Annotated in this window: 108 protein-coding genes and 1 tRNA gene (2 of these 109 running past the window's edge); 70 read left to right on the forward strand and 39 right to left on the reverse strand. The window is 39.0% G+C overall.

Annotated elements, in window-relative coordinates; all coding sequences use genetic code 11:
• The 4 genes from EHQ70_RS12755 to EHQ70_RS12770 all read left to right on the forward strand — a co-directional run.
• Window positions 1–28, forward strand: partial view of a glycogen/starch/alpha-glucan phosphorylase gene (locus EHQ70_RS12755; RefSeq protein WP_135586966.1) — the end only. Its footprint begins 2486 nt before the window's first position; only the last 28 of its 2514 coding nucleotides appear in the window; the start codon falls outside the window, past its left edge; the stop codon is at window positions 26–28.
• Window positions 29–77: 49 nt separating this feature from the next.
• On the forward strand, window positions 78–548 hold the full coding sequence (locus EHQ70_RS12760) for a response regulator (protein ID WP_135586967.1): 471 nt from the start codon (window positions 78–80) through the stop codon (window positions 546–548).
• A 112-nt stretch (window positions 549–660) separates the two neighbouring features.
• Window positions 661–1608: a HEAT repeat domain-containing protein gene (locus EHQ70_RS12765; RefSeq protein ID WP_244288332.1), complete on the forward strand. Its 948-nt coding sequence runs from the start codon at window positions 661–663 to the stop codon at window positions 1606–1608.
• Window positions 1605–2102 (forward strand): LIC_11959 family protein, encoded by a 498-nt coding sequence (locus EHQ70_RS12770; RefSeq protein ID WP_135586968.1) that lies wholly within the window; start codon window positions 1605–1607, stop codon window positions 2100–2102. The genes EHQ70_RS12765 and EHQ70_RS12770 overlap by 4 nt, the downstream gene beginning before the upstream one ends.
• Here EHQ70_RS12770 and EHQ70_RS12775 read toward each other — a convergent pair.
• Window positions 2099–3661, reverse strand: a complete 1563-nt coding sequence (locus EHQ70_RS12775; RefSeq protein ID WP_135586969.1) for a hypothetical protein — start codon at window positions 3659–3661, stop codon at window positions 2099–2101. The two genes, EHQ70_RS12770 and EHQ70_RS12775, sit on opposite strands and share 4 nt — an antisense overlap.
• A gap of 304 nt (window positions 3662–3965) precedes the next feature.
• Here EHQ70_RS12775 and EHQ70_RS12780 point away from each other — a divergent pair, with 304 nt between their 5' ends.
• Genes EHQ70_RS12780 through EHQ70_RS12795 form a run of 4 tightly spaced genes read left to right on the forward strand, consistent with a single transcriptional unit; the run spans window position 3966 to window position 7542 of the window.
• A complete protein-coding gene (locus EHQ70_RS12780; protein ID WP_135586970.1) occupies window positions 3966–4181 on the forward strand; it encodes an LIC12298 family protein in 216 nt (71 codons plus the stop codon).
• A 56-nt stretch (window positions 4182–4237) separates the two neighbouring features.
• Window positions 4238–4987 carry an ABC transporter permease gene (locus tag EHQ70_RS12785; protein WP_135587224.1) on the forward strand — a complete coding sequence of 250 codons (750 nt, stop codon included), beginning with the start codon at window positions 4238–4240 and terminating at the stop codon, window positions 4985–4987.
• Between the two features lie 5 nt (window positions 4988–4992).
• On the forward strand, window positions 4993–6192 hold the full coding sequence (locus EHQ70_RS12790) for an ABC transporter ATP-binding protein (protein WP_135586971.1): 1200 nt from the start codon (window positions 4993–4995) through the stop codon (window positions 6190–6192).
• Between the two features lie 45 nt (window positions 6193–6237).
• Complete coding sequence (locus EHQ70_RS12795; RefSeq protein ID WP_135586972.1) at window positions 6238–7542, forward strand: UDP-glucose dehydrogenase family protein; 1305 nt, start codon at window positions 6238–6240, stop codon at window positions 7540–7542.
• Window positions 7543–7577: 35 nt separating this feature from the next.
• On the opposite strand, the gene EHQ70_RS12800 is transcribed toward EHQ70_RS12795, so the two are convergent.
• Complete coding sequence (locus EHQ70_RS12800) at window positions 7578–8399, reverse strand: thioredoxin fold domain-containing protein (RefSeq protein WP_135586973.1); 822 nt, start codon at window positions 8397–8399, stop codon at window positions 7578–7580.
• Between the two features lie 97 nt (window positions 8400–8496).
• Between EHQ70_RS12800 and hisE the strand changes: the two genes are divergently transcribed.
• Both hisE and lpxK read left to right on the forward strand, forming a co-directional pair.
• The gene (hisE, locus tag EHQ70_RS12805) at window positions 8497–8775 is read left to right on the forward strand and encodes a phosphoribosyl-ATP diphosphatase (RefSeq protein ID WP_002989187.1); all 279 of its coding nucleotides are present in this window, start codon (window positions 8497–8499) and stop codon (window positions 8773–8775) included.
• Between the two features lie 26 nt (window positions 8776–8801).
• Window positions 8802–9890, forward strand: a complete 1089-nt coding sequence (gene lpxK, locus EHQ70_RS12810) for a tetraacyldisaccharide 4'-kinase (protein ID WP_135586974.1) — start codon at window positions 8802–8804, stop codon at window positions 9888–9890.
• Here lpxK and mnmC1 read toward each other — a convergent pair.
• Both mnmC1 and mnmC2 read right to left on the reverse strand, forming a co-directional pair.
• The gene (gene mnmC1 / locus EHQ70_RS12815) at window positions 9829–11022 is read right to left on the reverse strand and encodes an FAD-dependent 5-carboxymethylaminomethyl-2-thiouridine(34) oxidoreductase MnmC1 (RefSeq protein ID WP_135586975.1); all 1194 of its coding nucleotides are present in this window, start codon (window positions 11020–11022) and stop codon (window positions 9829–9831) included. The two genes, lpxK and mnmC1, sit on opposite strands and share 62 nt — an antisense overlap.
• A gap of 6 nt (window positions 11023–11028) precedes the next feature.
• Window positions 11029–11772 (reverse strand): tRNA (5-methylaminomethyl-2-thiouridine)(34)-methyltransferase MnmC2, encoded by a 744-nt coding sequence (mnmC2, locus tag EHQ70_RS12820; RefSeq protein WP_135586976.1) that lies wholly within the window; start codon window positions 11770–11772, stop codon window positions 11029–11031.
• 426 nt (window positions 11773–12198) lie between these two features.
• Here mnmC2 and flhF point away from each other — a divergent pair, with 426 nt between their 5' ends.
• From flhF to EHQ70_RS12865, 9 genes are all read left to right on the forward strand, one after another.
• A complete protein-coding gene (gene flhF, locus EHQ70_RS12825) occupies window positions 12199–13539 on the forward strand; it encodes a flagellar biosynthesis GTPase FlhF (protein ID WP_135586977.1) in 1341 nt (446 codons plus the stop codon).
• A gap of 35 nt (window positions 13540–13574) precedes the next feature.
• Window positions 13575–14498 carry a MinD/ParA family protein gene (locus EHQ70_RS12830; protein ID WP_135586978.1) on the forward strand — a complete coding sequence of 308 codons (924 nt, stop codon included), beginning with the start codon at window positions 13575–13577 and terminating at the stop codon, window positions 14496–14498.
• Window positions 14499–14972 (forward strand): hypothetical protein, encoded by a 474-nt coding sequence (locus EHQ70_RS12835; protein ID WP_135586979.1) that lies wholly within the window; start codon window positions 14499–14501, stop codon window positions 14970–14972.
• A 101-nt stretch (window positions 14973–15073) separates the two neighbouring features.
• Window positions 15074–15874: an RNA polymerase sigma factor WhiG gene (gene whiG, locus EHQ70_RS12840; protein WP_004785020.1), complete on the forward strand. Its 801-nt coding sequence runs from the start codon at window positions 15074–15076 to the stop codon at window positions 15872–15874.
• A gap of 6 nt (window positions 15875–15880) precedes the next feature.
• The gene (locus EHQ70_RS12845) at window positions 15881–17872 is read left to right on the forward strand and encodes a FapA family protein (RefSeq protein ID WP_135586980.1); all 1992 of its coding nucleotides are present in this window, start codon (window positions 15881–15883) and stop codon (window positions 17870–17872) included.
• An 11-nt stretch (window positions 17873–17883) separates the two neighbouring features.
• A complete protein-coding gene (locus EHQ70_RS12850) occupies window positions 17884–18174 on the forward strand; it encodes a hypothetical protein (RefSeq protein WP_135586981.1) in 291 nt (96 codons plus the stop codon).
• 47 nt (window positions 18175–18221) lie between these two features.
• Window positions 18222–19097: a hypothetical protein gene (locus tag EHQ70_RS12855; protein ID WP_135586982.1), complete on the forward strand. Its 876-nt coding sequence runs from the start codon at window positions 18222–18224 to the stop codon at window positions 19095–19097.
• 12 nt (window positions 19098–19109) lie between these two features.
• The gene (locus EHQ70_RS12860; RefSeq protein WP_135586983.1) at window positions 19110–19394 is read left to right on the forward strand and encodes a DUF370 domain-containing protein; all 285 of its coding nucleotides are present in this window, start codon (window positions 19110–19112) and stop codon (window positions 19392–19394) included.
• The gene (locus EHQ70_RS12865) at window positions 19391–19954 is read left to right on the forward strand and encodes a guanylate kinase (RefSeq protein ID WP_135586984.1); all 564 of its coding nucleotides are present in this window, start codon (window positions 19391–19393) and stop codon (window positions 19952–19954) included. Before EHQ70_RS12860 ends, EHQ70_RS12865 begins: the two co-directional genes overlap by 4 nt.
• An 88-nt stretch (window positions 19955–20042) precedes the next feature.
• On the opposite strand, the gene EHQ70_RS12870 is transcribed toward EHQ70_RS12865, so the two are convergent.
• Window positions 20043–20693 (reverse strand): periplasmic-type flagellar collar protein FlbB, encoded by a 651-nt coding sequence (locus EHQ70_RS12870; RefSeq protein WP_135586985.1) that lies wholly within the window; start codon window positions 20691–20693, stop codon window positions 20043–20045.
• The gene (locus EHQ70_RS12875) at window positions 20693–21292 is read right to left on the reverse strand and encodes a flagellar export protein FliJ (protein ID WP_135586986.1); all 600 of its coding nucleotides are present in this window, start codon (window positions 21290–21292) and stop codon (window positions 20693–20695) included. The genes EHQ70_RS12870 and EHQ70_RS12875 overlap by 1 nt, the downstream gene beginning before the upstream one ends.
• Before the next feature lie 82 nt (window positions 21293–21374).
• Here EHQ70_RS12875 and EHQ70_RS12880 point away from each other — a divergent pair, with 82 nt between their 5' ends.
• Entirely contained in the window at window positions 21375–24521 is a 3147-nt protein-coding gene (locus EHQ70_RS12880; RefSeq protein ID WP_135586987.1) for a SpoIIE family protein phosphatase, read from the forward strand.
• 103 nt (window positions 24522–24624) lie between these two features.
• Here EHQ70_RS12880 and EHQ70_RS12885 read toward each other — a convergent pair whose 3' ends face one another.
• The 5 genes from EHQ70_RS12885 to murA all read right to left on the reverse strand — a co-directional run bounded on the left by EHQ70_RS12885 (window position 24625) and on the right by murA (window position 29603).
• Entirely contained in the window at window positions 24625–25989 is a 1365-nt protein-coding gene (locus tag EHQ70_RS12885) for a FliI/YscN family ATPase (protein ID WP_135586988.1), read from the reverse strand.
• Between the two features lie 226 nt (window positions 25990–26215).
• Window positions 26216–26995, reverse strand: a complete 780-nt coding sequence (locus tag EHQ70_RS12890) for a hypothetical protein (RefSeq protein WP_135586989.1) — start codon at window positions 26993–26995, stop codon at window positions 26216–26218.
• 137 nt (window positions 26996–27132) lie between these two features.
• Window positions 27133–27447 carry an LIC10235 family protein gene (locus EHQ70_RS12895; protein WP_002973161.1) on the reverse strand — a complete coding sequence of 105 codons (315 nt, stop codon included), beginning with the start codon at window positions 27445–27447 and terminating at the stop codon, window positions 27133–27135.
• Window positions 27448–27620: 173 nt separating this feature from the next.
• Window positions 27621–28298, reverse strand: coding sequence for a 4Fe-4S dicluster domain-containing protein (locus EHQ70_RS12900; RefSeq protein WP_135586990.1), 678 nt, complete (start codon window positions 28296–28298; stop codon window positions 27621–27623).
• Window positions 28299–29603, reverse strand: coding sequence for a UDP-N-acetylglucosamine 1-carboxyvinyltransferase (gene murA / locus EHQ70_RS12905; protein WP_135586991.1), 1305 nt, complete (start codon window positions 29601–29603; stop codon window positions 28299–28301).
• Between the two features lie 44 nt (window positions 29604–29647).
• On the opposite strand from murA, the gene EHQ70_RS12910 reads away from it, so the two are divergent.
• Complete coding sequence (locus EHQ70_RS12910) at window positions 29648–30793, forward strand: hypothetical protein (protein WP_135586992.1); 1146 nt, start codon at window positions 29648–29650, stop codon at window positions 30791–30793.
• Window positions 30794–30798: 5 nt separating this feature from the next.
• Here the strand turns inward: EHQ70_RS12910 and EHQ70_RS12915 are convergent, their stop codons facing one another.
• On the reverse strand, window positions 30799–32565 hold the full coding sequence (locus EHQ70_RS12915; RefSeq protein ID WP_135586993.1) for a glycoside hydrolase family 3 protein: 1767 nt from the start codon (window positions 32563–32565) through the stop codon (window positions 30799–30801).
• A gap of 209 nt (window positions 32566–32774) precedes the next feature.
• Between EHQ70_RS12915 and EHQ70_RS18715 the strand changes: the two genes are divergently transcribed.
• A complete protein-coding gene (locus tag EHQ70_RS18715; protein ID WP_279638501.1) occupies window positions 32775–32909 on the forward strand; it encodes a hypothetical protein in 135 nt (44 codons plus the stop codon).
• 50 nt (window positions 32910–32959) lie between these two features.
• Here the strand turns inward: EHQ70_RS18715 and EHQ70_RS12925 are convergent, their stop codons facing one another.
• Window positions 32960–35734, reverse strand: a complete 2775-nt coding sequence (locus tag EHQ70_RS12925) for a hypothetical protein (RefSeq protein WP_135586994.1) — start codon at window positions 35732–35734, stop codon at window positions 32960–32962.
• A gap of 299 nt (window positions 35735–36033) precedes the next feature.
• On the opposite strand from EHQ70_RS12925, the gene EHQ70_RS12930 reads away from it, so the two are divergent.
• The 3 genes from EHQ70_RS12930 (at window position 36034) to EHQ70_RS12940 (ending at window position 38696) form a co-directional block, all read left to right on the forward strand.
• Complete coding sequence (locus EHQ70_RS12930) at window positions 36034–36738, forward strand: OmpA family protein (protein ID WP_135586995.1); 705 nt, start codon at window positions 36034–36036, stop codon at window positions 36736–36738.
• 73 nt (window positions 36739–36811) lie between these two features.
• Window positions 36812–37924 carry a hypothetical protein gene (locus EHQ70_RS12935; RefSeq protein ID WP_135587226.1) on the forward strand — a complete coding sequence of 371 codons (1113 nt, stop codon included), beginning with the start codon at window positions 36812–36814 and terminating at the stop codon, window positions 37922–37924.
• Between the two features lie 73 nt (window positions 37925–37997).
• Window positions 37998–38696, forward strand: coding sequence for an arylesterase (locus EHQ70_RS12940; RefSeq protein WP_425270035.1), 699 nt, complete (start codon window positions 37998–38000; stop codon window positions 38694–38696).
• A 119-nt stretch (window positions 38697–38815) separates the two neighbouring features.
• Here EHQ70_RS12940 and EHQ70_RS12945 read toward each other — a convergent pair whose 3' ends face one another.
• On the reverse strand, window positions 38816–39514 hold the full coding sequence (locus EHQ70_RS12945; RefSeq protein ID WP_135586996.1) for a hypothetical protein: 699 nt from the start codon (window positions 39512–39514) through the stop codon (window positions 38816–38818).
• Between the two features lie 502 nt (window positions 39515–40016).
• On the opposite strand from EHQ70_RS12945, the gene EHQ70_RS12950 reads away from it, so the two are divergent.
• The 5 genes from EHQ70_RS12950 (at window position 40017) to bla (ending at window position 44337) form a co-directional block, all read left to right on the forward strand.
• Window positions 40017–40088: transfer RNA gene (locus tag EHQ70_RS12950), tRNA-Gly, on the forward strand.
• Between the two features lie 62 nt (window positions 40089–40150).
• Window positions 40151–41497, forward strand: coding sequence for a trigger factor (tig, locus tag EHQ70_RS12955; RefSeq protein ID WP_135586997.1), 1347 nt, complete (start codon window positions 40151–40153; stop codon window positions 41495–41497).
• 3 nt (window positions 41498–41500) lie between these two features.
• Window positions 41501–42103, forward strand: coding sequence for an ATP-dependent Clp endopeptidase proteolytic subunit ClpP (clpP, locus tag EHQ70_RS12960; RefSeq protein ID WP_100716517.1), 603 nt, complete (start codon window positions 41501–41503; stop codon window positions 42101–42103).
• Window positions 42104–42119: 16 nt separating this feature from the next.
• Window positions 42120–43400: an ATP-dependent Clp protease ATP-binding subunit ClpX gene (gene clpX / locus EHQ70_RS12965; protein WP_135586998.1), complete on the forward strand. Its 1281-nt coding sequence runs from the start codon at window positions 42120–42122 to the stop codon at window positions 43398–43400.
• Between the two features lie 100 nt (window positions 43401–43500).
• On the forward strand, window positions 43501–44337 hold the full coding sequence (gene bla / locus EHQ70_RS12970) for a subclass B1 metallo-beta-lactamase (protein ID WP_135586999.1): 837 nt from the start codon (window positions 43501–43503) through the stop codon (window positions 44335–44337).
• Here the strand turns inward: bla and rktP are convergent.
• The 3 genes from rktP to EHQ70_RS12985 form a co-directional block, all read right to left on the reverse strand.
• Window positions 44314–45408, reverse strand: coding sequence for an Arg-Lys translocation region protein phosphatase RktP (gene rktP, locus EHQ70_RS12975; RefSeq protein ID WP_135587000.1), 1095 nt, complete (start codon window positions 45406–45408; stop codon window positions 44314–44316). The genes bla and rktP overlap by 24 nt on opposite strands.
• Window positions 45405–46121, reverse strand: coding sequence for a twin-arginine translocase subunit TatC (tatC, locus tag EHQ70_RS12980; RefSeq protein ID WP_135587230.1), 717 nt, complete (start codon window positions 46119–46121; stop codon window positions 45405–45407). Before tatC ends, rktP begins: the two co-directional genes overlap by 4 nt.
• Before the next feature lie 73 nt (window positions 46122–46194).
• Window positions 46195–46464, reverse strand: a complete 270-nt coding sequence (locus EHQ70_RS12985; RefSeq protein ID WP_135587002.1) for a Sec-independent protein translocase subunit TatA/TatB — start codon at window positions 46462–46464, stop codon at window positions 46195–46197.
• A gap of 23 nt (window positions 46465–46487) precedes the next feature.
• Here EHQ70_RS12985 and EHQ70_RS12990 point away from each other — a divergent pair, with 23 nt between their 5' ends.
• A complete protein-coding gene (locus EHQ70_RS12990) occupies window positions 46488–48389 on the forward strand; it encodes a hybrid sensor histidine kinase/response regulator (RefSeq protein ID WP_135587003.1) in 1902 nt (633 codons plus the stop codon).
• Here EHQ70_RS12990 and EHQ70_RS12995 read toward each other — a convergent pair.
• Window positions 48369–49394 carry an alpha/beta hydrolase gene (locus tag EHQ70_RS12995; RefSeq protein ID WP_135587004.1) on the reverse strand — a complete coding sequence of 342 codons (1026 nt, stop codon included), beginning with the start codon at window positions 49392–49394 and terminating at the stop codon, window positions 48369–48371. The two genes, EHQ70_RS12990 and EHQ70_RS12995, sit on opposite strands and share 21 nt — an antisense overlap.
• Before the next feature lie 10 nt (window positions 49395–49404).
• Here EHQ70_RS12995 and EHQ70_RS13000 point away from each other — a divergent pair, with 10 nt between their 5' ends.
• Both EHQ70_RS13000 and EHQ70_RS13005 read left to right on the forward strand, forming a co-directional pair.
• Window positions 49405–49842 carry a copper chaperone PCu(A)C gene (locus EHQ70_RS13000; protein ID WP_244288333.1) on the forward strand — a complete coding sequence of 146 codons (438 nt, stop codon included), beginning with the start codon at window positions 49405–49407 and terminating at the stop codon, window positions 49840–49842.
• Window positions 49839–50399, forward strand: coding sequence for an SCO family protein (locus EHQ70_RS13005; protein ID WP_135587007.1), 561 nt, complete (start codon window positions 49839–49841; stop codon window positions 50397–50399). The genes EHQ70_RS13000 and EHQ70_RS13005 overlap by 4 nt, the downstream gene beginning before the upstream one ends.
• Here the strand turns inward: EHQ70_RS13005 and EHQ70_RS13010 are convergent.
• Window positions 50379–52325, reverse strand: a complete 1947-nt coding sequence (locus EHQ70_RS13010) for a M3 family metallopeptidase (protein ID WP_135587008.1) — start codon at window positions 52323–52325, stop codon at window positions 50379–50381. The genes EHQ70_RS13005 and EHQ70_RS13010 overlap by 21 nt on opposite strands.
• 67 nt (window positions 52326–52392) lie before the next feature.
• On the opposite strand from EHQ70_RS13010, the gene EHQ70_RS13015 reads away from it, so the two are divergent.
• A complete protein-coding gene (locus tag EHQ70_RS13015) occupies window positions 52393–52797 on the forward strand; it encodes a thiol-disulfide oxidoreductase DCC family protein (RefSeq protein WP_135587009.1) in 405 nt (134 codons plus the stop codon).
• On the opposite strand, the gene EHQ70_RS13020 is transcribed toward EHQ70_RS13015, so the two are convergent.
• A complete protein-coding gene (locus EHQ70_RS13020; protein WP_244288334.1) occupies window positions 52794–54266 on the reverse strand; it encodes an ArnT family glycosyltransferase in 1473 nt (490 codons plus the stop codon). The genes EHQ70_RS13015 and EHQ70_RS13020 overlap by 4 nt on opposite strands.
• 119 nt (window positions 54267–54385) lie before the next feature.
• Here EHQ70_RS13020 and EHQ70_RS13025 point away from each other — a divergent pair, with 119 nt between their 5' ends.
• Complete coding sequence (locus EHQ70_RS13025) at window positions 54386–55534, forward strand: phosphoesterase (protein ID WP_135587011.1); 1149 nt, start codon at window positions 54386–54388, stop codon at window positions 55532–55534.
• Window positions 55535–55550: 16 nt separating this feature from the next.
• On the opposite strand, the gene EHQ70_RS13030 is transcribed toward EHQ70_RS13025, so the two are convergent.
• Genes EHQ70_RS13030 through EHQ70_RS13045 form a run of 4 tightly spaced genes read right to left on the reverse strand, consistent with a single transcriptional unit; the run spans window position 55551 to window position 58660 of the window.
• A complete protein-coding gene (locus EHQ70_RS13030; RefSeq protein ID WP_135587012.1) occupies window positions 55551–56774 on the reverse strand; it encodes an LIC_12337 family protein in 1224 nt (407 codons plus the stop codon).
• A gap of 3 nt (window positions 56775–56777) precedes the next feature.
• Window positions 56778–56981 carry a hypothetical protein gene (locus EHQ70_RS13035; RefSeq protein ID WP_135587013.1) on the reverse strand — a complete coding sequence of 68 codons (204 nt, stop codon included), beginning with the start codon at window positions 56979–56981 and terminating at the stop codon, window positions 56778–56780.
• A gap of 39 nt (window positions 56982–57020) precedes the next feature.
• Complete coding sequence (locus EHQ70_RS13040) at window positions 57021–57941, reverse strand: DUF4384 domain-containing protein (protein ID WP_135587014.1); 921 nt, start codon at window positions 57939–57941, stop codon at window positions 57021–57023.
• Window positions 57942–57943: 2 nt separating this feature from the next.
• Window positions 57944–58660 carry a FecR domain-containing protein gene (locus tag EHQ70_RS13045; RefSeq protein WP_135587232.1) on the reverse strand — a complete coding sequence of 239 codons (717 nt, stop codon included), beginning with the start codon at window positions 58658–58660 and terminating at the stop codon, window positions 57944–57946.
• 135 nt (window positions 58661–58795) lie between these two features.
• Between EHQ70_RS13045 and EHQ70_RS13050 the strand changes: the two genes are divergently transcribed.
• From EHQ70_RS13050 to EHQ70_RS13095, 10 genes are read left to right on the forward strand one after another with little or no spacing between them, the layout of a single operon-like run.
• Window positions 58796–60349: a TolC family protein gene (locus EHQ70_RS13050; RefSeq protein ID WP_425270041.1), complete on the forward strand. Its 1554-nt coding sequence runs from the start codon at window positions 58796–58798 to the stop codon at window positions 60347–60349.
• The gene (locus EHQ70_RS13055; RefSeq protein WP_135587015.1) at window positions 60336–61688 is read left to right on the forward strand and encodes an Ig-like domain-containing domain; all 1353 of its coding nucleotides are present in this window, start codon (window positions 60336–60338) and stop codon (window positions 61686–61688) included. The genes EHQ70_RS13050 and EHQ70_RS13055 overlap by 14 nt, the downstream gene beginning before the upstream one ends.
• Window positions 61685–62221, forward strand: coding sequence for a hypothetical protein (locus EHQ70_RS13060; RefSeq protein WP_135587016.1), 537 nt, complete (start codon window positions 61685–61687; stop codon window positions 62219–62221). Before EHQ70_RS13055 ends, EHQ70_RS13060 begins: the two co-directional genes overlap by 4 nt.
• Window positions 62218–62724 carry a hypothetical protein gene (locus EHQ70_RS13065; protein ID WP_135587018.1) on the forward strand — a complete coding sequence of 169 codons (507 nt, stop codon included), beginning with the start codon at window positions 62218–62220 and terminating at the stop codon, window positions 62722–62724. The genes EHQ70_RS13060 and EHQ70_RS13065 overlap by 4 nt, the downstream gene beginning before the upstream one ends.
• Window positions 62721–63353, forward strand: a complete 633-nt coding sequence (locus tag EHQ70_RS13070; RefSeq protein ID WP_135587020.1) for a hypothetical protein — start codon at window positions 62721–62723, stop codon at window positions 63351–63353. The genes EHQ70_RS13065 and EHQ70_RS13070 overlap by 4 nt, the downstream gene beginning before the upstream one ends.
• A complete protein-coding gene (locus tag EHQ70_RS13075; protein ID WP_135587022.1) occupies window positions 63350–64756 on the forward strand; it encodes an efflux RND transporter periplasmic adaptor subunit in 1407 nt (468 codons plus the stop codon). The genes EHQ70_RS13070 and EHQ70_RS13075 overlap by 4 nt, the downstream gene beginning before the upstream one ends.
• Entirely contained in the window at window positions 64753–67725 is a 2973-nt protein-coding gene (locus EHQ70_RS13080) for an efflux RND transporter permease subunit (protein WP_135587024.1), read from the forward strand. The genes EHQ70_RS13075 and EHQ70_RS13080 overlap by 4 nt, the downstream gene beginning before the upstream one ends.
• A 2-nt stretch (window positions 67726–67727) precedes the next feature.
• Window positions 67728–70403, forward strand: coding sequence for an efflux RND transporter permease subunit (locus EHQ70_RS13085; RefSeq protein WP_135587026.1), 2676 nt, complete (start codon window positions 67728–67730; stop codon window positions 70401–70403).
• Window positions 70404–70427: 24 nt separating this feature from the next.
• Window positions 70428–76712, forward strand: coding sequence for a TIGR04388 family protein (locus tag EHQ70_RS13090; RefSeq protein WP_135587028.1), 6285 nt, complete (start codon window positions 70428–70430; stop codon window positions 76710–76712).
• Window positions 76712–77347, forward strand: coding sequence for a hypothetical protein (locus tag EHQ70_RS13095; protein WP_135587030.1), 636 nt, complete (start codon window positions 76712–76714; stop codon window positions 77345–77347). Before EHQ70_RS13090 ends, EHQ70_RS13095 begins: the two co-directional genes overlap by 1 nt.
• Before the next feature lie 115 nt (window positions 77348–77462).
• On the opposite strand, the gene EHQ70_RS13100 is transcribed toward EHQ70_RS13095, so the two are convergent.
• Genes EHQ70_RS13100 through EHQ70_RS13110 form a run of 3 tightly spaced genes read right to left on the reverse strand, consistent with a single transcriptional unit; the run spans window position 77463 to window position 82615 of the window.
• The gene (locus EHQ70_RS13100; RefSeq protein ID WP_135587032.1) at window positions 77463–79319 is read right to left on the reverse strand and encodes an adenylate/guanylate cyclase domain-containing protein; all 1857 of its coding nucleotides are present in this window, start codon (window positions 79317–79319) and stop codon (window positions 77463–77465) included.
• Window positions 79316–81292, reverse strand: a complete 1977-nt coding sequence (locus EHQ70_RS13105; RefSeq protein ID WP_135587034.1) for a glycoside hydrolase family 5 protein — start codon at window positions 81290–81292, stop codon at window positions 79316–79318. The genes EHQ70_RS13100 and EHQ70_RS13105 overlap by 4 nt, the downstream gene beginning before the upstream one ends.
• 12 nt (window positions 81293–81304) lie before the next feature.
• Complete coding sequence (locus tag EHQ70_RS13110) at window positions 81305–82615, reverse strand: O-antigen ligase family protein (protein ID WP_135587036.1); 1311 nt, start codon at window positions 82613–82615, stop codon at window positions 81305–81307.
• Window positions 82616–82664: 49 nt separating this feature from the next.
• On the opposite strand from EHQ70_RS13110, the gene EHQ70_RS13115 reads away from it, so the two are divergent.
• Window positions 82665–83954 (forward strand): glycosyltransferase, encoded by a 1290-nt coding sequence (locus EHQ70_RS13115; RefSeq protein ID WP_135587038.1) that lies wholly within the window; start codon window positions 82665–82667, stop codon window positions 83952–83954.
• Window positions 83951–84556: a hypothetical protein gene (locus EHQ70_RS13120; RefSeq protein ID WP_135587040.1), complete on the forward strand. Its 606-nt coding sequence runs from the start codon at window positions 83951–83953 to the stop codon at window positions 84554–84556. Before EHQ70_RS13115 ends, EHQ70_RS13120 begins: the two co-directional genes overlap by 4 nt.
• Before the next feature lies 1 nt (window position 84557).
• Here EHQ70_RS13120 and EHQ70_RS13125 read toward each other — a convergent pair whose 3' ends face one another.
• From EHQ70_RS13125 to EHQ70_RS13135, 3 genes are read right to left on the reverse strand one after another with little or no spacing between them, the layout of a single operon-like run.
• Complete coding sequence (locus EHQ70_RS13125) at window positions 84558–85640, reverse strand: hypothetical protein (RefSeq protein WP_135587042.1); 1083 nt, start codon at window positions 85638–85640, stop codon at window positions 84558–84560.
• Window positions 85641–85679: 39 nt separating this feature from the next.
• On the reverse strand, window positions 85680–86738 hold the full coding sequence (locus EHQ70_RS13130; RefSeq protein ID WP_135587044.1) for a glycosyltransferase family 9 protein: 1059 nt from the start codon (window positions 86736–86738) through the stop codon (window positions 85680–85682).
• Complete coding sequence (locus tag EHQ70_RS13135; RefSeq protein WP_135587046.1) at window positions 86735–87346, reverse strand: DUF4254 domain-containing protein; 612 nt, start codon at window positions 87344–87346, stop codon at window positions 86735–86737. Before EHQ70_RS13135 ends, EHQ70_RS13130 begins: the two co-directional genes overlap by 4 nt.
• Window positions 87347–87449: 103 nt before the next feature.
• Between EHQ70_RS13135 and EHQ70_RS13140 the strand changes: the two genes are divergently transcribed.
• Complete coding sequence (locus EHQ70_RS13140; protein WP_208729558.1) at window positions 87450–88253, forward strand: NRDE family protein; 804 nt, start codon at window positions 87450–87452, stop codon at window positions 88251–88253.
• Here EHQ70_RS13140 and glyA read toward each other — a convergent pair.
• From glyA to EHQ70_RS13155, 3 genes are read right to left on the reverse strand one after another with little or no spacing between them, the layout of a single operon-like run.
• Entirely contained in the window at window positions 88250–89500 is a 1251-nt protein-coding gene (gene glyA / locus EHQ70_RS13145) for a serine hydroxymethyltransferase (RefSeq protein WP_135587050.1), read from the reverse strand. The genes EHQ70_RS13140 and glyA overlap by 4 nt on opposite strands.
• Window positions 89497–90375: a lipoate--protein ligase family protein gene (locus tag EHQ70_RS13150; protein ID WP_135587052.1), complete on the reverse strand. Its 879-nt coding sequence runs from the start codon at window positions 90373–90375 to the stop codon at window positions 89497–89499. The genes glyA and EHQ70_RS13150 overlap by 4 nt, the downstream gene beginning before the upstream one ends.
• Window positions 90372–91196 carry a rhomboid family intramembrane serine protease gene (locus tag EHQ70_RS13155; protein WP_135587054.1) on the reverse strand — a complete coding sequence of 275 codons (825 nt, stop codon included), beginning with the start codon at window positions 91194–91196 and terminating at the stop codon, window positions 90372–90374. The genes EHQ70_RS13150 and EHQ70_RS13155 overlap by 4 nt, the downstream gene beginning before the upstream one ends.
• 58 nt (window positions 91197–91254) lie before the next feature.
• Between EHQ70_RS13155 and EHQ70_RS13160 the strand changes: the two genes are divergently transcribed.
• The 3 genes from EHQ70_RS13160 to EHQ70_RS13170 all read left to right on the forward strand — a co-directional run bounded on the left by EHQ70_RS13160 (window position 91255) and on the right by EHQ70_RS13170 (window position 95404).
• Window positions 91255–92208, forward strand: coding sequence for an MBL fold metallo-hydrolase (locus tag EHQ70_RS13160; RefSeq protein ID WP_208729559.1), 954 nt, complete (start codon window positions 91255–91257; stop codon window positions 92206–92208).
• 4 nt (window positions 92209–92212) lie between these two features.
• Complete coding sequence (locus EHQ70_RS13165; protein WP_135587056.1) at window positions 92213–94630, forward strand: penicillin-binding protein 1A; 2418 nt, start codon at window positions 92213–92215, stop codon at window positions 94628–94630.
• 333 nt (window positions 94631–94963) lie between these two features.
• A complete protein-coding gene (locus EHQ70_RS13170) occupies window positions 94964–95404 on the forward strand; it encodes a tetratricopeptide repeat protein (RefSeq protein ID WP_135587058.1) in 441 nt (146 codons plus the stop codon).
• A gap of 58 nt (window positions 95405–95462) precedes the next feature.
• On the opposite strand, the gene EHQ70_RS13175 is transcribed toward EHQ70_RS13170, so the two are convergent.
• The 3 genes from EHQ70_RS13175 to sppA form a co-directional block, all read right to left on the reverse strand.
• Window positions 95463–96050, reverse strand: coding sequence for a hypothetical protein (locus tag EHQ70_RS13175; RefSeq protein WP_135587060.1), 588 nt, complete (start codon window positions 96048–96050; stop codon window positions 95463–95465).
• 106 nt (window positions 96051–96156) lie between these two features.
• Window positions 96157–97584 (reverse strand): MBOAT family O-acyltransferase, encoded by a 1428-nt coding sequence (locus EHQ70_RS13180; protein ID WP_135587062.1) that lies wholly within the window; start codon window positions 97582–97584, stop codon window positions 96157–96159.
• Window positions 97585–97603: 19 nt separating this feature from the next.
• Window positions 97604–98602, reverse strand: coding sequence for a signal peptide peptidase SppA (gene sppA / locus EHQ70_RS13185; RefSeq protein ID WP_167481714.1), 999 nt, complete (start codon window positions 98600–98602; stop codon window positions 97604–97606).
• Between the two features lie 55 nt (window positions 98603–98657).
• Between sppA and EHQ70_RS13190 the strand changes: the two genes are divergently transcribed.
• Together EHQ70_RS13190 and EHQ70_RS13195 are read left to right on the forward strand one after the other, a co-directional pair.
• A complete protein-coding gene (locus EHQ70_RS13190; protein ID WP_135587066.1) occupies window positions 98658–99554 on the forward strand; it encodes an aldose 1-epimerase in 897 nt (298 codons plus the stop codon).
• 57 nt (window positions 99555–99611) lie between these two features.
• Window positions 99612–99821 (forward strand): hypothetical protein, encoded by a 210-nt coding sequence (locus tag EHQ70_RS13195; RefSeq protein WP_004787737.1) that lies wholly within the window; start codon window positions 99612–99614, stop codon window positions 99819–99821.
• Here the strand turns inward: EHQ70_RS13195 and EHQ70_RS13200 are convergent.
• Window positions 99772–100626: a hypothetical protein gene (locus EHQ70_RS13200; RefSeq protein ID WP_135587068.1), complete on the reverse strand. Its 855-nt coding sequence runs from the start codon at window positions 100624–100626 to the stop codon at window positions 99772–99774. The two genes, EHQ70_RS13195 and EHQ70_RS13200, sit on opposite strands and share 50 nt — an antisense overlap.
• 34 nt (window positions 100627–100660) lie before the next feature.
• On the opposite strand from EHQ70_RS13200, the gene EHQ70_RS13205 reads away from it, so the two are divergent.
• The 5 genes from EHQ70_RS13205 to EHQ70_RS13225 all read left to right on the forward strand — a co-directional run bounded on the left by EHQ70_RS13205 (window position 100661) and on the right by EHQ70_RS13225 (window position 104699).
• Window positions 100661–101425 (forward strand): LOG family protein, encoded by a 765-nt coding sequence (locus tag EHQ70_RS13205; protein ID WP_135587070.1) that lies wholly within the window; start codon window positions 100661–100663, stop codon window positions 101423–101425.
• An 18-nt stretch (window positions 101426–101443) separates the two neighbouring features.
• Window positions 101444–101728, forward strand: coding sequence for a 50S ribosomal protein L28 (gene rpmB / locus EHQ70_RS13210; RefSeq protein ID WP_100742302.1), 285 nt, complete (start codon window positions 101444–101446; stop codon window positions 101726–101728).
• A 22-nt stretch (window positions 101729–101750) separates the two neighbouring features.
• The gene (locus tag EHQ70_RS13215; protein WP_135587072.1) at window positions 101751–102392 is read left to right on the forward strand and encodes an endonuclease III domain-containing protein; all 642 of its coding nucleotides are present in this window, start codon (window positions 101751–101753) and stop codon (window positions 102390–102392) included.
• Window positions 102393–103194: 802 nt separating this feature from the next.
• Entirely contained in the window at window positions 103195–104103 is a 909-nt protein-coding gene (locus EHQ70_RS13220; RefSeq protein WP_135587074.1) for a UbiA-like polyprenyltransferase, read from the forward strand.
• Window positions 104103–104699 carry a UbiX family flavin prenyltransferase gene (locus EHQ70_RS13225; RefSeq protein ID WP_135587076.1) on the forward strand — a complete coding sequence of 199 codons (597 nt, stop codon included), beginning with the start codon at window positions 104103–104105 and terminating at the stop codon, window positions 104697–104699. The genes EHQ70_RS13220 and EHQ70_RS13225 overlap by 1 nt, the downstream gene beginning before the upstream one ends.
• Here the strand turns inward: EHQ70_RS13225 and EHQ70_RS13230 are convergent.
• Entirely contained in the window at window positions 104683–105096 is a 414-nt protein-coding gene (locus EHQ70_RS13230) for an acyl-CoA thioesterase (protein WP_002973064.1), read from the reverse strand. The two genes, EHQ70_RS13225 and EHQ70_RS13230, sit on opposite strands and share 17 nt — an antisense overlap.
• Before the next feature lie 66 nt (window positions 105097–105162).
• Between EHQ70_RS13230 and pyrB the strand changes: the two genes are divergently transcribed.
• The 12 genes from pyrB (at window position 105163) to EHQ70_RS13290 (ending at window position 114528) form a co-directional block, all read left to right on the forward strand.
• Complete coding sequence (pyrB, locus tag EHQ70_RS13235) at window positions 105163–106095, forward strand: aspartate carbamoyltransferase (protein WP_135587078.1); 933 nt, start codon at window positions 105163–105165, stop codon at window positions 106093–106095.
• The gene (locus tag EHQ70_RS13240) at window positions 106088–106456 is read left to right on the forward strand and encodes a DUF2203 domain-containing protein (protein WP_135587080.1); all 369 of its coding nucleotides are present in this window, start codon (window positions 106088–106090) and stop codon (window positions 106454–106456) included. The genes pyrB and EHQ70_RS13240 overlap by 8 nt, the downstream gene beginning before the upstream one ends.
• Window positions 106440–107666 (forward strand): LL-diaminopimelate aminotransferase, encoded by a 1227-nt coding sequence (locus EHQ70_RS13245; protein ID WP_135587082.1) that lies wholly within the window; start codon window positions 106440–106442, stop codon window positions 107664–107666. Before EHQ70_RS13240 ends, EHQ70_RS13245 begins: the two co-directional genes overlap by 17 nt.
• 53 nt (window positions 107667–107719) lie before the next feature.
• The gene (locus EHQ70_RS13250) at window positions 107720–108712 is read left to right on the forward strand and encodes an adhesin OmpL37 family surface protein (RefSeq protein ID WP_135587084.1); all 993 of its coding nucleotides are present in this window, start codon (window positions 107720–107722) and stop codon (window positions 108710–108712) included.
• Between the two features lies 1 nt (window position 108713).
• Window positions 108714–109352, forward strand: coding sequence for a hypothetical protein (locus EHQ70_RS13255; protein ID WP_135587086.1), 639 nt, complete (start codon window positions 108714–108716; stop codon window positions 109350–109352).
• 45 nt (window positions 109353–109397) lie between these two features.
• Complete coding sequence (locus EHQ70_RS13260) at window positions 109398–110561, forward strand: helix-turn-helix domain-containing protein (protein WP_135587088.1); 1164 nt, start codon at window positions 109398–109400, stop codon at window positions 110559–110561.
• A 141-nt stretch (window positions 110562–110702) separates the two neighbouring features.
• Window positions 110703–112106 (forward strand): transcription termination factor Rho, encoded by a 1404-nt coding sequence (gene rho / locus EHQ70_RS13265; protein ID WP_135587090.1) that lies wholly within the window; start codon window positions 110703–110705, stop codon window positions 112104–112106.
• Between the two features lie 10 nt (window positions 112107–112116).
• Entirely contained in the window at window positions 112117–112317 is a 201-nt protein-coding gene (gene rpmE / locus EHQ70_RS13270; RefSeq protein ID WP_135587092.1) for a 50S ribosomal protein L31, read from the forward strand.
• A gap of 47 nt (window positions 112318–112364) precedes the next feature.
• A complete protein-coding gene (locus tag EHQ70_RS13275; RefSeq protein ID WP_135587094.1) occupies window positions 112365–113159 on the forward strand; it encodes a pentapeptide repeat-containing protein in 795 nt (264 codons plus the stop codon).
• Window positions 113156–113344: a hypothetical protein gene (locus EHQ70_RS13280; protein WP_004785346.1), complete on the forward strand. Its 189-nt coding sequence runs from the start codon at window positions 113156–113158 to the stop codon at window positions 113342–113344. The genes EHQ70_RS13275 and EHQ70_RS13280 overlap by 4 nt, the downstream gene beginning before the upstream one ends.
• Before the next feature lie 117 nt (window positions 113345–113461).
• Window positions 113462–113758: an STAS domain-containing protein gene (locus EHQ70_RS13285; protein WP_004785957.1), complete on the forward strand. Its 297-nt coding sequence runs from the start codon at window positions 113462–113464 to the stop codon at window positions 113756–113758.
• Window positions 113759–113763: 5 nt separating this feature from the next.
• Window positions 113764–114528 (forward strand): LA_1326/LA_4305 family lipoprotein, encoded by a 765-nt coding sequence (locus EHQ70_RS13290; protein ID WP_135587096.1) that lies wholly within the window; start codon window positions 113764–113766, stop codon window positions 114526–114528.
• Between the two features lie 17 nt (window positions 114529–114545).
• Here EHQ70_RS13290 and EHQ70_RS13295 read toward each other — a convergent pair whose 3' ends face one another.
• On the reverse strand, window positions 114546–115343 hold the end of the coding sequence (locus EHQ70_RS13295) for a DUF342 domain-containing protein (protein WP_135587098.1). It continues 873 nt past the right edge of the window; the window shows 798 of its 1671 coding nt (coding positions 874–1671); its start codon lies off the right edge, out of view — the gene reads right to left on this strand; the stop codon is at window positions 114546–114548.

Below are 115343 nucleotides of genomic sequence, written 5' to 3' on the forward strand. Positions count from 1 at the left end.
AACTATCTACAAATTGCCACAAAACTGAATCGACATAAAAGAACTAAGGTTATATTGTTCCAAGGAAAGGGTTCCAAATGAGTAAAGGTTATATTATATGTGTCGATGATGAAATATCGGTATTGGAGACGCTTGCGGAGCAACTTCTGGCTCGATTTGGTGAATCCCATATTGTAGAGACTGCCAGTAGTGCGGAAGAGGCACTTTCCCTCATCGACGAAATCATCAGTAGCAATGACATCGTAGAGTTGATTGTTTCTGACCAAGTGATGCCTGGAATGAAGGGAGATCGATTTTTGGAACAGGTGCACCACCGTGCTCCAGATGCGATCAAAATCCTTCTCACTGGCCAGGCGGGACTTGATTCCGCAATCTATGCCATTAATAACGGGGGACTCAGTCGGTATGTCGAAAAACCTTGGAACATTGAAGAACTCTCCAAAGACATCAAAGACCTACTCGATAAGTTCCGGCAGAATTTGGAAAACCAACACCTCATCCAAGCTCTCAACCGCCGCATTCTCGAATTGGAATCTGGACAACAGTAAAAAACAATTCCTGATCTTAGGGCTCATTTTTCTTTCTCTTTCTCCAATTTTTGGGAAGGAGAAAGAACTCAGTCCCGAACAAATCTCCAAAAAAAAAGAAGTCCTTTCTAAAATGGTTCGTTATGGAACGAGCCAAGAAAGAAAACAAGCGTTATATGAACTAACTCGTTTCCCAAAAGAAACTGCAGGTGAACTTTATACATTAGTGGGAGAACAATTAAAAACGGAAAAAGATATGGGGATGAAAATAGTCCTCTTAAAAACCGTTGGTGATTTGGATTTAAAAGAAAATAAAGATACCATCATTTCTCTTTTTGAAGATTCCAATGAAGATGTAACCAAACAAGCAGTCACTTCTGCAAAAAAAATGAAACTAGCAGAAGCAACAAATCCCTTACTCGAAAAAGTAAAAAAAGAAGACTTCACCAAAAATTCCAATTCACTCAGTCTTTATATCAGTACTCTTGGTGAATTGCCAGATGGTAAAGTGGCTGCCTCCTTTCTTGAAACAAAATTTCGCGAAAAGTTTAACAATGCAGATATGCGTGGGCAAATTGCGTTGTACTTCGGAGCTGTGCTTTATGCTGAAGCAGAGTCGGCGTTAATGGAAGTTGCGTTTGATGAAATCCAACCCACAACACTTAGATGTTATTCTATGAATACACTTGGGAAATTAAAATCAGATACCGCTAAACCTAAGTTATATGAATTATTGGATTCCTTAAAAAAAACTGCTGGTAAGTTGGATGCAAAAAAAGCCCAATCTTTAAAAATTTATGCCATTGGAGCTCTTGTCACCATGGGTGATAAAGAAGTATTCCAAGAACTAAATGAATTTGCTCGTGATGATGATAGTATGGTGCGGCTGCGCGCCATTGAATTTATGGGAAGTTTGAAAGATCCCAAAGCATTAGAATTATTAGAATACAAACGAGACCGAGATCCAAGCCCGAAAGTACAAAAGGCTGCTAAAAAAGCCATCGACCAAATCAACGGAAAAGAGACCGCTCCCGAAGAAGAAAAATCGACGGAAGAAAAACCAGAAGAAGAACCGAAATGAAAGGAAAAGTTTTTTTTTCTTTCTATATCTTTCTCTCGATTGTGTTTGGGATCTCACTCCATTCGGAAGAAGATGGGCGTTATACGGGACCTATATCTCGTTCGGAAAAAAGAATTTTAGATGGAAAATCTGAGTTCCAAAAATCGGGAACTTTTCCCTTAGAATGGAAATTGTTTTTTAAGGGTAAACAAGGGGATTTTGTTGTTTTTTATGATTTGAACGGTGATGAAATTCACTACCGCTACAGACGGAATAAATTCGATTTGGATGCGGAATTCTTTGTGAAGGATTTGTTTCCTGGCAATCCTTACCGAGTGAAAGGCGAATGGATTGGTTATTATTTTTATTCCGTAGATGAAAGAGGGAAACGTTCGTCTTTACCTACCCCGAAAAAGTTACCTGCTGAACCTAAGGAATTTGTCGATAGACAATCCATTCCTATTTTTAAGTTAATCGAATACATCGAAGTCCGCACGGATGATCTTCTCTATTAAAAATCAAATTTTTGTAATAATTGAAAATTGATAAATAAGATAGGATTTGGATCATTTTCTTTTTCCGAATAACTCACGTTTAATGAAATAAAAGGACTCACCCATTTGAGTTTGATGATTTCTTGTCTGTCAGTTAAGTTGATATTAAAATCTGTAGCATAGGTCCAGTTTTCAAACCAAGCTCTTGTTTTGGGTTGGCCTTCTCTAAAAATTCCACTTAACTCTAATAAATTTCCGGTTCCAATGGGGATTGCCAATTTCCCTTCCCATTGCCCTCCGTTTTCTCTGGATTCAAATCCAAAAGCCACTACTGCTTTTTCTTTTCTCCATTCATAAAATGCTGCTCGTCCAATCTCATTCCATTGGAAGTTCCCTGATTCATTGTATTCTCTATACCGATAAATTAGGTTTCCCCACTCACTTACAAAAAAAGGAAAAAATCCTGACCTTCCATTTTCATACCTATGGCCTTCTGTCGAACTTAAGAATTCAGATCCAACCAAGTGTTGAAAACTCATCCTTGAATAACCTAGGCTCTGTGGGATTTGTGGTCTCACTTCTTCGGGTGATACCATTCCATAGAGTAAGGGTGAATCTCTATACACAGTGGCATCTAGGAAAAACTTAGATTCAGGAGATTCTGACTTTAAATACACAAATCCTACGGATTCTTTTTTGTTGAATATGGATTCGGATTGGATTCTGTGTGATCCCCAATCTTTAGAATTCCAAGATTCATTGATATACAAACTAGATTTGTTATCACCGCTTGACCAGACTCCCGAATAGGATTTGTTTGGTGATACAAAATAAAGTCCAGGATGGGATGAAAATGTGGCGGCATGATAAATTCCGAATTCATATTCCTTACTATCATATAACAATCGATAACCTAGAAAATTGGAAAACAAAATGGGCTGGGGGAGGGGAGATCCTGTTCGTTCCAGTTGGGAGTAAAAGTTTGGATCTTTTGCAAAATAAAAATGGGGAATGGGTTTGTAACGGTTCCCTGAGGTGAATCGAAATTGTTGGAAAGTAAGATTTGTTCCGTAAGAAAAATTCTCATCTCGTTTTTCTAAGATCCAAATTTGACCTTTGGCTCGGCCACCAAGGAAAAGTGAGGAATGATTTTTTTCTTCTCTTGGCAAATACCGGACATCTAGGTTTTGGTAACTCATTCCAAAAAATAGTTCATAAAGTAGATCTGTTGTATTTGAGAGTGGTAGATCCTTTTTTATATTCTTTGTTTGGGATTCATTAGCAAATTTTTGATTTGTTTTAGTAGGAGATTGTGATTTGAAAGTATCCTTTCCAATAAACGTTTGTTTGTTGGTATATAAAGTAATCTGTTTTTGTTTCCAAACCTTAGAAACAAGAGCTGCATCCTTTCCTTGGAGGGACTTTTTCCACTTTAAAAAATTTTCGGGTGGTTGTTTGGCTTTTTCCTTCCAAGCGGCGGCCAAATGGGGAGGAAACCCTGCCGCTAAAAGTTCTGAAATGGAAACTTGGTCAGGCTTTTTTTCTACAGCATACAAACTCTGTACGAAACAAATCCACAAAATAACCCCAATTTTCTGCCAATCCACCAGGATGGAGGTCTGAAATTTTGTTTTTTTGCCCTCAATCCAGTTGCTTTTTTTGGAAAAGGGACATATTCTAATCCTCCCAATAAAAAAAATTACGCTTGGGTGCGGGTTTTGTCCCAGGTGAATGCTAAATTTATATATAGAAACCGATAAAAACGTGAAAAAAATATTGACTTAACTTCTCAAATGTTAAGTAGTGTAAACAAGCGTTTAGTATATTATTGGTATTATTTTTTAGTTTTATGTCGTCTAACATGATGACGGGGAGGAAAAACCTATGATCGTTCGATCCATCCAACAACCCGCTTACAACCGCCACAAGGACTCAGGTCTCGCTGGCCAAGGTCCGAAAAAGGGATTTTCCCAGAACCTAACTGGGAAGACCTTTGAAGAGTATTTGATGGAAGCCTTCCAAGGGGAAGTGGTTCAAAAAGGAGAGTGGGTATCCCCTGGTCTCTCTGATCTTGGCCAAAAGAACCTGAAGAGGATGTAGACCAAAATACCGGCTTCCCGTTCTAGAACAGGGAGCCAATGGCCGACAATCAAAGTATGGAGAAAGTATCCATACTTTGGGCTCTTGTTCGGCGTGACTATGCTCTGCAATATGCAGGATCCTTTTTGGGCATATCCTGGATGTTTTTGCAGAACTTAGTACTCATTAGTATGTACGCGCTGGTTTTTCTGGTGCTCAATTTAAAAACTCCCTCCACTCAAGAAGACTTCACTGCTTATCTTTTAACGGGATTACTCTATTGGATTCCCATCCAAGAACTACTCGTTCGTGGTACCGGGATCCTCACTGACAATCGAACTTTGTTAAAACGTTCCAGTCTCGGAATCGATTTATTTTTATGGATTCCTTATGTGCAATTTTTAATTCATAGCCTCATCACGTCCATTCCTGTGTTTTTATATTTGGCCTATTCTGGAAAACTAAATCTTTCTGGGGTTGCTCTTGGGTATTTGGTTCTTGTTTTGTCCGGATTGTATTTGATGTTACTCCTTCATTATCTTTCCCGTTTGAATATTTTGTTAAAAGATATATCACCTTTGATTCGTTTGGTGAGCCAGGTGGTTTTTTGGGGAATCCCTGTTTTGTATTATCCTAAAGGGTATTTAAAAGAGTGGAATGGATTGAATCCATTTACCATACCTTTGGATGTTTTTCGTAGTTCCGTGATTACAGGTTTTGTTCCTCAGTTTGATTGGATTCAAATTCTACCATTTTTGTTTTCATTTTTTCTAGTGTATTTACTTGCCAAACGTAAATTTCAATCGGTGATTTTGGATCACCTTTAATCTAAATGACTTCTGTTGTTTTAGAAAATCTTTCTAAAGATTATCATGGATTTTCGAAACCATGGAAAAGAATCTTAACGGGCCTTAGTTTTGGATACTTCGGAATTGATTCTAAATTTACCGCTTTACGATCGTTAAATTTGCGAGTTGGTTCCGGCGAAATTTTAGGGATCATTGGTAGAAATGGTGCTGGTAAATCTACACTTCTCAAACTCATCACAGGTGTGATTAGAAAAGACAAAGGGAGTTTAACTGTTAATGGATCGGTGAGAGCCCTTCTCGAACTCAGTGTTGGATTTAATCCAGAACTTTCTGGGGAAGAAAATGTCTATTACAACGGACTTGTTTGGGGATATAAACCATCTGAAATTAGAGAACTAATAGATTCCATTTTTGAATTTGCTGAATTGAGTGAATTTCGAAAGGCACCCTTAAAAAATTATAGTTCGGGAATGGCAATGCGACTTGGTTTTAGCCTTGCGACTGCAAAACGACCTGATATCTTGATTGTGGACGAAGCCTTGGCTGTTGGGGATGCAAGTTTCCAACAAAAATGTCTCAAAAGAATCAAAGAATTTTCCAACCTTGGATCCTGTATTTTGGTTGTGAGTCATGACCTTGGCCTTATCTCATACTTCTGTACAAGAGTGGTTCTTTTAAACAAAGGAACTATGTTATTTGATGGAAATCCCAAAGAAGCCATTGAAGAATACATGCACGTGTTAGCTGGTGCAGCCGAACCTTCTTCTATTCATAAATCAGAATCTATCCAAAATATACATGTCTCCCTTAAGAACCCAAAAGGGATAGATACACGTCATCATTTTCTAGGGGAACAGGCAACACTCCGAATCGAATTTCAAACAACCAAACCGGTCACTGAGGGAACAATTGGTTTTCATATTGATAGTGAAAAGGGGATTCGTATTTTTGGGACCAATTCCCATCATCTAGGGAAACCAAATATCAACTTAAATGCTCAGGAACGTTTGGTCGTTGAATTCCAATTCCCCATCCAGTTTGGAGAAGGGAAATACAGTTTGGGTGTTTCTATCCATAAAGGCGAGTCTCATATTGAAGGTAGTTATTTTTGGGGAGAATCCGTTTTGGATTTTGAGGTAGAACGAGGGAAAGTTGGAAAATTTGTAGGTGTTTGTCATTTACCAACAGAATTTGTCATCCAGACCCTTCCCAAATCGAACTAGAAAAACAGTTTCCTTCAACGGAAAATTCTAAATTCTGGAAATCCTATGAAAGTTTGTGTGGTCGGAACCGGATATGTAGGCCTAGTTGCTGGGACTTGTTTTGCTGAATACGGCAATGATGTAATTTGTATCGATAAAGATGAAAAAAAAATAAGCGATCTCAAACAAGGGATCATACCCATCTACGAACCGGGGCTTTCCGAACTTGTAGAAAGAAATTATAAAGAAGGAAGACTTAAGTTTTCTACTTCATTGAAAGATGGTGTCGAATCTTCCGAATTTGTTTTTATCGCGGTGGGAACTCCTACGTCGGACAATGGATCTGCCGATTTAAGATTTGTTTTTGCTGTGGCGGAAGAAGTTGGTAAAACCATGAATGGATATAAAATCATCGTGGATAAATCAACGGTTCCAGTTGGAACTGCTGACCAAGTGAAAGCGATCGTTGCAAAAAACACAAAACATCCGTTCGATGTTGTTTCCAATCCAGAATTTTTAAAAGAAGGCGCTGCCATCGAAGACTTTATGCGACCAGAACGAGTTGTGATTGGTGCCGAGTCTGAACTTGCCGCTAAAAAAATGAGTGAATTGTATTCTCCATTTGTTTTAAACGGAAACCCAATCATTACCATGAGCATCCGTTCTGCGGAACTTACAAAATATGCATGTAACGCATTCCTCGCTACAAAGATTTCCTTTGTAAATGAAATTGCAAATCTTTGTGATGCGGTCGGCGCTAATTATGATGATGTAAGAAAAGGAATGGGGACTGATTCAAGAATCGGTCGTCAGTTTTTATATGCAGGAATTGGATATGGTGGATCTTGTTTTCCAAAAGATGTAAGAGCTCTTCTTCGCACTGCAGAAGAAGTAAATGCTCCTATGCACATCATTCAATCAGTGGAAGATGTAAACGAAAAACAAAAAACTCGTTTGACCGATAAAATTTTTGAACATTTCAAATCAACAGATATGAAAGGGAAAACATTTGGAATCTGGGGATTGTCTTTTAAACCAGGAACAGATGATATGCGAGAAGCACCGTCAATTCCTTTGATTTATGAATTACATAAAAACGGAGCAAAGTTACAAGTATTTGATCCTGCTTCCATGGAAACTTCAAAGTATTATTTTGATGGAAAGGTAGAATACAAGAAAGATGCGTATTCCACTCTTCAAGGTGCAGATGCAATGTTGCTTCTGACAGAATGGAGAGAGTTTAGAGAACCTGATTTTAATAAAATCAAGAGCCTTCTAAAAAACCCTTTAATTTTTGATGGAAGAAATCAATACAAACCAACTCTTATGAACGAGTTAGGGTTTACCTATTATTCTATCGGGAACAGATAAATTTTATGGTCCGACTGAATGAATTTTTGGCCGGACTAAAATCCTCTTTCTATTTCAGACAAAGCTTCATTACACATAGATTTATCCGAGTCAGTCGTCAATTGCGGTTTAATTTCCAATAAGACTGCTTTTGCGAGTTTTGACTCACCTGCATCCTTTAAAGTTAATCCATAATATAGTTTAGCGGTAGTTTTGCGGCCAGAAGTTGGATATGTTTCTAGAAATTCTTTCCAAGATTTTACTGCAGATTCTTTTGGACCATGGACAGATCTCACTAAGTTTAAGTTGAAATGTGCATTTTCTTTGAGGATAGGTAAGGTTTTGGATTTTTGGACAGCTTCCGTGAACTGCACTTCTGCTTTCTCAAAATCTTTGGTTTGAAAATACAATAAACCCAATCGAAAATGAATGTCGGGACTATTTACGTTCCGTCTAAGTTCTGTTTTGAGATAAGACTCAATATTTGGTTCTTGTAGGATTCTTCTAGATATATTTAAAATATCTTCTTTGGTGGCGAGTCCTGCAATTTTTGTCACATAGTTCCCGTCCCCATCAAGAAATAAGATGGTAGGGTATCCTTCAATATTGTATTTTTTTCGTAGGTTAGGGAATTCTTCTCCATCTAACCGAACTTTTACGAAGTTATCTAATACTTTGCTAACATCTGGGTCTGGAAAAATTTCTTTTTCTAAAACCAAACAATAGGTGCACCAATCAGCAAATACATCCACAATGATAAATTTTTTGTCCTGTTTTGCTGTTTCGAATCCCTTTTGGATGGATCCTCCCCATGGGGATTCGGAAAATAAGGAACTTGTGAGTAGAAGTAGGAAAAGGGAAAGAATCTTACGAACCATCTCCTGAATCCTAAAGTTTTTCCATTCGTTTGAATAGTCAATTTTCGCTTTTTCGAAATGGAATGGCTAGTTTCCATGGTCGGTAGAAGGTCAAAATATGGAATTTTTACTGAAATTGGAAGAACTACTCCGCAAACGTAAGGAAGAATTGCCTGAGAAGTCTTATACCGCTGAACTTTTCCGCGATGGTGTTGACCGCATCCTTAAAAAAATTGGCGAGGAAGCAGGGGAAGTGATCATCGCTGCAAAAAATCCCAACGAAAAAGAATTAATTCACGAAATTGCTGATTTGGTTTTTCACTTGGAAGTTCTCATGGTGGAAAAAGGAATTAGTTTATCTACCATAGCAAAAGAATTGGAAAAACGCCACAGTTAGTCTTTTGTTTCCCACAGGAAACTTAAATGAAGATATTCTTATATTTGTTTTACCCTTTTAGTTTGCTCTACCGTTTTTTATTTTGGTGGCAACAAAGGGGGACTCCCTCTTTCCGTTTACCAAAAGTTTTAGTCATTAGTGTAGGAAACATCACTTTAGGAGGAACTGGTAAAACTCCCTTCGTTCAATACTTAGTTAAATTTTTTAAAGAAGTTTATCCAAGTTATGCGATTACAATTTTGTCTCGTGGATATAAGGCGGAAAAAAGTAATGAAGGGGCAATTCTTACAAACGGACTTACTCCCAAGTTATTTGGTGATGAACCTAGCCAACATAAAGAAATGTTTCCCGATATACAGGTGATCATCGGGAGAAATAGGAAAAATGCATTTCTTTTGTATAATCAAATCCAGTCGCAGAAACATATTGTGATTCTTGATGATGGTTTTCAACATAAAGCATTACATAGAGATTTTGATTTTGTTTTGTTGGATGCCAATTCGCCTTTTGGTAATGGGTTTACTATCCCTTTGGGTTTTTTAAGAGAACCTGTCAGTCATATAAAAAGGACAAATGCGATTCTTTTTACTAAGATAACTTCTAAAAACAAAAATGGTTTGGAAAAATATCATTCTGATTTAAAGAAATTAGATCCATCGATTCCGATTTTTTCTTCTCAATTTGAATCTTCAGTTTCGGAAGTTCAGTTTCAACAAGGTTTAACATTAAAACCTTTTTTACCGAAATTGAATTCTAAATACTTTTTGGTGACTGGTGTTGGAAATCCAAAACACGTTTATGAAACAGCAAAATCCACCTTGTTATCGGAATCCATTCGAACTAAATTTTTCCCAGATCATTTTGAATTTAACGAAGATGTATTGTTTTCTTTGGCGAATGAAATTTTGAATGATGAAATTTTTGTGACCACTGAAAAAGATTGGATCAAAATGCGAACCAACATTGGTTTTTTAAAAGAACTTCAGAAGAAAAATATTATAGTGCTAATACTTTTGATTCAGGTTTCTGTTAATGAGGAGAAAGAACTCAAGTCTATGTTAGTTGGTCTCGTTTCCACATACGAATCAAAAATCGATCCGGCTTTAGAGACTTAAAAATTTTTTCAGACACAATATTCGGTTCGTTGACCATGGATGAAACCAAAATCTCTGCCGCGTATAAAGAGTGGGTGAGTCCTCTCGAACCAAGTCCATTGAGGATTCCAACATTTTCAAAGTAAGGAATTTCTATTTTTTTCCCCCCTTTTTTCAGTAGATTTTGGTATTTAATGGAAACATCCATTTTCGAAATATTGGGTAACCTTCCGATGACTGGACTACGGTCTTGTGATTGGGTTCTGTAACTGACTCTAGTTGGGAATAAACTTGGATTTTGAGGATTCCACTGCGAAGTGAGGTTCGGTAGTTTTTGGTATAAGTCCTTCCACATCATTTCGGATTCTTCTGACCTTGGTTCACTTTCGAGTTTGAATTCATCAAACGTTGCACCTAAAACTTGGATTCCTTGAATTGCTGGAGTGAGATAATCACCATATAAAATCCCGTAAGTATTTGTCGGGTTTTGTTCTGGAATTTTTAAGATTTGGCCCCTAACTTTCTTTAGTGGCAGCCAATCCAAATGTGGGTCCTCTGAAAATTGGTATCCTTGGCTTAAAAAAAGGTAATCACATTCAATTTTTTCATCAGTTGTTTGACAGAGAATTTTTGAGTTTTCATTCGACTCTTCCCATTTTAACAACTTACAATTGTACTTAGTATCTGGATTTGTAATGGTCAAAATTTGTTTCGTAAGGTCTACAGGTGATAGAGATTTTCCTTGTGGAAAGAAGAGGGCTTTGGTTCCAGAAGTTGGTTCTACACTTTCTCTTGCTATATTATTTGGAATTTGATGCGAAATAATAGAATGCGAATAACGATCGTATGTTCCTTCTGTATCCATGAGGTAATAGATTCCGTCCACATGGGGAACTTTTTGTTCTAGGTGATAGTTTTCCCAAATGGATAAAAAATATATAAAAGATGATAAGGAAAATTCAGATTCAGCTGTTTTGTGTTTGGTGAGAAATGGATACACAACACCAATAGGATTTCCACTTGCATGTTGGGCAGGCCCAAAGTCGGAATCAATTAAAATGGTTTGGATATTTCTTTTTTTTAGAGCAAAACAAATGCTAACACCAGCAATTCCTGCGCCCACAACAACGGCGGTTTTTTTTCGATCATTCATCTAATATTATTTTAACAATCCGGAAATCATTTCCCGTTTCCTTCCAAATCCTTTTTTCTTTTCGATAACAAACCCTAGTTCGGTGAGATTTCTTCGTAAAAAACCTGCAGATGAAAAAGTTGCCAAACTAGTTCCCGCGATGGACTTGTTTCTTATTAAACGCAGAACTTCAGGTGACCACATCTCTGGATTTTTTCCTGGTGAAAACCCATCCAAATACCAGGAATTGATCATGGGAAAACGGGGAAGGCAAATTTGGATGTCTCCGAAATAAACATTTACAGTAAATTGACTTTTGTTTGTTTGATGAACCCAAGTATAAGTCCAGAGGTTTTTTGTTTCATCTTTTCCCCAGGTAAATTTTGCTATTTCATAAGAAGTGAGAAGTTCTTCAAACCACAATGTTTGATTCGGATAACTTTTGTTTAGTGTTAAGAGTATGTCAGTATTTAATGGGTAACCTTCTAGGCTAATAAACTCCATTGAGTTTGGGTTTTGGAGTGAATTCCAACTTTCTAAGGTAACGAATAAATTGAGACCAGAACCAAACCCGAGTTCCCCAATCCGATAAACAGATTGGTTACTCTCGCTGATTTTTGTTCCAACATCATTTCCGTTAAAAAAAACATATAGAGACTCTTCCCATCCACCTTGTTTCGAAAAATACACATCATCAAATAACTTCGAAACAGGGACTCCCTCTTTGAATTCGATTGTATTTTGCGATTGGTCGGAAGGGGAATTCAACATACAGTAAAACTATTTCCTATTTTGGGGAACTAACTTACCTTGGAAACTCAATCTCGAATTCCACTGATTGTAAAAAGTAAGTCACTTACCTTTTGCCCCCACCTACCAAAGATACCGCCTTTCCCAGGAAAGTTGCTTTCCAAGCTGACTTCCTAGTCTTCTACACTAACTTACAAAAGGAACGGGTTTACCTTCGAAACCCCGTCGCTTTCGAAACCAACGCGCAAAAGTAATTCTCTCACCTTCGTAACCCACTTACCAAAGTAAGCCCCTTGCCATCACCCTCCCAATTTCCCATCACCCTTTCGATCCTCTAACTTCTTCCTCTATTCCCGCCCATAGTCCTTGAAATTATTATGTCACATAAAAAAGACTTTCCAAATTGAGGGTACTCTTCATATTTTTCCCAGGTTCGGGGGATATTCTATGGATTTTGTGAAAATCCGAGGCAAAGACTTACAAGACTGCATCATGCAGATGAAGATGAAATACGGTCCAGAAGCCCATCTCTATGACCAACGAGTGATCACGGAAGGTGGCCTCTTTGGAACTGGTCTTATGGCCCAAAGAATGTATGAAATCGATGTAGGTGTTCCTGAAAAACAAAACTCCAAAGAGAGAATTGAACGTAAGTTAAAAGATCTCAAAGAACTCATCAAACAAAAACAAAGAACAGATTCACTTCCTGAGTCGAGCCTTGTGGGAATTGGATCTAATCATGTGGCTGCTATTGGAGGAGGGAACCCTCTCCTTCGTAAAAAAAATATCGATGCCGTGCGTCCTTTTTCCGAGCGTCGTCGTAGACAAAACCCCCCTGTTTACGAAATCGACTCTTTGGAAGAAAGGGCCGTTGGTTTGTCCATTTCGGAAGCGAAGGACTCTCCGATGGAGATTGTACCTCAAACAAAACAACAAAGTCCCGAAAGACACCCTCATATTCAAAAAATCGTAGATCGTTTGTTAAACGAAGGATTGTCTCCTGGATTTTTAGAAGAGATGGCCGTGGCACTCGAACGCAGATTGTCTGCGGTAGACCTCACTCGTTATGCCAATGTTACTGACAAAGCTGTTACTTATTTAGAAGAAAGAATTCAAATTGATTCAGACCTTTTTAGTGGAACTCCAAGGGGAAAACGGAAAATTATTTTCTTTGTAGGACCTACTGGGGCTGGAAAAACTACATCGATTGCCAAACTTGCTGCCAAGTACAGTTTGCACATGGGTAAAAAAGTTTCCCTTTATACAACGGACAATTACCGCATTGCGGCTATCGACCAACTTAAGTTTTATGCGGATGCAATGGGTTTGCCATTTTATGCCGCCAAAGATTTGCGTAAATGGAAGGAAACCATTCTCCGCGATGGATCCGAACTCATCCTCGTGGATACGGCAGGATACTCGCATAGAAAGTCAGAAAACCTGGAAAAACTTCAGGAATTCTACCAAGTTTTTGGGGAAAAGGATTATATCGAAACCGTCTTAGTGCTTTCCTCCACTGTTTCCAAAGACAATGCCCTCGCGGTTGCGAACGCGTATGAGTCGGTCGGTTATAAAAGAATTTTATTAACTAAGCTAGATGAAGCAGAATTTTTAGGTTCTGTAGTGGAATTGGCCGATACTATTCACAGGGAATTCGCATTCTTAAGTGTGGGGCAGGATGTTCCTTTTGATATCCTAAATGCCTCGAAAAAACTTCTTGCCGAATGTGTAATTTTTCCTGAAAAATTGAAAGGGATAGCGGGCGAGGTCTTCGAAAAGACCGTGTAACCAAGTTCGTTATCCTTAAGGCCGTAGGGGTAACGATGGACCAAGCTGCAAATCTTAGAAAGCTCACTGAAACTGGTACTGGTTTAAAACTTGTTCAACCCCAGGATGCAGTCAAAAAAACTAAAATCATCGCGGTAGCTTCTGGTAAGGGCGGTGTTGGAAAGAGTACTGTCTCCGTAAACCTTGCAATCTCCATTGCAAAGACGGGACTCAAAGTTTTAATCTTTGATGGTGACTTGGGACTTGCCAACGTCAATGTTCTTCTTGGTATCATTCCGAAATACAATTTATACCATGTGGTGAAAGGCCATAAATCTTTGAAAGATATCGTGATCTCCACTCCAGAAGGCGTAGATATCATTGCTGGTGCTTCTGGATACTCTCAGCTTGCTAACCTAAACGAAACACAAAGAAACAATCTTATCAAAGGGTTTGCAGAACTTGATCGTTATGATGTCATGATCATCGATACCGGTGCTGGAATCTCTGCCAATGTCATCGGTCTTGTGATGCCTGCGGATGAAGTGGTAGTGGTCACAACACCGGAGCCTACTTCCATTACCGATTCTTATGGCCTGATCAAATCCATTGTTTCTCAATCCAAAGACAAAAATCTCAAAATCATCGTCAACCGTGTGCGTTCTGCTATTGAAGGGAAAAAAGTTGCCGATCGAGTCATCGATATCTCCGGTCAATTTTTAGAAGTCCAAGTAGAAAACTTAGGATTTATTTTCCAAGATGAAGAAGTAGAAAAGTCAATTCGTGAACAAAAACCATTCATCATTGGGGCTCCTCGTTCTAAGGCAGCAGCTTGCCTGACTCGGGTCACTCACACCCTCTTACAAACCGAAGGTGGTTATGATGATGAAGAAGGTCTTACTGGTTTTTTCAAAAAATTCTTTAGCTTCGTAGACTTCAAAGAGAAGGAAATGGAAGAGAAGATGGAGGAAGACAACTAAGTGCTGATCGGATTTGTACTGGGATTTGCAGTCCTTGGAGCCATTATCAGTTCTGTCTGTGGGTTTCTTGTTGGGAACCGACTTGGTTATATCTTCTTTGTCTCACTCATTTCTACTTTTGCTTTCGGTGGTTTGGGCTTTGGAGTGTTCTCTGTCTTACAAAAAAAAGTCCCTGAATTTTTAGAGTTCCTCAGTGGATTTTCCATTGGTGGATTTGGGGGTGAAAGCCATTCCGATGACTATGACCATGAATCTGGTGGAATGGATTCGGTCCGGTCTGAATCGATGGGTTCTGATGATTTTGGTGTCCAACCTATGGGGGATGCCGCTATGGATGCAAAACTTGCTATGGCTAAGTCAGGAAAATTTGGAGATCACATCATCGTGGATAAAATTGCGATCAAAAACGAGCCAAAACTCATGGCGGAGGCGATTCGCACCATGATGGCTAAGGATGATCCCCAAGAGAGCTGAAAAATTGCGGTTTTTAGAGGACATAAGAAAAAATCCTCTTGTAATTTCCTCTTCTTTACGATTTTTTCTATAAAGTAAGAGATTCCGTACTTCGGTTCCCTATGTCAAGATTGCTAGACAAATACAATCAGTTTGATGAGACAGATCTTTGGAAAAAATACCGCGTCACAAAGGATGCGGAGATCCGAAGTTACCTTGTTGAAAAATATTCACCTCTCGTCAAACACGTGGCTGGGCGGATTGCGATCGGAATGCCACAAAATGTCGAATTTGAAGACCTCGTCAGTTATGGCGTCTTTGGTCTGTTAGATGCTATAGAAAAATTCGATCCTTCTCGCGAAATTAAATTCAAAACTTATGCGATGACTCGTATCCGTGGGTCTATTTTTGACGAACTTAGAAGTGTGGATTGGATTCCGCGTTCCATCCGTCAAAAAGCAAAACAATTAGAAAACATCATTGCCATGCTTGAGAACAAAGAAGGCAAAAAAGTAGATGATGAAGAGATTGCTAAAGAACTTGGCGTCTCTATGGAAGAATACAATTCACTCCTAGCAAAACTTTCTGGAACCTCTCTTGTTTCATTGAATGATATTTGGTTTCTCGGTGATGAGAACGATGAAGTTTCTTTTATGGAAACTCTTGAATCTCCGATGAATATGAACCCTGACAATATCATCGAAAAAGAAGAAATCAAAAACGTAATCGTAGAAGCCATTCAGTCGTTACCGGAAAAAGAAAAAAAGGTAATCGTACTTTATTATTATGAAGACCTCACTCTAAAAGAAATTGGTGAAGTTTTGGAAGTTACGGAATCAAGAATTTCTCAACTCCATACAAAAGCGGTCGCAAGGCTCCGCAGCAAACTCTCCAAAGTAAAATCCGCGATCCAAAAAAGGTAATTAGAAATGTCTCTCTCTGAATTTCTTACAGAGGAACTGAAAGAGTTCGACCGTAAGGAAAAAGAACAAGTGGAGGTCATTGCCGATACCATCGAAGAGTGTCTGGCAATTGCCTCAGGGCACTTAGGCCGCAAAGTTCATGAAATTGATTATACTGTTTTAAAAAGAGGAAAGAAGTCTCTATTCTTTTCGGAACCTTATCATATCCGCGCCTCCATCATCCCTGATGATTTGTTATTAGATGAATTGAGTTTGTTGGATGAGCATCTAACGGGTGGTAGTGGAAAATTAGTATCTAAAGACTTAAAAGAACTAGTCACTCCCAAAAACAAAGATGGTCGAGTTTCGGTTAAAATTTACAGAACCGGTGTATTTTTAACAGTTCATCCTCCTTCGGGGGAGGGAATGGAAATGTCCATGGCAGATGTTTCCAAAAAACTTTCCTTTCGCGGTGTGGCGGGGATTGATCAAAACCTCTTAAACAAAATCATCAAAGAAAAAAAAGGGGAACCTGCTCTTATCTCCAACCAAAAACCAAAAGCAGGAAATGATTCTAGTTGCAACGTAGAAATTGCACAAGAAAACATGCGAGCCTTTGTGACCGTTTTTCCGGCAAGACCTGGTGGACGTGATTTAGAAGTTTCTGATATCGTAGCCGCACTGAAAGGGATGGGTGTGGCTCATGGTCTCAAAGAAGATGAAATTCGTAAAAGTTTGGACGAAGACATTATCAACAAACCTTTTATTGGGGCCGAAGGTGATTTCCCTGTGAACGGGAAAAATGCAGAAATTAAATACTATGTCCGCACGGAAAAGAAAATCAACTTCAAAGAAGACCAATCAGGTCGTGTGGATTACAAAGACTTAGATATGATCGAAAACGTTGTCGTAGGACAGCTATTAGCCGAAAAACTCCCTGCAGAAAAAGGAAAGTTTGGGCGTAACTTATTTGGAATGGTATTACCTGCCAAAGATGGTTTGGATACAGAACTCAAACAGGGAAAAGGAACCATTCTTTCGGAAGACAAAATGCGTCTTACTGCAGAGGTCAACGGACAGGTGTTATATGCTGCTGGTAGACTTTCTGTCGAGACGGTTTATCGAATCAATGGAGACGTGGGTGTTCGTACGGGTAATGTTACCTTCCTTGGCTCTATCATCATCACAGGAAACGTAGAAGATAATTATTCCGTCAAAGCGGCCGGTAACATTGAAATTTATGGAACAGTCCAGAAAGCCATCGTGGAAGCAGATGGTGATATCATCGTCCGCCAAGGTGTGACGGGAAGGGAAGAAGCACGTGTGGAATCCACAGGTGGAAACATTGTCGCCAAGTTCATCCAGAACGCCACTTGTATCACAGAAAAAGACATCATCGTTCAAGAAGGTATTTTACATTCTCATTTGATGGCTGGGGGAAAAATTTCCTGTAAAGGAAAACGAGGCCAGATTGTGGGCGGAACCATCCAAGCAGCCCAACTGATCTCTGCAAAAATCATCGGCTCCCAAGCCAACCCACAAACCGATCTCATCGTGGGAAACAACCCAAAGATCCTAAAACAGATTCAGGAATACGAAGAGAAACGAAAAGAGAACCAGGACAAACTGGACCAACTTACAAAAACCATGCGCACCCTAAAAGCAAGGAAAGAGGCCGATCCTGCCAGCTTTACCGCCGAACAGGATGCGCATTTGCAGAAATTGGAAGCGGGAACCAAAAAACTCGAAAAACGAATCGCCGAGGCCGGCAAGGACATCCAAACCCTAACCGAATACATGGATGAACAGGCTGCCAATGGCCGTATTTCGGTCGAGAAGACCATTTTCCCGGGTGTTACCATTCGCATCCGCAATGCTGAGTTCAAACTCCGCCACGAGACCAAAGCCAAGACCTTTTTCGAAGAAGAGTCCCAGGTCCGCAGTGCACCTTACGAAGACCCAGACGAAGCGAAAAATGACTGGAGAAAAAAGAGAGGGCGTGGTAAGTCTAAGAATTAAGAGGGTTCCCGATGATTCTAAACGAAAACTTCGCGAGTATCGCCCACCACTACGATTTTGCACGTAGGGCACAGGCAGAGAATCCTTTTACCCACCAAAACCAGGTGGTGGAATTGCAAAAGGTTGTGATTCAAACCCAAAACCGAGCCCAAACGGTTCCTGAAACAAAATCAGGTAACCATAGTTCGGCGGCGAAACCGAAACAAGATAAAGAAAATTCGGTTTATGCGTATTCCAAAGAAGGAGTCATTTATGATCGTCCTAGTTTGGTTCGGGGATCTCGTTTTGATTTAAAAGCTTAAAGTTCTCACTCCGGAATGTTGTTGGAAATGTTCTGAAGGAGAGCGACATGGAACTCTTTTCTCTTGTTTTAATCAATCTACTATTTTGTGGGATGATGTATGTTTTCATCTCTGCAAAAGTTCAAAAAGCAGTCGCGGAATATTACGATAAAAAATTAAACCGAGCCATTGATATGGCCACGGCGGAAACCATCAGGGAACTTGATGCAACCGTTGCTGTCATAGAATCCAAAATGGTAGCCCTTCGTTCCATGATGGAAAAGGGAGAGGCGTTAGTAAAAGAATTTAAACATTACCAATCCTCAGGTCTTTCCATGAAATCAGAGTTAGTTCCTGATTTAACTGCGGAAGAAGAACTGGCTCTTGATATCAAAGAACAAAGAACAGGTATTGGTAAAATTTACCAAGCAAACCAAATCCCCGTTCCGAGTGATGAAGTAGAAACAACCGAAGGGGCCGTGAACCAAGCCTTTGGGAAATTAGGCAAAGCGGTGAAAGGAATTTTTGGAATGGAAGAAGTCAATGCTCCATCAAACGAAGCAATGGATAATCTAGAAGTTCCCACTTTCCAACCTAAGATGAATTATACGGTCGGTGGAAATCCATTTGCAGAAGAAAAAACATCCGATTTGATTCGTAACGAACTCACCCATGGCCCCAAAAAAAGAGAATTTTTAAACGAAGTATCAAAAGCAAATGATCCAGCCTTTGCTTCCTACCAAAAAATGAGTTTGGATAAAGTGGATCTTTCGATTGAATCGGCATTGGAAGAATTACCTGTTTCGGCAACAAAGATTGATAAAGTGGTTCATCTGATCAAAAAGGGATACAAACATGATGAAATTTCAGAAGCCATGAATATTGGCATTCATGAAATTCATTTAATAGAAACGATTCGACTTGATCGATCTAGAAGAATCTAAAATTATGTTTCCATGTCTTCGTTTCCGGTACTCAATGTTGGATTTTCTAATGTAGTATTTGTATCGAAAATCCTTACCATCCTCCAAGCCGATTCAGCTGGTGCCAAAAGACTTCGTTCTGAGGCAAAATCTGCAAGTCGATTGATTGATGCCACTAGTGGACGCAAAACAAGGTCTGTTCTTGTATTAGATTCAGGCCATATCCTTCTCTCCGCCATCCGCCCTGAAAGTTTATCCAAACGATTGGAAACCGGTGACAACCATATTGGTGAGGGTGAGGAGGAATCAGAAGATTGAAAGTAAATCCTAATTTATATATTATTTCTTCTGTAGCGGGTGGTGGGAAATCAACCATCATCGCTGCTTTACTTGCAGAATATCCAGAGTTTTATTTTTCCATTTCTTGTACCACTCGCGAACCAAGACCAGGTGATAAAGAAGGAAAAACCTATCATTTTCTCTCGGTTCCGGAGTTCCAAAAACGAATTGCAGCAGGTGAGTTTTACGAATGGGCAGAAGTCCATGGAAACTATTATGGAACACCGAAAGGCCCAATTTTAGATGCCATTCGGGATCATCGAGTGGCGCTTCTCGATTTGGATGTCCAAGGGGCTAAGACAGTAAAAGAACTCCGGCCAGAGTCTGTAACAATTTTTATTGAACCACCGAGTCGGGAAATTTGGATCGAAAGACTGATTCGCCGAGGTACTGATTCTAAAACCAGTATTGAAAGACGGATTGAAAATGGAATTCGGGAACTCGATGAGGCACCAAGCTTTGATTATGTGGTAGTGAACGACCAATTGGAAGACGCCATCCAAGCAGTGAAATCCATTTTGTTTGGAACCAAACAATAAATTCTAAAATTCAAATTTTAAAACCGAATCGATATCGGTTTAGTTTTTCAAACGAAAGGATTCACTGTTAAAGTAAGGGATCCCCTGGTTAAGGTTCGTCGTTATCTTCATCTATGCTTTTACCATAGTTTGGAACATTTTTGGCTCCCGCATCCAACCACTTGTTGGAAATCACAGACCTTCTTTCTGCAGGAAATAAAGTGAGTAGGTATGTGGTAATGGTTTGTCTTCCCTCTTCTTCTGCATCCCTATCCATTTGTTCAAAAACTTCAATGATATCGTAATCGGGCCAATTGATTAACATATCTCTTGCCGATTCAGGTGGCATATTGGCAACTTTGTTTGCTAGAACTTTTACTTTTTCAGCGCGGGCATTGTCTTTTTTTACTTTGTCCGCCATTTCTTTTTCTTTCCGTTGGATTCCTTCCTTTAATTCCTCCAAACGTTCTTTGTCAGCATGAAGCGAAGAAGATTTTTCTTCTAACTCACGTTTCATTTGTTCTAGTTCTTCACGGTCAGCGATCAGCCTTTCTTTTGCTTTTTCCATTTCCAACTTTTCAAGTTCCGTTGGAGAAAGTAGGTCTTGGTTTACGAGTCCTGCTTGTTTTTTTAAGAAAGGTAAGTAATCTTCTGCATTGATGACTTGGAAGTAATCAAATACAAAAAAACCGATGGCGATTAGGAAAAAAATGAGTACGATTAAAAAGAAGGATCTTGTGCTATCGGTTACACTTGCCATTATGATTTGCCTTGTCCTAGGTAGTATTTTTCATAAAAATCACGAAGAGATTTGAAGTCAGAAGTGAGTTCATCACCACCATCCTCTCGGTTGAGAATTTTGAAAGTTCTTGGAATTTTTTTAGATTTTGAAGGTCCATAACTTTCTGTCGAATCGAATAATGATTGTTTGCTTAGTTGAAGATTAAATTCTTCGACTTCTCTTCGTTCTGCTCGGTTTCGTTTTTTCTTCCATTCGGCAAATCGTTTGTCTTTTAAAACTTCGATTACCTTTTTATTCATCCGAGCAACCATTACATCTTTACGAACTAAATTGACTTCTTCGTTTTGTGCGGTAATACGTTCTTCCAACTCTTCATTGCGTCGCATGAGTCCTTGGATGTATTGTTCGATGGAAAGATAATCGGAAAGACTTGTCCCCACTTTTGAAGATGCGAGGATTGCTTCGTAAGAAGATTCAATTTCCCTTTCATTGGAATCTTTTTCACCAATGAGGGAATTCAGTTTGGAGACAACTAGGGAGAGTCTGCGGATTTCTTCTTCTTCCCGCCAACCTCTCAGTTTTAGAACTGTCTCTAAACTAAAACGAAATCGTTTCACAGCTGTCTATTTCTTCGGTTCTAAATAATTTTTGTACTCTTTTTTACTCGTATTTTTAAAAAAATGAGTAAAACTTGCAATATTGTCCAATAAATACTTACATCTGATTGGTTCGGCGGTTTTCCTCTTTTGCCTTGCCACATTGCCCCTATTGGCAACACCTCCTGCCGAAATCGTTAGGAAAAGCCAGGGAAACCCCGTTCATTTAGAAGGGGAATGGGAGTTTTATCCCCATACATTTCTTTCTGAGCTCTCGGAAGTTCCGACAAACAAACTCCATGTTTTGGTTCCTGGAATTTGGAACTCTGATTTGGGATCAGGGAAAGGATTTGGAACCTACCGTTTGCTACTCGAGAGACCAGAAGGAACGGATCCAGACGCTGTTTATGGAATTGAACTTGTGGATTTGGCAACGGCCTCTCGAGTGTATTGGAATGGAAAATTACTCGGATCTTCCGGTGTGGTTTCTAAAAATCCCGAAGAGTCTGTTCCTTCCTATCAGTTTCAATTTTACCAGTTACCCTGGAAAGATGGACCTAACGAACTTTTGGTGGAGATTTCAAATTTTCACCATGACAAGGGAGGGATGTGGGAACCACCTTATGTTGGTGAGTGGAAAAAACTTTTTAAAGAAAATGAAAAAGATTTAGCCTCATCATTGTTTTTGGCAGGGGCCGTTTTCATCATTGCTCTGTACCATTTTGGTTTGTTTTATTTTAGGCGTTCCGACAAAGGAAATTTATTATTTGGGTTTGCCGCCCTTTTATTATCGCTAAGAACTTTATTTACCGGAGAACGGTTTGGGTTTAATGAACTTTCTCCTTATATCGGTTGGAATCTTTGCCTTCGTATTGAATTTCTAACCTTCTATTTATCACCGTATCTTTTCTTTGCTTTTTTCCGTGAATTTTACCCCAACTTCTATCCCCGTTGGATGCATCGAATTCTACTTGTTCCCACTCTTATTTTTGTCAGTTTTATTTTGATTTTACCCACGTCCGTTTACACAAGGTTAAATGGATATTTCCATATTGTGTTACTTTCAGGAATCTTTTTGATATTTCAAGGTGTGTTCCGAGCTGTTTTGGCAAGAAAAGAAAGTAGTTTATTATTTGCCATCGGAATCATCTCTGTAGCAATTGCGGCCTTTATCGATTTACTCAACGCTTATCAATTGGTTTATACCGTTGAAGCCATCCCTATTGGAATTTTTGTTTTTATTTTAGTCCAATCTTTAACTTTGTCTAGGCGGTTTAGTAAAGCTTTCTCCGACGTGGAGTCTTTATCGAAAAGATTGTTAGCGTTAGACAAATTAAAGGATGAATTTTTAGCCAATACTTCTCACGAACTAAAAACGCCACTCAACGGGATTATAGGTATCGCGGAATCTATGTTTGACGGAATCGGCGGAAGGTTGAACCAAGAACAAAGGCAAAACCTAGGAATGATTGTGAGTTCGGGGAAACGTTTGTCCTCTCTTGTAGATGATATTTTAGATTTTTCCAAAATGAAAAATCGAGATTTGGATTTGGATCTTAAAGCCATCGACTTGCATCAAATTTGTGATTTGGTGTTAGTAATTTCAAGACCACTCTATGTAACAAAAAATCTAACCGTTCGTAATCATGTTCCCATGGATTTTCCTCCGATTTTAGGAGATGAGGCAAGGCTTCAACAAATTCTATTCAATTTGATTGGAAACGCGATTAAGTTTACCGAAAAAGGTCGGATTGATGTTTCTGCGGAAATTATGGAGAGAATGTTGGTTCTTTCTATCAAAGACACAGGGATTGGAATTCCAAAAGATAAGTTTGCCGATATATTTAAGTCCTTTGAACAGGTAGACGCATCCACCACACGTAAGTTTGGTGGGACGGGGCTTGGGCTTGCTATTAGCAAACGTTTGGTCGAATTACATGGTGGGTCTATTTGGGTAGAATCAATCGAAGGAGAAGGTTCTATCTTTCGATTCACTTTGCCACTGGCAAGAGAGGGGGAGATTCCTATGGAAAAACCTCCCGTCAAAAAAGCAGATTTGTGGTTTGGTGGTGAGTCCCCTGAATTTGAACCCATTGAAGAAACGACAGAAGAATATGATGGCGAAAAAATCAAAGTCCTCGTTGTGGATGATGAACCCATCAACCGACAGGTTCTTAAAAACCATTTAACCCTGATTGGTTGTGATGTATATGAGGCTTCAAACGGCGGGGATGCCATTCGTATGGTTCGAGATGATGGTCCTTTTGAACTGATGTTACTCGATATCATGATGCCTGGAATGAGTGGTTATGATGTTTGTATGGTATTACGAGAGTCTTATTCTTTATACCAACTTCCCATCTTGTTTTTAACTGCTAAAAATCAAATCACGGACATCATTGCTTCACTAGAAGCCGGTGGTAACGATTATCTTGCAAAACCTTTCGACAAACGTGAGTTAATCTCTCGTGCAAAAAACTTAATCACTCTAAAAAAAGCAGTAGAAGAACAAAACAAATTCATTGCCTTTCAAAATGAGCTTGGCCTTGCCAGAAAACTCCAAAGTTCCATCCTTCCAGAAGAAGCTCCTAATATTGCCGGTATCAAATCCGAATTTTATTACGAACCAATGGATAGTGTGGGAGGGGACTTCTTTGACTTCCATGCGATTTCGGAAACGGAACTTGGTGTGATCATTGCTGATGTATCTGGGCATGGAATTACAGCCGCACTTATTTCGGCAATGCTTAAGATTGCTTTTTCTACACAGATTCGGTTGTCGAGAGAACCTGCACAACTCATGACTCAAATCAACTCCACCTTACTTGGGAAAATGAAAGGTGCGTTTGTAACGGCATCGTACATTTATATCAATTTAGAAACCAAAGAAATGGTGCATGCACGCTGCGGCCATCCTCCCCTTGTCATCAATCGAGTGGGAGAAAACAAACCCTTACTGAGTTTGCCACAAGGAAAACTGATTGGATGGATTCCCGAGTTAGACATACAAGAAGATGTGATTCCACTTCGTGCTGGAGATCGAATTGTATTGTATACAGACGGAATTACAGAAGCCACTAATAAAGAAAAAGAAATGATTGGTCAAGAAAATTGGGAATCCATTGTGCAAAGGTATAGCGGGTATCCGATTTCTGAATCCAAACGTTTGTTACTCGAAAGAATCAAAGAATTCACGGGAAACCGTTCTCCTGATGATGATGTGACCTTGGTTATTTTAGAGATTGAATGATTTTTTTAATGATTCATCCGGTTTGGAAGATTTTGAAATCTGAAATTTTTTTAAAACAAAAAATGATAAAGGTAAATAGAGCGGTTAGGTCGGATACGTTAATTTAAAAATCATCATCATTACGAGAAGAAGATTGTAGAATTTTTTCCAATCGTTTGGTTGCATCATTATAACTTGATTTTTCTTCAATCCTTTGTCTTAGGTAATCATCAATTTGCGATTTTTTATCAATGGCCATATCCACTTTTTCATCTGCACCACGAACATAGGCATTGAGTAAAATAATATCTTCTGAGTTTTTGTATTTGGAGATGAGTTCCCGAACAATGGAGGAACGCATATAATGGTCTTCATTTACAATTTTTTGCATGAGTCGTGATAAAGAAGCCGGAACATCAATAGCCGGATAGTGACTTTGTTCGGCTAGTTTTCTTGTGAGTACAATATGTCCGTCAATAAACCCTCGTACTTTATCGGCAACGATATCATCCATATCATCTTCGGCATCGGTTAATACAGTATAAAATCCGGTAATGGAGCCACCGTTATGTGATGTTCCTGCTCGTTCTACAAGTTTTGCCATTTTTGTAAACACACTGGATGCATATCCTTTGGTTACCACTGGTTCTCCAATGGAAAGTTCTCGTAGGGCCTCTGCATAACGAGTGAGAGAATCCATATACAAATTGACGGACATTCCTTTTTCTCGAAAGTATTCTGCGGCAGAACAAGCTAAGTTGGCACAACTCACTTGTTCCATTTTGGAAGAATCAGAAGTTGCTACAAAGACAACCGATTTTGCGAGAGCTTCCTTCCCAAGTTCTACATGTAAGAATTCATTTACCTCGCGACCCCTTTCTCCAATCAGAGCCACCACGTTCACATCGGCGTTCGTATAACGAGCGATCATCCCAAGTAAACTGGATTTACCCACACCAGATCCAGAAAAAATTCCAATCCTTTGGCCGCGACCTACGGTTAACATTCCATCTATGGCACGAACTCCTGTTTCTAAAACATCAGTGATGGGGGGACGATCTAGTGGATTGAGAAACCTTGGTTCTGAGGCCCTTTCTTCTTTGGTGATGAGAATCCCTTTGTTATCGATGGGTTTGCCGAGACCGTTTAACACTCGTCCTAAAAGTTCTGGCCCAGCGTTAAGAGTGATTTGCCTTCCGGAAGAAAATACAAATGCATGGGGAAAAATCTCTTGCGTGTCACCGAGCGGCATCAAGGTATAAAGATGGTCTTTGAAACCAACAAGGACACAAGCCAAATACCCTTTGTCCGAACCACGTTCGACTTCTAAAATTTCGCCAACCTTGGAATCAGGTGGCCCTTGGGAATAAATGACATTGCCCACCACGGATACAACGACCCCACTTTTACGAATGGGTTCAATTTTTTCGACGACATTCAGGTATTTGGAAATGGCATCGATATGTTCCGTAAATTTCTTTTCGATCATGGGGGCTTTTCACTCATCCAATCATGTGACATAATAAAATCAAGCGAATTGAGGAAGGGGAAGAGCTGTCTGGGATGGAAGGGATGTCTGCGAAAACCTTCTAAACTCGTTTGGAATCCTTACGGCGGGTAAGGCGTGAGGTTTTTTCGTTTTGACGTTCCTCTTCGAAGGCTCCATTCCATCCAATGGAAATGGGAGCCTAAAAGACGAATAGAAACCCTTGAATTTATCGGCAGAGTTTGATTTGGTCGATATTGGAGATTTGGCGGGGAGCAGCTATCTTTTTGCCAAGGACTACATTCCCGCCATCCCCTAGGCTTGCCGATTCGTAAGCCCATTTGCCGAAGTTTGTGGAAACGGTAAAACATTCAGGAAAAGTTTTTGTTTCTTGGATCTCCGATCCGTTCCAAACTAAAATTCTATCTGGGGTTCTTAAATAGAGTTTTTTTCCATCTTCTGCCCATCGAATTCCATAGAGAGGAAGAGCGGTCCAAAAGTTGATCGGAAAGGTTTGGATTTTTTTATCGGAAAGTTGGATGAGGTTGAGTTCAAATTCAGAAAATTCACCTTCCGCTGCTGGGTTTGCCGTGATGAGAGCCACCAAGCTTCCGTTAGGGGAAGGTGCCATTTGGAAAATGATTCTTTTTTCTGGAGTTGCCGGATAAGAAAAGGCTCCCCCAGATTCTGGATACAAAGATAAAGTTTGGTTTAAGGTTCCATATTCATCATCTTTGCCATATAACACAAATAAAGTGGATGAACTGGTATGATAAAAAATTCCATCCCCTAGTGACCAAGAGGGAAGGTCCCATTCTTTAATCGACTTTCCACCTGTGGGTGCATTTTTCACCAATTTGATTTTGCTTTTATAATTTCGTTTGTCTGTGGTTCCGTTTAAGGGATTCCAAGAATCTTTTTCTTCGTATCCTACAGTGAGGACCAAGTTGAGATTGGGGTCGTTTGTTGGAGAGACTTCTTCTGGCAATTGTGTCTGGCGCCAAATCATTTGAGAACATCCGATTAGGGTTAAAGCTAAAATAGCGAGGAGGGACTTCATGACAAAAAGGATAGAAGGAAGGAGGGGTCTGTAAACAAAAAAGGGGACTAAAGTCCCCTCTTAGTTAGAAAAATGCTGATAAAGGATTATTTTCCTTTTTTAGCTTTTGCTTTTTCTTTGTTTTTTTGGTCAATTTCTGCTCTGTGAGTGTCGCAAAGTCTGTAAAGGATTCCTGTTACCGGATTTTTACGAGTGACTTTTGTTCCACAAACGATGCAAAGACCTTGAGCTCTTCTTCTTTTGTAGAGTTGTTGTACTCTTTCTGCACCAGAAGCCTTGTATTTAGAGATTTGAATTCTGAATCCTTTGAAAAGGTAGTTTCCAATGGATTTTTCAGGATCTTTTTTCAAATCCTCTGCAATTTTGTCGATTTGTCCTGGGCCTACTTTTTGTGGTTCCATAGCTTTCTTTTTCCTTTAAATCTAGATTTTATCTTTTTTTGACGAGGGAAATTCCCTTGCTCTAACAAGGGTATCTCTCTGATCACTGAAAAATTCAAGATATTTTTTCATCGAATAACAATTTTTTGATGTTTTGCGGTGATTTTTTTTCTAAAACGATTGATAGGTGATGTTTATTGTTTTTTGAATTTGATTTGAATTGCTTTCGGAAAACTCGGACAGGATTCAACACAGAGTCCACATCCAGTACAAGAGGATGTATTAAAAATCGGCAAATTTCCTTTAAATTTTACTGTTTTTTCGATGGGACAAGTAACTAAACAAACATTACAAGTCGATTCACCAGTTTTTCCGTTAATACAATGTTCTGTGATGGCTTTCGCCTTACCGAAATTTGGTTTTTCATCGGACAGTTCGTACGGTAAGAGTGCCTCTTCAGGACAAACACTAATACAAGGCCAATCGGTGCACATATGGCAAGCCTTTGCATTAGGATCAAAATGTGGAAAGTTTTTTCCCGATTCAGGAACGGTAACAGGGAATAAGACGGCATAAGGACAGGCAAAAATACATTCATTACATCCCGTACATAGAGAAAAAAAATCGGGAGAGGCACCAGGAGGAAGGGCAAGTGTCTGGAACATCCTAGTTTTGCGTTTCCGGACAGTTGTTGGTTTTGATGTCGTCTTTACTTTGTCAGATGGTCTTTTTCCTTTCTTTTTGGGTTTTGTTACGGGAGTTTTTTCGTCTTCCCAAACTTCTCGTATGGTTTCGGTAATTTCATCCGCCTTGTTGAAGGTAAATTGAAATACGGATTTGAAACCCTCTCGGAAAAGATCCTTTCGTTTCATCTAATCAGAGACTCTTTCGATTTGAGCCCCCAAAGAACGTAGGCGGGTATCAATCGATTCAAAACCTCTATCAATTTGAACAATGTTATGAATTTCGCTTTGTCCCTCGGCACAAAGAGCAGCAATGATCATCGCCATCCCGGCACGAATGTCGGGACTTGCAACTCTTTGGCCATACAATCGATTGGCACCAATCACAATGGCTCTATGCGGATCACAGAGGATGATTTGGGCACCCATGGCAATGATGTTGTCCACAAAGAAGAGTCTTGATTCAAATAGTTTTTCGTGGATGAGGACTGTTCCTTTGCACTGCGTTGCTGTCACCAAAGCAACAGAAGTCATATCGGCAGGAAATCCCGGCCAAGGAGCGTCATCAATTTTGGGTGTGGCACCATGGTAGTCGGGGATGATTTCCATCTTTTGGTCAGAAGGAACAAGGATTCCGTTTTCCGTTGGCCTGACTTCGATCCCCAGGCGAGAATAGACCATTCGGATCATACGAATGTCTTCTGGGTTCACATCGGTGATGTGGATTTCTCCACCTGTAACAGCTGCAAGGCTGATAAAAGATCCTATTTCTAAATAATCGGAACCAATACGATGTTTTAGGCCACCGAGAGGAGAAGATAGTTTACTAACACCAGTGATTGTTAGGTGGTTTGTTCCCACTCCTTCAATTTTGGCACCAGCAGCGATTAAAAAACGACAAAGTCCTTGGACATGGGGTTCGGAGGCAGCGTTACGAATCGTTGTTAGGCCCTCGGCGTAAACTGCAGCCATCACTGCATTTTCTGTAGCTGTGACTGATGCTTCATCAAGTAAAATGTCTTTTCCCACCAAACGGTCAGCAGTGATCATATATCCGTCTGGAAAAACTTCTATTTTGGCACCAAGAGCCTCTAAGGCAAGTAAGTGGGTGTCCATTCTCCGACGGCCAATTTTGTCTCCACCTGGTTTTGGTAAAAAAACTCTTCCCGTGCGGGCAAGGATGGGTCCCGCTAGTGTCACAGCTCCTCGGAGTTGAGAACAAAGTTCATAGGGAAGGTCCGATTTCACTGGATTTTTTTTCTGGAAGAGGTATGATCCTTTTGTACCTGTGGCAGTGATTTCCACACCAATATGGCGTAGAACTTCCATGAGTTTGAGTACATCGGCGATTTCTGGAAGGTTTTCCAGAATGACATCTCCTTCCCAAAGAAGGAGGGCACCGAGAAGTGGAAGTGCTTCGTTTTTATTTCCTTGGGGAACAACTGTCCCGTGGAGAGGATTTTTGCCGATAATTTTGAAGTAGGAGGAACTCACCTTGCTTCCATTCACCACGATACGGATATGAGGAAAAGTAAATTATGAATTTTATAGCACAAGTCGTTTGGATTTTTCCAAAATTTGATCCGATCTACCTCTTTTACATCTTTCTTATGGGTGTGGCCGCCTTTGTTTACGTGAAGGTGATGAACTACTTACAAAATAAACAATCAAGCGTAGTGAACCACTGGGTTGAGTTCCAGAGATACGCCTCTGCCCGAAAATGCAACCAACTAGAACTCAATATCCTTCATTCGTTTTATGATCACCTAAACGATGACGAACGCGAAATTTATCTTTTGCCTGAAAACAGAAACAAATTGAAAAACGCACTCTATCGTTATTTTTTAAAATCCAATGCCAATACGACTGAAAGGGAAGTGGATCTTTTTGATAAACTCTTTCGCTCTGGGGTGGAATTCAAAAAAGAAATTCTATCTTTAAATGATCTGACGGTTGGGGAAGTTGGTGCATTGGAAGCGGATGGACGTGAGGAACTAACTTATGTGATGCAAAAAACTGCTGACGAACTTCTTCTTTCTATCAAAGGACTTTCAAAGGATTTACTTGTTCCTGGTAAGGAAGCAAAACTATATGTATTTCGACCAAGTAGCGGTGGTTATTTGTTAGAAGGAACCATGACTCGTGCAAATGAAAGTGGTGTGATTTTCCATTTTAGTGGCAAAATTGAAAGAAAAGGTGAGTCCCATTTGATGTTAACAGAAAAGTTATCCATCACTGTTGCCCCTTGGCCTCCACCGGATGAAAAAAAACAAGTTTTGGAATTGGATAAAAACAAACTCCTTTTCACAGAAGAAAATATTGATAAACAATTAGAAGTTTTGAAACGGATTGCAAAGGACCAAAAAGAACATAATGAAAAAAGGTTCGATATCAAAGACAGTCCTAAACCTTTTATCACTCTTTCCGAAAGATTATCTGACCGTGGGATTTTGTTTACCTTCCCTGTGGAAATTTCACCAGAAATTTGGAAACTACAAGACCTTTGGGAAGTGAGTTTCTGTTTTGATACGGGTCCCATGTATCATATTCGCGCGAAGATGATGCCCACCAAACAAAAGTCAGATTTATATCTACTTCGTTATGTAGATGCTGATGAAACAGTGCGGAAAACTTTGTACGAAGAAATCCGCAAACGTGGTGGTATTCGAGAAATACTAACTTAAAAAAATTATAACCTTTCGGGGAAGGCACCTTTCGAAGGTGTCTTCGACCCTTTGGGTAATAAAATCAAATCTACTTTTGGAATCTCTTTTCCAGAAGTCAGTTTTTCACCAAATGCTTCCCAAGATCCTTGGGTTAAGGAAAAAGATAATAAATATTGTAAGTTCTGAAGTTCCGGTAATTTGATAAACGGAGTTCCTCCGTGTAGGATGATAAATCTTTTGTTTGGGTATTTTTTTGCTAAGGCCGCAACCGATAGAATTTCATTTTCAGAAGTAGAATCAAAAAGGTAAGTTGTGATGGTTTTATCTTTGATTTGTGCCTGGAAGGATTTGAAAGCAAAAGAGTTTATCTTTTTTGTTTTCAAAGTTTCTTTCAAACGATTGTTTTTCACAAAGGATAAAGTCTCTGTAGGTGATATTCCTGAAGTTTGGAATGAGTTTGGATAAGCACGAATGGAATCTTCGTTGATTTCTTTGACAAAGTTGTTGGATGCAGTTAACTTTGCGTATCTTTGTTTTCTTTCCTGGTTCCAGTTGGTTAGGAATTCTTTTTGTTTTTGGTTTTCCTCATAAACTTTAGGAAGAATCGAATTTTCATCATAAAGCCCAAGTTCTAATTTTTTACGAATTTGTTTTTGGACGGCTTCTTTGAGTTTGTCATGTTCTTTACCTTCTTTGTCTAGATAACGGAACTCGCCGTTTTTATAAGCATCACTTAGTTGGGCTTTGAATTTTCTTGCAGTTTCTCCCCAACTTGTCAAAAGCACAATATTGGCACCGGCAAGGATTGTGAGAACACCTGGTTTGTCTTTTTCGTAATTTTTGGATATGGCATGCATCTCCATTGCATCCGTGATGATGATTCCATCAAAGTTTAGGTTTTTTCGGAGAACATCTGTTAGTATGATTTTGGATAAAGTGGCAGGGTAATCTGGATCAATTTTTGGATATACGATATGAGCAGACATCACTGCCTCGGCTCCACCTGCGATGGAACGTTTGAAAGGAATGAGTTCCAGAGTTTCTAACTCTTCTAAACTTTTATTGATGATAGGAAGTCCTAAGTGGCTATCGACTGTGGTGTCACCATGACCTGGGAAATGTTTGATCACAGGCAAACATCCACCAGCGCGCGCCCCTCTTTCATAGGCTACGGCCACATCGGAAACACGTTTGGAATCAGAACCAAACGAACGTGTGTTGATGACAGGGTTTAATGGATTGTTATTGATATCAAGGACAGGCGCAAAAAGAAAATTGAGTCCGAGGTTACGAAGTTCATAGGAAGTTACAAAACCAACCACTTCTCCCCATTCCGTATTTCCTGTTTGGCCGACGGCCATTGCTCCTGGGTAAGGTGTGATTCCGTCTTGGACTCGGAACACTCGCCCTCCCTCTTGGTCTGTGGAGATTAGAAAAGGAGCGAGGCCCTTATCTTTGGCTGCGGCTTGCAATCCGTTTGTGAGAGAGAGGATTTCTTCTTTTTTACCGAGGTTCTTTCCAAAGAGAATGATCCCTCCGGGTTTTGTGGCTGCAATTTCTTCCAAAGCAATTGGATCCACCGTCTTTTGTGGGATGGCAATGTGGATGGTTTGGCCAACGAGTTCTTCTTCAGACATTGCTTCGGTGATGGCCCAAGCCTTTTCTTCCAACCAAGTTTTTCTTTCGTTAGCGGCAAGTTCGGTGAGATAAAATCCAAAACAATAGGATGTACCAAAAAATCCAAACACTAGGAAGAGGGAAAAAGATGTGCGAAGTAGAACTTTGTTCATAAGCTATGATGGTACGATCTACACACGGCTTTTCCGAGACAACCACGAAAAATATCTGCATTCTATGGGAATCCATCGTCTGAGTTATTTTGTGGATGGAACTGACGGCGGCTTTACGATGGCCGCCAAGTTACTTAAGGATTTCAGAAGCATCATTGATATTATTTCTGTCGATGATAAGATTTATTGATTTAGCATTGAACTCTTCAATGAAAGATTTTGAAGACTCGGTTCAATTTTTTGCTGCTAAATCAAAGAAAGTAAAATACATCATCACGCGAAATAAAAAAGATTACCCTTCCTCTGAAATCATAGTCACAAGCCCAAAGGAATTTCTTAATTGAATCAAAACTTTTAAATCATAAAGTTTTGATTCAATTGGTAATTTGGATTATTATTGCTGCACACAAATCAAATGTTTTGTCTCGGAACAAACGGATTCTTGGCTAGTGATACTTGTTGTCGAAGCCATTGTCCAAGATTGTCCATATAAGAAACTAGCGGGAGTAGATGGACAATTCTGATAAGTAAATCCGTGGCAGTTATGTCGGTAAGTTAAGCCGTCTCCTGCACAAGCGGGTGTGCTTCCTTGAGTTGCTGGTGCAAGTGTGTTTGTCATCCCTGTCCAATACTGCTGACCTACCGTAGAAAACTCTCTTATTAAGCTGGTGGGATCAAATCCTGCTGATCCATTGGCAACAAATAACCTTGAGTATTCATCACTGCAGTTTGTATATCCAGAAGTATTACATCTGTAGTAATGATAATTGGCAGTCAACACCCAGTTGGTTCCGTTGGGGATACGATTATTCGCAACTGTTGGATCTCCTCCACTATTACTAACAATGAGTGCTTTATAAGTCCCTGTAGGAACTCCACCTGGTTTGTAATTGTTACAAGTATTATCAGCACCAAACACCCCTTGTGCGGTCATCTCTCCATTGTATCCAGGGGCACCGGTGGTAGTTACGAAGATTGCCTTCCCCAGTGGTTCATCGTCTCTATTGGTGATAGTTTGGTTGGATAAAGTAGCAGCACCACTGGAATACACAGCATCTGTATTTGCATCTTTTGTAAGGTTGACTGTATAGTCTTGGGATCCATCAGCAAAACTATCATCGGCACCAAGGATGGTGACCGTTTGTTTTCTTGCAGAATTGGCACAATTCGCATTACTTGCATCGGCATCATCCACCCGACTTCCTGCCGGAAAGGTGAGCGTTGCGGTAGAAAGAGTCCCACATTCTCCAAAAGCAGCAGTATTTGCAGCGTGTGTTGCACATGCTACACTGACAGTGATGGTTTCTACGTTTTGTGCTCCCAAACAAACATGGATTGTGGCTGTATCCGCTGGGGTAGAGGAACCTTCTTTTGTAGAACCTAATTTAGTTACATAGAAATATGCTTCATTGTCTGTGGTTCTTGCAAAAATATCAATTGGATTGTATGCGATGGCTCCTGTGGACAAAGCAGTAGTCACGTCCCAGTTAACTGTTCCGTCAACCTCATTGTCATCAACATGAGTCAGAAGAATACGATTTGTCCCACCTGACTCCATAAAATTATAATTTGTGCTACTCACTGTAACGCTTGCAGGAACTGTTCCTTCACTAGTATCCGTGCTAGTGAGACCAATGGTGACATCGGCCCCTGGATTGGATTGGGCAATCATCCATATATGTGAAGTCCCGCCTTCTGTAGCCGTGAGTCTGTCGCTAGCGCCAGATGTAGCCAATGGAGAGCCGGAGAAATTACATGGTTGCAATAAATGAGTACCATCATTATCACAGGAACGAATCGTAAAGGTAGGTTCCGTAACTGTTGTGTTATAAGTAGCATCCGCAGAAGATGCAACGAATGAAACAGTATAGTTTGCATTACCAGAGTTTGCTGAATCCGACTTACCTTCCACTTGGAAAGTTTGGTAAACATTCCAGTTTGTGGAAGTAAAAGTGAGTGTTGGAGTTAATATATTACATTTATTTCCACAATTGGAAGAGAATGTGAGGGTTACATTGTTAGTTGGTTTGGTTCTTAGTTTTAACTGGAAGTTTGAATATTTAGTTCCAAACTGATTACTTTCATCGGTAGCAAAGCGATCGACAGCGCCACCAGCAGTTCCCGTGCTTCCCGTAGTGGTGTCAAATCGAATATAGGCATAACCTGGAACACTTTGGTCGCGATTGTATACCACTACGTTTCTTGGTTTGATTCCGTTATACTCGGAGTCCGAACTGGATGTTCTTCCAACTTCAACCGTATAAACTTTGACTCCATCAATTTCTAAATCATCCACTGCAGTCACTGTGACCAGTTGCGGTGTAGCAAAGTTAGCTGTAGTGAATGTTAAAGTCTTTGGATTGGCAGTACCCTCTCTGTTGTTTGCATTCACTGAATCATATGTATCGTTGATCGGAATGGTTACATTCGCAGTCGGAGCAGTGCGTAATCTGATTTGAAAAGTTCCATTAGTCTCAGTTGCTGATGGACTTGGTTCTTCCATCACTCGCGAAATGTTAGAAACTCTTACCCCAGGGCTATCTGCATCATCCAGTGATAAAGTAATATCACATGCGTCCTTTCCGGTATAGGTTCCTGATGTTTCATTTCCGCTTCCATCTTTTTGTGTCATTGTTCCCAAGGCAACGATCATGGGATCCACAACTGGATTTCTGAGCGAATCATGAGAAGCCGTAAATTTAAAACATTGTCTTTCCGCAACTCCATTCCCAGTAAACGTAAGTTTGGTTGGGATAGCTACTTCTGCCCCTGGAAATGATTTAACTGAAGCGACTCGCGAACCATAGTTAGATGTGACAGTAACAGGAATTTCAACAGACCCACTAAACGGTGAGTTAGGATAGATACAAGTTTCGAAAGTACTGTAGCCCCATTGTTGAGCTCCAGACAATGTCAGCCCTGAATCGTTAGATGCATTGAAGGTCGCAGTTGTATCTCCGTCTTCTTCTAAATATACCGCCTTCGTTGTGATCGTCACATCCGACGAACAAGCAACCGTTGCTTCGTTCCCGAGCAAGCGATCGAACCTTTCGCTGAGTCCAAAAAGGAAGGTATCCCCAGCAGAAACCTGGCCGCTACAATTAGAAAATAGGAGGATAGAGAGAGCTAGGATCGAAAGAAAGGATTTTATCGGTTGGTATAATTTCATAAATAATTTCGTGCATCCATTTGTAGAGGTTGATCCAATTGTTTTCGGCAATCGGATCGGGGCAACAAAAAACGATACATGCAAGATTTTGAATGGTCGCTGGTTTTATTGTTAGCTGGTGATGAAAAATAGGGCATTTTGTAGCGGAATCCAAGGAGGCTTTTTAGTATGAACTCCTAATCTTTGTGTCAATATCATGAAATCGTAGCTAGAGCCTTTCTAAATGGCGTTAAATTCAAATTCCGTAATTTATCAATTGATTTTAGCAGTTGATTCTCAAGATAAGGACTGTTGGCTTTATGCGTAAAAAAATATACTTATCAATCATAATCCAGTCCACCTTCCTTTTGTTATTTGTTACCAATTGCAATAGTATTGTAAAACAAGAATGGAAGGATTCAGTTGCTTTTCAAAAATTCTGCGGATGTGTCACTCCTAAAGAGGAGAAAGCCGGCGACTATTTGGGGAGTTTACCAGTAGGTTCTTTGGATAAACTTGGAACTTCGGATTATTTGGAGAAATTGTATAAAGGTCTCCGCAGTGATTTTGAACACTCCGGAACTCCATTTGAAGAAGTAGGGGGAAGTCTTGTTGGAAAAGGGGTCGAACTCAAACGTATTGAAGATGATGAAAAAAGGTTACGAGAACTTTTAATTGTGATCGATGGGGACGTAGCTTTCCCATCTGGAAAATCAACTCTCACTCCAAAAGCAAAAGAACTCATCGCTAAAGTTGGGGACGCTATGGAAGCATACCCTGAGACCAATTGTCGAATTGGTGGACACACAGATAGTGTGGGTGCATTCTCAATGAACCTTAAGTTAAGTAAGGAACGTTCTCAATCCGTAAAACTTGAATTAAAACTAATTCACAGAATTGTTGAAGAACGTTTTAAGGAAGTGGATGGTTTCGCTGATTTACAAAAAATAGTAGATACAATGCTTGCGGAAAAGAAAAACCGTCGAACAGAAGTTTACGTTGGGACGGTTCGCATTGTTTATTAATTTCTCGAACCGTTTATTTACATCCTTACACTCCTTTGTATTTTTGATTTTCTTTTTAGGAATATTATTCCCTTTGTTTGCAGAAGAAACTTCTAAAGAAGGAGGAGCGGTTGGAAACAATACCTCCGTTCCCTTAGAAGACCGCGAGGACAATAAAACTCGGATGGATATCTTCAATCAAGTGTATGAACATAGATTGATGTTTCGCGGTGGTTGGGGGATTGGAAAACTTTCCCCTGCCATTCTGAATGAAACGGGTCCTGCTTGGTTTCAAAATTCACTCTTTCGTCAAATCTCGGAACCTGGTGCTCCCCTTTCGATTCCTTACAAACCTGCTAAAGATTTAGGTGTGAATTCTCAGTTTTGGGACATTCGGTACGGTTATAAAAATAAATTTGAAGTACAGTTTGCAGAAGATACTTCACTGGGTGTTTACAGTCGTAATCTTCCTGCTTCCAATAACTTTTTTTCGCCAAGAACTGATGCGTATTGGGCTAGCTCCTTTGAAGGAAATCGTTTGCTTCGATTTGAAGGTGTGAGCCAACACTTACGATTTTCTTACACACATCCATTCTCTAAAATTTTTATGATTGGGCCTTCCATCAATTTCCATCGTTATACGGAAAGAAATAATATATCTTATGGTTCTTATTCCACAAGTAGACCAGAAGCGGCTGTACCCAACAAAGTTACTTGGTCGATTGGGGGAGATGCCAACGCAGAATATTCTATGAAAGGAATTTTGCCAGGTATTTTCACAAAGTTTAAACTTCGTGACTGGTGGGAACTTCGTGCTCGTGTGGAACTGTTAGATCGAAAGGGAAACTTTTCTGTGTTAGGTTCTCAAATCATCCAAGAAGTATACACAGATGGAAGTTCTAACCTAAATGCAGTTGTACCGGCATATGGAGGAAAGGTAAGAGACAAAGGAACTATTATCAATTTAGAAACCTCCTTTCAATACTGCCGGTTTACTTTGGATATTGGTATGATCCGTCAAGATGTCAAAAGAACCTACGAATCCTATCTTGGAGATACGATCGGAAATGTTCCAAGAAGTGATTATTCAGCAAGGAGTGTTTATATTGGATTTTCGGAAATGTCCGGATCCATCAAACATACGGTGACTGAATTTTACATTATGCCTGGAGTTTCCTTTTTCTACGACGCCGACAAAATTTACTAATTCCTTATTTTCCTTTGGTTTGTGGGTCTCCCACAAATCTTTGGCTGGGAGATCTCTGCCTTTTCGCTTAAAAATGTTTGATTTTTCCTTCCTTCCGAACAATCTAAAAGTTGTGCCGTATTTAATACTCATCAGTTTCTTCTTAATGATCTCTTGTGGAAATGCTTCCGACCAAACAGACAAAAACCAATTGGAATCAAAAAGTTCCGGTGATACAAAACGAATCATCTACTTTGGGGACTCACTCACCGCTGGGTATGGGCTTCTCGATTTTGAAGATGCTTGGCCCCATGTCCTCACCAAAAAAATAAATGCGGAAGGTTATTCGTATCAAATGACAAACGCAGGAGTGTCTGGGGACACAACAAGCGGCGGCCTTGGAAGATTGGAATGGGTTTTGGCCGAAAAACCTTCTGTCTTTGTACTTGAGTTAGGTGCCAATGATATGTTGCGAGGGATTAGTCCATCCGTCACAAAAGAAAACTTACGTTCTATGATCCGCCAAATCAAATCTCAATATCCAGGAACCAAAATATTGTTAGTTGGTATGTATGCCACACCCAATATGGGGAAAAAATATGGAAAAGAATTTAATTCTATTTATCCCGATCTTGCAAAAGAAGAGGATGTCCCGTTGGTTCCTTTTATTTTGGAGAAGGTGGCTTCCATTCGCAAACTCAACCAAAAGGATGGAATCCATCCTACTGACGTCGGACATAAACTAGTGGCAGACACAGTTTACCCTTATCTCAAACCGTTGCTTGTAAAATAGAGATAGGATAGATGATGGTTAAGATTTTTTTATAAATAGAAGTTAGATAAAATAGACGAACTAAATCATAAACCGGCCAATCATGACCGGTTTTCTTAATTTGAATTCCTTTAGCGATCTTAGAACTCAGTATTAAGTGTTGCACATTTTGTAGTTGCCGGTTGTGAAGAACCGTATGTACAACTCGAGATTGCAACTACTGTCGGAGGTGTTGTGAAAAAACCAGCATAGGCACCGGAATTTTGAATTGCAGTCGTACAAGCTGCTAGATTACTCCCCTCAAATGCATTTAAGGCGTAGTAATCTTCCGATGAACCTGGTTTGATAGCCGCAATTTGTGCATCAGTGTAACCGTTACCATTTTTCAATTGGTTGTAAGTTTCAGTCACAATGTTTGTTATCGCAATCACTCTCTTATTAGCAATTGATGCATTGTATTGTTCAGTAGTCATATTACGGAAAGTCGTGATTCTGTTGTTGTGAAACGTAGAAATACTAGCAGACGATGAATCACATACAGAACCTGCCTTTGTATAAATAGCTACAATTTTCTCGAGTAGAGCTTGCGTTTTAGAGATTGCTTCTTCTTTTGTAGCTGGTTGAGAACAACTACCTTTAGGAAGCGATGATACAGTCGCTGTGTAAGATGTAGAGGAGTTTTTTGTAATCTCTGCGCAGCTTCCACTTAATTGATCATTTGCATAAAGCAAAAGGGCAACCACTGGAGTGTTGTCGTCTTTTTTTTCTGGTTTGCAATTTGTAAAAGCTGTAGCTACAAAAAGTAGAGTGATGAAGATTGATATTGTTTTGTTTTCCATTCAAGTTTCTTTATATATTTATATTACTGTTTAACAGCACTTACCAGCTAGCTTCAGATGCAGTAATCGTCAATGGAATTTAGTTTTATATAAAACTTTTTATAAATTTAAGTACTATGCACATTGTTTATATACAGGTGTTATGTGGCGTATAGAATGATTCCAAAAAATAAATTAAAGTTTTTCTTTTATGTGGAGAATAATCTTACAAAACTAAAAACTAATCATTATGATGAAGTTTGATTTGTTCATTACAAAATTTGTTTCGTTGGATTGGAGATAGATAAACAAACATCAAAAAATTGGTTCATAGATTTTTCACATAAGCTTTGTGATTTGTGACATTTCTCCACGGATTTCTTTAAAGTTTGTCATGGGATCGTATAAACGATTCGCAAACCAAACAAAGATGGTTCGTCTTAAGAGGAAAGAGAGGGAGGATTTGGCTCTTTTTTTCTTGCCGATTTGTCCAGATTCCAAATGATGGTTTCACAAACCTTCTGCGGGAATAGCTCAGCGGTAGAGCATCTCCTTGCCAAGGAGAGGGTCGCGGGTTCAAGTCCCGTTTCCCGCTAATGAAGGTACGCTTCTTTTTCTTTCCACTACACTCTCTTTATTTACACTGGATATAATACGATGGAATTTACGGCTAAAAAAAATAATAACGCAACTTGTGACCTCAGCATTCAATTTACCGCTGAAGAAGTCCGCACTGCCTACTCTAAGGCTTACAAAAATGCATCCGAAAAAGTAAAAATCCCCGGTTTTCGCCCCGGAAAAGCACCGCTGAATATGGTCGAAAAGGTTCTCGGCGACTCCGTTATGGATGATGCTGCCAACATTATGCTGAACCAAGCAATGGCGGATTTATTCGACAAATTGGAACATAAACCAATTCGTTTGCCACAGTTCCAAATGGAAACTTTTGACAAAAATACTGGTGCCAAAGCCAAAGCAACTTACGACACCAAACCAGAAGTCACCTTACCAAAGTTAAAGAAGATCAAAATCCAACCAAAAGAAATTAAAATTTCTGACGCGGACATTCAAAAAGAATTGGAAGGGATCCAAAAAAATATGGCTCGTAACTCTTTGAAAGAAGAGGGAGAACCTGTTGAATCTGCAGATCTTTTAGAAATCAATTATAAGTTTAAAGAAACCGACAAAGAATACCCGGAACAAGGCCAAGTCGGAAAATTCCAAATGGGTGCTCCTCAAAACCCTCCTGGTTTTGAATCCAACCTGCTTGGGATGAAACTAAACGAAACCAAAGAGTTCTCTTTTACATACCCGGACTCTTATCCACAATCTCCTGAATCTGCTGGAAAAACTATCGTTTACACTGTAACCGTTTCTGCAGTTTACAAAGTGACTTACCCTGAAATCAACGATGACTTTGCATCAGAAGTGGATGGATCTGCCAACTTGCAAGAGTTAAAGGAAAAAACCAAAAAACAATTACTTGAGATTTTTGGGAACGCACTTACTAAACGTGCAACAGATGATGCTTATAACGAAATCATCAAAGAATCTAAATTCATCATTCCTGAGTCTTTGATTTACGAAGAAACAGAAACCGTTTTCCAAAACTTTATGCGTGAATTTGGCCTTCCCGTTTCTTCCCTTGCAGACTACGCAAAACGATTGAACAAGGAAGAAAAAGAAGTTCGCGAATCTTTCTCCAAAGCTGCTGAAAAACGCATCCAAACCTACATTTTGAAGCAGAAAATTGCGGAAGACCACAAAATCCAGATTTCTGACGAAGAAGTGGAGGCCGGATACGAAAAAGAGGCAACTCAGCAAGGAATTACTGCCGAAACTCTGAAAAAAGAAGTCCAAAAACAAAAGGCGGAAACCTTCTACCGTGACAAATTCCTGTTTGATAAAATCGACGAGTTTGTATACGCTGAGGTAGAAAAGAAGTCGCCTAAGACTATTTCAACGGAAGAAGCAGAGAAAATTCTCAGCGGGAAAGAAGAGTAAACTATGTCTACACTCATGCCTTATGTAATCGAACAAACAAGCCGTGGCGAACGCCAATACGACATTTTTTCACGGCTTTTGAAAGACCGGATCATTTTCCTTGGATCTGCCATCGACGAAACCTATGCCAATGTCATCTCGGCACAGCTTTTGTTTTTGGAGGCTGAGAACCCTGACCGTGACATTTATCTCTACATCAATAGCCCTGGTGGGTATGTGAGTTCTGGCCTTGCCATTTACGATACCATGCAACTCATCAAACCTGAGGTAAGAACACTTTGTATTGGACAAGCGTCGTCAATGGCGGCCCTTCTTCTTGCAGGTGGTGCCAAAGGAAAACGTTCTGCACTTCCTAACTCTAGAATTATGTTACACCAACCTTACGGTGGTGCAGGCGGACAAGCTTCGGATATCGAAATCTCTGCTAAAGAAATCATAAAGATCAAGGACAAACTCATCGATCTTTATGGAAGACATACTGGAAAATCTTCTGACCAAGTCAGAAAAGACACAGAAAGAAATTTCTTTATGAGTGCCGAAGAAGCCAAAGAATACGGCATCATCGACAACGTCATCCAAGAACGCAAACAGATGCCACAAGCTTAATCGAGGGGCTAAAATCATGACCAAACGTCCAAGCCAAACGGGTAATTCCAGAGAAAAATTACATTGTTCTTTCTGCGGAAAGGCCCAGGACGAAGTAAGAAGGCTTGTCGCTGGTCCTGGTGTTTATATCTGTGATGAGTGCATTTCCTTATGTAATGAAATCATCGCAGAAGAGCCGCAAGGTGGTGAAAAAACTGCCATTGTTGGTGACATTCCGAAACCAACCGAAATCAAAAAAATCTTAGACCAGTATGTGATTGGACAAGAACAAGCCAAAAAAGCTTTGTCTGTTGCTGTTTACAATCACTACAAAAGAATCTTCCATAACGAACGTAAGGCGGGTGACGTGGAATTGGAAAAATCCAATATCATGCTCATTGGTCCTACGGGTTCTGGAAAAACTCTTCTTGCCCAAACTCTTGCTCGTATTCTAAAAGTTCCTTTTGCTATCGTAGATGCAACGGCTCTTACAGAAGCTGGGTATGTGGGAGAAGATGTGGAAAACATCATCCTCAAACTCATTCAAAATGCAGACAATGATGTCAAACGTGCTGAGATGGGAATCATCTATATCGACGAAATTGATAAAATTTCCCGTAAGTCGGATTCTGCTTCCATCACTCGCGATGTGAGTGGGGAAGGTGTACAACAGGCTCTACTCAAAATCATTGAAGGAACTGTAGCCAATGTGCCACCACAGGGGGGACGTAAACACCCACACCAAGAATACATTCCTGTAGAAACCAAAAACATCCTCTTCATTTGTGGGGGAGCGTTTGTGGGTCTTAGTGACATCATCAAACAACGAGTTGGTGTAAAATCAATTGGTTTTCATTCCACTGAAATTGTTAATGATAAAGGTAGAAAAATTGAAGAAGGGGAATCTGTGGTTCATCACGTGATCCCTGATGACCTTATGAAATTTGGTCTGATTCCAGAATTCATTGGACGACTTCCGATCATTGCCACACTCGATGAACTAACCATCGATAGTTTGAAATCTATTTTTACAGAACCAAAAAATTCCCTTCTCAAACAATACCAAAAGATGTTTGATATCGAGAATGTAAAACTCAAGTTCACAGAATCTGCTATAGAAGCCATTGCCCAAACTGCTATCAAACGTGAAAGTGGGGCTCGTGGACTTCGAGCCATCGTAGAAGAAATTATGATGGAACTCATGTTCCAAATTCCTTCGCGTAAAGATGTTTTGGAAGTGGTTGTGACAGATGAAACGGTTCTCAAAAAAGATGCACCCATCACCATTCTAAAAGGCGATATCGAAAAAATTGCTTAAAGTTCAAATGACAATCTCTAGATTTGAATTTTGAATCTAGAGAAACGATTTAAAACCTATCTTTTGGATAGGTTTTTGTTTATATAGAGGTTAGTTTATCATGGACTTCGATCAATTAAGAAACAGGCTTAATTTTACCTCTCTCTCACCTTGGATGGGGACTCAAGTTTTGATCTTTTTTATTGGGTTTTCATTCGTTCATTGTCAGTTGCAAAAAAATTCGGAATCCAATTCTCCTTCTCCCATCCAACAAAATCCTACTTCGGCCAGTCAGCATTCCGCAAGTCTGGAATGGATCAAAATCAAAGAGACGGTTTGGATCCATCGCAGTTTTGGGGAATTTGGTGGGCAAGTGTATTCTGCTAATGGCCTTGTGGTTCTGACAAACAAAGGAGCTGTGGTGGTGGACACTCCTTGGACAGAATCTCAAACAGAAGAATTATTTTCTGAGGTTCAAGTCCGGTTCCAAAAGGAAATTTTGTTTTTAATTGTGACACATGCACATGACGACCGTATGGCGGGAGTTCCCCTTTTCCAAAAAAGAAACATCCCTGTGTATAGTACTTCCTTAACGGCGAAATTGGCTAAGGAAAGAGGGTTTGGAAAAACAAATCCGATCCTAGACATTCAAACAAGGTTACCTGCCGGAAATCAGTCAATAGAAGTTTTTTTTCCAGGCCACGGACATTCCGCTGACAATATTGTGGTTTGGCTTCCTGAAACTCATATCCTCTTTGGAGGATGTCTCGTCAAGGCACTGGATGCAAAAGATCTTGGATATGTAAAGGAAGCCGATTTGAATGAATGGCCAAATTCTGTGAGGAGGGTATTGTCTCGTTATCCAGATGCAGAAGTAGTGGTTCCTGGTCACGGCGATTGGGGGAAGTTGGACTTACTGCGCCATACAATTCGTTTACTTGTTTCGTCGAACGACTAAGATCGAAAGTTTTTCCATTGGGTTAGTGAGATTTCTTTCTGCGCCTAATGCACCCATCTTTTTGGCAATCGCAAGTAACATCTGTCTAGAGGAACTTGGTTTTAAATCCAAAAGATAATCTACAAACTCTTCCATAATTTCAAAAGAAGTGAGTCCGAACTGAGTGAGAGTTCTATCACTTGCCCAAACCAAATAATCTCCAATTTCGATTCCATCTGCTATAGAGAGTGGGTGTTTGTGGTTCGGATACCAATGGTCATCACCACTCCCTTCAATCACTTGGATCCCATGCTCAGAAAATTGAAAGATGGGCATGTCCATATAGTGTAAAAAAGACATTTTATCTTCTCTGTTTTGGATCCCAAAAGCCGAGATTTTTAATTTTAAAAACGTAAATTGGTGGAGGGCAGATTTTAGTTTCTCTAAAATTTCTTCGGTAGTAAAAAGTCCATCTCCAAAAGAAGAGATAATTCCATGAATAAAAACCTTTTCCGAAGATTCTAAAATCCCTGGTTCCATATGTCCTGCAAGGATTCCAAATATTCCATCTTTTGCTCTAACAATCCGGATATAGTCCGCTCCCGCATAACGCATGACAGATGGAAAGACCGAAACATCGAATCCAGTGATTTTCGGGATATGAATGTCAGGGATTTGTTTGTTAACGGAAGCGGCTTGGTTGGTTTTCCAATCAAATTTGTTTTCGAATTGTTCTTCGCCGAGACTTTCATCTCCTTGGAGAAGAGTAAATCGAACAGATTTGTAAATTTTGTATTCTTCTGATTCTTGGTTTAGGTTTCGAATGTCTTTGGGAAGTTCGTTGTCTTGGATATGAGCAATGACATGGAGAACGTATTGGTATAAAAAACCCAAAAAATAATAGGATAAAAATCCAATTAACAGTGCAAATACGAATGAAGAATAAATCCCAACTAAATTAAAGTTAAGAGCATTTTCTCCTTTTGGATTTTGCCAGTGTGTGAAGGTGAATTCTGCAAATAAAAAATGAATAAAAAAGAAAAGAAAACTAATGACACCTAGGAGTACGGGAAGTTTGACTCGATAACTCATTTGCGATCTGTTGTTTCCAATACTTTCATAATGATTGCAGAAAGAAAGAATAGAAAACTAAGAGGAACAAGTAACATTAACATAGAAAAAACATCTGGGCCTGGAGATAAAACGGCTGATACAACAGCGATGATTAGAACTGCCTCTCTCCATCTGGAAATCAGAAAACGAGAAGAAAGGATTCCTATTCTACCAAGTAAGATGAGAACAATTGGTAATTGAAAAGAAGCACCAAACACTAGGTGCAAATTAAAAAACAAATCATAATATTCGTCAATCGGTAAATAGGGATCCACTCCGTCTGGCCTAAGCACCACAAGAAAAACCCTTAGAAAGTTTTCAAAGACGGTAAACCAACAAAGAGCAAGTCCTGACCAAAAGAGTAGGGTGGAAAATAGGATGATGAACTTTCCCCATTTTTCTGTCCTTGTGTCCACAGCCGGAGCAATGAACCCCCAAAGGATGTACAACAAAAATGGTAAAGAAACAAGAACAGATAAGATAAACGATGTTTTGAGATAAATCAGAAACGGCGCCATCAATTGGATCTGGAAAAAATGAGCATCCGGACCCAAAACGGACTTATACGGTTGGATGAGAAAGGAATGGATCTCACTCCCAAAATATAACGTGCCAATCATAAAAACAGACACGACTAAAATGGAATAGATAAGTCTTAGGCGGAGTTCTTCTAAATGATCCCCCAGGGACATGTATTTTTCCCTGGTTTCAGAATCCTCTGGTAGCGGAAGTGCGGTTCTTTTTTTCCCGGCCAAGGTTTAAGTCTTATGCTTTTTTCTTTTTCGCAGATTTGGTAGCACCCGTGGAAGCTGACTTTGGTTCTTCTTGTGGGAAACTAGTTTGGGATGGTTCGTCTTCCTGGCCTGTGAGTGATTTACGAAATTCTTTGATTCCGGAACCCAAATCTTTTGCAAGGCTTGGAAGGCGTTTTCCACCAAAAAAAAGTAACGCTAAGAAGACAATGAGTGCAATCTCCCATGGTCCTAAATTAAAAAAAGCAATAGGTGCTTGAAAAGAAAACGGATTGGATGGCATATTTCCCTCTTAAGGCAAGAGTTATGCAAACGAATCTAGAAGCAAGCGGAATGATAGAATTCTTTAAGGTCTTGCCCAACCTATTTTCCGGTGGTGTGTATTTAACAGATCCAAAAACCGGTCAGATTTTATTTTCGAACGATTTTTTTAAAAACAATTTGGGTTGTCACAAAACCATTGAGGAGTGTTTGGAGTCCGAACTTTTGACCTGGGTTGCGGAAGAAGACAAAGTTAATTTTCGAGAGCAGTTTCTTTCTCCGAACAAACATTTTGATCGCGATACCATTTCCGGGGATTATCGATTTCGTATGCCGAATGAAGTTCTTGTTCGTTGGTTTCAATTCGAAAAGAAAAAAGTAAACATTCCTAATATGGATTCGGATTTACAAATTGTTTTCGTCCGCGATGTCACTAATGAAAAAACAAATGAAATCAACATTGTGGAACAGATCCAATTTTTTCTCGGGCTTTTTGAGAATGCTTCGGTCGGGATGGCATTACAAGATTGGGAAGGTGGATATTTTCGAGTTAACCCTCGTTTTACAGAAATCACTGGATACAGTTTTCAGAACTTAACGGATTTGAATATCAAACGGATTAAGGGAGAAACCATCTCCGAAGAAGAAATGGAATATTTTGGTTTTTTTAAGGAAGGAGCAGAAGAGTCAAGGCTTACAAGAAAGGATGGCAGAAGGATCAATGTGTATCGCCGAATCAGTGCCTTTCGAAACTCACAAGGGAAACCGGATTTTTATTATGTGTTTTTGGATGATGTCACTGAGAAAAAACAATTAGAGTCTTATCAGTTACATTCACAGAAAATGGAAACTATTGGAAGTTTGGCGACAAACATTGCCCACGACTTAAATAATTACCTGCAACCAATTCATGTATTCTCTCAGTTGGGTGAGGAGGAGATTCAATCAGGTAATTTTGACAAAATTCGTATTTTGGAGTATTTAGGGAAAATTAGAATGGGTGCAGATAACGCTCGTTCGATGATACATAGAATCATCAAATACTCTAAGGTAAAAGATGAGAATTATGCAACTAAGATGGAAATTTCATCGGTTGTTGAATCTTCTATCCCACTTGTGAATGCAGGTTTACCAAAAAATGTGGAAGCACAATTTGATTTTCATAAATCTCCCCTTTATACCAAATTGGATGCGGTTCGGTTTTCAAAAATTCTTTGTGAGTTAACTTCTGGAGGCCTTCTTGTTTGGGATGATCGCAAACGGGGAATGGTTCGGATCCAAACTCTGCCTGCCGATGAATTTAAACTTTTGGTTTCTATTGAATTTACAGGTCTTTCTTTACCAAGTCTTTCGGGACTGAATACCCTTGACTTTGTGAATTTTGGGGATGAAGAGTTCCAGTGGGCAGGAATGCATCTAATCAATCGGTATGTGAAAAACTGGGGAGGGGAGTTTTATATAGAAAAACCAGAACCAATGACGGTGATCATCAATATTTTCCTTCCTTTGGAAGAAGGACAAACGGTTCCAGGGATCTCCAAGTCCACTGTCAGTAGTGATCCAAAAGATGTCTGGGCTGAAATTTCGAAAAAAGAAATCTGGATTGTAGAGGATGATGAAGCGGCAAGTGAAGCCATTTGTTTTGTATTATCACAAAAAAATGTAACTCCAAAGGTTTTTCGAAGTGCGTCCATTGCATTGGAAACATTAAAATTGCGAGCCCCAGATTTTATTTTATCAGACTATCGGATGCGCGAAATGAATGGGTTAAACCTAATACGTAAAATCAAACAATTAAACCCTAATCTTTCTGCTGTTTTGTATACGGGAAATATGGATGGATTGGATTCTGAGGAGTTGGACAACGAAGGGATACTGGTTCGTTCCAAACCAATATCCATCGATGAACTTTACGAAACGATTTTGTTATCGTTTGGGTTTCTTTGATTTTGTTTTAGGAGCTTCTTCGGCGCCTGTGCTATCTTTGATAAACTGAATGACTTCCTTTTCTATGAGTTCTTTATCTGTTTTCACATACTTAGAAAGTAATACATGGGAACCATTTTCAATTTTTAAAAGTTTGTTTTTTGGGTTTGGATTAGATCCAGACTGAATCAAATCATAAACTTTTAACATTGCAGGAACCGATGCAACAAAATCATGTTCTCTTTCTGATTTATAGTAGTACATGAGTAAGGTGGGAGATACAATTCTTGGGTAAGGATTGTCTTTATCTACAAATCTTTTTAGATTTAGAATATTTTGAATGGCTCCAAAATATTGATCCAAATACCAATACTTAGCTGACTCGTCTTTAGGATCCGTTTTTGAAATACGCATCTCTCCTTTGATTGCATTGATAAAAGATTTTCCCCAATGGAATCGGAAGATATGAGCACTTGGGTCATCAAAATCGTAAAAAGGTGAAGCAAGGATTAAAGAGTCGACTAAATCCGGATGTTTTGCCGCTAAATAGGAAGCAATGTTTCCACCCATACTTGTTCCTATCACTACGGTCTTTTCACCAAGTTCTCTTGCATAAATCAAACTATCTTCTGCATCTTGTAGGTAGTTTTGAAATCCTGTATTTAGGTGATCTTCTGGATTGGTTCCATGTCCTGGTAAACGTAAGTAATAAGTATTGGCACCAAAGTATTCTGTAAGTTTGTTTGTGACTTCTTCCCCTTCGCCACGACTGGCTCCAAATCCGTGGATGTAAACGATGACAATTGGAGTTTTTTCTTCCGAAACTCGGACGAGTAATTCTTCGTTGTTGGGTCTTGTATTTTCTTTGGCACTGATACTCAGTTCGTTTTGATAAAAGGCATCGAAATTTTCGAATTTGCGAGTGGAATCATAATTGTATTCGCCGGTAGACCAGTTGTAAGTGGATACTAGAAATGAAGATAGAATGAGAGTGATGGCAATCACCCATTTGATTAATATTCTCATCGAGGTTCTCTTGTTACGAAAGATAAATATAACAAATGCAGGATTTCTGTTACTAATTCAAGTCAATTTGTTTGTTTTCTGTCACAAACCTACAGAAGCGATCCAACTTTGGATGACTCCTAGCCCTGATGTAGCAAAAACTGCTGCCGTATACGGTGAAATTAGAAATCCTTTTGCCAACTCTGTAGAAATCCAAACGATAGTCAGTGATATGTATCAGTCGGTTGAATTTCATGAAACAACAGTGGACAATACATTACAAATCGCCCGTATGCGTAAGATAGAATATCCGATTCCTATGAAAGCCTCTGAAACCATTTTACTCACAAGGTCTAGCAAACATTTGATGTTATACGGTAAAATAAAACAATCGGATAATTTAAAATTAGAAATTCAGTTTTCTAATGGAGAAAAACGAACTGTGATTGTGGAGGAAAGATCATTATGATTCAAAAAGTATTTTTAGGATTACTTTTTTGTGTTTTTTCGTTTGGATGTGGTTCTGGATTTGAATTCACCGAACTACCGATTGGTGGGAATATTGAAGCCGTTGACAAAGCGGGACATTCTATTTCATTCAAATCGATGCAGGAGCCAGTGTTACTTGTATTTTTTGGGTATACCTATTGCCCTGACTTTTGTCCTAACACGCTCGCAAAAATCAAAACTGCCATAGAACCCTTAACCGATGAAGAAAAAACAAAATTCAAAGTGGTTTTTATTTCTGTGGATCCAGTTCGTGATTCCCCCGAAACAACTACCAAATACGTAAGGTTTTATCTAGAACAATCCATCGGGCTTTCTTTTTCGCAGGACACAACCAATCAAATTCTAAAACAATACGCAGCTTATGTGGAAAAAACGGAAGATGGCCAAAGTTTTGACCACTCTACCTATATTTATGTTTTAGACAAAAATCGGAAAACTCGAAAACTCATCAAGTCCACCGATTCCAAAGAAGTGATTACTAAATCAATACAGTTGTTAAGCGGCAATTCCGTTTAATCTTAACAAAGCATCAATATCAGGATCTTTTCCATAAAAATCTCGGAAAAGGTCCATTGCATTTCCAGAACCACCTTTTTCTAAAACGGTTTTTCTAAAATGCGCAGCATGATCTAAGTCAAACACTCCACGATCCACAAACGAGTAATAGGCATTTGCTGAAAGTAACTCAGCCCATTTATAAGAATAGTATCCCGCTGCATACCCGCCGGCAAAAATATGGGTGAAGGAATTTTGGAACTTGTTGTAAGATGGTGGTGAAAAAACAGATACCTCTTTTCTCACTTGGTCTAAAATTTCCTGCACTCTCGCTTCGTTTGGTTTTTCCTTATGGATCAACATATCGAACTTAGCAAATTCTAACTGCCTGACCACTCCCATCGCGGACAAAAAGTTTTTGGCTTTCACCATAGTTTCAATATAAGAATTGGGAATTGGTTCTTTTGTTTCGTAGTGTTTGGCAAATAGTTCTAATACCTTTGGTTCATAAGCAAAGTTTTCTAAAAACTGAGAAGGGAATTCTACTGCATCCCATTCCACTCCGTTCACTCCACTGACAAACGCTTCGTTCACACGAGAGAGTAGGTGGTGGAGGGCATGACCTAGTTCATGAAAGAGGGTAACCACATCACTTGGTCTGAGTAGGGAAGGTTGTGTGTTTGTGGCTTTTGGAAAACTAGCAACTACGAAGGCAACTGGAAGTTCTGTTTTCCCAGTTTCATCCTGGAAATGTGGTTTCCAATTGTGCATCCAAGCACCACCTTTTTTTTCGGATCGCACTTCTAAATCTAAATACAAACGAGATCTGGTTTCCCCTTCTACTACTAGATCATAACAAAGGACAGAGGGTTCCCAAACGGGAGTGTTTACTTGTTTGAATACAACACCTAGTAGTTTTTGAAGGAATACAAAAGTGCCGTTTATGACAGTTTCTTTTTCTAAGTATGGGCGATAGATTTCTTCATCATAAGAAAAGGATTCTTTTTTTAATTTTTCAGAATAGAAGGTAAGATCCCAAGGTTCGAGATCTGTTTGTCCTAATTTTTTAGCAAAATTTTTGATTTCATTTAGTTCTTGTAAGGCGATGGGTTTTGCTTTTATCGCAAGATGGTCTAAAAATTCGATTACTTGTTCTGGAGTGTCTGCCACTTTTGTAGCCAAACTCAAATGAGAAAAAGTAGGGTATCCAAGTAGTTTTGCTTCTTTGTCGCGGAGTTCTAAAATTTCCTCCATCAATTTTCCATTTTCTGGTGCTCTTGTGCAATAACCGTCGTAGAGTTTTTTTCGGATCTCTCTGTTTTCGCCATAAGTCATATAAGCAATGTAAGATGGAAAATGTAATGTGAATTTATAGGTGCCGTCTTCTTGTTTTGCGGAGTTTTTTTCGCTTTCGGGAAGGCCTTTTACTTCCTCTTCGGAAAGGTAAAGTGCAAAGGCATTGGTTGCATTTAAAACATTTTGTGAAAATTGGTTGGAGAGGTCTGACAAACGAATGAGAAGTTGTTTGAGTGAATCTTTTGTTTCTTTATCGAGGCCCACGCCAGACAATCGGAAATCACGAATTTCGTTTTCTAAAACTTTGGATGCTTCGGGTTTAAGATTTTTTTCCGAGGTTTGAATTTTCAAAAAAGAGGAAAATATGTCTTCGTTTTGTCCAAGGTCCGTATAATACTCGCTGAGGACCGGTAATAGCCGGCTATAGATCGTTTGGCTTTCTTCATTGTTTTTAACAGAGTTGAGATGAGAGATTTCAGTGACAAGGTCTCCTAGTTCTGTTTGGATTCTTTGGTAAGGTTTTACAAAGTTTTGAAATGTTGGTTTTTCTATCTTTAATAGAGTTTTGATAAATTCTTTGTTGGACTCCATTTTTTCTAAAATGGCAGATTCTTTTTTAGGAAGATTTTCAGAATGAAATTCAGGAAACATGATGGCCTCTAATGATTTAGACTCGATTTCAATTGGATCTTCACCAGTTTGGTGGTAGAGGAAAAGGATGCCACCTGAAAAAAGTAAAATTGTTTTCTTTGATGGAGTTTGCCACTTGTGTATGGGCTCAGTTCAGTTTCTTTTGAAGAGAAACCAAAAAGAAAATTTATATTTTTCGGCGATTGGCTCCGAAACTTTTTTTTCCCTGATCCCCAAAGACAAAATTCCTAACCTTCCCGATAGCATTCTTTATTGGAAAGAAGGGGAATTGTATTTGGAATCCGATGCGATTTTGCAATTGGTTCGTGAGTTAAAGTTCCCCTGGTTTTTATTTTATGGGTTTTTGTTTGTTCCTCGTATTTTTCGAAATTTCATTTACCGATGGATCGCCAAACATCGATATAACTGGTTTGGGAAAGCAGATGCCTGTATGATTCCCTCACCAAATATCAAAAAACGTTTTTTAGACTAGGGTTTTGTTGCCTTTACAAGCCTTAGGTTTAACTTTTTGTTTCTATCATAGGCGTAGACAGATAGAGTTTCACCGAGACCTTCCCATTTAAGACCCAGCCCTTTCCAAACTTGGAAATCAGATTCGGAAACAAGGATGTAACCTTCTATTTTCGAAAGTTCTTCCCAAGTGATTTCTTGGATCGGTTTATGATAATAAAATGCAAAACTGGGAATCCCGTGAGCACCAAATGAGTATAAGGTTTCATCTTTTGATACGATTGATTGGATACGCTGCGCGGCCTTTTTGGAATCGGTTCTCATTTCTGAAAATTTAGGTAATATCACAAAAGATAAAACTGCGATCATTAACAATGCAACAGTTAAGTAGATTCGATACATATAAATTTGGTTGTGTTTTCTTGCGAGTTGGTCACCGAGAAGGATGGCAAGAATTGGATAAGCAGATAGTGGATAGGAGGGAAGTTTACTTGCTAGTCCTTCATAAAAGATCCAAGAGAATACAAGCCCAAGTAACAAAAATCTTTTTGGAGTAAAAGTATAATTTTCTTCTTTCCAGTTCCAAGGAAAAAGATGTTTTGAAATGGTAAGTCCGCCCGTTTTTAAAAGTGCGATTAATTTCCATCCGTTTTCGTAAAGAAAGGAAAGGTAAATTCTAGTCCATGGAAAAATTGTCACAAGAAATAATAGAAGATAGGTGCCAGGTGGTCCTGATTGTCCAAACACTGGATCGGTAGCTCGACGAAAGATATACCAATCCAACATCCAACGTATCAGTTCTCCATTGTCTTTTTGCCAAGAAAGATAACCCCAATAAAAAAGTGGGAGGAGGGCGATTGGTAACCAGAGAAATGGATTGAGTTTCCAAATTTGTGATCTGATTTGATTTACGCTAAGAAGAAGCAGACAAGTGCCTCCGAGAAAAATAAGTATGGGTGGACCTTTGACAAGAATTCCCAAACTTACAGAAAGCCAGAATAAAAAGACAAAACGTTTTTTGTTGAATTTGATCCAGTGGTAAAGAGAAACAAATCCCAACATTCCAAAAAATACTAAAAGAGAATCCACAAGTGCAATTTTCCCGTTCAAAGGAAAGTATAAGGAAAAACTTAGAATGCTAAACGCATAAAGAGCTGTTCTCGAACCATACATAATGTTTGTTAAATGGTATGTAAGTAAACAAGTCCCTAAAATACAAAGTGCTGGGAAAAGACGTAAAACCCACTCGGAGGCACCCAAAACACGAAATAAAGAAGAAGTAATCCAAAAATGTAACGGTGGTTTTCTATGCGGAGTGGAGTAAGGGAAGTCCATACTCAAATAATCTCCTGTTTCCATCATGGAACGAGAAAACCCTGCATAAGCAGCTTCGTCTTGGTCTACAAGGGGGGAAGAGTTCCCATAGAATAGAAAAAAAATCAAAACGCCAATCAGGAAAATAAAGGTGCGATGAACAGATAAGAATTTCACAGTCTCAAAGACAGAAAACCCCATCTAGTTTGTCAAAGCAGAAAAGAATCTTTAGTTTTGTATTCATTTTGTAACAAATCTGGAATCAAAATGGAAAAAAAGAAATATAAGGTTTATCTATGCTTTTCAATGTTCCTGGGCCCATCGTAGCCACAGATAGGCAGATGATAGACTCTCCTTCCTTATGGAAGTATCGGTATGTGTTAGTATTGTTTTCCCTACTTGGAATTTTGGTTGTTTACCAACTAGCAGTTGTATTACTCCTTAGAAAATCAATAGAACTACCTTCAGATGCTTTCCAAGGTTCGAACCTTTTCAATCCATACCAAAATTGGTCTGGAGAAGGGCAGGAAAAAATTTCCTTACATACACATTCTAATGAGGTTTGGTTCACACCCGAAAGGCACAGTGTTTCCGAGATCCAATCAGAGTACAAAAAAGAAGGATTTGCAAACGTAGCCATTACAGATTACGGACAAGTTTCTGAAACAGAAAATCCAAACTACATTCGCGGATTTGAATGGGGACAAAATTTAAAAAAACGTCATCTTCTGGCAGTAGGAATCAAAAAGTCTTTTTATGATTATTTTCCAGTGTATGCTTCTCGTGAAAATCTTAACTGGGTTATGGATCGTATGAAAAAATTAGGTGGGTATGTGATTGTACCTCATCCTAAACTATTTGATTCTTTTTCCAGAGAAGAGATCTCTTCGATCGGTGGATTTCAAGCTGTTGAAGTATATTCTCCATTTGGTGATGAAACCAAAATTTTAGATACACTTCTTAGCCAAGGGCGAAATATCCACTGTATGGCAAGTGATGACTTACATTATTTTCCTGAGACTTCCATCAAAAGATTTGATCAACCTGCTTGGAAAGATATCATTCAAACTTTGGGAAACCAAAGAGGCCGCAAAGGGGAAAGTTTCTTAAGATACATTGTCACTGCTGAGGGCAAAACGAATCAGGCTTCTGTTCTAGAAGCCTTACATTCAGGATCTTTCTATTGTGTTAAAAAATTCTTTCAAGGTGCTGAGGATCCAAAAGTTCCAAGGATTGAAGTAACAAAAAATAATACGATCGAATTGAATTCGAAAGAAAGGTATTTAGAAATTCGTTTTATTGGACAAAAGGGCGAAGTTTTGCAAGTAACCCCTGACACCAACAAAGCCACCTACCAATTTCAAGAAAAGGATTCTTATGTGCGGTTGGAGATGATTGCCCTGACTGGCTCCATTCTCTCCAACGCTATTTATCGAAACAATTAGAAGAGGACTCCTAACCTTATTTAAAGGTTAGGTTTTGGTCAGAACCATCAAAAGCATCCAAAAATGCTTTAGAAGTGGTTTCGTATTGTTTGACAGTTCCCAGTAGGGTTTGACTAGCAATGCTGGCACCAAAAGCTACATAGGTTCGATTGAACGCTTCATCCACAGACATAAAATCGGCACCCCCTACTGTTGGACTTGGGTAGTCTGTTGGAACGGCTGCAGCTGTTAGTTGGTCTGTCACATAACCATTGATATTAAAAATCCCGTAGGACAGTTGTGCCCCTGGAAAAAGGGATGTAGAAAGGTTACAGATGGACTCTGGCCTTGCTGTGCTCATGGTAAAGGTAGCTTTGGCTGTGGTTTGGAAAGGAGAGTCAAACTTTTGCATATAAGCAAGGGCATAGTAGATTTGATCACTGGAACCAGTTCCTTGGGCCGCGTTACATGCGGTTTTTAAATTGTCGAGGGCAGCGGAACCCGCTGGATTGACGGCTTTGAGTTTGGTAAAAGTCAATCTTACGACAGAACGAAAACAGAGTTGCCTTCCCGCATCCACCTCAGTTAAAACTACTCGACCATGTTTGCTGATCCAAGCTGCGTTTTCGGGGCCATTCCTCCATGTATAGGTTTGGAATTTGGTACCATAAATAGAATCGTTTCCTGTATAACTTTCCGTGATGACATCACCAACATTGGCAAATTGGGGATTTCCAAAATCTACAAGTTTATAATAAACAAGGGCTCCGTTGTTGCCAAGTGTAGTATTTGGGTCATCGAAAAACAATTGTAAGGAAGGAACGGAAGCACCCGTTTTTTTAATCTCCATAAAATGTTTGAAAGATTTTGTTCCTGTATATGCAGTAGAACTTATGTTTGTCGATGGTGTATTGATTTTGACAGTGAGGGTAGCTGATCCAAATCCACTTAAGTTTACATTTGTAAGTACATCCGTCCTAGCTGTGTCAGGATTATTGAAGTAACCAACATTTTTTAATGCCAAGATAAGAGAGTCAATGATACCAGAATTTCCGCGAGCCCAAGTGGCAGATTGACGGACAAAACCCCAGTTGTCAGCACTTGTGGCAGACCAAAGTTTTTCAGTACCGATCCCGAGATGGATGGCTTCGCTGAAAAGGAGAGAGAGGTGTTTGTCTCTGTCCAAACGAGCGAGTTTGTTAAAATCAGTAAATTGAACACTCACACCCAAAAATAATAAACTGTAGATTAACTTTTTCATGGATTACTCCGCGATTCCCTTGGGAATACAAATGGTAAATCCAGACTTAGGTCCAGAACAACCAGCAGCTTGGTTGTAAGTCCAAACAGAAAGCAAAAGGGCTGTGAACATATCTTCTTTTTTGTTGTCTTCTTTTTCAAAGAGTGAACAAGTAAAGAGGGTGCTGAGACTTAGGACGGTTATGGATTTAAGGATAAAAGTTCTCATACCTTTGATCAAAAAGGTATGAGGTGATTTTGCAAGAAATTATCGAGAGAGAATTTGGTATTCCCACTCCATTACTGGACTTTGTTCGATCGGTGCAGTGAGGCTATTGGCCACTACCATCATGGATCTATGAGTGGCTTTGGTTCCAGTGACAGCTGGTGGTAATAGTCTATAGAAGGAATCTTCTTTTATGCTCCTGAGTTGAAATTCTTTCCATTCTTCTCGTGAAGCAAAGGCGCGAATCCTGTCTTTGGAAGGTGAAGATGCTGCTTTGAAAGTAATCCGTTTGTCAGGAATTGTAACCCGATCTCCTTTCCGAACAAAGTTGTCGTTTTGGATTTGGTTTGGGAAAAGTAAAACTGGTTCTCCCTTTTGGTTTTCTGGAACTAAAACTACGTAAACATAATTGTCTTCGGCAGATTCAATTTCAAATCGGATGGGTTCGCCTGCAATATAAGTAGGTTTGAGTGAATTGATTTTGAGAGAAGCATTGGCTCCAGTTCCAGTTTCAGAAAGAGCTAAGTAGATATTTTTTTTATCCAAAAATCCCAGGAAGTCTGAAACCAAAGTTTTGGAAAGGCTATCTGGTAAAGAATTTCGATATTCTAGTTTTTGGTGGAGGACATCCACAAAAGAAATGACCGCTTGTCCATCTTCTGTAGAAACTAACAAAACTTTGTCAGTGTTTATGAAGTTTGCTAAACTGGTAAGTGTTTTGGGAGAGGGATTTCCATCTTTGTCAAATTCCCAAATATTGTTTTCGGATCCTTTTAACGGTAGAGCGATCATTCCTCTCGAAGTGGATTGGATTTCTTCTTTAATGAAATCACGAAGGGCCAAAGTTTCTTCATTTGTTGAAATCGCTTCTACAACAATTTTATAAACAGGAACCTTTCCTATCTTATCCGAGGAAAAGAGAGAAAGCGAGATGATTGTAGAGAGAATTAAAAAATGTTTCATGGTTAGTCTACCTTCCCTTGTCCTTTGTAATCGTTCATGAGTTGGTCGTTCTTTTCATATTGTTCTTTGATTCGTTGGTAATTTTCTTCTTTGATGGCTTTGAACTCTTCGAAGATGCGCATTTTATCTTTTACAAATTCATCCAAAATTTGTTTTTTTAATTCTTTTCCCGAAACCACAACTTCTTCGTTGGCAGCCACAAGGGTTTGTTTTCCTTTTTTGTCAGGACTTACAGCAACTGTTCCTTCGTTGACATAAACACCTGTTTCGACGGCACTAAGTTCTTCATCGGCTCCCCCAACATCAGGGGCCGCAGCCAAAAATTCGGTTCCACGAACACCGGCCACAAAACTAGGATTGACCACACTGAGTTGGTTTGGGCTAGGAACTCCCGCTGCAGGTTTGTGGGCTTTTACAAATAACTTTCCCCCAACTAGTTTCAAAGTTGTGGATTTAGATTTTGGATTGAGTAGGTCTTCGATTTGGACGGAGGAGAACTTGGCAAGACGCACTGTGGCTTGGGTGGCCAATTGGATTTCACAAGTGCCATTTTCTGTAGTGATTGTATCTCCCTTTTTTAGGATACTACCTAACTTTACAGGTTCTTTTGCCTTTTTAAACCGTGGCCCTGATAGGTAGTTTGTTCCTTGGATGAAACTAATGATCCCTACTTCATCAGCAGCTAGGGTAGTGGTTACAAAAAGAAACAAAATGGACACAAGAAATCGAATCATGCCACTTTTATAATGTAACTCTCTACTCTTACAAGCCAAAATCTAAAAAAAAAATTAAAAATCCCCGGACAAATTGGGTTATTGAGAACCAATTTAAAAAACTACCACCTATCCATTGATATGTGGCATAAAACTTGGGTTCTCTGTTTTGTCCTAGGATACCTTCCCATGCAAGTACAAGCAGAGGGAAAATTGTTATGGGAAGACTGTGTTTGGATTGGGATGGAAAGAAATGGGAGTTTGGGTCTTGAGCAAGTCCGTTCCGAAATTTTTCCTATCTTAACTAGAGACAAGTGGAAACAATACCTACCAAAATTAGGTGTCCATTACTTTGGAATCTTTTCCAAAAACCAGGAACAAATCGATCAAGAATACCGAGATGTTCGATTGCAGATCCAACAACTGCTCTATGATGGAGGGGAAACAGAAAGGGAAAAACAAAAAATCGAACTAAAGAGGCTCATCCACTCAGAAGAAAAAAAACTTCTAAAGGAAAAAATATTCAAATCCATCTCTTTATCATATTTAAATTATAATAAACGTCAGTTAGTTGATACAATCTATCAACTACGTTCGGATCGTTACCAATTAGAAAATCAAAAACGGAAAAAAGAATCTGAACTTGGCCTTTTTCCCAAAGCCGAACTTGGATTTTGGAAAGTTTGGGAAGTCGAATTCCAATCTAAAAAGATCCACTCCGAATCCGCAAGGAAACTGGCATTTTTGGAATTAAAACAATCAATGTCTTTGGACTCAGAAATGAGTTTATTATTGGAAGGTGGCCTTACCGAACGAATTGTACTGTTTGATCCGAAGGAAATACAAACGGCGGCCAATGAAAATCATCCGTTGCGAAAAAAATCAAGGCTTCAGATGGATCTTGCAGAACTAGATCAGGAAAGTTTGGAAAATGATTGGAAACCAAAACTTGTATTAGGTGGATATATTGGTAAAAATGGAAATGCTGGATTCCCCTTACAAAATGAAATTTATGGACTGAGTCTTGGTGTCCAAGCCAACTTAGGGGGAACAAGTTTTCAATCCAACACCCAAAATGGAATCCAATCGGAAGGAAATGGAATTCAGAGAATCCCTGGATACGGCCCACAACCGGTTGGCCCTGGTGAAAATGCATTTCAAAGCGGATCCATTGGTCTTTTTGATGATTTGGGCCGAAACAAAAAAGTTTTTGATTCCAAAATGTCTGTGTTACAGGCCAAATCAGATTGGAAACAAACAGAAATTGTTTTCTCAAACCAAATCCAATCTACCGAAATCAAACTTTTTGAGATGTATCGTAAGTATATTTTGTACTTAGAGAATTGTAAATCCGGGTTATACCAACACCTTGTGAAAAGGGAAGAACAAAAAGAAAATTTAATTTCTGAGTTAGAGTATTTGAAGTCGGAAGAAGAAGTGTTTGTGGGTTTGGAAACACTACTGGATCATTATTTTCAATATATAACGACAGCCTTAGAACTTGTTTTGCTTCTCGGTGAAAATCCGTTTGATAACCGGTATTACCGGTTGGAAACAAAACGAACTTCCAGTGACATTACAAAAATTTTAGAAGAATGGAAGGATAAAACATCCAAAAAAAATCCAAAAATAAACGAACCAAAATTGAAAAAACCATACCCCTTTCTGATGGAGGAATCGTATGAATCTCGTTAGATGGAAATGGTTCTGTTTATTCTATTTATTATTTGTAGGATGTTCTTCTAAGTTTGGATCTTTGGAAGATTGGATTGGTGTTTTGAATGCCAGTGATAGGCCAAGGGTGTTAACTTTTACCCCTAATTTAGACGCCATCGATGTAGACCCTAAGGCAATGATTTCCATTGTGTTTAGTCACCCAATGTCCATCCAATCTTGTGTATCTGGTTTTTCGTTGGAACCACCCGTTCGAGGAAGTTTTGAAACCACAGATATAAGTCTTAAATTTATCCCCAAAGCAGAACTTTCATCTGGAGGATATATTGTTCGGCTTACCAAACAATGTGAAGATAAATCAGGTAAAGACTTGGATCGAGTTTATACCATACCATTTCGTGTGGGAGAAAAACCAACTCTCGAACCTACAACTGTTGCATCCATTATCGTTCTCACGGGAACCGAAAGTGAATGTTTGACCGGTGGGACACCCATGGATATATTGTTAGGCGAAGTTTTGCTTGGTTGTTCCGGGGTGCCTGGTCCTCCCCCCATTCAAGTCAGATTCTCTAAACCTATGAACCAAACGGAAGTTGGCCTTGGCCTTCGAATGGAGCCCGCTATTTCATTTCGACTGGAATGGACAAGTCCTTCACAAGTTCAAATTCTCACAGATACGATGTTGGCACCAAATGTAAGGTATCATATCCTTTTATCGGCAGGAATTCATTCGTTAGATGGAGGTGAACTTTCTGAATCCTTTCGCGAAGATTTTTTGGTGGGAAATCTTTCTGATCCTGAGGTCATCGGGTTTGGATTGGAATCACAAAGTTGTGGTTTGGGAATCCAGGAAATTGGAACTCTAACCAGTGCTCGTTGGGATTCTGGGTTTTGTTTTTGGAGTCTGGGATTACCAATTTTAAATCCGCATTCCTATCAGTTTCGCGGCGGAGATGATGGAACTGCCACTGCCTCCGCTTGTGCTGATGTAAACACTGATAATTTTCGAATATTTTTTAACCAATATATGGATACTACATCCGTTATAGGTGCTACAAGGTTTTCTAAAATTTCACCTCCATCCACAAACATTCGTTTGTCAACTTGGGTATGGTCCCATTGCCAAACAGTTTCTCCTTTTGGGTGTAGGGAACTTACTTATTCTTATGCGGAAAGTGAAGCCAGCTGTAATGGATCATTGTTTGGAAATATTTCCACTGGCGGTGATTTTAATTTATCAGCTTCGGCCCTTGCTCCTAATTTTTACCCTTATTATGAATTTAGATTAGAAGCAGAAGCAAAATCTGTTTCAGGCAAAAGAATGAAAAATGCTTTTGTCATTCAGGTGGAAGCAAAATGAAATTATCTTTTGTATTTTTTATTCTATGTTTTGTATCTTGTTTATCTTCCTCGCGAAGATTACAGACAGTCACTTATCCTATTCCCTCTGGAAAAAAACTGTTACTCATCCAAACAAGTTCTCGCATTTTCTCTGACTTTTATTCCGAAGAAAGGGAAGTGAATTTAAGAATCCTTGAAGATTTAGAGGAATTGGGTTATTCAGTTGTGTTAGGTGAAGGAGTTTGGGAAGAACAAACTTCTTTGGCAGAAGTATCGAATCATTTGGAACTGTTTCAAAAACAGTTGGTCGGCATTTCAAATACAGAAAAACCAAGAATCGAGGTTTGGAAAAATCGTGCGGAAAGTATTGGGGCTACTGAAATATTTTTAATCCGTCACAATGTATCATCCCTCCACAAAACAAGATCCATTCGGATGTTTTGGATGGATCTTACTAAAAAAGAAATGATACGAATGGATTGGAATTGGAACCCAGAGGATCCTTTCCCTTTTCGTGAAAACCTAAGAACCGTTTTCGGAGAAAAACAATGAAAGAAAAATTAATTTCTCTTTTTGCATTGCTCAGCCTTTTGGGTTGTTCCGAAAGTTCTGAATCAGGGAAAAAAGATTTTAAAGTATTGTCGGATGCTTTTCGTTCCGGTCATCTAACGATTGTAAAATCTATTTTGTCAGAAAAAAAAGAATCTACGGATCTTTCAGAAGACGAACTTTTCATTTACCTAAAAACATTATTTTATTCGGGAGATTGGAAGGATTTTTTTATCATCTGGTCTGAGTTAAAACACAAAACTCCAGAGATGGTATTGTTGTATTTTAAGGCAGTTCTCCTTTCTAAAGAAAAAATTGTTATTTCAGAAGAAGATGAAAAAAAACTTTTCGAGTTAGTTTCTGTCTCACCGGAAGCTTGTTTGCTGTTACTGAGAATTCAAAATGGAAAAACTTCCACCAAACAAAAACAACTTTTTTTGGCCCAAACGAAACATTTTCAAACCCATTTAGATCGACTACAAAAGGAAATGGGTGATTTGAAATGAAATGGTTTGTTCTGTCTGATTTACTTTTCGAAAGTATAAAATTAAAATTAAATAATATGATGGGTTTGTTGTTTCAGTTAAAAAAGTCCCATTATTTTTTTCTTATTCTTTATGTTTTATTTTATGGCTTTCATTGTCTTTGGAATTGGGACGAGTTTATGAATTTGAATCGTTCCTTAGAGCAAAATGCGATCCATTCAGGAAAAGAAGTTTCTCTTTGGAGTTTGTATCCATTTCAAATTGTAAGTGTAATTTTTACGGCTGGATTGTATTTCCTTCTTTGTGTTGGCATGAATGCTTTGTTTTCTTTCGGAAAGAAGGAAAAGGAGATTTTTCGAAGGAATTTTGGTGATCTGTTCCGAAATCTCGTCCGTTTGTTCTTTTTATTTGTTTGTGTTTTGTTTTTGGGAAATCAAACGTTAGGGTTTTTGGTTCATACAAAATTCTATGCTGTTGTGGTGGTTGTATTTTGGACCACTTTATTTCTGTTATTCGTCATTCAAAATGGAAAATTGTATAAACAATTGTTTCTGACAACGGATCGTTCTGTTTTGTTCATTTCTCATAGTTTGGGTTATATAAATCCGATTCTCTTTGTATTCTTTGTTTTGGTTTTGGCAAATGTATGAAATCAAAATTCTTTTCTGACTTCAAGGTTTTGATTCGTAAGTTACTTGTTTTAGTTATCTTGTACATTCTTCTATCTCTCTCTTATACATTTATTTCTACAGAGGGGATACGGAATCGTTTTCCTTTGTTTGTAAAATTGTTTTATCATCCAGAAAAATTGGGTTATACAAATGAAGTTTTTGCTACTTCTCCACCGAAACAAGGTTTTGTGTTTTCATCGCCTCGTGTCATCGAGGTAAACAAGATAATCGAGTTTCCAGCTGTTGTGGAGGCGACAAAGGAAATTCAATTACATAATAAACAAAATGGGCGAGTTAGGAAAATATATGTAGAAGAAGGAAGTTTTGTTAAAGAAGGACAAATACTTTTAGAAATCGATGATGAACTTTTGCGATTAGAAGGGGAGAAGTTGCGTCTTTCTCTCGAAATAGCAGGATCACAAGTGGCCATTGCATTAGAAAAATGGAAACATGCTGAAAAGCAGGTGGAAGTCAAATTACGAGAAGTTGATAAAAAAACTGAGTTGATTGGTTTTGCTGAAAAAGAATGGGTTTTATCTCGGAACATAACTGAGAAAAAAACAGTTCTTTGGAAACAAGGTTTTGTTTCTCTCTCCGAAATTGAAAAGTTAAAACAAGAGGAAAGTGCCAAAGAAACTCAGTATAAAAACTTATTACGTGACCGAGACAATCTTTTGAGTGGAATCGATTTGGACTTTGCGCAAGAAGAGATAAGTTTTGATGAAAAATTAAAAATTTGGAGAGAAAAAAATACCTCTTTAGAAAAATCCGAATACGAACTCAGTGTTTCCCACCAGAAAATAATCAAAAATCAAATCAAAACCAATGCTGAGTTATTGTCGGAAACTAAATTACGAGCTCCTAAACCTGGGAGAATTTTGAAAATTCAAATCAAAGAAGGAGAATTGTCAAACCAAACTCCCGTAATGACTCTTATGGAAAAAGGTGAGTTATCAGTTGGTTTTCAAATTGCAGAATCTGATCTTTATAATTTTTCTGCTGGGAAATCTGTATTGTTTCATCTTTCTGATGATACTTTACCACCTATCAGTGGTAAAGTGGATCGTGTCGGAGGATTTTTGGATCCAAGGTCACACAGTATTGGGATTAAAGTCCGATTGGATGTAAATATAAATAAAAATAGGGTTTTACCTGGGATGTTTGGGTTAGTGGAAGTAATACTTCCCGAGACAACGGAAAAAATTTTGATCTCAAAGTTTTCGCTACGAGGAGACGAATCCAGTGGATTTTATGTTAACGTAAAACAAGGTGAAGGAGTCGGAAAAAAATTCATCCAATTCAAACCTTATCTTTTAAATGAATTGGAAGTATTATCTGGTCTCTCTTCTGAAGATCAAGTTGAATCCAGTTTGTCTTTATGAAGATAGAATCCTATGTTCTTTCTTTATCTAAACACAGACGATTGTATTGGGTCATATCTTTTTCTTTGTTTGTTGCCATATTTTTTCGAATTTCTGAATTGGAAATTTGGTTATTGCCTAAACTAACACCAGTTCGATATTTCGTGGACACTGAGTTCCCGAATCATTCTGCGGAAGATACGGATCTAATGGTTAGTTTGCCAATTTCTGAAATTTTATCTTCAGTAAAGTCTGTAGAAAGAATAAGATCCATCGCCGAACATGGAAAGTCGATAATACAGATGGATTTGTTGTATGGAGCTTCTATTTCGGAGTTTAAAGAAGAATTATACCAAACAATATTTGAAATGAAAGACAAACTTCCACCGGGAGTTGGTGTTTCCAGGTTGTTCCAAGGGGCAAAAGAAGAAAGGCCCTTTATGGAAATTTTAATCTCTAAACCAAATGAAAAGGAAAAAGAACGTTTTGAATTTCAACTAAAACAATTAAGATTTCATTTGGAACGTATTTCGGGAGTTGCAGAAGTTCGAATGTCTGGAACACCTACTTTGTCTACTTTTGTTTCGATCAATTCCAATGTTTTTGATTTGTTTCCCATTGGGATTCGGGATTTGGAATCCCAAATTTTATCTGGAATGCGTGGAGGTTCTCTTGGAAAAATTGAGGGTTATCATAAAGATACTGAATTAAAATTTTCGAACGAGATCAAATCCAAAGAAGATTTATCAGAATTTCAAATTTATTTGGGAAATGGGAGTTCTGTCTCTTTGAACCGATTTGCAAAGGTTTTTGATTCTGAATTACCGGAAGAGAAATTAACAAGAATCAATGGAAAGGAAGTTGTTTATCTGGCTATTCATTCTGACTCAAATGCCAATCCAATCCGAGTTTCCTCTGAAATTCAAAAAAAGCTAAATAGTTTTTCGATGATTGATTCTGAAATTTATTTTGATGTTTCGTCTGAATTACGGACAGGCCTTACACAGTTTGGGTTCAATCTCATTTGGGGATTGGTTTTTGCATTTTTATTTTCTTATCTTCTCTATCGAAGTTTATCTCCTTCCTTAGTTTTGTTTGTATCTGTTTTTTTCTCTCTCGTTCTATTTTTTCATTTGATTTTACTTTTTTCCATTTCAATCAACTTGCTTAGTTTAGGCGGGATTTCAGTCGGAGTTGGTATGTTGTTTGATGCTAGTAATTTATCTGTGTTTTCCATCCGGAAACAATTGGAAATTCAGAGTTCAATTATTGTTGCAGTTACTAAGGGAATCCAATCCATTCTTGTATCTCTGTTTTCGTCTTCTCTTACAACAATCGTTGTGTTTATTCCTTTGTTAGTGTTTCCTATGGAATGGAAAGAATTTCTTTTTGATTCGGGAGTTTGTATTGCTTTATTGGTGTTCTGTTCTTTGGTTTCCTCTCTGTGGATCGTTCCATTAGTTTTTATCTCCTTACCGAATTTTCAAAAGATAGAGAATAACCTTTTGCTCCAAGAAAATTTGTTTTTTCGTTGGTATGATCATAGTTATAAACTAAGAAAAATTGTTAATTTAAGAATCTTTTCGATTGGGTTTGTTTGTTTTTTGATAGTTTGTGTTTTTAGTTTTGGTGCAAATTTAGAAATATTCCCCAAACAGGCCTCTGTTGGGATTCGTATTTTAACCTCTCCTAAAAATAGAGTTTCTTTAAAAGAAGAACTTAATTTTGTGAATGATTTGGAATTTAGAATCAAGAAGTTTGATCCAAAAATTTCAATTTTAGTTTTGCCTTTAGAGTTAAATAATGATGGCAACCAACATCCAACAAAAGCAATTTCGATTCAATGGAAGTTGTTTGGAGTGGAAAGACCAAAAGAGTTAGAAATTTTTGTTTCTAAGATTCTTTCTAAATCAAGTTGGGATTGGAAGTGGGAGTCACTTGAATCAGAAGTAACGAAGGCCCTCCCGTTCCTTCCGACGGACTCTATTGTTTTTCTTCATGAAAATTGGGAAACTCTTCGAAGTTTTTCATACGAATGGATGAATGCTTCTATTGAATCTAAGTTAAATGGTGTTTTTTCTTTTTTTCCTAATCAAATTGTTTTGGAAGAATGGTCTAGGCGCTCCATCCCCATTCCAGAACTCATACCTGATGAAGATGATTTGAAACATCGAATTTTATATAAACAAAGGCCTGAATATTTAGGGAAAATTGGTGAAGAGAAAAAAGGCAGTTTATATTTAGGTGTTGAAATTTTTGACTCCAATTTTCAGACATATCTCGATTCAGAAGGAACCCGTTTCAAAACAAAGACAAACGATTTAACGTATTCGGGATCTTTATTCGCAAACAAGTCAAAAACAAGTTATGACGAATTTCGTAGAGAATCTGGATTATTCTATTTGGAATGGATAGGGGATGTTTCGCATTTTGAAGATAAGAGTTTGGCAGAAAATGGAATTTCGTTTATTAAACTAATCGCTGCGGAAGAAATTAGAAAATTTTTTATCACTCTACTTTTACTGTTCTTCATCGCATTCGCTTTTATTTATTTAGCATTGGTTGGAATTTATGAATCTTTTACGATTCCGTTATTTTATTTAGGGATATCCATTTTTTATCTTTTGATTACTACTTCTGTTGTTTTCATTTTGTTTGATACTTTCCATTTGGGTCACTATATAGGGCTTGTGGTTTTACTTGGGCTTTCTCTCGATAACATTTCGCTTTTTGGGGAAAGATGGGCGGAAATTCGCCAGCACGTTCATATTGAAAAAGCCAGAGAGAAAGTGTTTCGTTGGTTGGTTTGGCCTATATCTTTAAATTCCGGTACAACGATGATGGGTTTTTTGCCAGTTTTGTTTTTTGGTTTTTCCGGCTCCGAATTTTCTAAATCTATCGCCTTAACTATGTTTATTGGAATTCCGATTTCGATTTTTTTAGTGTTTTATATTTATCCCATATTTTTCCAAAAGTTTTATCAAAAATAATAATGAATCGAAATTGGATTAGGAAACATAATCATAAACTTTTAGCTTCCTTACTATTTTTTGTATTATTCTCTCTCCTTTCTTGGAAAGGGATTTCCTTTGGTGAAGATGGATATGCAGAACCAAAGGAAACCATACAAATCACACACCGCTTTTCGAACAAAACGGCAATCCAAGTGGAGGAGTCGATCACCAAACCTTGGGAACAAATTCTAAAATCCATTTCTGGATACAAACAAATTGAATCTATATCGGAAGTGGGAAGGTCTATGTTCCTCCTCCAGTTAGATTCTGGCACGAGTAAACAAGAAATCGTCCAATCCATTCGAAATGAATATTTATTACAAAAACATAAGTTTCCGAAAGACTCTCATTTCCCACAGATCCAATCGGGAAAAACAGATGATAGTTATCTGATCATTTTGCAGAGAATTCATAAGGGTTCGGATTCTACAAGAAAGGATCTGGAAAGAAAAATTAGGAACTTAGATGGCGTTTTATCTTTTGTGCACCATTCGGATAAGGAACAGGAATTGGTTTTAGAATTCCGAACCAACCAAATCCAAACTTCGGAGTTTCCTTCTTTATCGATTATTTTTTCATCTTTAAGAAAACATTCTTTTGGTTTTAGTTTGGACAAATGGAACGGGTATTGGTTTCAAAAAGATAATCCACTAAAACCAATGGATTGGTCGGAAGTTCCCATCTCTTCAAACTTAGGAAATGGATTAAAAGTTTCTGCGATTGGAAAGGTCTCTTTGAAGGAAAGAGAAGTTCGGCATGGAACGAGAATTAATGGATCCAGTTCAGAAACAATTATCATCAAAGCGAAGAATAGTACATCCTTATATTATATTTCAAAAGAATTAACTTCTATATTATCTAACCATACAGATTGGATTTTATTGTACACAAGTCACGAAGATTTGATTCGGGATTTATTTCGATTTTTTTTTCTGTTTTTCATCTTGGATCTTGTATTGGTTATTTTCTGTTCTTTTTTAGATAAATCGGGATCAGAACTGGTCATAAATCTATTATCTTATTATATTTCACTAATTTTATTTTTAGGTATTTGTAATCTATTGAATTATCCAATGGGTAGGGCTATTCTCTGGGTGATTTTGGCTTGGAAGTATTTATTATTCGTATTTCCCATTCGAAGAATAGGGGTTTGGTTAAGGGGAATTTTATTTCCTTTTGTAATTTTATCTTTATTTGTCGTTTGTGAATTGATACCAAAGGATTTTGTTATTTTTTCTTTTTGCCATATATACTTTTTATTATCTTTTTCCTTTTTTAAAATCCTTTTCGCACCCTTGCGAACTTATCAAATTCCTGTTATCAAAATTGTTTTTTGGGAAAGGTTGTCTTGTTTTTCAAAAATACAATCTGGAAATAAAAGCGAAAATCTTTGGTTAAACAAATATGTCGTTTCTGGATTGTTTTTGTTAGGTGTAATTTCATCGTTAATGTCCAGTTTTGATTTTCACAGATTAGGTTCCTTTCAGGGAAATATTCTGATGGCAAAATTGGAATTTCCCACATCAGTTCCAGAAGAAGAATCGATTCGGATTACCAAACAAGTGGAGGACTTTATTTTAAAACAAAAGATGACTGATTTGCTTGTAGTAAAACAAAACCCATCAAGTGCCGACTTTTATTTTCGTTTGAAAGAGTTGGGTTCAAAGTCTGATTTTCGCAATTTACCTACCGAATCTGGGTATTTTCATATTTCAGGTGACAAGGAAATAAATTCGAACCAGAGACTTCGTTTTGCAAATGGGAATACAGAAGCAATTGAAAAAACAATTTTAACACTTCTCCCTTGGTTACAAAACAAGTTGGGAGTAGAGGAAATTGTTTTGTGTTTCCAACCATCATCAGAAGGGATAGAGTTAAATTCCTCCAGTAAGTTTAGAAATTTACTAGGTTTCGACTGGGATCATTCACTACGAGAAAGATCGCTTGCGTTACAATCGGCCATTGTTGGGAAAATGATTTGGAATCATAAATTAACGGATGTTCGTTTTTCTGTCCTTCAGGAAAAAGAATTAGAACGTTTTTCGGTAAAACCTACTAAGTTAAATTCTGGAACTTCCTTATATAGTGAGTCTTTTATCAAATCAGAAAAAGTAAAAATTCCAGGAAGAATTTACCGCAAAAATGGAGAAACAAGTTTAGAGATTTTATTAAAAGGGAAAAAAATCCAGTGGAAGGAATTAGAATCAAAAATCCATAAATTGTTAGAAAATGGTGAGGTACAACTTTCAGAGATGACTTTAGAAAAAACTTCCGATCAGAAATACCAACCTTTTTATTTATTTTGCGTCATCCTTGTATTTCTTTATAGAAAAAAAGAAAAATGCAATTCCTGGATTCAAATTCTATGTTTGATCTTAGTTTGGAGAATGAATGTTTCTATTTTAAGTGATGATTATTTGTTATTTGGATCGGTTGGCACAGTATTGATGTTTTTGATTCTTTTTAGTCCTCTTAAAACTTTTTCTTCTAAAAAAAATATTCCTACGATCTTTCTTTTATTGGTTTTTTATTTTTTGCCTGGCGATGGAGGAAAATTTTTTTTAGAAGGACTGATTTTGATATTTGTTTTTTTTATTCTCCAATCCAAATTTATACACCAATGGAAATTTTTTAAAACCAAACATTCATTTTGAGACCTATGAGAACTGAGGTTCTCTATGATTTTAAAATCCTCTTTTGCCTTTCGTTCTATCCTAGTCATTGGTTCTCTCTTTCTTTTTATCTGTAGTGTCTATGGACAGTCGCTTTCGGAAACTTGGAATGTTCCCAGTTATCAATCATCTGATTACTCTGAATTTTATGGAAATGTATATTTTTCCAATTCTATGGAAGAGTGGGACTATCGTGTAGAAGAAGTCTTAAGTTTTTCTATGAGTCAGTGGTTAAAAAATGCAGATCAGATGATACAACAAATATTGTCTGAAGAACACGGGGAAGATGCATTCATTTCTAATGAAGGTTATCTGGATGAAAGGACTAGATCATTGTATTCGGAAGTATCCGTATTGTATTCAGAATGGGAAAGGAAACTCTCGGAAGATTTTTTTGATAACAGAAATGCTTTTTTACATAAATTAGAAACAGGTAAGGTTGATTCACTTTATCTCCAGAGATTGGGGCAAGAATCATTGTTTGCAGAATATACAGAAGAAGAAAGAACACTTGCGGAAAATCGGAATCGGATTTTGGAGTCTGCTAGCGAGTGGGAATTTGAATGGTACCAAACAAGACAAGAAGGATTGGATTCCTTTGCTAATGCATTTTCTGGATTACAAGACGATTATGATGATTATATCCGGTCTTTGCAGGAAACTGATTTTCAGTTTTCAGAAAATCTAAACGCTATTAATTCTTATAAAGAAACTATTAAAACAGCTTTGCGTAGCGTGGTCTCTCAATTAAGAACCGGTTTAGAATCTTCTTGTGAGATAAGTTCTGGATGCCAATATAAAAATGCTGATGGTAGTTATAATGAAGCAGGTAAAATTTTTTATAAGTTCACGAACGAACTCTCTGAAGAATTAGATAACTCGGAAATTGATCCAGATTCGCTTCTTACTTCAATCTCTACAAAAATCAGAGAATTCCTAACGGATGAATCCAATAAAGCATTCTCAGAACATGAGGTTTTTCAAAATCAAATTTATACTTATCAAACAGGATTTCAAATAAATTTAGACCAGACAAAATCAAGTTTTGACTTAGGTTCTGCAGAATGGAAGATTCGAAACCAAACCTATCATGACTTAACAAGTGATTTGAAGTATGAAAATTGGTTGTCTGGCGGGGCTGGTGAAGTTGGAACATTCTCTAGAATCGAAGATTTAGAAATGCGTGGTATATTTCAATCGATCCATCATGGTGATTCCGAACGGCTAATTTCAATTATCAACAGTAAGTTGGGTGGTGGAAAAAGGGTCCAAACGTTAATCAGTGCTAATCTATATACAGATGCTTTTCATTTCATAAACAATGATCAATTTGCTGGTTTTTATATTCCGTTTGATACTGCACACCATACAAATGGCAATCTTATGTTGGATGGAAAATCTAAATATGGACAGTGGATTGCAGACCGTTATATCACAATTTTAACTCCTGATAAACACTACTTCCAAATGGGGGCAATTGGTTATTCTGTTCTTTATGAAATGTTTGATGAAAATTCTTCTAAATCATCTTTGTATTGGAAAGAAAACTCTGCGCAGTTAGGTGGTCAGTCAAATCACTTTCAAAATACGTTATTGCCGGCGGTGATGCAATGGGAATCCAAGGTAAAGGAATATGCGGGCACATATGACGAATGGAAAGAAAATCGAGAATCTCTAGTTCGAGAGGCAACTGCAAAATTAGAAGCGAATCGACAGGCGTTGGAACATTCGAAAGAGGATTGGTTACAACGTATTGAGGAGGAAAAAAAAGAAGGATTGAAGTCTTGGGTAAATTTATATGAGTTGGGTGAAAAAGCAGAAACACCGGTTCCCTCTTTTTCATCTCCCAGCCAAAAGATAGAGGAACTGGATAGAACCAAACTTGCCACCTACCAATCCTTGGTTTCAAATCCAGAAATATCGAATGGAATCCAAATTGGTGGAGTTGGGTTATTGGAAGAATTTCAGAGAACTATCACCGGCGTGAACCAATATGCATCGGTGATTCAGATGAATTCTGAATTGGAAGAGTTCCAACGTTCAGAACAGAAAAAGTTAATCAACCAAATGACTTACGCGATCAATTCGGAAGCATTAGGTGGAAGAAGTCTCACCAAAGAAGAAAGTATCTTGGTAGGAACTTATGATAGTTCATTACTTTCTCAGGAAGAACTACGCCGTTTTGGATCTTGTTACGAAAATCCAAATGCAAATATTTGTAATACACTGCTAAAAAAGGAATTTGAAGTTAGTTTTGATTCTGATAATGGTGTGCTCACTTTACGAAAAGAAATTTTTGACGGCCTACTCGCCAGTAAAAACGAAAAAGGTGAGTACACGGCTGGAAAAACAGAAGAAGTTCGATACATTCAGCTAAGTTCCTTGGATAAGGTTCAAACTCCTGTTGGGAAAAGTTTTTTTACCATTTGGAAAGATGAAGATTGGGATTCCCTTTATGAATCTAAAACGAAGATCGTTGAAAACTATTATAAAGACTCTTTACAAAAAGATGCAAAATCCATCAGTTCCAATATTAATTCAATCTATAATACAGATTATAGGAATCAGAAATTATTTATAGAAAGAAAAAACACAAAGGAAAATGCTGATTCTCTTTTTCAGGAACTGGCATTGGCTTATTTCACGGGTGGGGCCGCTGGGGTAAGAGCCTCATTGAAGGGAAAGGTAGAGTCTGCTATCAACAGTGAACTCGCAAAAGCTTGGATTACTGCAACTGGTGGAAATCCAGAAGATATCCAAAAGGTGTCGATGTTTTTTGATTTTTTAAGAGGTCGCAAAGAAATTAATGATAAAAAACAAAAAAACACAGTTGTTAGTTTAAAAAATCCTCTGGATATTCTAAATCCGATTGAACAACTGAAACTTTCTTCTCAGGCAGGTAAAGCTTACTTAGAACATGCGAAAGCTACATTAACATCTTCTTTTGATTTTATAAATAACGCTTCTGGTGGTATTTTTGGAACCGTAGTCAATACACTTTTTATGTTACCAGCAGTCACAATAGGCAATGTATTGATTGGTAAAGATAAAATGGATGCTATATTGGCAAAGAAGAATGCACAGGTTGATCGCATTAAGGAAATCAAAGCAAATGAAGTTTCTATGGCTAAATCTGCTGTATCACAAGCACTTGCAAAGGCTACAGGTTTACCTTTGGAACTCGTGAGTGCGGGTGTGGGTGATTTTGTCAGCTCTCGTGATGCAAAAAAAGCAAGGGAGGCCATCGAAAAAAATCCGTTTGCAAATTCATCAACTAACGCATATGGAGTGGCAGGTGGAATCGTAAAGTCTGCCTTAATGGCAGTAGGGTATAAAGAATCGGAGCTCCAACATATGTTATTACAAGCAAACAGGCTCGGTAGCAGTACTTCTTTTAACCAATCCAGTGTTTCCCTCGCTAGTTTAGGTTTAATGGAAAAGTCATTTACGATGAACGCCACTGGCACTTCATTCCAATCTCAACTTTTGAATATCAAAGACAAAGATAGGGTTGTTGAGGAATTAGCAAAGCGAGCGTTAGCGGAACAGATGGCTGCAACTTGGGGAATTGATGTTTCTATTGCCAAAGGTTTTATCGATAAAGGTTATGGAGATTATAGAACCAGAGAAAATAACGAAAAAGCAAAGAGTAAAGCCATCGAACAAACTGCAATTACCACTGTTTCTGTTCTGGTTACTATGGGAGCAAGTTCCGCACTTAAAGCCGCAGATGCAGCTGCAAAAACGGCTGTAGCAACTACAAACACCGTGGTTACGACCACATCAGCAACCGCTACGACAGGCTCTTCTTTTTTAACTACGATTGGAAATGCAGTCAAATACGTTGGGCAAGGTGCGAACAACTTATTGGGAATTGCCAGTTCCTCTGCTATGAACACTGGGCAGGCATTAGTAAATGCCACATTACAAGGGATTGCTGGCTCAAAAAATGGAGTCGATGGAACGCTTGCTGGCGTCGCAAACGGACTCCTCGGTGGAACCATGAGAAGTGACTTACTGAAAAAGTTTAAGGATGTATATCTTGGAGGAGTGACACCAGGTCTCGGTGTCACTTATTCCTCTGACAGCGGTTGGGGTGGGATGGTTGGATTCGGTAACACAACATCGAATGCTAGTGTTTCTTTTTCTAGAAAGGGTGATACGACAGTACAAGGATCTTATAGTTTAGGAAACAGTGGTTTCCAGTTGGCAGGAGATGTCACGACCAACGGCTCTTCAAATTTCGGATTCAATTACAATCCGACCGGGGAAGGGGCAAGACGAGATTGGAATTTCTCATTGATGTATGATATCGCAGGAACAGGCCTTTCTGCAAGTGTAGGATATACAGATCCTAAAAGCACCTTGGGTTTAACATCCACTCTGAGCGGCGATGGTCTCTCTACTTCTGCTGAACTTACGGGCGTTAGGATTGCCACCAACGGCCCGAATGGTTTCCAGTTGGACGATATGAACTTCGCCGAACAGAATATCAATGCCGCACAGGACAAAACTCAAGACGATCAAAAATCGAATCAATCCTCAGATCAGAATCTACCAGAAAGGGAAGAAGATTTCGCGAGAGACCTTAATGATGCGGGAGGAGCTCTTCTTAACTTACTAGCTGGCGGAGCTGCAATCCTAGTTGGGTTGTTTGGTGGATTGCCATCAACTTCCTCTGGAGAACAAACGACACCAGAAACAAGTGCAGCATTGGAGAGAGAGCGAAGACGGGAGGAAGAAGATGGGATGGAGAACGATCTTAAAACGATAGATCCGCCATTACCACCTAATTTAGTGCCAGTGATACCGGTACCAGGAACCAACAATGGAGATTTGCTTAAATCACCATTGCCGTTGATTTTAAGCGCAGTTGATCATTTTCCACCAATTGATAATAAACAGATAAATTCAAATGAAGTAAACTCTCGAGTGAATGATCTAAAAGTATCCGTTGCGAATTATAACAGGGAAATCGAAACACAAATCAATGCGATCAAAGAATCAGATCCAAAATTGAAGGATCCACAGAACAAAGAATTGGTGAAAAAACTTCAAGTGGAGAAGAAAAATGCAGAAAAAATAGCAAGAGTTCAAGAAGCACAAATAAGAAGTTTAGAGAGTAAAACACCTCTGATTTCAGGAACTCGCCCAATGAATTTGGAATCTGGTATAACGAACATAGTCACATTTGAACAAAACAAAAACCAAAAGGAAATCCATGATCAAATCAGAGAGTTTGTTAAAGGTGGTCAATTATCTGAAGACGTAAAAAAACGATTAGATCAAGAGAAACAGTCTTTACCTGAATACAAAAAATTGAAAGAACTTCAGGGACAAAAAGACCTGTTAGAAGCTGATTTTCAAATGAATAACTTAGATAGGGTAAACGAAATTCAGTTTGGGGGAATTAACCAGCCAAATGATCTGCAAAACTTGCTCACTACCAATCCGCAAAAATACAATGAATACGTAAAATCTGTGAATGAGATACAAAAACAGATTGATCAATTAACACTTCCAATTAAAAAAATAGACGCTGAGTTTGAAGTAAGGGCCAAGGTTGAGAAGTATAAAGAAATGGGAATCGGTATAGAATTCAGTAAAAATGATTCAGATCTAAATTATAAATTGGAGCAACTGAATCGAGCTTTTGGAGTGGAAAATTCGAGGCAAGACCAAATTGCCGCCTTGGATAACTTGAAAGGAAAAAACGTATCATTTTCTAAACCGTTATTTGATACTATTGTAACTCCTACTGAAGGTGTTGCCATAAAACCGGCTCCAGGGCAGGGGAATTTATCTATCTATCAAACTGCGGATGGAAAAGAAATTCGAAGACCAATCCCGATGTCTGAATCTGATGTTGTAACCTCTCGTCCAGATGATAAAAGAGTGAATCCTGTCTATGGGAAAATAGGGCCTCATACCGGAACCGATTATAGTCTACCTGTCGGAACTGAGAATGCCTCCGTAATGGAGGGAACAGTGGAAAAAGTAGAGAATAGCCCTAATTCTTTTTTAAACTCTGCAGATGGAGGGACACATAACGGTGGTTCTGTCCGGATTGAATCTTCCAACGACAATCCTAAAATCAGAACGACCTATTACCACCTAAGCCAAGTCAATGTACAACCAGGTGATAAGGTTAAGATGGGAGACCTTATCGGTAGGTCGGGGAATTCAGGAAATTCCGGAGGACCGCATCTCCATTTTATTGTTGAAGTGAAAGTGGGAGAGGATTGGATTCTACAGAAAAATGAAGAGTTTGATTGGTCGGGAGTGCCTTAATGAATAAATGGGTTTTGGTTTTATGTATCTTTTTTCTCTTTGCCAACTGTAAAGCGAAAAAGAAGGAATTTACGATTAAATCGGAGTTTAAAAATAGCAAAATCAGTTTTGATTTTTTTTGTAGTCCATCGGAAAGCAGAGATCTGATGTATTATGAAGTTAATATGGAAAAGAATGAGTATCTTCCTGTGTTCCGATGTGAAGCCTATGAGAGTATTTATCAATTACTAATTCAAAATGTTACATTAGATAATGGAGTATGGCTGACACTAGCAGAACTTTCCTGTATCAACGATCGCTGTGTAGTCAAAGAAAAACCTAGCGAACATCTGATGGGGGAGCCTGATGGTGAGTTAAAATTCCAAGTCATTAACAAGGATGTGGTTAAGTTAATAAGTTCCAATGTAAGACAGTTAGGCTACCAAGACAGTGATGTAGGAATTCCTTATAAAAAGGCAGAAGACTTTTTCGATTTAAAAAGAAATATTTATATCTTTAAGAGGCCGTCGGAGTTAAAGAACTGCCCAATGTCAAGAATCTTAGTTGATACAATCGGTGATAAAGGTGTTAGCTGTGGTGAACCGGCTCCTGAAATTAACGAAAGCCCTGCTGATGAGGAACCAACAAGTAACTAGTAAGTGATTCCCACCCCCAAAAGTTCACCGTTTCCCACGGCGGCGAGGCCAAGGATGGCCGAAGCTCGCCAGTCGGAACAGGAGGTTCCGCTGGCAGGAGTGGGGAATGGTCAACTTACACCTTCCAAACATAAACAAAATCAGTTCGATCAGCCCAGGGGAGAGGAAACTCGACTTTGTGAAGTTTGATGGACCCGGCACGTAGGTATTCGCGGATGTCACGGTCGCGGAAGATGGTTTCGCTAAAGGAAATTTCGCCGGAGTTGGTTACGGATTGAAGTTTTGCTGTGTAATTGACTGTGTTTCCGAAATAATCAATATTGCTGTTGAGGTTTACAGCGAGGCAGTTTCCCGTATGGATTGAGATTCGTATCCTAACGGGCGTATGTTTGTTTTCGGGATGGAACCATTCTTGCATTTCTTTTGCGGCTTTTAATGCGTGTAAGGGGGTGGAAAAACTTGCCATGACCGCGTCGCCGATGGTTTTCACTACTACGCCTCGAAAGTTTTGGATGATTTGGTTGGTTTTGATAAAGTGTTCGCGCACTTGCAAAAAGGCACCGTGGTCACCTTCCGATTCATAGAACTTTGTAGAACCAACAATGTCAGTGAACAAAATGGTTTTGAGACCAATGTCTAACTGTAAATTAGTGGCAATGGCTTCTTCGGAAAATAAATCCCTAAATTCTTGGTAATCGAAAATCTCGGATGGTCTGAGGCTCGTTTGGTCTTCGTTACGTTCTTCTAAGATGATGGTGACATCATCATCGGATTCGTTTTCGAAAACTAAGTTTGGTTTTGGGGAAACTTTGATTTCTTCTTCTCTGGTTTCTGGTAACCACAAAATATCTGTTTGGTTGTAGGATGGTTTGATGTCCACAAGCCGATATTTTTTTTCTCCTTTTTTTCGCAGACGAAACACTCCCGACCCAATTAACAAACTTGCCGAGTAGGATTTTTTAGCAGGGATTGTTTTTGTTAGGAGGATGTGGTTTTTCGTGGCGGGTTCTGCTGCACAATATAATTGTTTTTCGATGATGCGAATGCTTGGATGCAGATGGAAGGTGACTTCGATGGAGTTGACACCTGTAGTATCAAAATCAATTTCGCAAACTTCACATTCGTCTTTTTCGGGAATGTCGCTGAGTTTGGTGAGGCTTGTTCTCACACCACGGCAATGTGGGCAAACAATATCCCAACTGAGTGTGAATACTCCCAACCGACATCCATGCAAAAAAAGAAAAAGAGTTTCATCTGGATCTAAGTTTAACCTTCGACAAACTTCTTTGATACGAATGCGATCGAGGTCATTGTCACTTGCGGTTTTGATCCATTGGAAAACAGCTGTTACGGCTTCCTTGGAAACACCTTTATTGATTAGATTTTGGGTTTCTTTGTCCAGTTTTTCTGGATGAATCCACTGGGCTTCGGGAACAAACGAAAATTCTTTTCCCGGGGCGGGAGTGACTTTTGGTTTTTTATGTTTAATCTCTTCTGCGATATCATTCAAGGCTTTGCGAAAAGAAATTTCCAACTTTGGCATTGCATATTGCAAAAGTTTTCTCATAAAGAAATTTCGAGGAATCCAACCAAAATACAAATAAACTTTACACCTAGATTCACCTAACGTTTCTAATATGATTCGGCTTCGAACATAATATCCAAATCCTTTACTGTAAATTCTTGCGTTGCCTATTTCTTTGAGATACTCCCATTCCCAAGGGACTTCTTCCCATTCTAATCGGAAACCAACTTGTTTGGTTTTCCCGATTAGTTTTCCGTTTCGTTCTTGGTAATCATATCTAGGCATACCAACCCTTTTGTTGAGGGCAGAAGTATCGATTAAATGTGGCCACATTTCTTCCCGAGTCACTGGAAGATCAAATTCCCAAAGAGAATCAAGTGGGGTTGCAAGATTTTTCCAACGATCTTCCCAAGGATATTTTTGAAGTAAGGAATTTAAATCAATCATAGTGGTTTTAAGATGAGGGTTGCCTTTCCCCCATTTCCTTTGACTGTCAACTCGCCGTCTGTTTCCGAAATTTTTTCTGCATTGGAGAGTACAATTTGTACTCCATTGGGATAAACGAATCTTGGGACTTTGATAACACAAGGTTCCCCAATTTTGGAATCGGAGATCCATTCGAAATAAAACTCGCGGTTCTCTAAGTTGTATTTCATTTTGACCGGTGTTCCTTGGATAAAGGCCGCGTAAGGCCGACAAAAACCTTCGATCGCACGTCCGCCACCGCCGTAGACATCGGGATCAGAGCCTGGAATGATTTGGTCATTTGAAAAAATACTTAAATCTTCTTGGTTCCAACCATCTCCCACCATCAAATCGTTTTGATTTGAGGCAGTATAATTCCAAATTGTATTGGATAAAAAAAGATGATCCATTGCGTTGTACATGGAATCAAGAGCCATCACATGGCGTTTCCAAATTTTAGGAGAATGATTTCCTTTTTTCCATTCTTTGTATGCTTTCCCCCCTTGTAAGTCAAAAGGGATTCCAAATTCACCAATAAGACTGGGAATTTTTCCTGGCACAGAGTCTGCAGTATTTTTGATTCGAGTGAGTTGGCGCACATACATAGCTTCGATACCTGACTTACCGAATACCGGTCGTTTGGTGAGTGTATCTATTGCTATCGGGTAAAGAAATGTTTTGAACAGAAGTGTGAGGATATCATACCAATGTGCTGCATTCACTGCAAGTTGTGGTGTTTCTCCGTTGAGATGAGGATGGGTGAATGCATCAGATGCATCTCTTTCAATAAAAACCATCCAATCTTTTCTGATTTCCTGGATGGTTTCACCAACTGTACGCATAAATGGAATTAGATAATCAGCATCAAAGTCGATGGTACGTCCATTTACCTTTTGGAAAAAATCATTTTTTTCGATAAATGGTGTTCCGTCTTTAGTGATCGTATACGCTCCTTCTAATTGAAAGGGGTCTCCTGGAGATTCAGGCAACCATATGGACACTTCGTTTTTGTTTACGGTAACAGTTTTTGTGGGAACAAATCCACCCTTCCAAACTTTAAGAGTGAGGTAAGGCAAATCAATCGAATGTCCATGGCAAGAGAATAAAGCGTCAATCGGAGACCAAGCCAGGCCAGGTTTGGCGGGGTCTGCATCGCCATTGTTCAAACAACGATCATTCATTGCCCTACCAATAAAACCTTTTCCTGGTTCATTCAGTGAATCAAAACCCAAAACAAAGTCAAAGTCCTTCACTCGTTTTGCAATTTCTTTCATACAACCCAAATAGTGACCTTGTAAATATTCTTGAACATTTTTCCCGTCGATGAGGAAGTTTGGTGCAAAATCTTTTCCTCCAAAAAACAAAGTCCAAAGGATTCCATTGCCAGCATAACGATAGTTTTGTGACCAGCACATAGTTGGGTAATTTTCTTCCTGACGGATACCAGGTTTTGAATAGTCATAAGCTCTTTGCATGACTATGCTTGCATCTGCTTCTGAAAGTTTGCGATAATCGATTCCTAACTTTTCAAAAATCCAACCGGGGGCACCATCTCCTCCCGTCATTCGCGACCAAACGTCTTGGTGAAAATCGACAAATACATAAAAACCATATTCACCAGCTAGACGAACAATCTCTGTAAAATAATCCAAATATTCTTCATCATATTCATTTGGGCCTTTGTGTTCGACTGCTTCCCAAGTGGTTAATAAACGAAGAACGTTAAATCCCCACCGTTTGAGTCTTGTTAGATGAATGTCTGCTTCAGCAAGAGGAAAAGGCCTTCCAATAAAACTCACTTCTTTGTGATTGGAAAAATCACTAGGGAACTGAGTCCCGCCATTAGGAAATGGAACCTTGGTATCGCCACCCAAATTGATTCCGCGTAAAATTACCTTTCTTCCATTTGCGTCTACAAACCATTCGCCTTGGGGTGTGAGTTTTTTTGGTGCCATCCAATAATCCTTTTAAACTAACTCGTTTGTATTTTTTTCTAACTCAGCATAGAGATTGAGATACCCGAGTAAAAAGTAAAATACAATCAAAACTTCATCATCTTGAAAATAACATTGCAAAAGTCCAGAAAAGAAAAATCCAACGAGTCCATAAGTCATAAATCTGATATTTTTCGGTATCTTTCCATTGAGTAAGGTGTACAGAATGATTCCAAATAACATAAGATAAAGGATCCCTTGAGGACCACCAAAGACCGCGGTTAAATGAAAATAATCATTATGAGCATGTCCTCTTTGTGTGACTTCATAGAAGAAACTCAGTTCCTTGTTCTCTTTTTCTTTTTGTTTCCTTGAGATTTCGATTTCTTTTTGGTAATTTCCAGATCCGATTCCAAAAATTGGATTTTTTTCGATCAATGGAAATGTTGAATCCCAGATAAAAGTTCTTCCAGAGTCCGTATGTTTTTCTCCACCGAAGAGTGGATCTACAACTCGTTTGACAGCACTCGTAGTTTTATATCCTATAAAAACTAGAACTAAAACCAAAAGGATAAAAACACCAATTCGTTTTAACATTTTTTTTGAAATATCCTTATCGATAAAAACAAGAATATAAATCCCGAATAATGTACTTACCAATGCTCCGAGAAGGGAGGATCTTGCATTGTTGAATAAAAAGACAATGGATACTAACAAAAGTAATATGGCGTTTATCGAAATTTTAGATATAGATTCTTTTTTGTACCAAGAATCATACAAACGAAACACAAATCCAGGGAAAATGAAAGCAAGTAGTCCACCAAAGGTAAGGTGGGTATTCATAAGGCCTATGGGAAGATAAATGTTAATATTCGTGATTTTGCCATAATGGTGTTGGTAGGGCCAAGATGCAGAAGTTTTGTAGAGATCAGAAATTAGGCGTGATAACCTTGTCATAGAAAATATAGAGATAAATCCCGTGATCACTATCACTAAAGCAAAAACAAAGAATGTTTTGTATAAATATTTTCTATCTTCCGGTTTAATCCCTTGGACAGAAACAAATGCTGTGACAAGGAAGATATCTTTCATTTCATCACGAAACGCATGTTTGATGGATTCAAATTCAAAACCAGAAGCGGAGAAATGATACAAAACGGTTACAATTTGCCAAACGTAAAATAAAAATAGAATTTTGACCAGATTGCTTGCGAGTTTTGGTTTTTCGGGGAGGAAGAGGAAAAAAACAAAAGATAGGAGTAAGAAAAGTTGGCTAAGGGAAACAGATAGCGCGCAGGAAATGATGGACAAGGTTAGAAACGAACGATAGATTCGGTAATACATAACTTTGGATGAGACTAATGCTTTTCTCCAATTTGTAAAGAGGTAACAGTTGCGAGTCTTATATTTTTCCGATACTTTTTTGCCAAAAACCGACGGAGTTGCTGTTTCCATTAAGAATTTTTCTGAACTTTTGGCTCTTCGTGGGCATGTGTTTTGTATTTGTGCTCCCAAATATGGAGATGGGGACTTTGATCGGATGACGGACAATATCCAAGTGGTTCGGTTTCGGTCAGGATATTTGCCAAGTTACCCTGATATCAAAGTGGTTTTGCCCTCTCCTGGAAAAATCAAACGTATTATTGAAGACTTCAAACCCGATCTCATCCATATCCATACCCCGGGACTTCTTGGACTTTATGCTGTGAATGCCGCGGAACGATTTGGGGTTCCGACAATTGGCACCTATCATACTCTTATGGCAGAACAAGAAATGTATGTTTCCTTCTACCGTTTGTTCAAACTCGATAAACTTTTTTTTAAAGCCAATAAGTTTAAGAAAAAACTGAATATTGATGAATTGGATAAAATTGTAAAATTTGATAATTTTAATATTCGCAAAAAAATCATTCTTAAAATTTGTAACGACATATATAACAGATGTGATGTGGTTATTTCTCCGAGCCATCTCATCAAAGAACAACTCATCGAATATGGAATCACTCGTCCGATTACGGTTGTTTCCAATGGAATGGATTTAAAAAGATTCCAAGGTACACCAAAAACATATCCTGGTGGAGACGCTCCTAAGTTTTTACATGTGGGACGAATTTCTTATGAAAAAAATTGTGATGTGGTCATCAATGCTTTTAAACTCATACATGAACATTACCCTAATGCAACTTTGACAGTGATTGGTGAGGGTCCTGCTATCCCATCATTAGAACGACAAGCGGAACATTTGGGAATCGAGAAGTCGGTTAGTTTTAAAGGATTTATCCCCAATGCCGTGTTACACGAAGAATATCCTAAGTATGATGTATTTTTAACAGCATCAACTATGGAAACACAAGGTCTTGTGGTTTTGGAAGCCATTGCTTGTGGGTTGCCTGCTGTGGGTGTGGATGCATTTGCATTGCCGGAGCTCATTCGTCATGGTGAAAACGGATACATCGCAAAATCATTCGATGCCAAAGGAATCGCAGAGGGTGCACTTTCCATCATTCGGAATCCACTTGAGTATTCTACGTTTTCCAAAAATTCCATTCAGATTGCTTCGGGGCATGAAATGGAAAAATGTGTCGATGCGATGGAAGAGGTGTATTCGAAAGTTGTGGAAGCTATGAAGGGCAAAGTTAAAAAATCAACTATCTTTGATTTGTTTTTTGATTTTATGCAATGACAAGTTTTATATCTATTGAGTTACGTTCTCTCATTACAGGGATTGCTATATTTTTAACTTTTTACGCATACATTCCTTATATCAAAGGGATTTGGACAGGTACTATCCGCCCCCATGTATTTTCGTGGATCATTTGGGGAGCCACCACCTTTATCGTGTTCTTCGCACAAATTGTTGGAAATGGTGGAGTGGGTAGTTTACCGATTGGTGTTTCGGGAATCATTACCATTTTAGTTGCATGTATCGCGTATAAAAAACGTGGTGATATCAAAATTACCAAATTCGATTGGTTTTTCTTTGGGTTGGCAGTTTCTAGTTTACCGTTTTGGTTTTATTTTTCGGATCCTTTGGCGGCGGTGATTGTTTTGTCTATCGCTGACATTTTGGGTTTTATACCGACATTCCGTAAAGGATACTTCCTTCCCAACTCCGAACCAGTGGGATTTTATCTTATCTTTTTGTTTCGTAATTTTTTGGCTATGGCCGGACTTGCTGAGTGGAACACAACAACCTTACTGTTTCCAGGATCTGCCGGAATCGCTTGTGTGGTTTTTGTGGTTATGATAAAAATAAGAAAATCAAAACTAGAAATGATATCTTAGTTCATTCCTTGTCTACAACTGGATAAAAAATAACAGACCTAAGCATTTTTCCTTCTTCTGTATCTTCATAAACAACTTCAGCTTGTTTGGCACGAGCTGGCATATATAATTGGATCGCTTCGACAATTTCATAAGCACTCAGTGTATAATCCAGTGCTTTGATGGCAAGTTCGGCACCTAGAAACCGTTCTCGAGTTACGGTTTTTGTTTCTGTTTTTTTTGTGATGATTAACCACTTATATAGTCTTGCCGAACGATTGGTATCCAAAAGATTCCCGATATCCAATTTCATTTGAGGGAGGATGGCTGGCGTTTGTTTGAAGTTAACTTCGATTCTGCGATTGTTGGATTCACTGAGTCTCAGTGATAATTGTTTGTCAAAAAGAACATCATCAATGTATTCGATACGGTCACAAGTGGAATAAACTGTATTACATAGGTTTCCAAAATTTTTATGAAAGAAAAATACTTGTAACACTTTGCCTGTTGTAGGATGGTAAAGGACTTTTGCATTGTAATGGCCCATCCTTCCGAACTTTACCGCTGAACGAATTCGTTTGTACAAATTGTAACTAAGTCCAAAAAGATCTTTAACAATAGGAACATCCATAACTCCGAGACCTCTAGTGGCAATGTAAAATGGCTCTAAACTTACATGGCCGTCACGTTTGGCAATTTCTCGTAAGTATTCCGTGATAGCATCCATTTTGGATTCACTGAGAGAAAGTGGGTGGTCTAAAAAATCCACCACCACCTTACCTCCATTTTTACCTAGTTCTGTCCAAACTTCATCTAGATAGTTCCCGTCCTCAGTATAAGTGATCTTTTTACAATACAATTCTTGGCATTTGATTTGTTCTTCGTAATCAGTTTGATTGGGAGAAGGGAGGATGACCGGTTGGAATTCAGAAGAAAACTCTTCTGCTTTGGTTTCAGAAGGGTAAATCAAAAGGGAAAAAATAAGAGATAAAAAAAGGAAGAGGATACTGCTTTTGATCCAACCGGTATCATTTGAATGAATAGAAACAGGTCTTTTTGATTTAGAAACTTTAGGAGAGTTCAAACTTTTGATTCGAAATAACATGAAAGTCTCCTTATTTGCCTAGTGAAAGATTACACTAAATCACCAAAGTGTATTTACATTTTGGATTAGTCTGATTCGTCTAACAACGTCTAGTGGGTCAATGAGTTCCATACAAGCATGGTCACCGCGCCAACATTTGGTGTTTCCGTAAATGGAACATGGGCGACAAGGTAAGTCCACTTGTAAAACTCCAGAATCTTCTTGGGCAAAAGGACCAAATCCAGAAAGAGGGTGTGTTGTTCCATAAATTCCAATCACAGGTTTTTTGAGAAGGGCCGCAATGTGAACGTTAGAACTATCCATCCCAATCATCACATCCAGTCTGTCCATAATCCCGAGTTCCCCGCGGATTCCCAAATTCCCACCCTGGACAATATGTGCGCGTGTGTGGCCATTTCGAAGGATTTCTAATTCTTTTGCTTCGTCCTTTCCACCAAAAAGAAATACATTACAATCCGGAAATTCATCGAGTAAAACTTCTACAAGGCGTTTGCATTTTTCAAAACTCCATTCTTTGAGTGCGTGACCAGCAAACGGAGCAAAGCCAAACCATTGGCCTTCTTTTTTATCAATACCTATGGACTTAAAAAAATCTCTCGCATATATTTTGGATTCTCCATCCACATTGAGCCAAGGGCCTTTCCGAATGGGAGCATCAAATCCGGCTTTACGAAATACGTTTAAATAACGTTCTACAGTGTGGGGGAGTTGGTTTAATTTTTTATTATAACGTCGTGTTTGTTTTAATTTTTCGCGGCGGCCTTTGATGATTTTTGAATAAGGAATACCTTGGCTACGAAATAAAAAAGCAATGAACCTTGAGCGAACAGAACCGTGAAGGTCAATCACATGACCGAATGGTCCTAGTTTGGCGATGTCACGATACATTCTCCAAAGACCTAAAATCCCTTTGTATTTTTTGAGATTGATGCCTAGAACATTTAAGTTGGGAATGTTGTAGAAAAATGGTGCGAAGTTTCCTCTTGTAACAACTGTCAGCTGGATATTGGAATATTTAGCTGCAATTGCAATGAGGGCGGGTGTCATTAAAGCCACATCCCCCATCGCTGAAAATCTTAGAACTAAGAGGTTTGTCATTTTTGATTCTTATACAATGACGGATTTAAATTTTGGTCATTGTACATCTTCATTTGACGATAAACTTTTACTCTTTTGGTTCCTTCTGTGTAATCGGAAAAAAGTTCGTCCAAACATTTTTTGAGATCTTCTCTCTGGTCTAGGAGAATATCGAGTTTGGCTTGGCATTTGGCGATATGTTCTTTTGAGGCAGAAGCATCTTTTCTGGAAACTTGTTCTTCCATATGGAAGATTTTTAGTTCTAAGATACTCATACGATCGAGTAACCAAGCTGGTGATTCGGAGTTTAATCTTGCGTCCGGTTTTGGAGTCGCTGAACGAAACATATCAATCACAAAGTCATCCAGTTTTTCCACCATATCGGTTCTGTCTTGGTTTAGTTTGTCGATCTTTCGTTTGAGTGCCACTACATCTTCCAAAGCAATGTCCGGTCTTCGGATTTCATCTTCAATATGCCATTGGATGGTATCGATGTGGTTTTTTTGGTAGAGGGTGGACTCTAAACTTCCTTCTGGGTAAGGATTTGGATGAGGGGCTTCTTTTTTATGCCAATCCAGAACGGATTCCTGGAAAATAGAGACGGCTTTTATGGCTTCCAATGCTTTCATATCGTAATGCAATTCATGATTTAATATGGTTTTTGGGGTTCAATCCAAATATTTCCCAGGTTTTTCGCTTTCTTTTGCCACTTTTTTCAGGCATTTACAAGATATGTGCCTAGTTGTGATCGCCTATAAGGTTCATCCAGATTACCCACTTGTCATTGTCTCCAACAGAGATGAGTTTTTTGAAAGACCGACTGAGCCCCTTCATTTATGGGATACGAATCCCGAAATCATTGGAGGAAAAGATTTAAAAGCTGGGGGAACTTGGCTTGGTGCCAGTTCTTTCGGTAAGATATCTTTTCTCACCAATGTCAGAAATCTACGAAAACCAACACATCCTCATCCTATCTCACGAGGAAGTTTAGTTTTAGATTTTTTAAAATCCGAACGGGATGTTTCCTCTAAGGATTATTGTGAGAAAATACAAAGTCATGCGAACGAGTATGATGGATTCAATTTATTTGTATATGATGGAAAAGAAGCAAACTATGTAGGAGGGGATCCTTTACAGGTTTTAACTTTAGAATCAGGGTTTCATGCTGTGAGTAATGCCAGTTGGAATACCGTTTGGCCGAAAACTGCTAAATTAAAAGCAAACGTCGAACAGGTGTTTGATTCTATTCCTATGGACGAAAATTGGCGAACCCTTGTTACATCCGAATTCTTTCGGTTACTGTCGGATGCTGATTTAGTCAAAGAAGATTCACTCTTACCCGACACAGGAATTGGGCTTGAACGCGAAAGGTATTTATCATCGATCAGAATTCGTGTTCCTGGTTATGGAACCCGTGCTTCTACAATTTTATTCTGTGGTAAGGATGGCGTGGAAGTTTTAGAACGCAGCTTCCCCGATCCGCTTTCAAATGAATTCACGGAACGGAGAGATGTATTAGCGTTTAGTGAGAGTTAGTTTTCTAGGCGGAAATTTACCATAGGGAAAGCAGATGTGATTTCTTTCACTGCTGCTTTTACCTTAGTTTCCCAAGAAGAATCACCAAAATGATCTAGATAATCACAGATCAAATTTCCCACTGCTTCGATTTCTTTTTCTTTTAGTCCACGAGTTGTGAGAGCTGGAGTTCCCAATCGAATTCCCGACGCCACAGCCGGTGGATTTTTATCAAATGGGATCGCGTTTTTGTTTACGGTCACTCCGATATGATCCAATCCATTGGCAGCATCATTTCCTGTGAGTCCTTTTACAGAAACATCGAGAAGAACAATATGGTTGTCAGTCCCACCAGAAACCACTCGGAATCCACGTTTTTGGAAAACATCCGCAAGAACTTTTGCATTCTTTACGACTTGTTGGATATAGGTTTTGAAATCTGGCCTGAGAGCTTCTCCGAACGCAACTGCTTTAGCTGCGATTACGTGCATGAGTGGTCCACCTTGGATTCCAGGGAACACTCGTGAGTTTAAAATCTTTTCATGTTCTGCAGAGGAAAGAATGAGTCCTCCTCTTGGTCCACGTAAAGTTTTATGAGTGGTTGTTGTGACAAAATCACAAACGCCTATCGGACTTGGGTGTTCACCGGCAACAACAAGACCTGAGATATGTGCAATATCAGCCATGATTTTGGCACCAATTCCGTCTGCGATTTCGCGGAACTTATTAAAATCAATGGTTCTTGGATAAGCAGAAGCACCCACAACAATTAGTTTTGGTTTGTGTTCTTTGGCAAGTTTTGCGACTTCATCGTAATTAATTGTTTCTGTTTTTTCATCCACACCATAAGGGATTGGTTTGAAATATTTTCCACTGATGTTGACAGCACTACCGTGTGTTAAGTGACCACCATGTGCCAAATTCATCCCGAGGAAACTATCACCTGGTTCGAGTGTTGCAAGAAATACAGCCATATTCGCCTGCGCACCGCTATGTGGTTGAACGTTTGCGTATTCTGCTCCGAACATTTTTTTAGCTCGTTCGATAGCAAGTTGTTCTACCTTGTCTGCGTTTTCACAACCGTTGTAGTAACGTTTTCCAGGATATCCTTCTGCATATTTGTTTGTGAGAGTGGAATGATAAGCTTCCAAAACCGGACGCGAAACAAAGTTCTCACTAGCAATCATCTCTAGGGAATGTTCTTGGCGTTCGTCTTCTTTTTTTAATGCGGCGTAAACTTCTGGATCTTGTTTTTCTAAATAACTCATGTGGGAATTTCTCTATGAAGTGTGTATTCTGGATTTTGGTATTTCTTCTTGCGAATAGATTCAGATTCTTGGAGGACGTGTTTCCGAAAAGTAGAAAAGTCGGGGCCAAAGAAGGAAATTTTTGAAAAATCTTCCAGACTCTCCGGCTCTGGTTCTCCTAAATAAGAAAAAACTTCTCGTACGAGATCATTTGCCCAAATGGATTCGGAAAAAAAATCGGGCAAAGAAGTGAGAAAGTCTTTGTGACTTCTTTCTTTGCGGTAGTCCGGTTCCTCGGGAGGGTGGTGGAGGACTTCTGCCACTCGATTTATGAGAGTTTCTTCCAAAATCAATGTCCCATGTTGGACAATACAATTTCGTTTGCGAAACTGTGCATTGCCGGAAATCTTTTTAAAGACTCCATTTTTTTCTAAAACCAAATCGGATTTTCCCTTTGGAAAACATTGGATATTTTGCCTTTTTAGGGACTTCGCAACAATTCCAAGAAGGATATCATAGGAATCTTTGACAGGAAAAAGTTCTTTCCTCTCATCCAAATTGACATATAGGGAATAATTAATATTTCCTGATAAGGAATGAAAAACGGTGCCTCCGCCAGAAGCACGTCTTGCAATATAACAAAAATTAGGTTTAGGTTTTTTATTAAAACCAATTGTCCTTGCAACAGTTTCGTATTTTGTCACCACTTCTTCTTTGATGTTTCGAAATGGATTTTCCGAAAGACCTAAAATAATAGAATCAGGATTTTTCCAAAGCCTAACTCCAGCCGTAATTCCTTCGGAAACCATTTTTAAGGCAATACTTTCCTCGATCGCCAAATTGTAGTAAGGTGATCTTGGAGGAGTTTGGGGAAAATAAAATACTTTGGAATTCACTCGTTAAAGTATTTTTGCGATGCTTCGTTTAAAAACTTTCGTTCGCTGCGGGAAAGGGAATCCATTCCATTTTTAGAAATTTTTTCCAAAAGTTCATCCACTTTCGTTTTTGCATTTTCCCTTTTGGCCATCTCTTCTTGGTAACGCATAAACCTGCGTTTTTGCAAATACCGAGAAAGAGACCAAGTGGGAAGGGAACCCACTTTCTTTTTCCAGCCAGTGTAAACTTTCATTAAAAGTAAACCTCCAATGGCTCCCCCTAAATGAGCAAAATGTGCCACTTTTTCCCCTTGGGCAAAAAGAACCATAAGCATGACGATCATCACAAAGTATTTGGCTCGCATCGGGAAGATAAGAAAAACAAGAAGTTCGCGGTTGGGCCAAGTCATCGCATAGGCCACAAGGAGTCCATAGATACTAGCACTTGCACCAACAACGAGCCCCTGCGGAATGCCAAAAAAATGGGCAACCACGGTGCAGGTCCCACCCAGAAATGCGGTGAAAAGATAAAATTTTAAAAAGGCACGTTCTCCCCAAAGTTCCGCGAGTTCTGAACCAAACATCCAAAGACTCAGCATATTAAAAAGGATGTGTAGAAAACTCCCGTGTAGGAAGGCATAACTGAGGAGTTGCCAGGCCCATCCATTCAAAACAAGCTCTGGAGTGAGGCCAAAATAGACCTCTACAACCGGCGAATGGAAAGCTAGTTTCGTTGCCATCTGCAGGAGGAATAAAACTGCATTGATAATCATAAGAGTGCGTACAACGGGAACCATAGGAGGTCCAAATCGGAGTTCATATCCTGGGTAACGAGAGGCCATAAATTCAAGGTCGCAAATCTTGAGTGACAAGGAAAGTCGATTTCCTAGCATCGAGGAAGTGATTGTGCAACTCTACGGAGTCCGCGGCTCCATAGCGAGCCCCCTCCGCAACCAAGACTACCGCAAAAAAATTATCGATATCCTAGACCTCTATCGGCAATCGGGGGCTGGTGTGTCAGCGGACGAATTTTGGCAAGACCTTCCCTACCATTTGAAATTTGTCACAGGTTCCGACACAACCTGTGTGTCTGTCACTGATGATGACGGCGAAGTTTTTGTTTTGGATATGGGGACGGGTCTTCGTAACTTGGGAGATGAACTTGTCTCCGAATACCTTTCCAATAAGCTAAAAAGGACAGTTTCTTTTTTTATCACACATACACATTGGGACCATATCCAGGGGCTTCCGTTTTTCAAACCCATCTATTTTCCAGACTTCCTCCTGAACTTTTATTCTCCTTATTCCGATTTAGAATCTCGTTTGCAAAAACAACAAGAACCAGAGTTTTTTCCGGTTCCTTTGGATGGGACTGGGTCTGCGAAAGACTTCAAACTTTTCTTTCCGGGAGATGTTTTGGAATTTGGTTCTGGGATGAAGGTAGAATGCTATCCGTTAAAACATCCAGGTGGATCTTTCGCGTATAAGTTCACCAACCGCGCTGGTAAAATTTTTATTTTTGCAACGGATGCAGAATTTACAGGAGCTGATATGGATTTAATCCATGAATGCCATCCTTTTTTTGCTGATGCCGATTTACTCATACTCGACACCCAATACACGTTAGACGAATCATTTTCCAAATTTGACTGGGGCCATACAGCCTATACGATGTCTGTAAACTGCGCTTCTTCATGGAAGGTAAAAAACCTAGTACTCACCCACCATGAACCAAGTTATTCAGATGAAAAAATCTACGAAATTTATAACGATGCCAAACTCCACAAAGAGCAGCTAGGCGAAAAAAAATTAAAAATTCATTTAGCAAGGGAAGGACTACGCTTCCACCTATAATACCATGAACAAAGAAAAAACACTTCGAATCACTATTACTACCTTTTTTACCATTGCACTCCTTGGAGGTTTCTTTTTTGGATACATCCTTTCTGAGGTAAACAAAGGAAAGGAGTTACAAAAGTTGGCTTCTTACCAACCAACAACTCCCACAAAATTATATGATTCGAATGGAGTGTTGTTTGCCGAACTTTATCGCCACAAACAAGAATTACTTAAATATAGTGACATTCCTCCTCATGTCATTCATGCCTTTCTTTCCGTTGAGGATGATAACTTTTTCAATCATTTTGGTATAGATTTTTTGGCTATTGTTCGTGCAGCCATCAAAAACGTTTTTGCCGGACGGATTGTCCAAGGTGGGTCTACTCTCACCCAACAGTTAGCAAAAACTATCTTACAACAAAGGAAAAAAACATTTGGGCGTAAGTTTTTGGAAGCACTCCTCACTTTACAAATTGAACAAGAGTATACCAAAGAAGAAATTTTAGAAATTTATTTTAACTTAATTTATCTGGGGCATGGAACGACGGGGCTTTCGTCTGCAGCCAATGTCTACTTCCAAAAAGATGTTAGAGATTTGAGCATTGCTGAAGCTGCCATGCTTGCAAGACTTCCCAAAGCTCCTGTAACCTATTCACCATTCAAAAATCCAAAAGAAGCAAAACAAGCGCATATGGTGGTTTTGGGACTGATGGCAAAAAATGGATTCATACCAAAAGACCAAGTCCAAAAAATTCATGATGATTTTTGGGAAAGATATTGGCCGGTTGTCATCACACAATCTCCTTCCCGTTCTACGTGGGGTGCAAAACTCAACAGAGCCCCTTATTTTACAGAATGGGTTCGCCAAATTCTAGAAAAGGAATTAGGGGAAGAGGCTTTATATACTGGTGGATTAAGAGTTTATACAACTCTTGATGTTCGAAAACAAGAAATTGCCGAAGAGGAACTTCGAAAAGGACTTATCGAACAAGATAAATACGCTTTTGGTGCAAACTTCCGTTATGTGGGAAGAGCCGACAAAGGCCTTGTTTCTTTATACAATTTATTCGGTTCTATTTTTCCTGTGGGAGTTCCTTACGTCACAAGTTTGGATGATAGACAGGTATTTCGTCTCCATTTAGAAAAAGAAATGGCTCCTGCCTTAGAACTTTTGACTGATTTTACCCCATCAGAAAATGAAAGTTCTGCAGTAAAAGAATTTCAAAGATCTTCTCTTGTCTTTTCATCCAACTTACACGTAGAAGGTGCCATTGTCACTATAGACCATCAAACTGGTTATCTCCAAACAATGGTTGGGGGATCTAGGTTCTCCCCGAAAAATCAGTTCAATCGGGCCATGCAAGCAAGACGCCAAACTGGATCTGCATTCAAACCATTTGTTTATGCAGCAGCAATCCAAAATAGAGCCGTTGGTTCCGGCACCGGAATTATGGATGCTCCTCTTACAACAATCACCGAAGAAGGGGAAGGATATTCTCCACAAGATATCTCCGGAGATTTTAGAGGGATGGTTCCCCTTTCACGAGCGTTATCGTTATCTTTAAATATTGTGTCTGTTCAAGTTTTAATGAGAACGGGAACGGATGCTGTCATTGATTTTGCATCTAAAGTAACAAAGGCAAATAAAGCCAGATTTCCAACCGGTCCTGCTTTAGCATTAGGTGTTGCGGAATTAACACCTTATGAAATGGCTCTTGGTTATTCCATTTTAGCAAACAAAGGAAAAGATGTAATTCCATTTAGTGTTCGTTATGTGCTAAATCAAAGTGGAACTGTTGTTTATAATAAAGAAAAAGAAGTACAAGAGACACTTGCCGAAGAAGCAAAAAATGGATCCATCCAAATCATTCCAGAAGCCACTGCTTATATTATCAAACAAATGTTAATGGGTGTTGCTATGGGGGGAACTCCGACACAAGCCCTACGTGCCGCTGATAAAGGAAATTATAAAGGAGAGTCCGGTGGAAAAACGGGATCCACTTCTTCTTATACTAACGTTTGGTATGCGGGTTTTGATCCTAAATACACATCGGTAGTTTGGATGGGATTTGATAAATCCTCTCTTTCTCTTGGGAAGGGTGTCACTGCGGCTGGAGTGGCAGCACCCATTTGGGGAAAATTGTATTCTCGTTGGTACAACGAAGGCCCTTATCCTGTATTTTATCCAAACGGAAGAGCGGAAGAAATTCCTGCCGATGTGGTAAAGGGTGCCACCTGTGCTTTTAATGGTCTGACTCCAGGCCCCAACTGTCCTTTGACAGGGAATTTATTTTTGAAACCAATTACCATTGCCGGCCGCACTCTTGCCGTTCCAGGCGGAAGGCAATGTGATGGTGACCGTGATCACTACCGCTCGATGGATCTTACCGACTTTCTCCAAAGAGAACTTGAAATCTCTGATGATGAATTGAAATAATCCACCCGCGTTAAGCTTAGAAACCCACTTACTAAAGAAAGTCCCACGCGAAAGTGAGTGGCTTTCTTTTTGCACCCGCTAACCTTAGAAACCCACTTACCAAAGAGAGTCCCACGCGAAAGTGAGTGGCTTTCTTTTCTCCCTCCCTTTCCATTAGCCCCGAAATTTTAGGCAATTTATTTCTAAACAAACATTCTGCCTGTTTTTTAAGCAAATCGGCGCCCTCTTTAAAGCTAAGAGGGTCTTTGTTTGGCATTCTTTTGCGATTTGGGCCAGTTTCGGCCTGGCACGATAGTTGCATTAATGTAAGAGAACCGTTGGTTCGGAGGGAATATGAAAAAGGCAGTTTTAACCATTCTAGTTTTGGCACTTACCGCTTCCATTTCTGCTGGAGAATCTTCTTTGATGAATGAAGATCTTGATTCCCTCGTCAGTCAATATGACAAAGAAACTCTGACTGCCATTTCTAACGAACTTGTGAAACTCGCAAGTGAAGAGGAAGGAATGGGTGAGTTTGATTTAGCTTCAGGACATTATACTCGCGCGATAAAAATTAGAGAAGCCATTGGGATGACTGAACACAAAAGTTTTGCTTCTATCCAATACCTTGCAAGTTTAGCTTATTCCAAAGCTGGTCATTTTTGTGAAGCATCTACACATGCTAAAAAAGCAAGTGATGCATTCCGTTTACACGGGATTTCTAAATTCGAACAAAAAGCAAGTGATGATCACAAAGAATATGCACGAGCTTGTGCAGTTGTGGCATTCAAATAACAACAATATGTAATGATTCTTTCTAGAGATGGTTACCCTTTTTTGATTCTTCTTCGAATCAATCCAACTTCACGTGGTTGTACACGTGGGGTTGGAATTCTTTTTTCCCATATTTCAATTTAGCTTTTTCAAATAAACTAGACTTGGTGTAGGGAAGGTCTGACTCCCATGCGATTCCAAAATTAGCTTCCGCATATCCTGATTCGTACTGTAAGGGAAAGATAGATTTTCCATCATAATAATATAATAAGTTATGATCTTTGGAGCGAATGTTTTGGGACGGAAGATCGGAACAAGGAAATGATTTTTTCCAATCTTTGCCGCGAGGGATAGTATCTACTTTTTCCTTTGATTTACATTCAAATTCTGTAATGGAGTTTGTTTTGAATAAAACCCAATCTCCAGACTTTTCAAAACTTCCTGTTCCTTCTTTGAATTGAAATTCTGAATGATCTTTGTAAACTTTCCATTCACTCCAAGTTTTTACGAATTTAGAATTAGATTGTAAATGGATTTCTTCCTGCCAATACAGTTGGTAATCTTTGGATCCGAATGCAGATTTTTTTTCTGTAGGTCTTTGGTAAGTTCCAAGTGAGATTTTTTGATCTCTTGGAAAATCGGAAGGAATCGTTCTGATCCATTCCATCTTGGGAACACATTGTATTAAAACGAGGAGTGAGAGAAAACCGGAAAGAATGAAACTAATTCTTTCCAGTCGTTTCTTGTAGATCCTACTTCTCTGAAGTGAAGGTTTAGAATTGGAAGTAGATAAAATCTTGTCCACCATCTCCAAAAATTCCGAGTAATAACAAAATAACTACTGCAAGGAAAGGAAGGAGGATATTTTGATAAGGTTTCAGTTTTTCATACACAAAGTTTGAATATTGGAACCAGTTAAACATCAAACCAAGAGCAATGAAAGTTGGTAGTTCATCCACTCGGCTAAGAGTTTCTCCGGTGTTACGAAAAGTTAATACACCTTTAAAAATTTCATAGGCTACATTCATCGATTCATCGCCACGTGCGGCGGCTCGGAAAAAAACACCAGAAAAAGTGAAGATAATAAACACAACGATGGTTCGAATGATTCCCACAAATGGAAGGGTATCAGGAAGGAATTTCTTTTTTCCTCGGTGTAAATACAAAGACCTTTCAATCCAAATGAGCGCTCCTAAATAAGCTCCCCAAAATACAAAGGCCCAGTTGGCACCATGCCAAAGTCCCCCGAGGCACATAGTGATGAACGAGTTTACATTGGAACGAAAGATCGAACCTTTGCTACCGCCGAGTGGGATATAAATATAATCCCTGAGCCAAGAAGAAAGAGTGATATGCCATCTAGACCAAAGTTCCCGAAACGATTGGGAAAAAAACGGTCCTTGGAAGTTTTCTGGAATTTCATACCCAAGTAAATTTGCCGATCCACGTGCCATATCTGTATATCCTGAGAAGTCACAATACACTTGTATGGCGAAGGCAAGAACACTGAAAAATATCGAAAAACTGTCGAATTTTGCAGGATCCATAAAGATAGGAGAAATGATCGGTGAAATGTTTTCTGCGATGATTACTTTCTTAAAAAGACCACCAATGATTAGAAAAAGACCTTTTTTCATTCGGTCTGAATCGATGGTAGGGTTGTCTAGTTGCGGAAGAAAATCTTGGGACCGCATGATGGGGCCCGCGATCAATTGAGGGAAGAAAAGAATGAAGAGAAAGTAGTCCACGGCGGACATTCTTTTTTCTATGATTCCTCTATGGATGTCTACCTGCACGGCAATGATTTGGAAGGTATAAAAACTAATTGCTAGAGGTAAAAAGATACTCCAAGATCCAGAGATTTCTTTGAACACCGGATAACCTGTGAGCGAATACAACGATCCTGTAAAGAAGTAGAAATATTTAAAAAAACCTAAATTGATTAAGTTTAAAGCGACAATGGTAAATAATAAACGGTGATAAGGTTTACCTTTCTCTTTTCGATTAAAAATCCATTCACTAAATCCAAAATTGATAAGGATTACGAGAAGGAAGTGAAATAAAAAAGGAAAACTGAAATACGCATAAAAAATTAAGGAAGAGAGAACCAGTAATGGTTTTCTTCCTTTTTGTGGGATATTCCAGTAAATTAAATATGTAAACGCAAAAAGAATTAAATAAGGAATAGAGTTAAATAACATTGATTAGTTGGCCTTGAAATTATAGATCCCAAAGATAAAGAAATTTTGCGTTGGTACCTGTTCCGAGGATTTTATCAGCAATTCCTAAGGAAAAAGGGTTTTTATTGGAATCAGTAGCTTGGTAGATATTATCTACACGACCTTTCCCTCTTTGGTAAGTGATGACACGTGGATTTCCGTTACGATTTCCTTGGAATTTTGGATGTTGCATCGTTTGGTAAACAAAGTCATCAAAGTATCCGATGAAATCAATCATCCCTTCTTTTTTAGCTTGTTCAGCAGTGAAAATCCTTCCGTCACAAATTTCTTTGAGGCGAGCCTCCGAAACGTTTGATCTTCCTTTTTTAACAACTTCAAAAAAACGACCATACAAACTATCGATGATGGATTGGAGAATTTTTCTTTGTTCTGGGGTCATCTCCGTAAGAGGGGAACCAAGTGCTTTATTTGGACCAGAAGTAAAAGATTGATCTTTAACTCCAATTTTATCCAAACCTTCTTTTACATTGAAACCAGACATGATGACACCGACAGATCCTGTAACAGTTGTTGGGTGAGCGCCAATGGCATCTGTAGCCATCGCTATGTAGTAGGCTCCACTGGCCGCTGTATCCATAAATCCTGCAAACACTGGAATGGATTTTCTAGTTTTAAATTTTAAAACTTCTTGGTAAATGATGTCACTAGCAGTAACAGTTCCACCTGGTGAGTTGATTTTTAAAATCACAGCTTTTACATCTGGATCTCGTTCTGCATATTTCAGGGATTCTTTGACCCGAGCTACCATCGATTCTGTTGGTGGGCCAAAAAAAGATTCTTTGGAATCATCAGAAATCATTCCTTCGATGGAGATGATTACGATTTTTTCTTGATCCCTTCCAGCGATCAGTTTCTCTTCGAAATCAGCCTTGCCACTTTGCGGTAACAAGTTCATACTGTTCCCAATGACACACGATTCGGTAAAAAGAACCGAAAACAGAACGACACAAACGAAAAGAAAAGGCTTTCTTGAAGGCATACAAACCTTTCTAAGATGGCAAACTATGACTTCAATCATTTTTGGGAGATAAATCTTGTACCAACTGAAAACAAAACAGTCTAGTTTTGAGACCCACCCAACAGGTGGCGGCCAATGGCTCGGTTTGCATCTTCTCTCACCTGTGGATGGAAAACCCGTTTCTGTGGTTTCTGGGCACAGGGCCCCCGATCCTTTTTTTGCTTCTGGGTCCTTTTTGATGTTTCCTTGGGTCAATCGTTTAGAACCCAATCCTTGGGCCAGGGAGCCGTTTTATCCAAGCACTCACTGGCTGACCGATGGAAACGGAATCCCTCTCCACGGCCTTTATCACAACCTTCCCAGACATTTGGTAAAAGAAGAAATCGGTAACGAAAAATCTTACGCCGAGTTTGAAATGGAAATCCCTCCCAGTTGGAAGGGGAGTTTATTATCTAAAATCCAGATTAGAGAATGTTACCATCTTTTCCCATCGGAATTAAAAATCATCTACCGATTGCAAAACGAGTCTGATACAGAATTTCCTTTTGCACTCGGCATCCATCCATACTTTCGTTGGAACGAAGATGAATCTATAGATGATTTATTTTTATTTGGATCAGGGTTTCATAAAGTTAAGTTAGGAGATTATTTACTTCCAGAAAAAATTCAGAATGATGTTACTGTTTTGAATTCAGAAGAAACACTTGTCGGAAAAAATTTAGATGATCTATATGCATCCATTGATGGAGAAAATTCTTATATTGGTCTATTCTCTATGAATAAAAAAGAAAAACTCATCATACAAGGTGGTGATTTTTATCAAGTATATATACCACAAGATAGAAGGTCTATAGCGATAGAACCTATGACGGGAACTGGGAATTTTTTACATTTCCCTGGTGGTAATCCTAAAACCATCAGACCAAACTCAGAAAAACAGATAGAATTTTCGATTCGATTGGATCGTTTTTAAAAAAATACAATCTCTTCGGCGAACAATCTGTCTAATGTAAGAGAGGTTAGTCCAACAATGTCAGATGCACTAGTGAATACATGCAAACAAATCAGTAAAAATCTATTGGAGATCAAGTATTTCGCTGAAAAGAAAAACACTAGCAGAACCTCTGTTTATCGTGCTTTACAAGATAAAAAAATCAATGAGGTTGTTATTGGTAAAAACTCTCGTTTTATCATCTTGGATGATTCTGCGAAGAAGTGGAAACCTGGTAGACAGTCCTAAATTCTAATTCATTTCCTAATAGATTCGGTTCCATCCATTCAGATTGGATTTGTGGACTAATCGTTTGCCAAATTTCATTTGGAATTTGATTTCTAATAGATTCTGGTATTGTGGAATGAAATCCAAAATAGGATAACAGGTATTCGTCGCTCTTGGTTTCCAGCAGATATCCAAGAAAACTGTAGTAAACCTTCCCTAAACTTTCATCAGAATGTTTATCTCTTGTTTTGATATACATTTCGGCAAACTTAGGGTAAGGTGTTTTGAAAACTTTTTTTGTCAGCCGGTAGGTGATGGTTTTTAAATAACCGGTTCGAAAGTAGAGTTTCTTTTCACCTTCGTAGCTTTGTAAATGTGCATTTGGTAAAAGATTCAATTTTGATTCTAATTCCAAATCCATGCTGATCTTTGTGAATCCCAAATTCAACCAAACAAGTGAAATGGGTTTGTTCCAGAAATCATTCCAAAGTTCTTTGACAAAGTTTTGTTTTGTCTGATTCTTTCCATAAAAAATATAACTTCGTATGGTTTCCGTTAGTTTGTCTTTTTCTTTTCGCGAATACCAATTTGAGAAAAAATATAAAAAAAGAGCATTCCAAAATCGTAAGGGAACCAGGAACTCTAATTCCAATCTAGATCTTCCTAGTGCTAATGGTTCTGTTTTCCAACCGAGAACAATGGTAGGCCTTAGATTTTGAAATCTAGAATCATCCCATTCGATACAGAATTGTTTTAAATCTGTCTCTGTCATAGGGAGATGTTCTAATGAAATAGAGATAAAAAGTGTTTTTTGGAATTTCCGCATTTTTTATTCCAATCGGTCGATCTAAGATAACAAGATGACTGATTTAGCGTTTGAGAACCAAAATTTTTTATGGGGAAATGAAGCCGGCCCCGTCCGCATCCTTTCGGAATACCTCCATCCCAAAACGGAATTCCAAACCCAAGGGATCACGGATACAATCGTTGTATTTGGATCGGCAAGGATCCCTGCACCGGAAACACAGAAATCAAATCCACCCACAGCCCTCGAGAATCTAAGCAATTATTATGCAGAAGCCACCGCTTTTGCGAAACTGATTTCCGAATGGGCAGAGACATTAAAATCAGAAAGGCCTGGTCGTAATCTTAATATTTGCACAGGTGGTGGACCTGGAATTATGGAAGCCGGGAACCGAGGGGCAAGGGAAGCGGGAGCCAAATCAGTGGCCCTTAATATCGTCCTTCCGCACGAACAACATGTGAATCCTTATGTGGATCCGGAACTGGCTTTCGAGTTTCATTATTTTTTTATGAGAAAACTTTGGTTTATGAAGGCTTGTCGGGGGATGGTTGCCTTTCCTGGTGGGTTTGGAACCTTCGATGAATTATTTGAAACACTGACCCTCGTCCAAACGGGCAAAAAATCTAAAATCCCCATCCTTCTCTATGGAAAGGAATTTTGGACCCAAGTGATCAATTTCAAAAAACTCGCGGAGATGCGCCTGATTTCGGAAGAAGATCTGGATTTATTTGGGTTTGCAGACAGCCCAGAGGAAGCACTTCGATTCTTTCAGGAAAAGATTCGTTTCGAATTGACCCATTCCACGGGTACAAAAACATAGCGAAACAAGGTAATAATTATGGCTAGAACATGTGTAGTAACCGGAAAAGGAACGACGGCAGGGAACAACGTATCCCATTCTCATAAAAAGAACCGCCGTATCTGGAAGGTGAATGTGATCACAAAGAAAATCTTTTTAGAAGACGAGAACCGCTGGGTTCGCGTTAAGATTTCTACACGTGCTTTGCGAACTCTTCGTAAAAAAGGTTTGAAAGTGGCAATTAAAGACCACGGCGGCGATATCACCGCAATCACTCCTAAAAAATACGTAGGGATCACTCCAAAAGCACAACCAGCAGCTTAAGTTTTTTAAGCTTTTTGGTGGATTGAAACAATCCAGAAAAACACCAACTGTCACCGAAGTCTACCGTCTCCTAGAGGCGGAGTTCGGTGAAGTAGAAACTCCCCTCACGTTTACAAAACCTTATGAATTGGCCATAGCTGTCATCCTCAGTGCACAGTGTACGGACGAACGTGTCAATACAGTCACACCTGAACTCTTTCGTACCTTTCCCACTCTTGAATCTTTTGCGAGTGCTCCTCTCCCAGCCATAGAGAAAAAAATCTTTTCTACGGGATTTTATAAAAACAAAGCTAAAAGCATCCAAGGTTTTGCGCGGATGGTTCTTTCTGAATTTGGCGGTGAAATTCCAAAAACAATGGAGGAGGCCATCAAACTTCCTGGGTTTGGAAGAAAAACTGCCAATGTGGTTCTTGCAGAGATTTATGGAGTGGTAGAAGGGTTTGTTGTGGATACCCATGTGAAACGTCTTACCAAACGATTGGGTTTCACAAAAAAAACAGATCCCGTTCAAATTGAACGGGAGATGATGAAAATCACACCTAAGGAGATTTGCCGAAACCTATCTCTGTACCTAATATTTCTCGGTCGTAAGAATTGCCAAGCCCGCCGAACATTTTGTTCGACTTGTCCTCTTTCTTCCCTATGTCCTTCGTTTTCGGAGTAGGTTTCTCTAAACCTTCTTCGGTTTCAGATTCCTTTCTTTGTTTCCAAGAACGGTTGCGATCTGTTAAGTTAATGGATTCTAATTTATAATCCAAACGAATTAAGTTTCGTTTGCGAAAGAACAAATTCAAAGTGCCAAGCCTTCCATAATCTTTCGGGCATTCAATTTGGTGTACATTCGATAAATAACGAAACCGAGCTTGTGGTTTTCCTTCTACAAGTAGGAAGAGGGGAAGTTCGGGATGGTTTTGCCAAGGAAGGAGAGGGATTTTGGTTTCATCATCAGCATTCACATAAACAATCCAACCATCATAATCTTCAATATTTTTGATATCAATGAGTTCCTGGATGGAACCTAAACCAAGTTTTACGGGGCCATGGTTCATCTCTCTGGGTTTCCCAAGTGTAAATCCATCAAAAGGAAATTCTAAAGGTTTGTCTTTAGGTGTAAAAGGATACAACATGTAACCTTTGCCTCTTTTTAAATCCAAATCCATTTTTTCTCTTTCGACAAATCCGAGGAGGGCACTAAGACCCCCGCGGCCTTCCTCATCCATCTTTGTAAAAAGTTCTTTTCCGCAATGGAAAAAAATGCGAAGAGGTCTATCTTCTAAACTAGGATGGGCAAAACTAAAAGTAGTGAAGAGAAAAATCCCGATTGTCACACAGGATGCGGGGAATCGCCCAAGAAAAGAAAGACGGATATTCATAATTTGTGACCTTGGTTCTAAGAACGGAAGAAATCGAATCAGAATGAACCAAAAAACCTTCCGCCTGTCTAAACTAAGGGCAGAAAGGATGCCATGAACTTCTTTAAAAACCTACTTCTCTACGCTAAAATGGTAAAATTTTCCCACACACTCTTTGCCTTGCCTTTCGCAGGGATTAGTTTCATCCTCGCCTATCTGGAATCTACCTTAGATACAGGTGATTTACTTCGGATTGGGGCCCTTGTCCTTGTTTGTATGGTCAGTGCTCGCAGTGCCGCCATGGGATTCAACCGGTATGTGGATTCAGAAATAGACGAAAAGAACCCGCGCACCCAAAATAGAGAAATTCCTTCAGGAAAAATTTCCAAACTCTCAGCTCTTCTTTTTATTGGTCTTTCTGCTTTTATTTTTATCTTTGCTAGTTTCTTTGTGAACAAACTGGCTTTTTTACTTTCCTTCCCTGCTCTTTTTGTTTTGTTTCTTTATTCCCTGACCAAACGTTTCACTCTGTTTTGTCATTTGGTTTTAGGATTTGCCATCTCCCTTGCTCCACTTGGTGCTTGGATTGCTATCACAGAAACGGTTAACCTGGTTCCCATCCTCTTTTCTTTAGGATTACTCTTCCATATATCCGCCTTTGATGTGTTATATGCCATCCAAGATATGGATTTTGATGCCAAAGAAAATCTCCACAGTATTCCATCGCGTTTAGGAGAAACTAAATCCCGTGCCATTGCAGTGATCCTGCACATTCTTTCCTTAGTATTTTTTGTTTTTGCAGGGATTAGTGCTGGTCTTGGGGTAATGTATTTTCTCATTCTTTCTGTGATTGGAATTTTGGTATTGTATGAACATAAAATTTCTTACGAGTACAAATCCAAAGACTTACCGATTGTTTTTTACCAAATCAATTCTTGGATCAGTGTAGTTTTATTCCTTGCGATTCTTTTTGATAAATGGAACGAATTTTTATTAAAAATTTCCTCCGGAATTAGTTTTTAATGAAACTAGTTGTGGGTCTTGCTGGTGCCAGTGGTAGTATTTATGCGGCACGGTTTCTTCGTGCTCTCTATGAATTAGAAGGTGAGACTTATATTACGGTTAGTCCTGCGGCTTTACGTATCTTTTCCGAAGAGTATGAAACAAAGGTTGAGTCCGCAGAAGACATTTTATCTTTTGTCGAAACTAAATGGAAAGTAAATCCCAAACACAAATTTCAAGTTCGTAATTTTTTTGATATCGGATCCGATATTGCCAGTGGTTCGAATACTTGGGATGGGATGGTTGTGATTCCTTGTAGTATGAAAACTGTGGCTTCGATGTCAGCAGGTCTTACTGAAAACTTAATTGAAAGAGCGGCTGATGTAACCTTAAAAGAAAGAAGAAGGTTGATTGTCGTTCCGAGAGAAACTCCCTACAATCGCATCCATCTTAAAAATCTTTTGGCTCTGGATGAAGCTGGAGCCATCATCCTTCCCGCATCCCCAGGATTCTATCAAATGCCAAAAACATTGGATGACTTGGGTGATTTTATAGCCGGAAGGATATTCAATTTACTCGGGGTAAACCAAACACTTTTTCCTAAGTGGTTGGGGTAAAGTTTCGAAAGTAAGCGGTCGGTTTCCCATTCTCACCTAAACAAACGTAGGTGATGTCACTTTCAATCACTGCCGACATTTTTCCCGTTTGAGGATTGTTGGTAATGGCCAAAGTTCTGGAAGTGACCGAGGATTTTCCATATTTCACGATTTTTCCGTAGATTTGGATGATGTCTCCCGCCCGAGCAGGGGAACGAAAGACCACATTGTCCATACTCATGGTGACAATATTGGTATAACGAATTTTATTCATCACATACATTGCCATCCCCTCGTCGATCCAGGAGAGCATTTTTCCCCCAAAAAGATTGTTATGGTAGTTCAAATCGTCTGGTTGGACCAGGTGTTGGGTGACCAGTTCCATATCGCGGAGTTTGTTCTGGATAGTATCGACCATAAATACCAAAAAATATGTTTTCGATTTATTCGATACCAAAAACCCTAGAGAAAAGATTTCCGACTTATGCACTCTTATTCTCACAAAAACATTCTAGACACCCTCCAATTTTCCAAAGAGGATCTCAACTTCCTCATTGAAAAAACCAATCGAATGAATGCCCTCCACGAATCAGGAAAGGCCTTTGGGATTTTGAACGGAAAACTTCTTGCCTCGCTGTTTTTTGAAGCAAGCACTCGGACAAGGCTTTCTTTTGAAGCGGCCATGGAAAGGTTAGGTGGACGACTGATCTCCACAGTGGGATTTCAGTTTTCTTCAATCTCCAAAGGTGAAACTCTCTACGATACCATGAAGATGATCGAAGCCTATGTGGACATAGCCGTCATTCGTCATCCTGTGGAAGGTTCTTCTCGGATTGCCGCGGGTGCTGTCAACATTCCTGTGATCAATGCAGGAGATGGTGCGGGCCAACATCCTACCCAGGCCCTTTTGGATTTATACACTATCTTTTCGGAAAAAGGAAAGATCGATGGTCTGAACATTGCCTTTATCGGGGATCTGAAATACGGAAGGACCATCCATTCCCTCATCAATCTTCTCAGACATTATCCAGTGCATTTGTATCTTATCAGTCCCGAAGAACTAAGACTCCCAGAAAAATACAAAAAGAACTTAGAAGGTTTTCCCATGACTTGGGAAGAAACCACTGACATCAAAGCATTTTGGGATGCGGATGTTGCCTATGTGACTAGAATCCAAGAAGAAAGATTTCCCGATCATAGAGAATACGAAAAACTAAAAGACATTTATAAAGTGAACAAGGAACTGGTTCTTGCTTCTAAAAAAGACACTACCATTCTCCATCCACTCCCTCGTGTGAATGAACTTTCTACCGATGTGGATGATCTTCCCAACGCAGCTTACTTTCGTCAGGCGAAATATGGTGTGGTGGTAAGAATGGTTTTACTTTGTCTCAGTCTTGGAGTGGATTTTGACTAAAAAGATTTGGTCACTCACGGAAGCACGGGAAGTGCTGCCCCTCGTTCGAGATATTACTAGAGAATATTATTTAAAAGCAAGTGTTCTTGCGGATGAAGTCCGAAACAAACTGTTACCAGAAAATGTTTTAGAGGCCAAAGAAGAAGAAATTGGTGAAATCGTAAAACATTGGACTAACGAAATTTTGGCAATGCAGATCGACGTGAAAGGTTTATGGCTTGTTGATTTTGATAATGGCAACGGTTTTTACTGTTGGACTTGGGGCGAAGAAGACGTGTTATACGAGCACGGTTATTTTGAAGGATTTAGATCGAGAAAACTCATAGAGGAAAATAAAGAAGAAAATGACTCAGATAAATGAAAACTATTTAAAATTGAAAGCAGGATACCTATTTCCTGAAATTGGAAGAAGGGTAAAAGCCTATTCGGATGCCAACCAAAATGCAAAAATCATCCGTCTTGGAATTGGCGATGTGACTTTACCTTTGGCACCAACGATTGTGAATGCAATGGTTGAAGCAGCGAAAGAAATGGGAAGCTCTGCCGGTTTCCATGGTTATGGGCCCGAACAAGGATATTCCTTTCTCATCCAAAAAATCATTGCACATGACTATACCGCTCGTGGGGTTCAAATCGCAGAAGATGAAGTTTTTGTTTCTGATGGATCTAAATGTGACTGTGGTAACATCCAAGAGATTTTTTCTTTAGATAGTAAAATTGCTGTAGTTGACCCCGTGTATCCAGTGTATGTGGACACAAACGTGATGGCAGGTCGCACCGGAGAAGTTGGGTCTGATGGCAGATATGCGAATATCATTTATATGCCAGCCACAGAAGAAAATAATTTCGAACCAGATTTTCCAAAAGAAAAACCGGATATCATTTATCTTTGTTATCCAAACAACCCAACGGGAATGGTGGCAACGAAGGCACGCCTCACAGAATGGGTAAACTTTGCTAAAAAAATAGGAAGTATCATTCTTTATGATTCGGCTTACGAATCTTTCATCCAAGATCCGGAGATTCCAAAATCCATTTATGAAATTCCTGGTGCTAAAGAAGTGGCTATGGAATTTAGATCCTTTTCCAAAACAGCTGGATTTACAGGAACTCGTTGTGCCTACCTTGTGATTCCAAAAGACTTAAAAGGAAAAACAAAAGCAGGGGAAGAAATCAGTTTCAATTCCCTTTGGAACCGTCGCCACACAACCAAGTTCAATGGAGTGTCTTATGTGACACAAAAAGGAGCTGAGGCAGTTTTCTCCGCACAGGGCCAAGTGGAGATCAAAGAACAAATTTCCTACTATATGCAAAATGCAAAACTCATCCGCGAAGGTTTGGCAACTGCTGGATACACTATTTTTGGCGGAACGAACGCTCCTTACATTTGGTTAAAAACTCCAAAGGGACTCAAATCTTGGGAATTTTTTGACGAACTTTTGGGGAAAGCGCAAGTGGTCGGAACTCCCGGATCGGGATTTGGGCCTGCCGGAGAGGGATATTTCCGACTTTCTGCCTTTGGAAAGCGGGAAGATGTGATTTCTGCGATAGAACGAATCCAAAAAATGTAAAATTTAGTCCTGGTTTTTCCCGTAGCTCCGATATATAAAAACAAGGTAGAGCTATGGGAAAATGGAAATTCATCCTCTTTTTTGCAATGGTTGTGGGTCATATCTCACATATCAGTGCAGTATCACCAGAACAGACGAATCTGGGGATTTTAATCTTTGAAAACAAAGAAAACTTAAATTTTATCAATGTTGCTCTGAGTAATTTGGCTCCTTCGCAAGAAGAAACGCAAGCACCGGCGCAACCTGGAGCTGAAACTCCCGCAGCGGATCCTTCCAAAAAGAATTTGGATTTTGATTATTTCAAACTTCTAAAAGCAGCCAACCAATCTGACTTTAGTGGAAACATGTGGTACCTGCAAAGTAACTATGTGTATGGATTTCGCCAACTCCGCCAAGCCCAAGGGGAACTAAAAAATATTTTTGAAATCGTTCTTCAAAAGTATATCGAAGATGCAAGAGCACTTCTAGAAGCGGCAGCACCTACCATCATTCGTTCCAATGACAATAATGCCAAAGCATTGTTACGTCTTGGTTTTCGTGACCTTCGTTCTTCGGAAGACCTTTATACAACAGGTCTTAATTCCAGCCCACACCAATACCGATACAAACTCACTCTTTATAAAGAAGGGATTCTTACGCTCCGTCGTGCGAAACGTTTTGCCATCCTTGCGATGATTTATAGCAAAACTCCAGACGAAGACAAACCAGAATACCAATACCGATCCAACGAAGATCTAAAAGAAGCTCGTAACGAAGAAAAACAACGTAACTACGAAAAGGTGAGAGATACTATCATCAACTTCGTAGAGAATAAACGTATGGAAAGAACGGTTGTTCCTCCTGGAAATCCAGATGCAAAACCTTTGGATCTTTTAGAACAACATGATGACAACTATGGTTTCATTACTTCTAAAAAGTTAGATTTACTTTTGGAAGCCAATGCACAAATCAAAGAGACAGAAGGTGCGAGACGTGAATCAGTTCCTCCTACTCCTAAGTTTGATGAAAACGGAAAAGCCATCTACCCAGAAGAAAAGAAAAAATAATATGAAGTGGATTGTTAGTTTTATCATCTTGAGTTTTAGTTTGGCACTTGTGGCAAAAACCACAATGTCTTATAGAGAACGTAAAAAACAATTAGATGGAAAAATAACACTAGTCCTCGACATCAAAGAACAACTGAAGTTGGAACCAGAAACGGGAAAAACTTCTGTTGAATCCATTCGCACACAAGTAGAAGAAACATACCGAGCCGGGAACCGAGTGGAAATTGAAAAAACTCTTTCCCTTGCCGAAGGTGATCTTCTTGTCACTCAAAGAAAACTTTGTTTTCCTATGGAAGAATCAGCAAATGGGCTCTACCAAAAAGCCATGGGACAATGGATCCTTCTAGAAGGGGAAGACAAGACAGGCACTCGCACATTGGAGTGGGATACAAAGGAAAAAATCCAAAGGTATCTAGTGATGGCGAAAAGTGAAAAAGACCATGCAAAAGAATACTTTTTGTCTGGAAATTACCAACTATCACTCCATACATACAAACGTTCGCTAGTTTATAGTCTTATGTCATTAAGATCGCAAAAAGCAGAGATTCCAGAAGAATACCAAACTGCTGACAATGTTTGGGTCCAACCCATTTGGATGGGGCTCCATAAACAAAAGCAAAACACGATTCAAGAAAACTAAAATTTCGATTTTCACTAATAACAAATTTCAAAAAATGACTGCTTAGTGAAGTTTGAATCACTTTATCGTCATTTTTTGCTGACAAAGGCCACCCATCTTCCTGTGATTTCGGAAGAGGGTGAGTTACTGGGTCTACTTTCCAAAGATCGTGTCCACCGCGAGTTGTCTGATTTGGGAAGAGAAAGAGAAGACCTAGATGAAATTCCTTTGGAAATTCTAGAAACAGAACTTCATGAAAATCTATTATTATATTTTAAAGAGTCCACTCAGATCCCTGTCATCGGACTCGACGGCGAAAAAAAAGACAATTGGGACAAACCTAGGTTCCTTGCCGCATTCACTCGTCTTGATTCTTCTCATTCTCGTGATCCCAAACTCGAAGAAATCGAATCCAAACTAGAAAAGAAAAAAGAAAATGCAGATTCTGTACAATGGTTTATGGAACTCATCCTTTCTCATTTTCCGGATGGGCTTCTCGCGACAGATGTGAATGGTTCTACTATCTTTTATAATGAAACCTTTGAGAATGAAATTATCACAAAACCTTTGTTTCGTGATTCATTGCAGTTGGCTGAAAAATACCTTCACAATCTCAATCGGGAAGTTCTGGCGACTTATCTAAAAGATCATGATTTGAGTTTGGGCAAAGATGCCGATACGAGTGTTCTTTATACCAATATCACAGAACTGAAAGTTACACTTCGAATTGTGACTTTAAAAAAAGAAAAAAAGGTATTTGGGTTTTTATACCATTTTTCTCCTTCTTCTTTTGCCCATCCTTCGGAGGATGGTGATTTGGAGTTTCCAAATTTAGGGGACGCTTTCCGTTCCAAACTCCCTTTGGAATCTGTATTGGAAGAAATGGAAGCGCATTACATCCATAAGTCGCTGAAAAGAAATTCCAATAATATCTCTCACACAGCCACCGAACTTGGTGTGCCAAGAACTACCCTACAAAACCGTATTCGTTTTTTAAAACTCTCGGAACGTTTCCAAAACGAGGGTAAGGTCAAAACGGTAATCCCTCGAAAACGGTCTGAAAAACCAGAAGAGAAACAAAAAAAAGTCCCATCCAAAAAGAATCCACTGCCCACAAAGAAGGCCAAAACCATTCAGAAACCAGTGAAATCTTCGAAACCTGCCGCTAAAGGTAAGAAACAGAGTCCAAAACCAACTCTGGCGAGGAAAAAGTCGAAAAAAAGACGTTGACGAAAACGCTCGGAAAAACAATTTTTTCATTACCGTTTGAGAAAACACCTCCGCACTTCGCTGTTTCACTTGCATACTTAACTTGCACAAATGGTTTCCCGAATTTAATCAAATACTCCAACAATCAATGTAGAACAATCTATGGCATCACGCAAACAAGAAGAAATCCAAGTTAATCCTCCCGAAGAACCAACTGAATATACCAACGGCATCATGGACCAAGAAGATGGTTCAGAACCCCCAAAACAGTTTAAGAAGAAAAAGAACCGATACGAAGGTCCAGTTCCTCCTCCACTCGATTTAGTCGAACTCAAGAAAAAAAACATCAATGAACTTGCTGACCTTGCAAAAGGGTTAGGAGTGGAAAACACTCATGGTTTGAAGAAACAAAACTTGATGTTTGCTCTTCTCCAAGCACAAACAGAAAAAGACGGGCAAGTTCATGCCGCGGGAGTTATGGAAAGGCTTCCCGATGGTTATGGTTTTCTTCGTTCACCTGACTACAATTATGTGCCAGGTCCAGATGATATTTATGTTTCTCCATCCCAAATTAAATTGTTTGGCCTCCGAACGGGAGATACTGTAACCGGGCTCATCAGACCACCGAAAGAAGCAGAAAGATTTTTTGCAATGTTACGTGTGGAATCCATCAACGGATTCCCAGTAGAAGTGGCTCAGAAAAGAAATTTATTTGATAACCTAACACCTCTTTATCCAGACGAAAGAATTAATATGGAGTTCGATCCAAGTCATTTGGACACTCGTGTGATTGATCTTATGTGTCCGATTGGAAAGGGTCAAAGAGCTCTCATCGTTGCTCCTCCAAGAACCGGTAAAACGGTTCTTATGCAATCCATTGCCAATGCGATTACCAGAAACCATCCAGAAATTTTTCTCATCGTGTTACTCATTGATGAACGTCCAGAAGAAGTAACCGACATGGCTCGTCATGTGAAGGGTGAAGTTGTGAGTTCTACATTTGATGAACCAGCGCAACGCCACGTCCAAGTAGCAGAGATGGTCATCGAAAAAGCAAAACGACTTGTGGAACATGGAAAGGATGTGGTCATCCTTCTTGACTCCATCACTAGGCTTGCCCGTGCTTATAACCAAGTGGTTCCCACTTCAGGAAAAATCCTTTCCGGTGGTGTGGACTCCAATGCTCTCCACAAACCAAAACGTTTCTTTGGAGCTGCAAGGAATATCGAAGAGGGTGGATCTCTCACCATCATCGCGACCGCTCTCATTGACACTGGTTCCCGAATGGACGAGGTGATTTTTGAGGAATTTAAGGGAACGGGAAATATGGAAATCCATTTGGACAGAAAACTTGCTGACAAACGAATTTTCCCGGCCATCGACATCAACCGCTCGGGAACGAGAAAAGAAGAACTCCTGCTTCCACAAGATACGCTCACTCGTGTCTTTATCCTCCGAAAAGTACTTTCTCCCATGAGTATCACCGAAAGTATGGAACTATTGATTGAAAAAATGCGTGGCGCGAAGACGAACGACCAGTTCCTCGCCAGCATGAATACTAACTAGAAGGGCCACCATGAAAACTGACATTCATCCAAAATACGTTTCTGCTAAAATCAAATGCGCTTGTGGTACTGTGATTGAAACTAAATCCACTGCCGGGGATATCAGCGTGGAAATTTGTTCCAACTGCCATCCTTTCTTTACCGGAAAATCCAAATTGTTGGATACTACTGGTCGAGTAGACAAGTTCAAGAAAAAATACAAAATGAAATAAGAGGCCAAGGCCTCAGAACCGTCTAAGTTATAACGGGGGAACAACTCATGGCAGTAATGGACTTTGCTCGCTACAAAGAAATCAACGACCAAAGGATGAATTACCGTGAGATGGAAGACGCTACAGTCGTCTCCTATTACCGCAACACTGGTTGCGGGGACGGATACCGCATCTATTTAAAGTTAAATGAGAACCAGGTTGTGGAAGACGCAAGTTATACCACAACTGGTTGTGGATTTGGGATTGTCGCTCTTGCTATGGCAACTGAGTATGCAAAAGGCAAATCCATAGCAGATTTAAAAATCCTCACTCCTGAAACCTTAGAAACTCTATTTGAGTTCCCAGAAAGAAGAAAAAACTATCCTGAATCTGCCGTTGCTGCTCTCAAAAAAGCAGTAGAGGATTTTGAATCAGGACAAGGTGTTCCTAAAGAAAACAGGATCACTAAATCCCAAACCATGGAAATCCTTCACAACCAAGGCCATCTTAGAGAAGCTAAGTTATCTAGTGTTATGTTGGAAAAAGAAAAGTTGGATGGTGTGGATTTTTCTGGGGCCGACCTTCATAACGCCTTCCTTCAAAATTCTAGTTTTGTGGGAGCTAACTTCCAAGGTGCCAACCTAAAGGCTTCTTTTTTTAACGGTGCCGATTTAAGGAATGCTAATTTCCGAGGTGCTGATTTACGTTTTGCTAAACTTGCATCTGCGAAAATTGAAGGTGCTGATTTCACTGATGCCATTTATGATATTGGAACCCGAGTGGATCATAGCCAAATGTATATCTTTGATGTCATGAAAAAAGCAGGTAAGGATCTTTATCTGAAAAAAGAGGATGGGGAATGAAGCCAGGCGATAAGGCAAAACTCATCAAACCAACATTCTTAAACAAAGGCATTTTTATTTTTACTGGGTCTACAGTGGAAATCAAAGAAATTCAATCCGAGAAAGCCATTGTTGTCTATAATGATAAAGAAGGATATCCGCACGATTTAGAGATGAATCTAACGGATCTGGCCCCGCTTTCTTAAAGCCGATTTTCTTGACACAAATCCAGAGAATCGTAACGTATTGTTAATCCAACTATGTTGATTCTAAGCCACCGTCAGGAAAATCACCTGCTTCTATCGATCCAAAGAGATGTCCTGATGGAAAACTCGAGAGAATTCTACCAAGAATTCGAGAAGGCGATCGATAGTCAGAATTTCGGAAAATTGACGATGGATTTTCATTCTGTGAAGTTTTTGGACTCCAGCGGGATTGGAGCCGTCATCAAAGCTTCTTCTGCCCTCCATAATCGTGGCGTAGAAATCTTTGTCACCAATCTGAATAAAAACCTAAACTCCGTGTTTCGTCTTTCTGGACTCAACCATATCTTATCTATTTTGACTTTAGATGAATACCTTTCTAAATTTCCAGAGTTTCAAAAAACTCTAGAGGCATAAGCGTAATGAAACTTTTCCGAATTTTCTCTCTCCTCATTTTATCCATCACATTGAATTCCTGCGCCACGGGTGTTAAGTCTAGGGCATTACTTTTTCGTAGTAATGAGTTCGCAATTTATACAGTGAACCGTGACAAAATCAATCTGAGATCAGAATCATCTGTTCCTAAGGTGTTTGCTCACCCGGTGGAAATTACAGAAGACAAGGTTTTGGATTTGCTTGGTAACATTCGATTTCGTGAAGAAAGTTCCTATGGGGACGTAAACCAATACCTATTTGAAGAAAAGGAAATCAAAGAATTTGCTTTGGATCTTGTAGATGGTTTACAAAAATTAAAACCAGACCAACTACTGCTTGTCATTTCTAAATACAATCCGGTTCGTTCTGTGGTTTCGCATTATTCTAGAACTGGTTTTTATATTTGGTCATCAGAAACTTCTATCGAAATTCTTTTTGGGGAACTTCAAAAAGAAGTCACTTATGATGAACAAGGGAATTATTACGATTGGTCAAATATTCCGGACATTCCTTTTGAACACTTCCCACAATCCACATACATCTTACAAGGCCCAGGTTTTTCCTTTAAAAAGGTTTCTGGGTTTCGTAACAAACATTGGTTAGTTTTTGATAAAACCGATTTGGCTAAATTGAAATTTGAAAAAAGAAAGAAAATAATCGTTCCTGAAGTGACAAACTCTGTCGATGCGGATCTCAAATCTGAAAAAAGAATTTCTCGTGATGAAGAAGATGGAATCATCAATGGAGAATAAACTATAAATTTTTGTTTTTAGTCTTCTTTCCTGATGACGGTTCGTTCTGTTTGAATGCTTCCGTCAGTTCCTAAATAAAAATGTGTTTTTCCTACTAGGGAATTGATTCCCATACGATAGTTTTTCCCAGCTCCAAAACTTAAGTCCACACCAGGAAATACTTCTCTTTCTACATCCACAAAAGCATCTGGGTTTGGCTCATAAGAACCAAGAGCAGTTTCAAATTGTTTGGATTCCATTTCTAAAACTTTGGTAAATTTATCGTTTGCGTCCTTTAGTTTGGTGATGGTTTCTTTTTCTTCCAATGTCAGTTCTTTTTTTTGACTTTTTTCTACCAGTTTAGTGAGTGTTAGTTGGACTTTGTGGAGAGTAATTTCTTTTTCGGCAATTTCCTTTTTCATCCGGTTGAGTTCATCGAGTAACTCAGGTGGCGTTCCGATAGCAACTTTGGTTTTGGTTTCTACCACAGCTCCCAGTTTCGCACAGGTGAGAGAGTTTCCAGCAATCACTGTTCCACCGATCACTTCTCCTCGCCCACCCATCACACGGATAAAATCTTTAGCAGAGATTTCGGAATGCATCACGGCCTCTTCTACAAAGATACTTCCTTGGGCTGCAAGTTTTCCTTGTTCTACAAACTTGGCGTAGATATTTCCTTCGGATTCGATATAACCTTCACCGCGTCCCATAAATCCGCCGGATAAAACAATATCACCTTTGGCTTTGAGAAAAGCCTTACCCACAGAATTACGAATGATGATACTTCCGTTTGTGGTTAAAGAAAATCCATCTCCGATTTTTTCTTCCACGATGAT

This window comes from Leptospira congkakensis (assembly GCF_004770265.1).
GTDB classification, from domain to species: domain Bacteria; phylum Spirochaetota; class Leptospiria; order Leptospirales; family Leptospiraceae; genus Leptospira_A; species Leptospira_A congkakensis.

Coding starts and splice junctions, on each gene's coding strand:
- EHQ70_RS12760 (WP_135586967.1), top strand. CDS start 78: ATGAGTAAAGGTTATATTATATGTGTCGATGATGAAATATCGGTATTG.
- EHQ70_RS12765 (WP_244288332.1), top strand. CDS start 661: ATGGTTCGTTATGGAACGAGCCAAGAAAGAAAACAAGCGTTATATGAA.
- EHQ70_RS12770 (WP_135586968.1), top strand. CDS start 1,605: ATGAAAGGAAAAGTTTTTTTTTCTTTCTATATCTTTCTCTCGATTGTG.
- EHQ70_RS12780 (WP_135586970.1), top strand. CDS start 3,966: ATGATCGTTCGATCCATCCAACAACCCGCTTACAACCGCCACAAGGAC.
- EHQ70_RS12785 (WP_135587224.1), top strand. CDS start 4,238: ATGGAGAAAGTATCCATACTTTGGGCTCTTGTTCGGCGTGACTATGCT.
- EHQ70_RS12790 (WP_135586971.1), top strand. CDS start 4,993: ATGACTTCTGTTGTTTTAGAAAATCTTTCTAAAGATTATCATGGATTT.
- EHQ70_RS12795 (WP_135586972.1), top strand. CDS start 6,238: ATGAAAGTTTGTGTGGTCGGAACCGGATATGTAGGCCTAGTTGCTGGG.
- EHQ70_RS12800 (WP_135586973.1), bottom strand. CDS start 8,399: ATGGTTCGTAAGATTCTTTCCCTTTTCCTACTTCTACTCACAAGTTCC.
- hisE (WP_002989187.1), top strand. CDS start 8,497: ATGGAATTTTTACTGAAATTGGAAGAACTACTCCGCAAACGTAAGGAA.
- lpxK (WP_135586974.1), top strand. CDS start 8,802: ATGAAGATATTCTTATATTTGTTTTACCCTTTTAGTTTGCTCTACCGT.
- mnmC1 (WP_135586975.1), bottom strand. CDS start 11,022: ATGAATGATCGAAAAAAAACCGCCGTTGTTGTGGGCGCAGGAATTGCT.
- mnmC2 (WP_135586976.1), bottom strand. CDS start 11,772: ATGTTGAATTCCCCTTCCGACCAATCGCAAAATACAATCGAATTCAAA.
- flhF (WP_135586977.1), top strand. CDS start 12,199: ATGGATTTTGTGAAAATCCGAGGCAAAGACTTACAAGACTGCATCATG.
- EHQ70_RS12830 (WP_135586978.1), top strand. CDS start 13,575: ATGGACCAAGCTGCAAATCTTAGAAAGCTCACTGAAACTGGTACTGGT.
- whiG (WP_004785020.1), top strand. CDS start 15,074: ATGTCAAGATTGCTAGACAAATACAATCAGTTTGATGAGACAGATCTT.
- EHQ70_RS12845 (WP_135586980.1), top strand. CDS start 15,881: ATGTCTCTCTCTGAATTTCTTACAGAGGAACTGAAAGAGTTCGACCGT.
- EHQ70_RS12850 (WP_135586981.1), top strand. CDS start 17,884: ATGATTCTAAACGAAAACTTCGCGAGTATCGCCCACCACTACGATTTT.
- EHQ70_RS12855 (WP_135586982.1), top strand. CDS start 18,222: ATGGAACTCTTTTCTCTTGTTTTAATCAATCTACTATTTTGTGGGATG.
- EHQ70_RS12860 (WP_135586983.1), top strand. CDS start 19,110: ATGTCTTCGTTTCCGGTACTCAATGTTGGATTTTCTAATGTAGTATTT.
- EHQ70_RS12870 (WP_135586985.1), bottom strand. CDS start 20,693: ATGGCAAGTGTAACCGATAGCACAAGATCCTTCTTTTTAATCGTACTC.
- EHQ70_RS12885 (WP_135586988.1), bottom strand. CDS start 25,989: ATGATCGAAAAGAAATTTACGGAACATATCGATGCCATTTCCAAATAC.
- EHQ70_RS12890 (WP_135586989.1), bottom strand. CDS start 26,995: ATGATTTGGCGCCAGACACAATTGCCAGAAGAAGTCTCTCCAACAAAC.
- EHQ70_RS12895 (WP_002973161.1), bottom strand. CDS start 27,447: ATGGAACCACAAAAAGTAGGCCCAGGACAAATCGACAAAATTGCAGAG.
- EHQ70_RS12900 (WP_135586990.1), bottom strand. CDS start 28,298: ATGAAACGAAAGGATCTTTTCCGAGAGGGTTTCAAATCCGTATTTCAA.
- EHQ70_RS12910 (WP_135586992.1), top strand. CDS start 29,648: ATGAATTTTATAGCACAAGTCGTTTGGATTTTTCCAAAATTTGATCCG.
- EHQ70_RS12915 (WP_135586993.1), bottom strand. CDS start 32,565: ATGAACAAAGTTCTACTTCGCACATCTTTTTCCCTCTTCCTAGTGTTT.
- EHQ70_RS18715 (WP_279638501.1), top strand. CDS start 32,775: ATGAAAGATTTTGAAGACTCGGTTCAATTTTTTGCTGCTAAATCAAAG.
- EHQ70_RS12925 (WP_135586994.1), bottom strand. CDS start 35,734: ATGAAATTATACCAACCGATAAAATCCTTTCTTTCGATCCTAGCTCTC.
- EHQ70_RS12930 (WP_135586995.1), top strand. CDS start 36,034: ATGCGTAAAAAAATATACTTATCAATCATAATCCAGTCCACCTTCCTT.
- EHQ70_RS12940 (WP_425270035.1), top strand. CDS start 37,998: ATGTTTGATTTTTCCTTCCTTCCGAACAATCTAAAAGTTGTGCCGTAT.
- EHQ70_RS12945 (WP_135586996.1), bottom strand. CDS start 39,514: ATGGAAAACAAAACAATATCAATCTTCATCACTCTACTTTTTGTAGCT.
- tig (WP_135586997.1), top strand. CDS start 40,151: ATGGAATTTACGGCTAAAAAAAATAATAACGCAACTTGTGACCTCAGC.
- clpP (WP_100716517.1), top strand. CDS start 41,501: ATGTCTACACTCATGCCTTATGTAATCGAACAAACAAGCCGTGGCGAA.
- clpX (WP_135586998.1), top strand. CDS start 42,120: ATGACCAAACGTCCAAGCCAAACGGGTAATTCCAGAGAAAAATTACAT.
- bla (WP_135586999.1), top strand. CDS start 43,501: ATGGACTTCGATCAATTAAGAAACAGGCTTAATTTTACCTCTCTCTCA.
- rktP (WP_135587000.1), bottom strand. CDS start 45,408: ATGAGTTATCGAGTCAAACTTCCCGTACTCCTAGGTGTCATTAGTTTT.
- tatC (WP_135587230.1), bottom strand. CDS start 46,121: ATGTCCCTGGGGGATCATTTAGAAGAACTCCGCCTAAGACTTATCTAT.
- EHQ70_RS12985 (WP_135587002.1), bottom strand. CDS start 46,464: ATGCCATCCAATCCGTTTTCTTTTCAAGCACCTATTGCTTTTTTTAAT.
- EHQ70_RS12990 (WP_135587003.1), top strand. CDS start 46,488: ATGCAAACGAATCTAGAAGCAAGCGGAATGATAGAATTCTTTAAGGTC.
- EHQ70_RS12995 (WP_135587004.1), bottom strand. CDS start 49,394: ATGAGAATATTAATCAAATGGGTGATTGCCATCACTCTCATTCTATCT.
- EHQ70_RS13005 (WP_135587007.1), top strand. CDS start 49,839: ATGATTCAAAAAGTATTTTTAGGATTACTTTTTTGTGTTTTTTCGTTT.
- EHQ70_RS13010 (WP_135587008.1), bottom strand. CDS start 52,325: ATGTTTCCTGAATTTCATTCTGAAAATCTTCCTAAAAAAGAATCTGCC.
- EHQ70_RS13015 (WP_135587009.1), top strand. CDS start 52,393: ATGCCACCTGAAAAAAGTAAAATTGTTTTCTTTGATGGAGTTTGCCAC.
- EHQ70_RS13025 (WP_135587011.1), top strand. CDS start 54,386: ATGCTTTTCAATGTTCCTGGGCCCATCGTAGCCACAGATAGGCAGATG.
- EHQ70_RS13030 (WP_135587012.1), bottom strand. CDS start 56,774: ATGAAAAAGTTAATCTACAGTTTATTATTTTTGGGTGTGAGTGTTCAA.
- EHQ70_RS13035 (WP_135587013.1), bottom strand. CDS start 56,981: ATGAGAACTTTTATCCTTAAATCCATAACCGTCCTAAGTCTCAGCACC.
- EHQ70_RS13040 (WP_135587014.1), bottom strand. CDS start 57,941: ATGAAACATTTTTTAATTCTCTCTACAATCATCTCGCTTTCTCTCTTT.
- EHQ70_RS13050 (WP_425270041.1), top strand. CDS start 58,796: ATGTGGCATAAAACTTGGGTTCTCTGTTTTGTCCTAGGATACCTTCCC.
- EHQ70_RS13055 (WP_135587015.1), top strand. CDS start 60,336: ATGAATCTCGTTAGATGGAAATGGTTCTGTTTATTCTATTTATTATTT.
- EHQ70_RS13060 (WP_135587016.1), top strand. CDS start 61,685: ATGAAATTATCTTTTGTATTTTTTATTCTATGTTTTGTATCTTGTTTA.
- EHQ70_RS13065 (WP_135587018.1), top strand. CDS start 62,218: ATGAAAGAAAAATTAATTTCTCTTTTTGCATTGCTCAGCCTTTTGGGT.
- EHQ70_RS13070 (WP_135587020.1), top strand. CDS start 62,721: ATGAAATGGTTTGTTCTGTCTGATTTACTTTTCGAAAGTATAAAATTA.
- EHQ70_RS13075 (WP_135587022.1), top strand. CDS start 63,350: ATGAAATCAAAATTCTTTTCTGACTTCAAGGTTTTGATTCGTAAGTTA.
- EHQ70_RS13080 (WP_135587024.1), top strand. CDS start 64,753: ATGAAGATAGAATCCTATGTTCTTTCTTTATCTAAACACAGACGATTG.
- EHQ70_RS13085 (WP_135587026.1), top strand. CDS start 67,728: ATGAATCGAAATTGGATTAGGAAACATAATCATAAACTTTTAGCTTCC.
- EHQ70_RS13090 (WP_135587028.1), top strand. CDS start 70,428: ATGATTTTAAAATCCTCTTTTGCCTTTCGTTCTATCCTAGTCATTGGT.
- EHQ70_RS13095 (WP_135587030.1), top strand. CDS start 76,712: ATGAATAAATGGGTTTTGGTTTTATGTATCTTTTTTCTCTTTGCCAAC.
- EHQ70_RS13100 (WP_135587032.1), bottom strand. CDS start 79,319: ATGATTGATTTAAATTCCTTACTTCAAAAATATCCTTGGGAAGATCGT.
- EHQ70_RS13105 (WP_135587034.1), bottom strand. CDS start 81,292: ATGGCACCAAAAAAACTCACACCCCAAGGCGAATGGTTTGTAGACGCA.
- EHQ70_RS13110 (WP_135587036.1), bottom strand. CDS start 82,615: ATGTATTACCGAATCTATCGTTCGTTTCTAACCTTGTCCATCATTTCC.
- EHQ70_RS13120 (WP_135587040.1), top strand. CDS start 83,951: ATGACAAGTTTTATATCTATTGAGTTACGTTCTCTCATTACAGGGATT.
- EHQ70_RS13125 (WP_135587042.1), bottom strand. CDS start 85,640: ATGTTATTTCGAATCAAAAGTTTGAACTCTCCTAAAGTTTCTAAATCA.
- EHQ70_RS13130 (WP_135587044.1), bottom strand. CDS start 86,738: ATGACAAACCTCTTAGTTCTAAGATTTTCAGCGATGGGGGATGTGGCT.
- EHQ70_RS13135 (WP_135587046.1), bottom strand. CDS start 87,346: ATGAAAGCATTGGAAGCCATAAAAGCCGTCTCTATTTTCCAGGAATCC.
- EHQ70_RS13140 (WP_208729558.1), top strand. CDS start 87,450: ATGTGCCTAGTTGTGATCGCCTATAAGGTTCATCCAGATTACCCACTT.
- glyA (WP_135587050.1), bottom strand. CDS start 89,500: ATGAGTTATTTAGAAAAACAAGATCCAGAAGTTTACGCCGCATTAAAA.
- EHQ70_RS13155 (WP_135587054.1), bottom strand. CDS start 91,196: ATGGCCTCTCGTTACCCAGGATATGAACTCCGATTTGGACCTCCTATG.
- EHQ70_RS13165 (WP_135587056.1), top strand. CDS start 92,213: ATGAACAAAGAAAAAACACTTCGAATCACTATTACTACCTTTTTTACC.
- EHQ70_RS13170 (WP_135587058.1), top strand. CDS start 94,964: ATGAAAAAGGCAGTTTTAACCATTCTAGTTTTGGCACTTACCGCTTCC.
- EHQ70_RS13175 (WP_135587060.1), bottom strand. CDS start 96,050: ATGGAATGGATCAGAACGATTCCTTCCGATTTTCCAAGAGATCAAAAA.
- EHQ70_RS13180 (WP_135587062.1), bottom strand. CDS start 97,584: ATGTTATTTAACTCTATTCCTTATTTAATTCTTTTTGCGTTTACATAT.
- sppA (WP_167481714.1), bottom strand. CDS start 98,602: ATGCCTTCAAGAAAGCCTTTTCTTTTCGTTTGTGTCGTTCTGTTTTCG.
- EHQ70_RS13195 (WP_004787737.1), top strand. CDS start 99,612: ATGTCAGATGCACTAGTGAATACATGCAAACAAATCAGTAAAAATCTA.
- EHQ70_RS13200 (WP_135587068.1), bottom strand. CDS start 100,626: ATGCGGAAATTCCAAAAAACACTTTTTATCTCTATTTCATTAGAACAT.
- EHQ70_RS13205 (WP_135587070.1), top strand. CDS start 100,661: ATGACTGATTTAGCGTTTGAGAACCAAAATTTTTTATGGGGAAATGAA.
- rpmB (WP_100742302.1), top strand. CDS start 101,444: ATGGCTAGAACATGTGTAGTAACCGGAAAAGGAACGACGGCAGGGAAC.
- EHQ70_RS13220 (WP_135587074.1), top strand. CDS start 103,195: ATGAACTTCTTTAAAAACCTACTTCTCTACGCTAAAATGGTAAAATTT.
- EHQ70_RS13225 (WP_135587076.1), top strand. CDS start 104,103: ATGAAACTAGTTGTGGGTCTTGCTGGTGCCAGTGGTAGTATTTATGCG.
- EHQ70_RS13230 (WP_002973064.1), bottom strand. CDS start 105,096: ATGGTCGATACTATCCAGAACAAACTCCGCGATATGGAACTGGTCACC.
- pyrB (WP_135587078.1), top strand. CDS start 105,163: ATGCACTCTTATTCTCACAAAAACATTCTAGACACCCTCCAATTTTCC.
- EHQ70_RS13245 (WP_135587082.1), top strand. CDS start 106,440: ATGACTCAGATAAATGAAAACTATTTAAAATTGAAAGCAGGATACCTA.
- EHQ70_RS13250 (WP_135587084.1), top strand. CDS start 107,720: ATGGGAAAATGGAAATTCATCCTCTTTTTTGCAATGGTTGTGGGTCAT.
- EHQ70_RS13255 (WP_135587086.1), top strand. CDS start 108,714: ATGAAGTGGATTGTTAGTTTTATCATCTTGAGTTTTAGTTTGGCACTT.
- rho (WP_135587090.1), top strand. CDS start 110,703: ATGGCATCACGCAAACAAGAAGAAATCCAAGTTAATCCTCCCGAAGAA.
- rpmE (WP_135587092.1), top strand. CDS start 112,117: ATGAAAACTGACATTCATCCAAAATACGTTTCTGCTAAAATCAAATGC.
- EHQ70_RS13275 (WP_135587094.1), top strand. CDS start 112,365: ATGGCAGTAATGGACTTTGCTCGCTACAAAGAAATCAACGACCAAAGG.
- EHQ70_RS13280 (WP_004785346.1), top strand. CDS start 113,156: ATGAAGCCAGGCGATAAGGCAAAACTCATCAAACCAACATTCTTAAAC.
- EHQ70_RS13285 (WP_004785957.1), top strand. CDS start 113,462: ATGGAAAACTCGAGAGAATTCTACCAAGAATTCGAGAAGGCGATCGAT.
- EHQ70_RS13290 (WP_135587096.1), top strand. CDS start 113,764: ATGAAACTTTTCCGAATTTTCTCTCTCCTCATTTTATCCATCACATTG.